80 protein-coding genes and 1 pseudogene (1 of these 81 running past the window's edge) are annotated in these 115,343 nt (G+C 49.8%); 46 read left to right on the forward strand and 35 right to left on the reverse strand.

The annotated features are described in order from the left end of the window. Positions 1–716 precede the first annotated feature (716 nt). Together JIN82_RS13520 and uppS are read right to left on the reverse strand one after the other, a co-directional pair. Complete coding sequence (locus JIN82_RS13520) at positions 717–2,096, reverse strand: sigma-54-dependent transcriptional regulator (protein ID WP_200312190.1); 1,380 nt, start codon at positions 2,094–2,096, stop codon at positions 717–719. Beyond that, the gene (gene uppS, locus JIN82_RS13525) at positions 2,096–2,812 is read right to left on the reverse strand and encodes an undecaprenyl pyrophosphate synthase (RefSeq protein WP_200312191.1); all 717 of its coding nucleotides are present in this window, start codon (positions 2,810–2,812) and stop codon (positions 2,096–2,098) included. The genes JIN82_RS13520 and uppS overlap by 1 nt, the downstream gene beginning before the upstream one ends. 164 nt (positions 2,813–2,976) lie before the next feature. On the opposite strand from uppS, the gene JIN82_RS13530 reads away from it, so the two are divergent. Next, complete coding sequence (locus JIN82_RS13530; protein ID WP_200312192.1) at positions 2,977–3,432, forward strand: TrmH family RNA methyltransferase; 456 nt, start codon at positions 2,977–2,979, stop codon at positions 3,430–3,432. Positions 3,433–3,437: 5 nt separating this feature from the next. Here the strand turns inward: JIN82_RS13530 and JIN82_RS13535 are convergent, their stop codons facing one another. The 3 genes from JIN82_RS13535 to JIN82_RS13545 form a co-directional block, all read right to left on the reverse strand. Beyond that, positions 3,438–3,857 carry a helix-turn-helix domain-containing protein gene (locus tag JIN82_RS13535; RefSeq protein ID WP_200312193.1) on the reverse strand — a complete coding sequence of 140 codons (420 nt, stop codon included), beginning with the start codon at positions 3,855–3,857 and terminating at the stop codon, positions 3,438–3,440. Beyond that, positions 3,854–4,045 carry a type II toxin-antitoxin system HicA family toxin gene (locus JIN82_RS13540; protein WP_200312194.1) on the reverse strand — a complete coding sequence of 64 codons (192 nt, stop codon included), beginning with the start codon at positions 4,043–4,045 and terminating at the stop codon, positions 3,854–3,856. Before JIN82_RS13540 ends, JIN82_RS13535 begins: the two co-directional genes overlap by 4 nt. A gap of 118 nt (positions 4,046–4,163) precedes the next feature. Beyond that, positions 4,164–4,577 carry a hypothetical protein gene (locus JIN82_RS13545; protein ID WP_200312195.1) on the reverse strand — a complete coding sequence of 138 codons (414 nt, stop codon included), beginning with the start codon at positions 4,575–4,577 and terminating at the stop codon, positions 4,164–4,166. A 198-nt stretch (positions 4,578–4,775) separates the two neighbouring features. Between JIN82_RS13545 and JIN82_RS13550 the strand changes: the two genes are divergently transcribed. Further along, positions 4,776–5,171, forward strand: coding sequence for a hypothetical protein (locus JIN82_RS13550; protein ID WP_200312196.1), 396 nt, complete (start codon positions 4,776–4,778; stop codon positions 5,169–5,171). 67 nt (positions 5,172–5,238) lie between these two features. On the opposite strand, the gene JIN82_RS13555 is transcribed toward JIN82_RS13550, so the two are convergent. Continuing rightward, positions 5,239–5,643 carry an SMI1/KNR4 family protein gene (locus JIN82_RS13555; RefSeq protein ID WP_200312197.1) on the reverse strand — a complete coding sequence of 135 codons (405 nt, stop codon included), beginning with the start codon at positions 5,641–5,643 and terminating at the stop codon, positions 5,239–5,241. A gap of 181 nt (positions 5,644–5,824) precedes the next feature. Beyond that, positions 5,825–10,495 carry a 2-oxoacid:acceptor oxidoreductase family protein gene (locus JIN82_RS13560; RefSeq protein WP_200312198.1) on the reverse strand — a complete coding sequence of 1,557 codons (4,671 nt, stop codon included), beginning with the start codon at positions 10,493–10,495 and terminating at the stop codon, positions 5,825–5,827. 690 nt (positions 10,496–11,185) lie between these two features. Between JIN82_RS13560 and JIN82_RS13565 the strand changes: the two genes are divergently transcribed. The 3 genes from JIN82_RS13565 to JIN82_RS13575 all read left to right on the forward strand — a co-directional run bounded on the left by JIN82_RS13565 (position 11,186) and on the right by JIN82_RS13575 (position 12,981). After that, entirely contained in the window at positions 11,186–11,395 is a 210-nt protein-coding gene (locus tag JIN82_RS13565) for a hypothetical protein (RefSeq protein WP_200312199.1), read from the forward strand. Positions 11,396–12,231: 836 nt separating this feature from the next. Next, the gene (locus JIN82_RS13570) at positions 12,232–12,540 is read left to right on the forward strand and encodes a hypothetical protein (RefSeq protein ID WP_200312200.1); all 309 of its coding nucleotides are present in this window, start codon (positions 12,232–12,234) and stop codon (positions 12,538–12,540) included. 231 nt (positions 12,541–12,771) lie between these two features. Next, positions 12,772–12,981 (forward strand): hypothetical protein, encoded by a 210-nt coding sequence (locus JIN82_RS13575; RefSeq protein WP_200312201.1) that lies wholly within the window; start codon positions 12,772–12,774, stop codon positions 12,979–12,981. A 134-nt stretch (positions 12,982–13,115) separates the two neighbouring features. Here JIN82_RS13575 and ribD read toward each other — a convergent pair whose 3' ends face one another. Together ribD and JIN82_RS13585 are read right to left on the reverse strand one after the other, a co-directional pair. Further along, entirely contained in the window at positions 13,116–14,147 is a 1,032-nt protein-coding gene (gene ribD, locus JIN82_RS13580) for a bifunctional diaminohydroxyphosphoribosylaminopyrimidine deaminase/5-amino-6-(5-phosphoribosylamino)uracil reductase RibD (protein ID WP_200312202.1), read from the reverse strand. A 556-nt stretch (positions 14,148–14,703) separates the two neighbouring features. Next, positions 14,704–14,913 (reverse strand): hypothetical protein, encoded by a 210-nt coding sequence (locus tag JIN82_RS13585; RefSeq protein ID WP_234042028.1) that lies wholly within the window; start codon positions 14,911–14,913, stop codon positions 14,704–14,706. A gap of 833 nt (positions 14,914–15,746) precedes the next feature. On the opposite strand from JIN82_RS13585, the gene JIN82_RS13590 reads away from it, so the two are divergent. From JIN82_RS13590 to JIN82_RS13610, 5 genes are all read left to right on the forward strand, one after another. Continuing rightward, on the forward strand, positions 15,747–16,721 hold the full coding sequence (locus tag JIN82_RS13590; protein WP_200312204.1) for an MDR family NADPH-dependent oxidoreductase: 975 nt from the start codon (positions 15,747–15,749) through the stop codon (positions 16,719–16,721). A gap of 137 nt (positions 16,722–16,858) precedes the next feature. Continuing rightward, positions 16,859–17,473 (forward strand): YrbL family protein, encoded by a 615-nt coding sequence (locus JIN82_RS13595; RefSeq protein WP_200312205.1) that lies wholly within the window; start codon positions 16,859–16,861, stop codon positions 17,471–17,473. Positions 17,474–17,836: 363 nt separating this feature from the next. Next, complete coding sequence (locus tag JIN82_RS13600; RefSeq protein ID WP_200312206.1) at positions 17,837–19,453, forward strand: SulP family inorganic anion transporter; 1,617 nt, start codon at positions 17,837–17,839, stop codon at positions 19,451–19,453. Positions 19,454–20,036: 583 nt separating this feature from the next. Then, the gene (locus JIN82_RS13605; protein WP_200312207.1) at positions 20,037–20,564 is read left to right on the forward strand and encodes a hypothetical protein; all 528 of its coding nucleotides are present in this window, start codon (positions 20,037–20,039) and stop codon (positions 20,562–20,564) included. A gap of 239 nt (positions 20,565–20,803) precedes the next feature. Beyond that, positions 20,804–22,222, forward strand: a complete 1,419-nt coding sequence (locus JIN82_RS13610; RefSeq protein ID WP_234042029.1) for a sulfatase-like hydrolase/transferase — start codon at positions 20,804–20,806, stop codon at positions 22,220–22,222. 1,263 nt (positions 22,223–23,485) lie between these two features. On the opposite strand, the gene mnmG is transcribed toward JIN82_RS13610, so the two are convergent. The 3 genes from mnmG to JIN82_RS13625 form a co-directional block, all read right to left on the reverse strand. Next, a complete protein-coding gene (gene mnmG, locus JIN82_RS13615) occupies positions 23,486–25,336 on the reverse strand; it encodes a tRNA uridine-5-carboxymethylaminomethyl(34) synthesis enzyme MnmG (protein ID WP_200312209.1) in 1,851 nt (616 codons plus the stop codon). Between the two features lie 225 nt (positions 25,337–25,561). After that, on the reverse strand, positions 25,562–27,154 hold the full coding sequence (locus tag JIN82_RS13620; RefSeq protein WP_200312210.1) for a hypothetical protein: 1,593 nt from the start codon (positions 27,152–27,154) through the stop codon (positions 25,562–25,564). Between the two features lie 73 nt (positions 27,155–27,227). Continuing rightward, entirely contained in the window at positions 27,228–27,857 is a 630-nt protein-coding gene (locus tag JIN82_RS13625) for a thermonuclease family protein (RefSeq protein ID WP_200312211.1), read from the reverse strand. Positions 27,858–28,049: 192 nt separating this feature from the next. On the opposite strand from JIN82_RS13625, the gene JIN82_RS13630 reads away from it, so the two are divergent. The 9 genes from JIN82_RS13630 to JIN82_RS13670 all read left to right on the forward strand — a co-directional run bounded on the left by JIN82_RS13630 (position 28,050) and on the right by JIN82_RS13670 (position 39,711). After that, positions 28,050–28,937 carry a hypothetical protein gene (locus tag JIN82_RS13630; protein ID WP_200312212.1) on the forward strand — a complete coding sequence of 296 codons (888 nt, stop codon included), beginning with the start codon at positions 28,050–28,052 and terminating at the stop codon, positions 28,935–28,937. 323 nt (positions 28,938–29,260) lie between these two features. Then, positions 29,261–30,829: a hypothetical protein gene (locus tag JIN82_RS13635; RefSeq protein WP_200312213.1), complete on the forward strand. Its 1,569-nt coding sequence runs from the start codon at positions 29,261–29,263 to the stop codon at positions 30,827–30,829. Positions 30,830–30,957: 128 nt separating this feature from the next. After that, positions 30,958–31,335 (forward strand): VOC family protein, encoded by a 378-nt coding sequence (locus tag JIN82_RS13640; protein ID WP_200312214.1) that lies wholly within the window; start codon positions 30,958–30,960, stop codon positions 31,333–31,335. 166 nt (positions 31,336–31,501) lie between these two features. Beyond that, complete coding sequence (locus JIN82_RS13645; protein WP_200312215.1) at positions 31,502–32,881, forward strand: efflux transporter outer membrane subunit; 1,380 nt, start codon at positions 31,502–31,504, stop codon at positions 32,879–32,881. Positions 32,882–32,885: 4 nt separating this feature from the next. Further along, the gene (locus JIN82_RS13650) at positions 32,886–34,166 is read left to right on the forward strand and encodes an efflux RND transporter periplasmic adaptor subunit (protein ID WP_200312216.1); all 1,281 of its coding nucleotides are present in this window, start codon (positions 32,886–32,888) and stop codon (positions 34,164–34,166) included. Between the two features lie 8 nt (positions 34,167–34,174). Further along, positions 34,175–37,339, forward strand: coding sequence for an efflux RND transporter permease subunit (locus JIN82_RS13655; RefSeq protein ID WP_200312217.1), 3,165 nt, complete (start codon positions 34,175–34,177; stop codon positions 37,337–37,339). 91 nt (positions 37,340–37,430) lie between these two features. Then, positions 37,431–38,435 (forward strand): DUF7544 domain-containing protein, encoded by a 1,005-nt coding sequence (locus tag JIN82_RS13660; protein WP_200312218.1) that lies wholly within the window; start codon positions 37,431–37,433, stop codon positions 38,433–38,435. 48 nt (positions 38,436–38,483) lie between these two features. Continuing rightward, positions 38,484–39,278 (forward strand): MlaE family ABC transporter permease, encoded by a 795-nt coding sequence (locus JIN82_RS13665; protein WP_200312219.1) that lies wholly within the window; start codon positions 38,484–38,486, stop codon positions 39,276–39,278. Positions 39,279–39,327: 49 nt separating this feature from the next. Continuing rightward, on the forward strand, positions 39,328–39,711 hold the full coding sequence (locus JIN82_RS13670; RefSeq protein WP_200312220.1) for a hypothetical protein: 384 nt from the start codon (positions 39,328–39,330) through the stop codon (positions 39,709–39,711). Between the two features lie 16 nt (positions 39,712–39,727). On the opposite strand, the gene xerC is transcribed toward JIN82_RS13670, so the two are convergent. Continuing rightward, entirely contained in the window at positions 39,728–40,630 is a 903-nt protein-coding gene (gene xerC / locus JIN82_RS13675; RefSeq protein WP_200312221.1) for a tyrosine recombinase XerC, read from the reverse strand. An 81-nt stretch (positions 40,631–40,711) separates the two neighbouring features. On the opposite strand from xerC, the gene JIN82_RS13680 reads away from it, so the two are divergent. The 3 genes from JIN82_RS13680 (at position 40,712) to JIN82_RS13690 (ending at position 52,905) form a co-directional block, all read left to right on the forward strand. Then, positions 40,712–41,233: an ATP:cob(I)alamin adenosyltransferase gene (locus JIN82_RS13680; RefSeq protein ID WP_200312222.1), complete on the forward strand. Its 522-nt coding sequence runs from the start codon at positions 40,712–40,714 to the stop codon at positions 41,231–41,233. Between the two features lie 169 nt (positions 41,234–41,402). Next, a complete protein-coding gene (locus JIN82_RS13685) occupies positions 41,403–44,903 on the forward strand; it encodes a HEAT repeat domain-containing protein (RefSeq protein WP_200312223.1) in 3,501 nt (1,166 codons plus the stop codon). Between the two features lie 460 nt (positions 44,904–45,363). After that, on the forward strand, positions 45,364–52,905 hold the full coding sequence (locus JIN82_RS13690) for an Ig-like domain-containing protein (RefSeq protein ID WP_200312224.1): 7,542 nt from the start codon (positions 45,364–45,366) through the stop codon (positions 52,903–52,905). A 122-nt stretch (positions 52,906–53,027) separates the two neighbouring features. Here the strand turns inward: JIN82_RS13690 and JIN82_RS13695 are convergent, their stop codons facing one another. Beyond that, positions 53,028–55,511: a peptidase U32 family protein gene (locus JIN82_RS13695; protein ID WP_200312225.1), complete on the reverse strand. Its 2,484-nt coding sequence runs from the start codon at positions 55,509–55,511 to the stop codon at positions 53,028–53,030. A gap of 277 nt (positions 55,512–55,788) precedes the next feature. Here JIN82_RS13695 and JIN82_RS13700 point away from each other — a divergent pair, with 277 nt between their 5' ends. After that, positions 55,789–56,151 carry a hypothetical protein gene (locus tag JIN82_RS13700; RefSeq protein WP_200312226.1) on the forward strand — a complete coding sequence of 121 codons (363 nt, stop codon included), beginning with the start codon at positions 55,789–55,791 and terminating at the stop codon, positions 56,149–56,151. A gap of 19 nt (positions 56,152–56,170) precedes the next feature. Here the strand turns inward: JIN82_RS13700 and JIN82_RS13705 are convergent, their stop codons facing one another. Then, positions 56,171–56,641, reverse strand: a complete 471-nt coding sequence (locus JIN82_RS13705; RefSeq protein ID WP_200312227.1) for a hypothetical protein — start codon at positions 56,639–56,641, stop codon at positions 56,171–56,173. A 194-nt stretch (positions 56,642–56,835) separates the two neighbouring features. On the opposite strand from JIN82_RS13705, the pseudogene JIN82_RS13710 reads away from it, so the two are divergent. After that, a pseudogene (locus tag JIN82_RS13710) lies at positions 56,836–57,069 on the forward strand (AIM24 family protein); the annotation flags it as partial. Positions 57,070–57,189: 120 nt separating this feature from the next. Here JIN82_RS13710 and JIN82_RS13715 read toward each other — a convergent pair. The 4 genes from JIN82_RS13715 to JIN82_RS13730 form a co-directional block, all read right to left on the reverse strand. Next, a complete protein-coding gene (locus tag JIN82_RS13715) occupies positions 57,190–57,378 on the reverse strand; it encodes a hypothetical protein (RefSeq protein WP_200312229.1) in 189 nt (62 codons plus the stop codon). A gap of 38 nt (positions 57,379–57,416) precedes the next feature. Continuing rightward, the gene (locus JIN82_RS13720) at positions 57,417–57,695 is read right to left on the reverse strand and encodes a hypothetical protein (RefSeq protein ID WP_200312230.1); all 279 of its coding nucleotides are present in this window, start codon (positions 57,693–57,695) and stop codon (positions 57,417–57,419) included. A 41-nt stretch (positions 57,696–57,736) separates the two neighbouring features. Beyond that, the gene (locus JIN82_RS13725) at positions 57,737–58,357 is read right to left on the reverse strand and encodes a hypothetical protein (RefSeq protein ID WP_200312231.1); all 621 of its coding nucleotides are present in this window, start codon (positions 58,355–58,357) and stop codon (positions 57,737–57,739) included. Positions 58,358–58,508: 151 nt separating this feature from the next. Continuing rightward, entirely contained in the window at positions 58,509–59,747 is a 1,239-nt protein-coding gene (locus tag JIN82_RS13730; protein WP_234042031.1) for a DNA polymerase Y family protein, read from the reverse strand. Positions 59,748–59,971: 224 nt separating this feature from the next. Between JIN82_RS13730 and JIN82_RS13735 the strand changes: the two genes are divergently transcribed. Next, positions 59,972–60,211, forward strand: a complete 240-nt coding sequence (locus tag JIN82_RS13735) for a VF530 family DNA-binding protein (RefSeq protein ID WP_200312360.1) — start codon at positions 59,972–59,974, stop codon at positions 60,209–60,211. A gap of 53 nt (positions 60,212–60,264) precedes the next feature. Here the strand turns inward: JIN82_RS13735 and JIN82_RS13740 are convergent, their stop codons facing one another. Then, entirely contained in the window at positions 60,265–61,116 is an 852-nt protein-coding gene (locus JIN82_RS13740) for a hypothetical protein (protein WP_234042032.1), read from the reverse strand. 478 nt (positions 61,117–61,594) lie between these two features. Beyond that, positions 61,595–63,052, reverse strand: coding sequence for a sulfatase family protein (locus tag JIN82_RS13745; protein WP_200312234.1), 1,458 nt, complete (start codon positions 63,050–63,052; stop codon positions 61,595–61,597). A gap of 171 nt (positions 63,053–63,223) precedes the next feature. Between JIN82_RS13745 and JIN82_RS13750 the strand changes: the two genes are divergently transcribed. Next, entirely contained in the window at positions 63,224–64,249 is a 1,026-nt protein-coding gene (locus tag JIN82_RS13750; RefSeq protein ID WP_234042033.1) for a tRNA dihydrouridine synthase, read from the forward strand. Between the two features lie 94 nt (positions 64,250–64,343). Here JIN82_RS13750 and JIN82_RS13755 read toward each other — a convergent pair whose 3' ends face one another. Continuing rightward, complete coding sequence (locus tag JIN82_RS13755) at positions 64,344–64,874, reverse strand: type III secretion system chaperone family protein (RefSeq protein WP_200312235.1); 531 nt, start codon at positions 64,872–64,874, stop codon at positions 64,344–64,346. Between the two features lie 2,745 nt (positions 64,875–67,619). On the opposite strand from JIN82_RS13755, the gene JIN82_RS13760 reads away from it, so the two are divergent. Then, positions 67,620–69,602: a leucine-rich repeat domain-containing protein gene (locus tag JIN82_RS13760; protein ID WP_200312236.1), complete on the forward strand. Its 1,983-nt coding sequence runs from the start codon at positions 67,620–67,622 to the stop codon at positions 69,600–69,602. A gap of 1,487 nt (positions 69,603–71,089) precedes the next feature. On the opposite strand, the gene JIN82_RS13765 is transcribed toward JIN82_RS13760, so the two are convergent. Continuing rightward, on the reverse strand, positions 71,090–72,352 hold the full coding sequence (locus tag JIN82_RS13765) for a class I SAM-dependent RNA methyltransferase (RefSeq protein WP_200312237.1): 1,263 nt from the start codon (positions 72,350–72,352) through the stop codon (positions 71,090–71,092). Between the two features lie 551 nt (positions 72,353–72,903). Here JIN82_RS13765 and JIN82_RS13770 point away from each other — a divergent pair. Further along, on the forward strand, positions 72,904–73,731 hold the full coding sequence (locus JIN82_RS13770) for an alpha/beta hydrolase (protein ID WP_200312238.1): 828 nt from the start codon (positions 72,904–72,906) through the stop codon (positions 73,729–73,731). Between the two features lies 1 nt (position 73,732). Here JIN82_RS13770 and ilvY read toward each other — a convergent pair whose 3' ends face one another. Continuing rightward, positions 73,733–74,602: an HTH-type transcriptional activator IlvY gene (ilvY, locus tag JIN82_RS13775; RefSeq protein ID WP_200312239.1), complete on the reverse strand. Its 870-nt coding sequence runs from the start codon at positions 74,600–74,602 to the stop codon at positions 73,733–73,735. 168 nt (positions 74,603–74,770) lie between these two features. Between ilvY and ilvC the strand changes: the two genes are divergently transcribed. After that, positions 74,771–76,240 (forward strand): ketol-acid reductoisomerase, encoded by a 1,470-nt coding sequence (ilvC, locus tag JIN82_RS13780; protein WP_200312240.1) that lies wholly within the window; start codon positions 74,771–74,773, stop codon positions 76,238–76,240. Between the two features lie 388 nt (positions 76,241–76,628). After that, a complete protein-coding gene (locus JIN82_RS13785; protein WP_234042035.1) occupies positions 76,629–77,876 on the forward strand; it encodes an MFS transporter in 1,248 nt (415 codons plus the stop codon). Between the two features lie 40 nt (positions 77,877–77,916). Here JIN82_RS13785 and JIN82_RS13790 read toward each other — a convergent pair whose 3' ends face one another. Together JIN82_RS13790 and JIN82_RS13795 are read right to left on the reverse strand one after the other, a co-directional pair. Further along, entirely contained in the window at positions 77,917–84,006 is a 6,090-nt protein-coding gene (locus tag JIN82_RS13790) for a DUF3857 domain-containing protein (RefSeq protein WP_200312242.1), read from the reverse strand. A gap of 258 nt (positions 84,007–84,264) precedes the next feature. Next, positions 84,265–84,540: an HU family DNA-binding protein gene (locus JIN82_RS13795; RefSeq protein ID WP_200312243.1), complete on the reverse strand. Its 276-nt coding sequence runs from the start codon at positions 84,538–84,540 to the stop codon at positions 84,265–84,267. A gap of 246 nt (positions 84,541–84,786) precedes the next feature. Between JIN82_RS13795 and JIN82_RS13800 the strand changes: the two genes are divergently transcribed. The 9 genes from JIN82_RS13800 (at position 84,787) to atpC (ending at position 93,054) form a co-directional block, all read left to right on the forward strand. Beyond that, positions 84,787–86,124, forward strand: coding sequence for a YiiX/YebB-like N1pC/P60 family cysteine hydrolase (locus JIN82_RS13800; RefSeq protein ID WP_200312244.1), 1,338 nt, complete (start codon positions 84,787–84,789; stop codon positions 86,122–86,124). A gap of 103 nt (positions 86,125–86,227) precedes the next feature. Continuing rightward, positions 86,228–87,097, forward strand: coding sequence for a F0F1 ATP synthase subunit A (gene atpB / locus JIN82_RS13805; RefSeq protein WP_200312245.1), 870 nt, complete (start codon positions 86,228–86,230; stop codon positions 87,095–87,097). Positions 87,098–87,196: 99 nt separating this feature from the next. After that, the gene (locus JIN82_RS13810) at positions 87,197–87,433 is read left to right on the forward strand and encodes an ATP synthase F0 subunit C (protein WP_200312246.1); all 237 of its coding nucleotides are present in this window, start codon (positions 87,197–87,199) and stop codon (positions 87,431–87,433) included. A 78-nt stretch (positions 87,434–87,511) separates the two neighbouring features. Beyond that, the gene (atpF, locus tag JIN82_RS13815) at positions 87,512–88,078 is read left to right on the forward strand and encodes a F0F1 ATP synthase subunit B (RefSeq protein WP_200312247.1); all 567 of its coding nucleotides are present in this window, start codon (positions 87,512–87,514) and stop codon (positions 88,076–88,078) included. A 37-nt stretch (positions 88,079–88,115) separates the two neighbouring features. Beyond that, positions 88,116–88,508, forward strand: coding sequence for a F0F1 ATP synthase subunit delta (locus JIN82_RS13820; RefSeq protein ID WP_200312248.1), 393 nt, complete (start codon positions 88,116–88,118; stop codon positions 88,506–88,508). A gap of 59 nt (positions 88,509–88,567) precedes the next feature. Then, positions 88,568–90,100, forward strand: a complete 1,533-nt coding sequence (gene atpA, locus JIN82_RS13825; protein ID WP_200312249.1) for a F0F1 ATP synthase subunit alpha — start codon at positions 88,568–88,570, stop codon at positions 90,098–90,100. Positions 90,101–90,139: 39 nt separating this feature from the next. Then, on the forward strand, positions 90,140–91,048 hold the full coding sequence (gene atpG, locus JIN82_RS13830) for an ATP synthase F1 subunit gamma (RefSeq protein WP_200312250.1): 909 nt from the start codon (positions 90,140–90,142) through the stop codon (positions 91,046–91,048). Between the two features lie 104 nt (positions 91,049–91,152). Beyond that, positions 91,153–92,565, forward strand: a complete 1,413-nt coding sequence (gene atpD, locus JIN82_RS13835) for a F0F1 ATP synthase subunit beta (RefSeq protein ID WP_200312251.1) — start codon at positions 91,153–91,155, stop codon at positions 92,563–92,565. Positions 92,566–92,640: 75 nt separating this feature from the next. Continuing rightward, the gene (gene atpC, locus JIN82_RS13840; protein ID WP_200312252.1) at positions 92,641–93,054 is read left to right on the forward strand and encodes an ATP synthase F1 subunit epsilon; all 414 of its coding nucleotides are present in this window, start codon (positions 92,641–92,643) and stop codon (positions 93,052–93,054) included. Between the two features lie 696 nt (positions 93,055–93,750). On the opposite strand, the gene JIN82_RS13845 is transcribed toward atpC, so the two are convergent. Continuing rightward, positions 93,751–96,597 (reverse strand): leucine-rich repeat domain-containing protein, encoded by a 2,847-nt coding sequence (locus tag JIN82_RS13845; protein WP_200312253.1) that lies wholly within the window; start codon positions 96,595–96,597, stop codon positions 93,751–93,753. Between the two features lie 1,301 nt (positions 96,598–97,898). Between JIN82_RS13845 and JIN82_RS13850 the strand changes: the two genes are divergently transcribed. Next, positions 97,899–99,362, forward strand: coding sequence for an SEL1-like repeat protein (locus JIN82_RS13850; RefSeq protein WP_200312254.1), 1,464 nt, complete (start codon positions 97,899–97,901; stop codon positions 99,360–99,362). Positions 99,363–99,535: 173 nt separating this feature from the next. Here the strand turns inward: JIN82_RS13850 and JIN82_RS13855 are convergent, their stop codons facing one another. Together JIN82_RS13855 and JIN82_RS13860 are read right to left on the reverse strand one after the other, a co-directional pair. Further along, positions 99,536–100,207, reverse strand: coding sequence for a PDZ domain-containing protein (locus JIN82_RS13855; RefSeq protein ID WP_200312255.1), 672 nt, complete (start codon positions 100,205–100,207; stop codon positions 99,536–99,538). A 149-nt stretch (positions 100,208–100,356) separates the two neighbouring features. Beyond that, the gene (locus JIN82_RS13860) at positions 100,357–101,712 is read right to left on the reverse strand and encodes a Na+/H+ antiporter family protein (RefSeq protein WP_200312256.1); all 1,356 of its coding nucleotides are present in this window, start codon (positions 101,710–101,712) and stop codon (positions 100,357–100,359) included. A gap of 269 nt (positions 101,713–101,981) precedes the next feature. On the opposite strand from JIN82_RS13860, the gene JIN82_RS13865 reads away from it, so the two are divergent. Further along, positions 101,982–102,719, forward strand: coding sequence for a hypothetical protein (locus tag JIN82_RS13865; RefSeq protein ID WP_200312257.1), 738 nt, complete (start codon positions 101,982–101,984; stop codon positions 102,717–102,719). Between the two features lie 72 nt (positions 102,720–102,791). On the opposite strand, the gene JIN82_RS13870 is transcribed toward JIN82_RS13865, so the two are convergent. The 3 genes from JIN82_RS13870 to JIN82_RS13880 are packed head-to-tail and all read right to left on the reverse strand — an operon-like array spanning position 102,792 to position 105,676. After that, positions 102,792–103,481: a spermidine synthase family protein gene (locus tag JIN82_RS13870; protein ID WP_200312258.1), complete on the reverse strand. Its 690-nt coding sequence runs from the start codon at positions 103,479–103,481 to the stop codon at positions 102,792–102,794. Positions 103,482–103,527: 46 nt separating this feature from the next. Continuing rightward, on the reverse strand, positions 103,528–104,766 hold the full coding sequence (locus JIN82_RS13875; RefSeq protein WP_200312259.1) for a glycosyltransferase family 4 protein: 1,239 nt from the start codon (positions 104,764–104,766) through the stop codon (positions 103,528–103,530). Between the two features lie 55 nt (positions 104,767–104,821). Then, positions 104,822–105,676 (reverse strand): DUF4261 domain-containing protein, encoded by an 855-nt coding sequence (locus tag JIN82_RS13880; protein ID WP_200312260.1) that lies wholly within the window; start codon positions 105,674–105,676, stop codon positions 104,822–104,824. A gap of 583 nt (positions 105,677–106,259) precedes the next feature. On the opposite strand from JIN82_RS13880, the gene JIN82_RS13885 reads away from it, so the two are divergent. Together JIN82_RS13885 and JIN82_RS13890 are read left to right on the forward strand one after the other, a co-directional pair. Beyond that, on the forward strand, positions 106,260–109,553 hold the full coding sequence (locus JIN82_RS13885; protein WP_200312261.1) for a sulfatase-like hydrolase/transferase: 3,294 nt from the start codon (positions 106,260–106,262) through the stop codon (positions 109,551–109,553). A gap of 56 nt (positions 109,554–109,609) precedes the next feature. Continuing rightward, positions 109,610–111,247, forward strand: coding sequence for an MbnP family protein (locus JIN82_RS13890; RefSeq protein ID WP_325099520.1), 1,638 nt, complete (start codon positions 109,610–109,612; stop codon positions 111,245–111,247). Between the two features lie 17 nt (positions 111,248–111,264). Here JIN82_RS13890 and JIN82_RS13895 read toward each other — a convergent pair whose 3' ends face one another. After that, positions 111,265–111,480: a hypothetical protein gene (locus tag JIN82_RS13895; protein ID WP_200312263.1), complete on the reverse strand. Its 216-nt coding sequence runs from the start codon at positions 111,478–111,480 to the stop codon at positions 111,265–111,267. A 56-nt stretch (positions 111,481–111,536) separates the two neighbouring features. Continuing rightward, entirely contained in the window at positions 111,537–111,878 is a 342-nt protein-coding gene (locus JIN82_RS13900; protein ID WP_234042036.1) for a hypothetical protein, read from the reverse strand. Between the two features lie 4 nt (positions 111,879–111,882). On the opposite strand from JIN82_RS13900, the gene JIN82_RS13905 reads away from it, so the two are divergent. Next, positions 111,883–112,158, forward strand: a complete 276-nt coding sequence (locus tag JIN82_RS13905; protein WP_200312265.1) for a hypothetical protein — start codon at positions 111,883–111,885, stop codon at positions 112,156–112,158. A gap of 510 nt (positions 112,159–112,668) precedes the next feature. Here the strand turns inward: JIN82_RS13905 and JIN82_RS13910 are convergent. Continuing rightward, positions 112,669–114,759: a glycerophosphodiester phosphodiesterase family protein gene (locus JIN82_RS13910; RefSeq protein WP_234042037.1), complete on the reverse strand. Its 2,091-nt coding sequence runs from the start codon at positions 114,757–114,759 to the stop codon at positions 112,669–112,671. 47 nt (positions 114,760–114,806) lie between these two features. Here JIN82_RS13910 and JIN82_RS17320 point away from each other — a divergent pair, with 47 nt between their 5' ends. Together JIN82_RS17320 and JIN82_RS13915 are read left to right on the forward strand one after the other, a co-directional pair. Then, on the forward strand, positions 114,807–114,998 hold the full coding sequence (locus JIN82_RS17320; RefSeq protein WP_234042038.1) for a hypothetical protein: 192 nt from the start codon (positions 114,807–114,809) through the stop codon (positions 114,996–114,998). Between the two features lie 305 nt (positions 114,999–115,303). Then, positions 115,304–115,343: the start of a hypothetical protein gene (locus JIN82_RS13915; RefSeq protein WP_200312267.1), read on the forward strand. 152 nt of this gene lie beyond the right edge of the window; only the first 40 of its 192 coding nucleotides appear in the window; its start codon is at positions 115,304–115,306; its stop codon lies off the right edge, out of view.

Consider the following 115,343-nt stretch of genomic DNA (forward strand, 5'->3'; position numbering starts at 1 on the left):
CCCAGCAGCAGCTCCCAGCTGGAAAGGCTACCGCGGTCATGATCAATGGAGGCGACGAGCCAGCTGAGTACCGCGGGTTATTTACCTGTGTCCAGCAGACGGCTACGCAGGGTGATAACGAAAAGCCTAACGTCCGCTAACGATTCCTTTCTACCTTCGGTAGATCATTAGCTCTGGGTGGCTCACCACGGGTGGCGCTCGCTGGGCTCGCTTACCCGCGGCTAAAGTCTTGAAACCCTCCGGGTTTGCCAGCATGCCCAGCCACACGTGAACCCAGCCACACCTGAACCCAGCCACACCTGAACCCAGCTAGAGACAAACCCAGCTAGAGACAAACCCAGCTAGAGACAAACCCAGCTAGAGACAAACCCAGCTAGAGACAAACCCAGCCACACGTGAACCCAGCCACACGTGAACCCAGCCACACGTGAACCCAGCCACACGTGAACCCAGCTAGATACAAAGCCAGCTAGATACAAAGCCAGCTAGATACAAACCCAGCTAGATACAAAGCCAGCTAGATACAAACCCAGCTAGATACAAACCCAGCTAGACACAAAGCCAGCTAGACCACTATGCTAGCTGGCCACTGACGCTGCTTTTTAGCGAGCGAGCGTGGCTGCGTGAGTGGCTGAGAGGGCGTGTCACAAGTCTTCGTTAGACCATCTAGCTAGATGCACCATCCCAGCAGGCGCGACATCGCTTTGCTGGGCGGCTTACTTGAGAAGTGGCTTGAGCTCTTCCTTGCTGATGCCAAGCATTTTGGCGGCGGCTTTAGGATCGCTAGAGCAGCGCTCTAGAGCACGGTTAGCCAGCTGGTGGGTGACCCACTCGAGCACGTTTTCATCGTCGTCTGAGGCGGCGATGACTTGGTCAATGACCTTGGTGAGGTCGCGCTTGACGTCTAACGCTGACTTCGCCAGCGGAATGTCTTCTGGAAGGAGAACATCTGAGCTGGCGAGAGCACAGGCGCGGGCGATGGTATTTTCCAGCTCACGCACATTGCCTGGCCAGCTATGTGCCTGCAGCATGTCTTTGGCCTCACCGGTTAGGCGGAGTCTAGCCATGCCATTTCTACGGGTAATGATGCGCAGGAAGAAGTCTGCTAGAAGCGGGACATCTTCGCGGCGATCGCGCAGTGGTGGCAGGTGAATTTCTACCACATTGAGGCGGTAGTAGAGGTCTTCGCGGAAATTTCCATCAGCGACTTCTTGGGCGAGATCTTTGTTAGTAGCGGCAACGATGCGCACGTCACTTTGTTGGGTCTCGTTGCTACCGACACGCGAGAAGGTGCCATCTTGCAGCACACGCAGCAGTTTTACCTGCACGGAGGCTGGCATGTCGCCGATTTCGTCGAGGAAGAGTGTGCCGCCGTCACATTGTTCGAAGCGTCCAGCGCGGCGCGCAGAGGCGCCGGTGAATGATCCTTTTTCGTGACCGAAGAGTTCGCTTTCGAGCAAGTTTTCTGGGATGGCGCCGCAGTTGATCACGAGCATTTCATTTTTACAACGCGGGCTGTATTCGTGAATGGCGTGTGAGACGAGCTCTTTGCCGGTGCCACTCTCGCCGGTGACGAGCACGGGCACATCGGTACGGGCAACGCGTCCGACGACTTTGAAAACATCCTGCAGTGCTTTGGAGTTACCAATCATCTTCACACGATGGTCGGTAGCTGGAGCTTCATCTTTGGCTTTGGTATTTCCCGCCGTCTTGCGGCTGTCTACGGTGGACAATGCGGCCTCTACAACGGGACGAAGCTCAAAGGTGAGTGATTCCTTGCGCAGGATATCGTGAGCGCCCTGCTGGGTGGCTTCGATGATCTGGCCAGTGCTGGGGAAGCCGCCGGTGAGGATGACGAGCAGATCTGGGTTGATGGCACGCACGCGCCCCATCATTTTGATGCCGTCGATGGGCTGCAGAACGAGGTCGGCAATGACGAGGTCGATCTCAGTTTTTTCCACCACTTTGATGGCTTTTTCAGCGTGGTCTGTGCGCAGAATTCTGATCCCAGGGGCTTCTAGATGGCGAGTGGCCCAGTCTAGGTAATCGAGATCAGTATCTACTAGTAAAATGGTCTGTTCGGCTATTTCGCTCATTATTTTAGCTCGCCAAATCGGCGATTTCTTTTGCCGTACTCAGCCACTGCCGCGTGCATGTCAGCTGCGCGGAAGTCGGGCCAGAATTTCTGGCTGATTACCAGCTCGGCATAGCTGATCTGCCAGAGGAGAAAGTTAGAAACTCTGAGTTCACCAGAGGTGCGGATCATCAGATCTGGATCTGGGAAATCGGCAGTGTAAAGGTGGCTAGCAAAGAGCTGGTTGTCAATTTGCTCAGGCGCCAGCTCACCGTCAGCTACCTTTTGCGCTAGCTGCTTGGCGGCATCCACAATTTCCTCACGCGCACCGTATGACAATGCGAGCACGAGATTGAGACCAGTATTGCTAGCAGTTTTGTTGATTGATTTATCAATCTGCTTGCGGCACTTGGCGGGCAGCCTATCCAGCTGGCCGATGGCGTGTAGCCTGACGTTCTGCTTGAGCATTTCAGGCAGTTTGTCTTTGAGAAATTTTTCCAGCAGGCTCATGAGTGCTTCCACCTCAGCCTTTGGTCGCTTCCAGTTTTCTGAAGAAAAAGCATACAAGGTGAGGTATTCAACTCCCAGCTCACGGCATGCGTCTACCGCCTCGCGCACTGATTCCGCACCCGCCCGATGACCATCGCGACGCGGAAGTCCACGTTCGTTGGCCCAGCGTCCGTTGCCATCCATAATGACGGCAATATGGCGCGGTACGTTGCTGTTTAACTCACTCATTTGCTCTGCGGCAGGAAGCCAAATCTGAACAGATTAGTCAATCCCCTAGAAAAGATACCTTCAATTTTCAGCCAATTTGCCAGTCAGCTGAAACACCTAGCAAGTAGCTGGGGAAAAATTTCCCCTTGGTCAGAGGGGTGAATTTTGGCTATGACCAGCGCAAGATGTTCCAAATCGTGCTTCACAACCCAGAGATCCCCCACAATGCCGGCGCTGCTGGACGCCTCAGCCTAGCCACTGGAGCCACCCTGCACCTCATCGAGCCGCTCGGGTTCTCATTGGATGAAAAAGCCGTGCGCCGCGCTGGCCTCGACTACTGGAAAGAAGTGGACCTGCACGTGTGGCCGAGCTGGGAGAATTTTCTCGAGAACCTGCCAGCTGAGTCGCGGCTATTCTATCTGACGACAAAAACCAAACACGCGCACTGGGACCACCAATTTGAAAAAGGTGACTACCTCGTCTTTGGCTGCGAAACCCGTGGTCTGCCCGAGCCAATCTTGCACGCCAACCCAGACCGCTGCCTGACCATCCCCATGCAGGAAAACTCAACCCGCAGCCTCAACCTGAGCACCGCCATTGCCATCGTGCTCTTTGAGGGCATGCGCCAAGTTTCCAGCTAGCTCATTTATAATGCCTGCAGCAATAACTCAGGCTTCACAGCGGCAATCTTCAGCAATGACTGAGCTGCGCCGCTAGGAGAGGTTTCGCCCTGCTCCCATTTTCGTAAAGTTTTGACAGGCACCTTCAATACCTCAGCAAACTCAGTTTGAGTCAAACCCAGCGATAAGCGGATTTTATCAGCCTGGAGCTCACAGCCGGCCACTGCCGAGAGCTTTTTGTAGGGGAAAACTCGAGCTGGTGGGTATTCTTTTCCTTCCTTATCAAAAGCCTCAATCCACCCGCCTTCGATGTCAAGTAGCTGAAGATAGACCTCCTTTTGCGACTCTCCGTCACAGCAATCACCACAAAGGTCAGGAATTGAGCCAATGAAACATTGGTCCTCATCGCTCCACCTCACTAGCTTGATGTAATCTGGCTTCTTCATTTTTTGCTCCTTTCGATCGCCTGCTTCACTAGCTTCTCCTGATAATGCTTAGCATCATCGCCATCTTTGCCTGAGATCGTCACTAATTCCATACCTTTGACGAAGTTACGATGCGATCCTTTCCCGCCACGATTTTCAAAGCCGTTTTTCTTAAGCTCCTTAATCAGCTGGCTGATCTTTCTCGGCATAGGCGAATGTACCCCAAACGGGCACCATCGCAAGAAAATACCCTTAACGGGTACATCAAGCACATGGCACCAAATAGAGTGAGCCAGCTGGGAAATTGCTCAGCCTCGCCAGCGTCTATTAATAAATAGGAATCACGCCGTCGGCATGAAATGCGCGGGTGGAATAAGTTATTGGCCGCCCACCCGTGATGCTGCGGTTCATGGTGATAGTGGTTCCTTTCCAGAATCCACGCACACCCTCGTTGAGCTCCAGCTGGCTGTGTTTGGTAATCACATACCCCTCGCCGTAATAATTGCGTGTACCGCCATCGTAGAGCTGCTCTACGCGCTGGCTATTGATCGGCTCCTGGTCAGCTTTGATCATTTCGAAATCTTGCACCGCCGCGCGGTACTTTTGCTGAGCAGCTGGATTTTCTGAAACTTTATTTGGGCTCGGCAGTTTGCTAACGGATTGCTCGCTGGCACAAGAAACCAAAAATACACACCCTGCTAACAGGCCTAACTTTGAACAGCTCAATAACTGGCTTATCATGCATGAGTTATTAGCATCTCATTTTCCAGCTGGGGAGGTATTTTAGTCATACAAATGATCGTCTAAGTAAGGTAGCTACAGGCATTCCCAGCTACTAGGCCAGCTAGACATGACTAGCTCATCACAAATTCTTTTACATTTTTTTAAATAGATCCAGCTGGAGCTGAGTCGAACTCGGTGAACTCAATCATCAATACTATGAAAAAAATGATCTTATCTATCGGCCTTGTTTGCACAGCTTTATTTGGACTTTCAACTAGCGGACTGGATGCTCGCCCACACGGTCACGGTGGCCATGGACATCAGAAATCTCACACCTATGTTAGCGGGCATACCGCATGTGGATGCAAGATCTACACCAAGCGTGTCGTTAGCCACTACCAGCGCTGTGGGTCACCAGTTTACCGCTACTACGCTCAGCCAGTAAACCATTCATGCCGCAGCCACTGCAGACCAGTTAGACCTCAGCGCAGTCATTGCGGATCTAGCAGACCAAGCCGTCACGGTGCATACAACAACGGCGGCTACTACAAACCTAGCAGCGGCAGTGTAAACTTCTACGGACGCAGTGGATCTATCAGCTATAGCTGGTAAGAGATAAAAATCCCCCTATCCACAGCTAGTCTGTATTCTTGAGAGCTCATCTGAGCTCTCATTTTTTTTACCCTATCAGGTTAAGTTCAGAAAACTCGTTAGCAGCCACACCTAGCTCACGGCTATTGATATCAAACCAGAATACGCGCTCGTCCACATTGCCTGTGCCCATCATCAAGAGGACTAACAAGTGACCTTCATCTGAGCGGCCAATGACAATGATATCATCAGGAAGTTTCTGCGCTAGGCGCTCCAGCTGAGTCTGGCGAACGACACTCTGGCTGGTATTTTGGGTACTGCATTCATCTGAAGAATCTAGAAATGGATGCAGCTGGTAGCACTCGGACTTGAGCAGCACAGAGCCACCATTATGGCGCATCATTTTTCGCCGATAGGCGACAGGAAATTTTATACCGAGGTCAAACTCAGCCTCTTCGATGAACTTCAAATCAATAGGGGTAATCGTCGTCATAATTGAATACAAAATGGTAGATGGTTAGAGTTAAACAGAAAGTAATACGTTCGTTTATCACCTTAAGCACTAGCATCCATTCCCCCTCATAGCTAGAAATAAAAAGCACTGGCCCCCACAAAGGAGAGCCAGTGCCCGCTTATGCATCTCGTAGCTTCGAGAAATTTATTTGGTTAAAATCCTAATCATTAAGGACATCTGTTCCCTTGCTGTAAACGTCTTCACGAGTTACCTCGCCTGAAGAAATTTTTTCAATCAGCTGCTTCTGGAGCAGGTAGTCGGAGTTCTCAATTCCGGCTTTTGACTGCAGCATGCGCCATGACTTACGGCGTTCGATACAGAACAGCACCAGCTGGCGGCTAAGAATAAAGAAGGCTTCTTTGCCGTTGTGCTCAGTGCGGATGTAAGTACCAAAATCAGGCACGTAGGCATGATGCTCTGGGTTCACAAAGTTGAACTGTGCGATGTCCTGCTGAGTAAGCAGTTGGAGCAAGTTCTCCATTGGGATCAGCTTCTTAGCTTCATCAGCGTTTGAGCGCTTGATGTGCAGGCGGAAGCGAGCTTCTGTAGTGGCCCAGTGAGCTGTGGTGTAAGGATAGATCATGCCTTTTTCCAGCTTGGAGCGCACCATCTGCCAATCGCGATTGGTATTTGGGTTGCCCTTGAGGTCAAAGCACTCTTGGTGAGTTTCACCCTTAGTACCGTTGAAGGTAAACTCAGGCATCGCGCGACAATCGCGTGATAGCTTAGCCTGTACAGCGGACATATCATCACCGATGCCGTGTTCTGGCTGGCATGATGTGAAGCACTGGTAGAAGGCTGCTCCGCGGTACTCAAGACCGTCGAGGATTGCCTGATACAGCTTAGCTGAGTTGGCAATAGAAACCTGAGCAACGAATGGTGAACCGTGGCCAGATGTGAGGATGTCAGAAACTGACTTACGCTCGGTCATCTTACCTTGAGTTGCATCACCCAGCTGGTTCATATCATAACCACCAGGCATGAATGATGAGTCTGAGTTTTGGCCACCAGTGTTGGAGTACACCTGTGTATCGAGCATGAGGAACTTCACGTTCGGACGGCCTTGCAGCACTGCCTTAGAGAGGTTCTGGAAGCCGATGTCACCAAGCGCTCCGTCACCACCAACACACCAAACTTTAGGCAGCTCGCGAAGTTCTTGAGCGCTCATCATTGAGTCGTTGAGGTGAGTCAGCTGGAAGTAACGAGCATCATCCATGACCATTGCGTCTGCATCAGCAGCGAAGCCAAGCAGGGCGTCAGCAATGCGCTCAGGAGCAACTGAACGGCGAGCGTGGCGCAGGATGAGTGATTCACCCATCAGCCATGAGATACTTGGACCGTCTTGGAAGAGTGAGTTCATCCAAGGGTATGGGTGTGGGTTTGATGGAGGTGTAGATCCGTATACGGAGTTACAGCCAGTATTGGCACCCATCATCATCACAGACATACCATTTGCCATACGTCCATCGATGCTTTGCAGCTTCTTATGGTTAAAGGCGTCGACGCGCATTACAGAAACGATGGCGCTGATCAGGTCGTTGTCATCAATGATGCCATTCTGGGCGAGACGATGGTCGGTATCGGCATCATCTTCACCACCAAGACCCATCACTACGTGAGCAACGGCACGCTTGTAGAGCTGGTACTGAGCTTCATCTTTTTCCTTCAGTGCAGTCAGGAAGGCAGCACCTTTGGTTTCGATCTTGTCAGCCTTCTCGCTCAGGCGGTCAGACTTCTTGTGGTACATCGGGCGCATGTAAGCTTCAGTGACTGAAGCCAGCGCACGCAGGATTGATTTCTCACCACAGCCAGCACAAGCACCGTCACCGGATACTAGAGCTTCGTAGTTGCGGCGCACCATGAGGTGGTTACGCAGCGCAGCGGTACGGCTGTTTTCTGGAGCATCGTTATCGTAGAATCCGAGGTACTTGCTAGGTGTATCAGGCAGCAGGCGTGAGAAGTTCTGAGCAGACTGTAGTGTCTGGTTCAGCTCAGGCGTATCGTCCACCATGACCAGAGCGCCGTGATCACCACATTGCTCAACACACTCGCCACAACCTTTACAGAGGTCAGAAACGAAGATGGAGAATACACCACCGGAACCGGCTTCTTTCTTCTCCTTACCACGGAAGATAGCAGTCACCTTGTTGTAGGCTACTGGCACCACGTCGAGGATCTCGAACAACTGGTCTTTACCTTCTTGAGAAACAGCGCCATTCAGCTGGACCACTTCATCTTTGATGATCTCTTTGAATGGTGTGCCGTCTTTAGCTTCGATAGCGGCAACCATGCGAGCACGGGCGCGTTCTTCGATACCTGGAACGTGAGCGAGAAGCGCATCACGGTCGTCAGTGCTAGAAACGTAGTTATTTACTGCAGTGCGCAGGATAGTTTCTACATCTTGAGCGGTGTTTGGCAGCGCAGTATCTGGGCAGGCAGTGATACACTCCATACACTGAGTACAATTCTCAGCGATGTAAACTGGTGTGCGGCGGCGAGCTACATACTTGCTGTTGGTCGCACCTGTTCCAGCTGCCATTGCACCTACAGAAGCGAGTGCTCCAGCTGGCTGATGGTAACCGTAACCAGCGCGGAATTCGCTGTCGAACTTCTCCAGTGTGTGGATTGGGTAACGTTCTTTCTGCTCAGCTGGCATCGCGCAGGCACCACATGCTGAGGTGATTGCTTCCAGAGCTGGCAGGCGCATTGATGAACCGTCTTCGGCTTCAACTACGCCGTAAGGAACTTCTTGCACGCGGGCAAATCCTTCAGTCATCACGGTCATGTTGGACTCAACAACAGCGTCACCAAAGCGACCAAACTTCTTATTGTACTGCTTGCGTACGGTATTCTTGAAGGTGTCTTCGCAGATCTCGTTGTCCTGCAGGAATGAAGAAACGCGGAAGAAGGCGCCGAGGAAGGCATTACCTTGCATACGCAGCTGGAGATCTGGACGTGGTGTCGCATTTCTCGCAATATCAAATCCTGGCAGGATGAATACGCGGATCTTGTTATCGAGGATCCACTGACGGTATTTCTTAGGAATACGGTTCCATGCGTCTACTGGATCTTCGTCAGATTCCCAAACGAGGCAACCACCTGGGTTGATGCCTTCCAGTGGGTTGGTGTGAGTGAATGCTTTCGGGTCACAGCAGAGCACCACGTCAACGTGGTTGAGCTCGCAGTTTACACGCACACGGTCTTGCGCCACTACCAAGAAGTAGTTGGTTGGAGATCCTTTTTTCTCAGAACCGTATTTCGGGTTCGCCGCAATCTGCAGAGTTGGGATTTGCTCACCAGTCTCTGGGTCAATGCGTGGGCTCTTTTTGTCCAGCAGCTGGCCAAATTCACCGAGGATGCTACCAAGGTTTTTACCTGTAGTAATCATGCCCCAGCCACCAATTGAGTGGAAACGTACAGCGATAGATCCTTCTGGCAGGAGTGATGGAGTTTCCTCACTCTTCACTGCGTATTTGTGATCCACACCGAGGGTGAAGAATGTTTTGCCGTCTTCAGCTTTCTTGCCGTCCTTACGGGCGGTCATGTTCTGGCTGAATTCGTAAGCACCAATGATGTGCTCAGGGCGGAAATCGCGTGAACCAATGCCGTAAACACCACGGAACATACGTGGTACTTCTTCTGGCTCCATCGCAGGAACGTTGCCGCTCCACTGACGTGAATCACGTGATTTGCCAATCGCACCACGGATGTCGCGAGCGAGTGGGTTATCACCAGCCATGCTCTCGTCAGTACGCTCGAGCACGATGATGGTTTTCTTGCCACGGATGGCTTCGATGATAGCTTCTTCTGGGAACGGACGAATCACGTTCACGTGCAGTGAGCCTACTTTGTCGCCGCGAGTTTCACGCAGGTGGTCACAAACCGCCTCGATGTTCTCAGCAGCACAACCGATAGAAATAAATACAGTGTCAGCATCTTCCGTTCTGTACTTGGAAACAAATCCGTACTCACGGCCAGTCAGCTCAGCGAACTCTTTGTAAGCTGCCTCAAGGAAACCAGGAATCGCCTCTGTGAAACAATCACGGCGAGCAACCACACCATTCATGTGATGCTCTTGGTTTTCCACAGGGCCAAGAAGCACTGGGTTGTTGATGTCGATCATCTTAGGTACACGACGACGTGTCTCACCAAAGAGCTCTTTCTGAGCTGGTGTTGGACATTCGATTCTGTCGTCAGGAGCTCCTAAGAACTCACGCAGAAGATCTGCTTCAGGACGCAGGAATACACGCTCGGCGTGTGTTGTCAGCATACCGTCCTGGATGTTCATGCCTGGGTTGAGCGCTTGCTCACACACCTTGCGCAAGATGATGCCTTGGTCAGCTGCCTGCTGAGCATCTTTACCAGCTAGCATGATCCAGCCAGTGTCCATCGCTGAGTAAATGTCGTCGTGACCACAGTGCACGTTAAGTGCGTGTTTGGTCAGCGCACGAGCACCTACCTGGAGAACCATAGTAGAAAGTTTTCCTGGAGCGTGGTAGTACTGCTCCATCGCGTAGGCGATACCTTGGCCCGATGTAAAGTTCACCGCACGGCGACCAGTAACCGCAAAGGCAGTCGCACCACCTTGGGCTGCGTGCTCACCTTCAGTTTCAACAGCGATCTTCTGTTGGCCGAAAACGTTCAGTTTTCCTTGAGCCCATGATTGTTGGTAGAGCTCACCACCCTCAGTAGATGGAGTAATAGGATAAAAAATGCCCCCGTCAGTAATGCGGGACTCCACATGCATGGCTACTAGCTGGTTGCCATTACATGCGATTGGCTCACCTGGGTATTTAGGTGCGTTGGTTATGGGTTGCTTCGAGTTTTGCATAAGTCTTTCAAAGTAAATCTATAAAGATTTAATGTATATTTATAGACAGTGCAACATAGCATCCTTTGCATATTCTAGCCATGCACATGGTGCACATAGCTTCGCAATTTCTACCATAGACATACGCATGTTCTATGCTCGCCGACCGCCTTGAACTACAAGTAATAACAACGCATATCTTGCTTTCCACAGCTGGCAAAAAATACCACAAAACTAACAACATCAGCGAGGTGAGCATACACCTGTAAGATCGCGACACATTTCCACAACACAAATTTACCACGTCGCAAAATACAAAAATCCTCAGCAGAACTCACCAGCTAGCTAGAAATCCCTGGCAAAACCCGCCCAGCGAGCATCAGCCGCGGCATGCGCAAAAAAAAACCACCCCAGCCATAAAGAGACATCAAAACCATGCGCGATTTCCCATCCCCAGCCCACAAGCCAGCTCAGCTCACGCGCTCGCCATAGTCACGCCAGCCAAGCTGGCAACAGCTAGCTACGACTGTAAAAATTACCGGAAAATCTTACCGAATCGGTAAAAATGACAGGATAGCCGCCAGATGGTCCAATCCCTCCAGCCAGCTAGAAAAACTAATTTTCCTATATTCTATATAGCTTCATCCAGATCACCCAGCTACTTGGCACGCTCATTGATACTTAATTGGCATAACCAACCCCTCCACTCCCATGAACCGTATCAAACAAACCAACAACACTTCATCAGTCATCACCACCACCAACTTCGACCAACGCTCAAAATCACTCCAAGAATTCACCCCAGCTGAAAAAAAACCTCTCTACACATGGTTCACCCACAAGGGCGTCACCTACCCCATCCCACTCACTAACCGTAAATACTGGCCAGCTGATCAATCTACCCAGCTGAGCTACAATTAAACCAACCGCAAAACCCCCAAAGTAACCCCCAAAGTAACCCCCAAAGTAACCCCCAAAGTAACCCCCACGACCCCATAGCAAACAAAATTCCCTCTGGCCGGATCCCCCCAGCCAGAGGGTTTTGTTTTCCCACAAAGTACCAGATGAAAGGTTCGGCCTGCGGCCTAAGGTCGCTGCGCTTCAGATCCACTTCGTTGCAGGTCCGGCTTGCGGCCTAAGGTGCACTCGTGAAATCTAGCTGAGCCATCTAGACTGCGTGTGCTTTAGCACCGCTTTTAGCTTCCAGCCAGCTCCGCCTCGCCTGCAACCATCTCTATACCAATCCAGCCAGCTAGCTAAGTTTCATCAGTTTGCAACTCACTCTTCTCTCTTCAAAACTCACCCTTCCACCCAGCCCGCAGATCTAACAATAATTTAGCCGCGGGTCAACGAGCTCAGCGAGTGCAACCCGTGGTCAGCCAGCAACATCCATGATTCCACGGAGGGGAAATGGAAAACGCACCCACTAAATTGGAAAACAATCAAATCTGATAGAAGAGATTAAAACCTAACTATCAAATTGACTCGTTAGGTAATTAATTCATGCTCCGCACTCATCGGACTAACAATTATCACTGGGCGGCAAAATAAAAACGTTAAATGACTTATGCGCCGGATTCAAACACCCCTAACATTCATAAATTAGAATCAACATGAACAGAAAATTTATAGCCATAATCATCACTCTATTAATCGCTGTTGTCTTAGCTGCTACATTCTATTTTACACGATCAGAGCCGAATCTACTCACTGAATATGGATCCATCTCCATAGATAGAGGAAGAATCACTATTTCAATGACTGATGATGAGCCAGGGCTATCAATTGAGAGACAGCTATCAGGATATGATTGGGGATTTATCTCATCTAAAACGTCATCTTCTATCTCCCCCTCCTCATGGACTAACCACAGAGGCTTTTTCTCCTATGTAGACAGCACTGGCAAAGTTTGGTCCTACAACGGCAAAGACCGGTCATTTATTTACGAAATCCTCCCAGATGGTTCAGGTCGTTCATGGGATCTATCAACTTGGCCACACGAGCTGCCTATAGAAGTCTCTTCACGGATAACTAATTTGCAACAGACGCTAACTGAGCAGCAATAATATCTATCAGACATGCGTATCTGATAGGCTCATTCTATTGCTCAGCCAGCTGGTAAAAATTACCATCTGACTCAGACAATACCTGTAATTGTTACAGACATTCAGCCATGCATGGATGGAGCAAAATCTCACAAGTTCACAATTTTCCTATATTCTATAATGCTTCCAGCTGGCTGGCACAAACTTGGCACGCCCATTGATACAATGTAATCAGCCAAACTCCCCCACCCCATGGACAAAAAGAAAAAATCCCCCAAAGCACAAAAACAAGTTCCTTCGACTGACTTTGACCAGCGTGCTCAGTCGCTCAAAGCGCTCACCAATTCTGCACAAAAGATGCACTACACTTGGTTCACTAACAATGGAGTCACCTACCCTATTCCATTATGCAACTGCAGGTCGTGGTCACCCTATGAAGGCATGAGGTTTAACTTAAACTAACAAACAAGCTCTCTAATATCTATAGTTAGTCCATCGTCACCCTAGCTGGTGAGATCCAGTTAGGGTGAAATTTACACTCAAACAAAACAAATCCAGAACACAAACAGGAACTAACAGAGTGTGAGCAATCAACCCTAACAATTCACCTCACCGCGCACCATGAGATCATTACCCAGCTGGCTCCATTGTGGATTTTTCATGTGCAGGCTATTAGCCAGCTGCATATCCCCATCGCCCACGCCATCTTTAGATCCACCGCAAATCATTGGAGCATAAAAGAATACACATTCATCCACCAATCCAGCTTTCACAAACTCGCCTAGCAGAACTCCCCCGCACTCTAGCATGACTACATTACAATCCATCTCCGCCAGCTGCTTAAGAACACTAGCTGGCGATTCATTCTGATAGACTAGGGTTCGATCGCTAAATTCATCATTAAATAGCTTAGCCGAGTTTGGCAAAAATCTAGCATCACTACGCGTCATCACCACACGCCATGGTTGAATTTTTCCAGCTGGAACATTTTCACCACGCAATGTTAGTGCGGGATCATCAGCCCTAACTGTATTTCCGCCAGTAATAATCGCGTCACTCTCACAGCGAATATTTTGCACTTCAGCGCGCGCTTCAGCTCCAGTTAGCCACTGCCCTTCACCAGCTGGTCGGGTGATTTTGCCATCCAGACTCATGGCTGATTTAGCAATCACCCACGGTCGGCCACTGCGCATGCGCTTGAAAAACCCACGATGTTCGTATTCACACTGCTCAGCCAGCACGCCAGCCGTCACTTCAACACCTTGAGCCTGCAAAATTCCATCCGCGCGCCCTGCATGCTCGGGATTTGGGTCCACCGCACCATAAACCACGCTGGAAATGCCCATTTCTAGAATCCCCTGCACACAAGCTGGCGTTCTGCCCTGGGTGGAGCACGGCTCCAGCGTCACATAAATAGTAGATCCACGTAATTCATCAGCCGAATGACGAGTCAAAGCATCGGCAATCGCCTCGCGCTCGCCATGCGGAAGCCCAGCTTTTCGGTGCACACCGCGCCCCAGAATTTCGCCCTGTTTGACGATCACCGCACCCACATTTGGGTTCGGACTGGTCAGGCCGCGGCTTTTTTGCGCCTCGTTCAGGGCCATTCTCATCCACTTCTCATGCATGCCTTTCTTGTACTCAATCCTGTTATTTCAAGCAAGCTCAGGGCTGTAAAAACCGATGTGAGTAACCCAGATATCGCTGTGAGTAAGTTGTGAATTGTGGATAACTGTTAATAAACTTTTCTTAATTGGTCGATTTGTAGATTTCAGCTCTTTAAATTATTCACACGTTATTGCATGCGTGGAATGCTTGAGCTAATCACGTGGAACTCGAATTATTCACACTTATTCACACCTATAAGATGAAGATATATTTTTTAAAATTAATTTATTCATCCATTAAGCTCTCGAACAACTTGTGCTCAATAACTCAAATCACTCGGTAAAAAAACTCTATCACTAACAAAATGACTCAGGCCATTTGGCTCAATCCAATGAAGCGGGAAAATGAAAGACAAGCAAGGTGTATAATTAAGAAAACTTAAGTACTTGTTTTCTGCCTGCACCATGACGACCAGGATTCATGAGGAAATGATAGCAGGCCGGCAGGTAGATTTTCTCGAGTCAAGTTTCAGCGGAAATAAGCCACGAGCTCAGCTGATGGGGTTAAATTTGCCACTCAGCGGGAGGGTAAATTGGCCTCACCATGCAGCCTCAGCGGCCCGTAAGCACGTGAAGATTGGGAAATCCGGTCGCCTTTGGCAAAGTTCAGCCAAGTGCGTGTACGGGCATGTGAGCTCGATTTGCTAAAATCATCGACCATTTCGCCAATTTTGTATCGATGGGCGAAATCCACTGCAAACCAGTCAGCTGAGCTGGCATTCTTCATTTGAGCGCGCAGAAATGGACCGCTCAGCTGGCTAAAATGGACACAGCTGGATCTAGCCGCCCAGGCCGAGGGAAACATGGCTGTATCGTCTGAGTTAATCTTCAGCTGGCTGGAATGGGCTAGGGAAGCTGCTCATCAAAGGCGTTTGAGCAGCGCTTGTGAGCCGTGAAATGGATCTATCCACTAGCGGGCATAAGGATAGAATGTCAAATTTTAGGAACTGATAGAATAAAAATTTACGTATCAAAAAGTAGAATTTTTATATAAATATCTAATAAAAATTTTTGAAGATTACGTCTGATAATTTTTATAAAAATTCTTATTTATGAAAACCAGCCAGATTGTAGGTTTATTTATTCTATTGGTTGGCTAACAATTTACCTTTCTTCGTTGATGACTTGTCGTGGATCTTGAGTGGGAAAACCAGCATATCCAGCTAGCTAAAAAACTGATAATGAAAATTTATTCTATAAAGCATATGACTTCATAACCTGAGTTGTTGATGCATCGTAGTACTAGAAATAGTAGATCTGCTAGGTTTAACGAGTGATTCATCTCTTGGATAAATTGAGTCTATTTTTGATCCGTAATATCATGTCTAATTATTGAATAGTTGATTTCAGCCTGCTGTGTAAAATAGCATGTTAATCTACTAAATTGCCTGTCAATTTTCTTAATCAATCGATGATTCTACAGCTATTTTTTGGTGTTTCCAGCTAGCTGAAGATGAACCCTACTACGACATCTAGCGTCAGCTAGACCAGCGAAACCGAAATTGGCTAAAGACAAATGGCTAATCTGTGAGATAATGAGGCAATCAATTTTCAATCACTATGAAGCAACTAATTTTCAATCAATTTGGCCAACCAGAAGATGTGACTCAGATCCGCGAGCTAGAACCAGCTAGCCAGCTAGATGATGGTCAGATCCGCGTGAAGATGCTGGCGGCTCCGATCAATCCAGCTGATATCAACTACATTCAAGGCATCTATGGGGTTAAACCTGAGTTACCAGCAGTTTCTGGCTTAGAAGGATGTGGTGAGGTGATTGAGTCGGCATCTGCTGAGTTTTCAGCTGGAGATAAGGTGATTTTCATCCAGCGCGTGGGCACTTGGCAATCTGAACTTATCTGTCCAGCTGAGTCTGCCGTCAAGGTGCCAGCTGAGATTGATGCCATTCAGGCGTCGATGCTGAAAGTAAACCCACTAACAGCATGGTTGATCTTGCGTGAGTTTGAGAATTTAAAAGAAGGTGATTACCTGATTCAAAATGCAGCTAACTCTGGTGTGGGCGCCTGTGTCATCCAGCTGGCAAAATCGTTAGGCATTAAGACGATTAATTTGGTGCGCCGTGAAGAGTTGATAGATTCTGTTATTCAGCTCGGAGGTGATGAAGTTTTTCTAGATAATAAAGATGTGGTTGCTTCTATCAAAGAGAAGTTAGGTGATGTTCCTATTCGTCTAGCAAGTAATGCAGTCGGTGGTGATAGTGCGCTCAGATTGATGGATGCGCTGGCCCCACAAGGAACCATGGTGACTTATGGTGCCATGAGTAGACGGTCGCTTAAAGTGCCTAACAAATTCCTTATTTTCAAGCTGATCACACTGCGCGGATTGTGGGTCACCGAGTGGATGAAAACTCAATCTCGCGACCAACTGCAGTGTGTTTACAGCCAGCTCGCCGAGCTGATGGTTGCCGGCCAGCTCGCCCAGCCAGTAGACTCCATTTTCTCCATCGACGATGCGGTGGCGGCGTGTTTGCGCGCTCAGGAAGACAAACGTGACGGCAAAGTGGTCTTTGAGTTTTAGCCATATAGCCAGCTAGCTGAGCTAGTGGTGGTGAAATGCGGACTTGAAATATAGCTTTGTTTTGATATTTCGGGTGACGAAATTGTCACATGAGGTCCTGCAATGAGGCCTCGCGATTCTCATTTCTCACCCAGATTATGAATCACCCCACGCTACAACTAACTCAGCAGCACTATATCTCAGAAGGCAGAGATAGGGTTTGTTATCTTCACCCAGAGGATGAAAATCGCTGTATCAAAATCACTAAAACTGGCTGTGATAGAATTCTCAAACGCATCAATCGTGAGATCCGTTATTTTGAGAAATACCAGCGCAAGGGGAGGTATTATCCGTTTTTATCTGCCTATTATGGGCCAGTTGAGACCAGCATGGGGGAGGGGCATATGTTTGAGATTGTACGCTCCTATGATGGTTCCGTAGCACGCACGTTGCAGAGCTATTGGTGCGAAAAACGTGAGCTGCTAGATGAGGCTGGTGAGGCTGAACTTCGAGATGAAATCTCTACGAAGGTGATGGAAATTTACCAGCTATGCTGCGCTAACAAAATCCCGCTATCAGATCTAAATGGTGAGAATCTGCTGATGGTTTATGAAAATGAAACCGACTATTCTCTCAAGCTGATAGATGGTTTTGGCAATGCTCATTTCATCAAAGTGATGGACTGGTTCCAAAAAACATCTAGCTACAAACTAACCAAACAATTTAACAAGATGTTTGATTGCCTGATTGGGCGCCCATTAGTAGCTCGTTAGAAATTATCGGCTGACTTTAATTGGCCTTGAAATGCTATCGATACCTATAAATTGGGGCGGCTGGGATTTGTCGAGCGAGGCTGACATTTCGCGCCCTTGGGTATTTGGATAAGCTGCCCGGCTAGAGCTCGAGCTGTCATGTGACTGGCTGATGATGACATGAATGGGTGAGGGCGATTTTCTAGCCAGTGTCATGCTTGTTTTTTGATTTTGCCTGTGTGTGTGGGTTCAACTAGCTGGAATTGCGCTTGATATGCGGGGTGATTCCCCCTAAGCCGCCAGTCCTCTAAGCGTCTGACTTCACCCGAATTTGCCAATTTACGGCGTTTAGATTCCTTCCACCACAAACAATCAAAGCTCTTTATGTTTAAATTTCAAAAGAAGCGCGGCAACCTCAAGGACGATGTTTTGTCCGGTTTGACCGTCTCGCTAGTTCTTGTTCCCGAGGCGATTGCCTTTTCCTTTATTGCTGGCGTAAATCCGATTATTGGCCTGTGGTCAGCGGTTTTTGTTGGTTTCATTACTGCTGCATTTGGTGGTCGCCCAGGCATGATCTGTGGTGCCACGGGCGCGATTGCGGTGGTAGCAGCCAAGGCATTCCAAGAAGGTGGCGCTACTGGCATCGAGGGCATGGATTATAAATACCTCTTCTTTGCGCTGATTCTAGCTGGGGTGATTCAGACGGTGGTCGGTTTGCTCAAGCTCGGGCGTTACATTCGCCTGGTGCCGCACCCGGTGATGATGGGTTTTGTTAATGGTCTGGCTGTGCTCATCGCGATGGGACAGTTTAAGTTCTTTAAGACATTTACGGGAGATTTTGACGCGGAAGGCAACCGCATCTTCGACTGGCTAGCTGGATCTCAGATGGCGTGGATGGTTGGGCTGGTGCTTGGAACCATGGCGATTGTGGTTTTCTTGCCAAAACTTACCAAAGCGGTGCCTCCATCGCTCGTTGCTATCGTCTCTGTGGGCCTAGCTACTTACTTTGGCCTATTCGATGGCCGCACCGTGGCTGACGTCTTAGAAGCCGAATCTGGCTCAGCAGCGATCAATACTTCATTCCCTGAAATTGCTAACCTTACAGGTCTACCTCTTGGCCAGCTAGATTTCTGGATCATCATCCTGCCGATTTCGCTAACGATTGCCATGGTGGGTCTGATTGAGTCGCTGTTGACGTTGCAGCTGATTGATGAAATCACGGAGAGCCGCGGTAAATCCAACCGTGAATGTTTGGCTCAAGGGGCTGCTAACATACTCTCTGGATCCTTCGGCGGCATGGGTGGTTGCGCCACTATTGGTCAGTCATTATTGAATATGAAATCTGGTGGTCGTGGTCGTACATCAGGTATTGTTGGCGCTCTCTCGCTAGCTATATTCATCCTCTTTGCTTCGCCGCTGATTATGAATATTCCTATCGCAGCTCTCGTAGGTGTGATGTTCATGATTGTCATCGCTACCTTTGAATGGTCTACATTTAAGACTATTGGCAAGGCTCCTAACAGCGACATCTTTGTTATCCTGGTAGTTACTTTTGTTACTATCTTCAGCCACAACCTCGCTCTAGCAGTTGTTGTAGGTATCATTGTTTCCGCACTAACATTTGCAGTGCAGAGTTCTAAGCACGTTATCGTTGAGGTGGTGAAAAAATCAGCTGATGAAAAAATCTATGCGGTGGAAGGCATGATTTATTTTGCCTCTGTTAGCGACTTTGTCGACCACTTCCAGGCGCGCAGCGATACACCTAACATTGTGATTGATTTTGAGAAAGCACGCATCTGTGACCACTCTGGCATCGAGGCGATTCACGCACTCTCTGAGCGCTATCGCAAAGCTGGCAAAAACCTACGCCTGCGCCATCTGTCTACCGATTGTCGCAAGATCATCGAGCGAGCTGGCACTTTGGTTGACATCGAGGTCTTGCCTGATGATCCAGATTATACCGTTGCGCGGCTGAAAGAAAGCCCGCTGGAAAATGTATAATCGCAGCTAGATTTTTTACCTTCATTTAGGCCGTTTCAGTCATTCTGAAACGGCCTAATTTTTTGTTTTGAAAGGGGGAATTTCCTAGCTGGGAATTGCTGTGAATGGGGAATTTTACGTATTTGATATAATCATGGAAGCTTGGTTTTGATTGTCTGTCGTTTCAGCGAATTGAGCAGGGGTCAAATTCAGCTGGAAAGGTAGTGAAAGTATTAATAATTAAGGTAAATTTAGTTCCTTAAAGGCTTGTTTTGAGTGATCTGCATTACTTATTCACAGTGGCGCTTATGCCGCTGGAATGATGCTATTTGCGTGGTTAATCGATGGTTTTAAGCCAGCTGGTGCTGACTGTTTTTAGCTACCAGATTCGCAGCCTTCTATCCTCGTAATATCATTAGATGGGGAGCTAAGTTTTTGCTAGAAATTTGATGTTTCAGAGTACGTTTTCATTCAATGAGACTGTCCAATAAGTTATTTTTATATTGGATTCATCCGCTATTTTTTTGATGAAACTATCATGTCGAAATACCAGTGAACATGCTTTCAGCTAGACGCTGGAGATCAATTATGCTCAGCATGTAGTATGACCCGTATCCCACAGATAGCCATTTTCCTCAGCATGATGTTAACAGGAATTGTTAGTGCTCAGCTAGCGACTTCATTTTTCACCCAAGCTGATCCGAAGTATTCGGCTTTGGTTGCCAGCTCTGAATTTGAGAAAGAACCCGAGATTGATTATTTCACCGCGCAGTTGCCTGGTTACGGCGGCTACGAGTTGATCATGCAGGGTGGTGATAGCCGCAGCTGGATAGAAGTTCGTTACGCCGGCCAGACATCTAACTTGCAGTCTGAGATCATGGGCAAGGTTAACGGACAATTTCCAGCGGTGACGAATGGAGTGGTGGAATGGCGTGGAAAAATCATCAACAAGGTTTTTGTTCCACAGGTGATTATTTATCGTATGGATGGCAGCGATCCTGAGACGATGAAAAAAATTGAAAGTCTAGTGGTGATTGCGCTGAATTCTGGTGGTGATGCCAACTTGCTCGGGGTGGTCGCTGGTGACCAGCCGGCTCAGGCGAAAAAGCTCGCTGATCAAAATTTGAAGTAAATTTTTCCCGAAAATTCAGATCTCCGAAACAATTTCCACAAAACTCCCTCTTTAATCGCCCAAATTTGCGATTTGAGAGGGTTTTTGTTTTCGGTTAAGACGTGGTCGAATTTTCTCCAGAAATGCACCACAGGCGATTCTGGGGCCACGTTTTTCACCTGAGATGGGTAAAATTGGTACGATTTGGGGAATTTTTCATGTCTTTGCAACTTGTTGTCGATTGATGACATTAATCCTCCATGAAGGCATTTTCCTCCGGCTTGATATTTTTGACGATGGCGAATTTGGTTTTGGCAGATCGGCCGAACTTTATTTTCATGCTGGCGGACGATCAACATTACGAGGGAACGTCCGTGCAGGTGCATGAAGATTTTCCCGCCAGCAAAAGCCAGCTACATCAGACGCCACATTTGGCAAAACTAGCCAGTCAGGGAATGACTTTTTCGGCGGCTTATTCTCCGAGCTCGGTTTGCTCGCCGACACGCCTGAGTTTGCAGACCGGGAGAAATCCAGCTGCATTGGGCATGACTCGAGCTGGCCCGAGCCTGCGTGAAAGTGCTGGCCAGATGTTTGTCGGTGCGGAGAGCCGGCGTGAGATTTTGGATGATGAAATCACTTTGGGTGAGGTGCTGCAATCGGCTGGATATGCAACGGCGCATTTTGGCAAATGGCACCTCGGTGGTGGTGGCCCTGAGCGCCACGGCTACGACGTCAGTGATGGTGATTTGGGCAACGAACACGCGGCAAAATTTGCCGGTGATAACCCGGTTGATATCGTTGGCATGACCGAGCGAGCGGTGGCATTTATGCAATCTCAGCAGCTGGCGAAGAAGCCATTTTTCATCCAGATGTCGTATCACGCGCTGCATTGCCCAGAAAATGCCAGCGCCAAAAACAAAACGAAGTTTGCCGAGTCGGGCAGGAAAAATGGTCGGCGCGGACTGAATGCGGCGATCACTGCGGACCTCGATGATGGGGTGGGCGCGCTGATGCAGGCGGTGGATGGACTCGGGTTGGCGCAGACTACTTACCTGATTTACATGTCGGACAATGGTGGCAGTGGCGGTGGACGTCAGCTGATCCGCGGGTCAAAAGGGTCGGTGCTCGAGGGTGGCATCCGTGTGCCATTGGTCGTCGCGGGACCAGAAATTCCAGCTGGCTCGTATGCATCTCAACGAGTGGTCGGCTACGATTTTTTCCCTACCATCTGCCAGCTAGCTGGCGTGGATATTTCTGCCATGGAGCAGCTGGAGGGGGGAGACCTGAGAGGCATTTTGCGCGGTGGTGATGGCCCGGTTAAGCGCGCCGATGAGTTCTTGGTTTTCCATTTTCCGCACTACCAAGCGACGCCACCGCAGTCGGCAATCTTCCTCGGCGACTACAAATGGATCTACGATTACCAGAGCAAATCTGGCCAGCTTTTCCACATCGCCGCTGATATGGGCGAGGCTAGGGATCTGAGTAAATCACTGCCGGAACTGGCGGAGAAATTGCAGCTCCAGCTGGATGATTATCTCACTCGGGTGGCGGCAAAAATGCCGCAAATCAACCCGAGCTACGACCCAGAAAATGTGCCCGCCGTTCCACGTGGAGGAGGGCGCCTGCGCCTTCGGCGAAGAGAGAAGGGTGAAGAGAGAAGGGTGAAGAGAGAAGGGTGAAGAGAGAAGGGTGAAGAGAGAAGGGTGAAGAGAGAAGGGTGAAGAGAGAAGGGTGAAGAGAGAAGGGTGAAGAGAGAAGGGTGAATTCCTGACTGATGAAACTAGCGGGGTGACGCCTGACGCGGTGGTTATTCGAGCTGGTGGAGTCTGAGGAGTTGGTGGTTTTTCGAGCTGGCGTGAAGGCTCTGCTTGAGGTTTTTTTCAGCTGATGGAGTCTGGGGGGGGGGAGGTTTTTTCGAGCTGGTGCGTAGGATCAGCCGGAGGTTTTTTGCGGCGAGGCTTGGGTTACCTTTGGCTTGGAAATCGTTGGCCGCAGGCTTTGGAGTGCGGCGATCCTTCGCCGCTTTTGAGTGGTTTTAGAGCACGGCAAGATGGAGATAAACCCTCGAGCGTCGTCGGTGATTTTTAAGAAAGGCAAGAGATGAAACCAGCTGGGTCGATGTAGATCGAGGTGGTTTTTGCGGCTGGTGGAGTCTGAGGGGGGGAGGTTTTTTGTGGCGATGCTTGGGTTACCTTTGGCTCGGAAATCGTTGGCCGCAGGCTTTGGAGTGCGGCGATCCTTCGCCGCTTTTGAGTGGTTTTAGAGCACCTCAAGATGGAGATAAACCCTCGCGCGTCGGTGGTGATTTTTAAGAAAGGCAAGAGATGAAACCAGCGGGGTCGATGCCGATCGAGGTGGTTTTTGCGGCTGGTGGAGTCTGAGGGGGGGAGTTTTTTCCGGCTGGCGTGTAGGGCACAGCGGGAGTTTTTTGAGGCGATGCTTGGGTTACCTTTGGCTCGGAAATCGTTGGCCGCAGGCTTTGGAGTGCGGCGATCCTTCGCCGCTTTTGAGTGGTTTTAGAGCAGGCTAAGATGGAGATAAACCCTCGAGCGTCGGTGGTGATTTTTAAGAAAGGGAAGAGATGAAACCAGCGGGGTCGATGTAGATCGAGGTGGTTTTTGCAGCTTGTGGAGTCTGAGGAGTTGGAGGTTTTTCCAGCTAGTGAGAGGGGAGGTTTTTAGCCATTGGCTAGCTGGATATTCTCTAGATTAGTTGGTGTTGTTGAGCTCGATGCGATCACTGAAAGGCTCTGTTTTTTTACGAAGCTCGAGCGGAATGGTGGGCTGGGGTTTTAGGTGAGGAGGAGTCGCTGGTTGGCGAAAGCGGCGAAGGATCGCCGCACTCCAAAGCCTGCGGCAGATTAGGTCGTATGTGATGGGAAAATGAAAGGCCAGCTAGCTGGTGAGCTGGCTGGCCTGAAAATGGATGTGGTGTCGCTGGGCTTATTTTTTCATCCACACGGAGAGGATGGCGACGTCAGCTGGCGTGATGCCGCTGATGCGCGCTGCTTGTCCGAGCGTGCGTGGTTTGATTTCGTTGAACCGCTGACGCGCTTCTTTTTTCAAGCCGGGGATGGTGTCGTAGTCGATGTTTGGTGAGAGGTTTTTATCCTCCATGCGGCTGACGCGTTCGATCTGTTTTTGCTGGCGTTCGAGGTGGCCAGCGTATTTGAAATCGATCTCGAGCGTTGGCCAAATATCGCGTTCTACTTGGGTGAGGATTTCCTCAGGAAGTTCCTGCCAGCTGTTCTCTGAGCGGCGGAACCAATGGTCGAGTTTGATCTGCTGGTGGGTGGTGGCTTTGACAAATTCAGCACCTGACTTCAGCGCGTCGATTTTGTGTGCGCAGCGCTCGGCACGCTCGCCAGAAACTAGGCCAATCTCAGCGGCCTGCATGGTGAGTCGCTGGTCGGCATTATCCTGACGCAGCAGCAAGCGGTACTCGGCGCGCGAGGTGAACATGCGGTATGGCTCGCTGCATCCTTTGGTGACGAGGTCGTCGATCATCACACCGATGTATGCCTGATCGCGGCGCAGGATGAATGGCTCTTTGCCGAGCACTTTGAGCGCGGCATTGGCGCCAGCCATCAGCCCCTGAGCAGCGGCTTCTTCGTAGCCGGATGTGCCATTGATCTGGCCAGCGCAGTAGAGGCCAGACACCTGCTTGGTCTCCAGCGTAGGAGCCAGCTGAGTAGGTGGGCAGTAGTCATATTCTACCGCGTAGCCTGGGCGCACGATGTGAGCATTTTCCAGCCCGTGGATGGAGCGGATGAAATCCAGCTGGACTTCAAATGGCAGCGATGTGGACACACCGTTGATGTAATATTCGTGTGAGTGGCGACCTTCTGGCTCGAGGAATACTTGGTGGCGTTCGCGCTCGGCGAAGCGTACCACCTTGTCCTCGATGGACGGGCAGTAACGTGGGCCAGTGCCTTCGATCACGCCAGCGTACATGGGTGATTTGTCGAGGTTGCCGCGGATAAATTCGTGAGTATTTTCGTTGGTCCAGGTGATCCAGCACGGTCGCTGTTCCACGTGGAACTCAGGATTGGACCAATCATTCAGCGTGAATGTATCTTCCTTGTCGGCGCGAATGGTATCCGCCATGAAGGAAAATAGTGGCGCTGGTGTATCTCCATCTTGGCGCTCACATTTGGAAAAATCGATGCTCATGCCATTGATGCGGCACGGCGTGCCAGTCTTGAAGCGGGCAATGTCGATGCCCAGCTTGACCAGAGAATCACTGACGGTGGAGGTGCCGTCACCCATGCGTCCACCTTGCTGGTTGCGCATGCCTACGTGCATCAATCCACGCATGAAGGTGCCAGCTGAAAGCACGACGGATTTGCACTGAAACTTCATCTGCAGCTGGGTGCTGATGCCTACTACCTGATCATTTTCCACAAGGATCTCGGCGACGTTGCCCTGATGGATGTCGATGTTTGGGTCCATTTCCAGCCAGTGTTTGGCGCGGAATTGATAAGCTTTTTTATCACACTGTGCTCGTGGCGCGCGCACACTCGGCCCCTTGCGAGCATTGAGCATGCGGAACTGGATGCCTGTGGCGTCGGTATTGAGCCCCATGAATCCTCCCAGCGCGTCGATCTCGCGCACCATGTGTCCTTTGCCCAGCCCACCAATGGCAGGGTTGCAGGACATGGCTCCAATGGTGTCGAGGTTCTGCGTGAGCAGCGCTACACGACAGCCAAGACGCGATGCCGCCAGCGCGGCTTCAATGCCGGCGTGACCGGCTCCAATGACAATGACGTCGTATTCTTTGGGATAGGTGAACATAGTGGTATCAGCTGGCCAAATCAGTAGATCACCTGAGAAAAATTACAAATCGGAATTTTCATCTGATAGATTCCAGCTGGCGGAAATTTACCAGCTGAAAAAAAGTTCCACGTGGAACCAGTGAGCCAGCGGTGAGAAATATGGGCTTCGAGAAATAAAAAAACGCCGCAGGTCGAAATGACCGCGGCGTTGGCGAGCTGGCTGGAAATTCACCGCCGTGGCTCATTACCAATCATCCGCCTGAACCTGCTTCTCTTCATCTCCCGGTAGGGTGAAAGTTTTCATAGGCCAGCCATGCGGGGTATTATTCATGTCGCCTGCTAGGTTTGATCTATGTGTTGTATTCATTGTCACCACAAAATCTCCATTGTCTTTTTTTGTGATGTTGACCGCGGTGCCACCATTAGGAGTTAGAGCTGAAAACTCGATCTTAGTAGATGTAATTTGAACATCATCGGGTTCCGAATCTGGCTGGAGCTCGTTGATTTCTACCTGTATATTCTGCTGTTGGTAGAATCCATATGGCTGGTTGCTTATTTGCATTTTATGACCAGTCCATGCTTCTTCATTAGCATCGGAGCTAGTGGCTGAGGGCACGCTGATAGGGCTGGCTCCATCGAGTTCCTTACTATCATTATTAGCGCCCATGAGGCGGAAGGGCGTGTCTTGAAAACTAACACCCTCACTTTCCGCTAGCAGGATGTCACTAATGATTTGTCGTCTCTGTTCAGGGCTGAGAGTGATATTACCCGAGCTGTCGGTATGTGAACTGATTTGGTTGATGAGCTCCATTTGATCCGCTGGAATAGTAGCGAGTTGGCTATATTGGCCGGCAAATGTGCTATTTTTGCTGAACTCATTTTGCATCAAGTTTTCAATAACCTGCATGCCTCGCTGATCGGCATTGATGGTGAAATTGATGTTTTTGACTGTGGGTGCGATGCTGATGATATCATCTATATTTTTTTCATAGAAATCTGCGATCATCGCCTCAAGGCTAATGCCCTCAGTACTACCATATTTTTCGGCGTAGGCTTGCTGATAATTTTGTTCAGACATTAGATCGAATGAAGAAACCTCTATGTTATCATACTTAACTTTGACATTTATCGGTGTATGAGCGGCATCGAGTTGGTGCTTTTCGATAGAAAAAGCAGCTGGATCTAAGCCCGTTAGCTGGCTGAAAATTTCCTCTAGCGATTTGCCATGGTTTTCTTCTTCGCGCAGCTCGGCTCTGAGTTTTTCTTCCAGCAAATCTAGCAGGTTGCTGTGGTGACTCATTTCTACTTTTCTGAGCATTCCATCGCTGGCGATCTCAGTGAATTTCAGCTCAGCTTGATCGATCACTACGTGCATGCCAGCGGCGCCAGCTAGAAGCTGGATGGAGCGATCCAGCGCGTGTGAATGGAGTTTGAGCGAGTGGATGAATAGCGGTTCACCTTCGATGTCGATTTTGAAGCGGATTGGTCTTTCGCCGGTATTTTTGCAGACTTCAAAATATTGATTTTCCAGCTGGCGAATGGCTTCTAGCAGGCTGACATTTTCAAAAGTCATGCCGGGTAGGTAGAAATATTTCAGTTCGTCTTTTTGGTGGCTAGCGTTGACGCGAGCTCGTTTGCTGGACTCGCTGGTGCGTTTGCTAGCGAGCTGGTTCTGGCTATCTGCACTCGCGTCGCCTGATGATTTGATGGAGAAGCGTGAGTATAACCAGTCGGCCCATGGGGACAGTGGTGAGATAGCGATGCTGAAGGTGAAAACCAGCAGGGCAAGTAGGTAATAGAGGCGTTTTTTTGTGAGAGATGAGGAATGAGCTGACACGTCAGCAAAACTAACTGTTTGATCTATCTTGTGAAGATTATTCTGCAGTTAGTGATCGAAGCCAGACTGCTCTTTACCCTCCGCAGATGCCGCAGGCTTTGCCTTCTGAGGCGGTGCACGCGCGTCCGCGTTTGGTTTTTTTGTACCATTTGCAGCTGGAGTTGTGGCGCGACCCTGAGCTGGTATTGAGCCAGTAGGTCGTTGGGCCAGCTGGCTGGGTAGTTTTGTTAGCGGCTGGTTTTTTCTTTTTCAGCTGGCGGAATTCCCATGGCGCGATGGGATTATCGTCGGCCCACAGCCCGAGTTTGTTAGCGCGAGCTGATTTTTCTAATCGCGCGATCTCAGGTGATTTGTCGTATTGCAGGTAATGCCACGCCCAGCCATTGGCGACGAGCCAGTGGTTGATGTTTTCGCCATCTAGCATGATGGTGCCTATCGACCTGCCATAGCGGTCTTTGCTGGTGACATTGACCTGCACGGTTTTGCCGGCAATGCGTCCAGCTAGCGCTTGTTTGGCTTTGTTGCCATACGCTTGGTTAGACTCTGGTGCGTCGATGCCAGCGAGGCGGATTTTCACCTGCGTGCTGCCATTGAGCACGGTAACCGTATCGGCATCGGCTATTCTAACGACTGGTCCGTAGAGTGAATTTGCCAGCGCTGGCTGGACCAGCATGATGACCATGAGAAGGATGAAAATGCGCATGGCTGCGGCATAACTGAGATGCGTGCATTAGGGAAGTCATGGCTGAGCGAGTTTCTCGTCAATGGCAAAAAGCACAGCTAGAAGCTAGGTCAAGCTTGGTGTTAGTGATTGGCTATCACGGTTATTTTTGAGCATTAGCTAAATTTCTTTTCAGCTGACGTAAGATTCCCGCTATAAGCTCGTTATCATAACATGCGACAATTTTTAGATAGATCAGCAAAGGCTATTGGCTTGCTGTGCGTGAATATCGCGCTGTGCTCTAATGGCATGGCAGAAGAGGGGTCAAAGATGATCTCTCCTGCTCCAGGAAGCCAGCTCACAGGCAAAGGAGACACTTTTAAATGGACGCAAGCACAAGGTGACTCAGGAGGCATTGGTGGCTGGTTAGACATCAGCATTGTTAAGCCGGAAGCTGATGACGTTTATAGCAAAGAGTTTGAAGCGACGCTTGTTAGCGTGACGGTCGATGATCTACCAACTGATAAGCCAGTTTATGTGACGCTAGTTAGTTACAACATGGTGGATGATGTTTTCACCAAAACCTATACTTATAACGTGGCTGAAAAGCCTGCGGATGAGCAGTTTGCAATCAAGGTGAATGCTAGCGGACGTGTGGCTGAAATTGTTTCTCCAGAATGGTTTGTAGCGACTCGCACGACTATGGATAGCGCTGCTGCGCAGGCCATCTGTAGCGAGCTTTATAAAAACTTTAGTGATCAGTTTGGTTTTATCTATATTGTTAGTAATCAATCTGCTAGCTCGGGCAAGGCGGCAGAATATCATGCTGTGGCCATGAATGGCGGCGCAACGACATTTGGCTCCGCAGGTAAACTTCAAGGTGTGGTGCATGTGAAAAAAGCTGATGGACTGCTTAGCTCGCCAAGTTTGCACGAGATGCAGAAGTTAGCTGGCGTGGCTGAGGTGGATTTGAAGTCAGCCAATGTGCTCTACTTGGTGCTCACAGATCAATCGCTGAGCGAGGCTGAGCTGAAGCAGCAGGATGACGCTGTGGTTAAGTTTGCGAGCCAGCATGCTGGTATCGTTGTGGGTCAGCTGGAAGCGGCCCGAACTACTAAGTAAGTGTCTATTTATTAATTTCATCAAAGTGCTCCAGCTCAATCAGCTGGGGCACTTTTTTTGGCTGTGAAATGGTGGTCTCAGCTGTATGGAGCATGTTTATTACCATTCTTCCTGTTAACTCGCAGAAATGGTTTTGCTCTAGATGGGGGGATATTGGTCGAGTTCTACGTGGTTTTAGATGAATTCTAGCTGATTTCGTGACCACAATATTTGCTTATTTAGGCATCCTGTTGACCTATATCGATTGGACAAAATATGCGCACTTCCATCAATTTGGATAAATCTCTAATTTGTAAGGTCAAGATTTTCTCTTGCAATAAGTTATGAAAGTTAGAGGTCAATTAAGAGTTTATTCGCTGGGCGTAATTCGTTTGTTATTTGTGTATTTTGCCACGGCATCGATATTGTGGTCAGCTGGCGCATCGAAGATGATCAGCCCAGAACCAGGGAGCCAGCTGAAGGGAACGACAGATACTTTTACCTGGAATGTGGGTGATGGTGATATTGCCGTTGATGTGAGCGCCAAGCGCCAAGGATCGTCAGATTTACACTCAGGCTATTATGCTGAAGGGACTATTGGTATTAAGCTATCTGGTTTGCCGACGGATAAGGTTGTTTATGTAACCCTAACGACTATTGGGGATGATAATGTTTATGTGAAAAATTATATATTCAATGACCCTAACTATGAGACTCCTGAGCCTGAACCTCTGCCTAATGATTATACGATTAAAATCAATGATAGCGGGCGGGTAGCTGAGATGGTGGCGCCTACTTGGTTTGCCGCTACGCAGGAACGAATGGATGCTGAGGCAGCGAAGGCGTTGACCCAGCGAATCTATCAGGAGTTTGAGGACCAATTTGATTTCATCTACATCGTCAGCAACCAGACAGATGCTAACAATACGTATTCAGGTTTATTTTTCAACGTAGCGAACGACATCGAAGGATTGGGTTTGAACACCTTTGACGATACGGAGGAGTACGGATCCGCTGGCAAACTTCAGGGATTGATCCATTTGAAAAAATACAATGGTCTGGTGAGTGGCCCAGGCTTGCATGAGTTGATGCACAACTGGGGTGCCTTTATTGATGTTTTGGTTAATAACGATATGTACAGTCACTGGGGGTATAGTAACGCAGGTGGTCAGTTAGGTGGCTGGAAACCTGGATCGTTAGAAGATTTGGGTAACGGAAATTATAGAGCTAAGGATGTTTATTCCGATGCCTTTGATGGTTTTGGAGTTTATGCAAATGGTGGCAATTCCGTGCCATATAGTCGCTTGGAGCTCTACCTAATGGGGCTGTTAAATAAAGGACAGGTGAACCAAGATATTAAAGTAGCTAGAGGGGTAACGCAGACAAGTGGGCAATACTATAAAGGGGAATTTTCTGCTGATAGTATCGATACTTATACCATGGACGATATCGTCGCCTCAGCTGGTGCGCGCTCGCCTAACAAAAACAATTCCCAGAAACAATTTGATGTTCTCTACGTGGTGCTGACGGACTCACCGCTGAGTGAGTCTGACTGGAGCTACCACGATGCTGCGGTGGCGCAGTTTGGCAATCCAGCTAACGATTCTTTTTCTAGCTATAATTTCTACGAGGCTACAGGTGGCCGCGCGACGCTGGTGATGGATAACCTAGGCGGTGCGTATGATCCGGAGATGAAAGAGGTCAAGCTGGCGATCGATAAGGCATCCACTGGCAATGTGGAAGTTTCTGCCTTCACCGATAAAAATGCCGAGTACGTGCTGCAGTATAGTAGCAATTTGATAAATTGGACAGAGGCAGTTAGAGAGCAAGGAAGTGGTGGTCGTAAGCCATTTACTCACCGTCCATCTGGCGCCGAGAAGATGTTTTATCGATTAGTCAAAGAAGAGCCGTAAGCTATGGGGTGGGCGGGACCCCAGCTTCCCGCTAAGTAGTGTCATAGAAGGGCAAATTTGCCCTTAATAGCGATTGCATGTCTGTATCGATGTCCTACCTTGGGCCTAGGTTTTACAACGATCTTACGATGATACATTTTTTACACACACGGATACGGGTGGCAGACATGGAGGCGTCGATTGCCTTTTATTTGCAGTTGGGGTTTGAGCTTGGTGAACAGAAAGATTCTCCAGCTGGCAATAAGTTGGCATTTTTGCATTTGCCGGGAAATGAGCATTTTCTCGAGCTTTGCTGGTCGCCCGACTACGAGGTAGCAGTGCCCGAAGATCTCATGCACACAGCGGTGGGCGTGCAGGACATTATCAGCTACTGCGATAAGCTGGAAAATGCGGGCATTGAAATCTGGCCAAGTGCATGGCGTGAGAAGTTTAGCAGCGGTAAGCGCAAGATGGCGTTTGTGACGGATCCGGATGGATATGAGGTAGAAATATTGGAGCGCTCGTAACGCTTTGATAATCAGCGGGTGGATTTGCTTGAGGTTTCATTCAAACTGCTGATTTATTTTTCGTGAAAACATCTCGAAAAAGCAGGTTGAGGGTGCAAGTTTGCCCATTGATAATCAGTAATCATAGCACTGCATTAGCAGTCTTTGGTTGTAATAGAGTAAATCGATGAAGTGGATATTGCCCATAACTTGTCTGAGTTTGTTCGCCTGTACGGTGAGCGAGCCACCTGTGGCTGGTATTGAGCGCGTGGACATTCCTAGTGAATGGTCCAGTGCTGGTAAGGGGCAGTCGAAAAAAATATCCACTGGCTGGGTGAGTGATTTTCGCGATCCCCAGCTCACCAAGCTGGTCAATGAGGCGATGAATGCCAACCCCGATGTGCTCGCCACCGCTCAGCGGCTGCGAGTGGTAAAAGCCTCATCGGTAAAAGCTGGAGCCAATCGCCAGCCGAATGTGGATGGCTCACTCAGCGCCACTGGCCGCCACGACGAAGGTAACTACGATGGCAGCGCCGCGCTGAGCTTCCGCGCTACCTGGGAGGCTGACCTCTGGGGACGCCTGCGTGATCTGCAATCCGCAGCGGATGCTGATTACTACGCGGCTCAGGCGGATCTGCGTTCAGCTAGATTATCTCTAGCAGCCAATACCGCTCGCTCATGGTACCAGCTAATTTCCGCAGAAGAGAGCCTCGAGCTGGCTCGCATCACGCTGGATAGTTACCAGAAAAATTTACGTATCATCTCGCGCAACTACCGCGCGGGTGATCCAAGTACCCGAGTCATTCACGTCCAGCTGGCGCGCACTAACGTCTACAGCACCGAGCAGCGCATGCGCTCACAGACACGAGCTAGAGATGATGCGCGCAGGTCTCTCGAGACATTGTTAGGGCGCTATCCTGCGGCAAAATTATCATCACCAAAAAGCCTACCATCTTTCCCTAGAGACATTCCTGTGGGGATGCCACTGCAGCTGATAGAGCGTCGGCCTGATCTTGTTGCTGCCCGTGAGGACATCTATGCAGCGGGTATGCGCGCAGATGCCGCGCGCAAAAACCTACTGCCTAACTTATCACTCAATGCCAGCGTGGGGCAAAACTCTAGCGATCTAGCAAAACTGCTGGACCCATCAACACTGGCTAGCCAAGTGGGCGCAAACCTTGCCGCTCCGCTATACGATGCCGGCTCGCGCCGCGCTGATGTAGACGCTGCAGCTGGTCGTTACCAAGCGCAAATTCATACTTATGTTAGCCGCTCGCTGAATGCATTCCGCGAAGTGGAAAATTATCTAGCAGCTGAAACTTCACTTCGTGAGCAGGAAGAATTTCTCCTCAAAGAAGTAGAGCAGGCTGCACTGGCGGAAAAGCAAGCTGAGCGCGATTACGCTCAGGGCATTGATGGAGCAGACGTATTGAACTTGCTAGAGGCTCAGCGTCGCGCGCTGAATGCTCGCAGTTCTATCATCAGCCTGCGAAGTCAAAGAATTCAAAACCGTATTAATTTATATTTAGCATTAGGCGGAGATTTTTCCACCCAAGCTTCTAGTTAGAAAAATGGCGAAAGTATTAAGAGTTATTTTACCCATCATCGTGCTCATAGCAGGATGGTTTGCTTGGTCCTACCTGTCTGAGGAGCCAAACCAAAAAAAGGGCAAGGCGGCTAAGGTAGCAGGCGAGAAAAAAGGTGGACCTAGAGGGGCGCCTGGTGGCGGCTCTAAAGGTGGCCGTGGAAAAAGAAGCATCAACGCCACGGTGGTGCCGCTAGAACGACAAGACTATCAAATTCATCTGCGCACTCAGGGCGAGGTGCGGGCGACTTACGATGTCGATCTATCAGCTGAGGTGGGAGGCAAGATTTTACATATCGCACCAAACTTTGCCGATGGTGCCTTTTTCAAACGTGGTGATGTGCTTGTTGAGCTCGACCCAGCGGACTACCGCACCAATGCCGAGCGCGCGATTGCCAACCTAGCTAGAGCGCAAACCGCACTGCAGCAAGAGGAGGCGCGCGGTGAGCAGGCATTGCTCAACTGGCAGGATAGTGGATTCGACGGCGAGCCAGGTGAGCTCGTACTGCGTAAACCACAGCTGCGTGAGGCCATGGCTAGCGTGAAAGCTGCCGAGGCAGATCTCGAGCGCGCTCAGCGCGACCTGCAGCGCACAAAAGTGCGCGCACCATTTGATGGTCGTGTGAAACAACGGCTTATCGGCATTGGTCAGTCGGTTAGCGGGAATACTGTGTTAGGGGAAATATTTTCTACCGAAACTGCTGAAGTTAGAGTGCCTCTATCGCTCGACCAGCTGAAGCATTTTGAAATCCCAGGTGAGGGAGGCGTGCCCATTAACAGCGCCCGTGTGAAACTAACGGACGCAATCAATACCGACGCTGGCAATGAGTGGTCTGGCTATGTCATTCGCGCTGAAGGACGTCTCAATGAGCGTACTCGCGAGCTCTTTGTCATCATCCGTGTGGACGATCCATTTGGCCTGAAGAGCGGTCACGCGCCTCTGCGTATCGGCCAGCCAGTAGTAGCTGCCATTGAAGCAAATGTCCTCCAAGGCGTCTATCAGATCCCCCGCACCTCGCTGACCGGGGTAGATGAAATCATCGTGATTAGAGATGAACGCATCAAGCGGACTAAGTTTTCACCCATCTGGACAGATAGGGATAGTTTATTGGTGACCGATGGCTTTGACGCTGGCGATTACCTATGCATCACCAGACTTCGCTACGCTCCAGAAGGCGCTAAGGTGACGATGCGGATGCATGAAGAAATTCTCAATGGTGAGAGCAATACAGAGCAGGCCAAGGTCAGCAGCAAAGCTTCTAACTAGATAGATACATGATCCGCTGGTTTGCACAGAATAGCTACGCCGCCAACTTCCTGCTCATTGCAGTGATCTTGCTGGGCGCCTACACCGCCTATTTCAAGACGCCTGTTGAGGTCAGTCCATCGTATGATATTCCTGTTGTTAGGATTAACGTACCAATGCCAGGGGCTGCGCCTACTGAGGTCGAGGACAAGGTCATCATCCCGATTGAGAACGCGCTGAAAGGCATCGATAATGTCAAACATATCGACGCTCAAGCGCTCCGTGGAGTCGGTCGCGTGTGGGTGCGTGCTGATGATGGTGCCGACCTTCAGCAGCTGAAGATCGATGTAGAATCAGCGCTTACTGGTATCAGTACCTTCCCTGCTGAAGCAGAGAATCCAAATGTATTTACGCCTAACACATCCATGTGGGCGCAGGTGATCACCGTGGCTGTATACGGTCAGCTCAACGAGGGGGATTTGCTGAAAGCTGCGAGACAGGTGCGCGACGAATTGATGACCCTGCCGGGCGTTTCTAACGTCATCGTGACTGGCCAGCAGCAAAATGAACTATCTATCGAAGTCAGCCAGCATACTTTGGAGAAATATGGCCTGACACTGAGCACAATTGCTAGAGCGGTGCGTGAGAGCTCGATTGACATGTCAGCTGGCTCTATCAGCTCGTCGGGTTCACGCTTGCTTTTGAGAAGTAGCTCGCAGGCTTATGTGCGTGAGGATTTTGAAAAAATCATCATTTCACGAGAAGGTGGAGCCGAGCTGCGCTTGGGCGACATTGCCCGCATTGTTGATGGTTTTGATGACCAGATGAAGGATGTGCGCTTCAATGGTGAGCCATGTTTGTTAGTCGAAGTAAAACGGCGCAGCAACGAGAATGCGCTGAAGATTTCTGATCAAGTGCATAACTACGTAGCCAATGCTGGCAGTACCATGCCCGACGGCATCAAGCTGGCAGCGTGGAATGATGACTCAGTTAGTCTGCGCGGACAGATTAGCATATTGATGCGTAACATGATGCAGGGTAGCATCTTGGTGATTTTGTTTTTGGGATTGTTCCTGCGTCCGTCGCTGGCGTTTTGGATTGTTGTTGGGATTCCGGTGAGTGTGGCTGGCGGTCTTATCTTCATGCCACTTCTCAATGTTAGTATCAATGTAATGAGCCTGTTTGGGTTCATTATTGTCCTAGGTATTGTGGTTGATGATGCCATTGTGACGGGCGAAAATATCTTCTCCAAGCTGAAGCAAGGTTACGATCCGCTAGAGGCCGCTGTTGAGGGAACTACTGAGGTGGCTCGTCCAGTGACCTTTGGTGTGGCCACTACGATGGTGGCATTTCTGCCATTGTTATTTATCCCAGGCTGGTGGGGGACCTTTGCCAAACAGATCCCTGTGGTTGTTATCCCAGTGCTGTTATTCTCTTTGATAGAGTCGAAGTTCATTCTGCCGTGTCACCTCAAGCACGTGAAAGTGAATCGCAAGGGCTTAGGAGCTGTTGAGAAGGTTCAAAAGGCATGTACCGATAGTATCATGTGGCTGGTAGACAAAATCTACCGCCCTGTGCTGCATAGCGCGGTATCATTCCGCTATCTAACTCTCGCATTATTCATCGCCCTAGCGATGTCTACGTTGGGCTACTGGCAGAGTGGCAAGATGGGTTTTGTCTCCATGCCTGATGTCGATCGCTACTATATCTTTGCTCGTTTGCAGATGGAAGATGGCACGACATTTGAGCAAACTCACGAGCAGGTGCAACGCATTGCCGCAGCCGTTGAAGAGATCAAACCTCAATTCATGGACCCTGGATTGAATGAATCATTGCTAGGAAATGTGCTCACCGCTACTGGTGGCTGGCCTAGCTGGGGGAACGTGCAGGATGAGCGTGGGTTTGTGTTAGTGGAAATTATCCCGCCAAGTAAACGAACGGTGAGGGGAGCTAATAATTCCGACATTGCAGAAGCATGGACAAAAGCGGTAGGGGAAATCCCTGGCGTGAGAAACTTCATTATCCGCGCGCAAGACACTGGTAAGTCTGGGAGCGATGAGGAGAATAGTATTGAGCTGAAGTTGCTAGGTAATGACACCGGCGCTATTGAAGCTATCTCAGAAGATATCGTTTCGATGTTGGAAGAACGGGAAGGCATTAGCCAGGCCGGTCACGACATCCGTGAACCTCAGGATGAATTTCAGATATTATTGCGGCCAGAGGGGCGCGAGTTAGGGCTCACTCAGCAGGATCTAGCTAGGCAGGTTCGCAATGCTTTCCACGGTGATCAAGCGCAGCGCATTCAGCGAGGTGAAGATAACATCAGGGTGATGGTTAGATTGCCTAAAACCGAACGCGAAAGCCTACACACATTGGATAGCTTGCGCATCATGCTAGATAACGGTAGCTCCGTGGCTATCGGCAGTGTGGCGGAAATTATCCGTGGTAAGTCGCCACCTCACATCAAGCGGCATAAGGGCGCGCGGGTGACGAGCATCTTTGCCAACCCCGAGAGCAAGGAGGTGGATATCATCGCCATGAGTAAAGAGTTGCCAGCTGAGATTGATGAAATTATCAAATCTCACGGTGGCGGTGCGACTTGGACTTATTCTGGATTCCTAGCTGAAAACGAGGAAACGCGCATGCGCATGTTAGTAGGAGGGATCGCGATGTTCTTTACCATCTACGCGTTGTTAGCGATTCCATTTAATTCCATGCTGCAGCCGATATTTGTGATGTTAGCGGTGCCATTTGGCCTGATTGGCGCGATTGGTGGCCACATCATCATGGACATCACACCGTCGTACTTGAGCATGTTTGGTATGCTCGCTCTAGCTGGTGTGGTGGTGAATGATTCGCTAGTGATGGTCGACTTTGCCAACAAGCGGAGGAAAGAAGGCGCTACCGCATACAATGCAGTGATAGAATCTGGAGCTGCTAGATTTAGGCCGATTGTGCTTACTTCGCTAACTACCTTTGCAGGTTTGATGCCGTTGATTTTTGAACAAGCAATTCAGGCGCAGTTCTTGATTCCTATGGCAGTGTCATTAGGTTTTGGTATCCTCTTTGCTACATTGATCACGCTATTTTTGATTCCTTGCTCGTATCTAGCGATGGATGATTTGGTGGCGGTGATGAAGCGCATGAAGGATTGGTACTTTAAGCCTTTTGGTAATAAGGACAAGTCAGCCTAAGTTAGACTATATGAGGCGGGGGTCATGTGCCTCGCCTATCTAGCTGTTATTATCATTGTGTTATCTAGTGAGTTTGCGCCATCTTGGCTGCATGGAAAAACGGCCAACTAATTTGATAGAGGCAACCACAAATGCTTTTGATGGCATGAAGCGCATTTTGTTTCAGCCATTTGATCTGGCTCGCTGGTTTGTTATTGGCTTCACAGCGTGGTTAGCGCAGTTGCTGTCTGGTAGCAGTTCTATGCCTAGCTTCAGCTCGGATTATTCTGGTAGTTCTGCCTCAGCAGAAGAGGTTCCTGAGCTTCCAGCCAGCCCGCAAGAGGTGGTTGAGTCGGGGCTAGAATCGCTGCAGCCAGCTATTGATTGGTACGAGCAGAACAAGATGATGGTGATCAGCCTCGGAGTTGTTGGAGCGTTGATTGTTATGATTATCGCTGGGCTGTTAATTTGGCTGAGTAGCCGTGGAAAGTTTATGCTGCTAGATAATGTGGTTCATAATCGCGCCGAAATAGCTATACCGTGGCGCAGCCAAGCAGCAGCTGGATGGTCGTTATTTTGGTGGAACGCGGCATTTAGTATTGTCTCGCTGGTCGCTGGTCTCGCTTTTGTCGCGGGTGTATTTTACCTGACTTTGTGGCCTCATCTATCTGGTGCTGAAAATTGGCAATTTCCCATTTTCCAATTGATCTCGTTGGTATTGGTATTTTTATTATTTGCCCTGATCTATAGCTACATCATGAACATGCTAGAAAGCTTCGTGATCCCTATCATGTATAAGCGCGGTATTGGAGTGATGGCTGCTTGGGGCGTGTTTCTCAAACTGCACCGTCAGTATTTCTGGACCTTCATTCTGTATTTCCTCTGGCTGATGGTATTGGGAATCGCTCTTGGCTTGGCTGTCATGCTTTTTGGCGTTGTGACGTGTTGCCTAGGGTTTATTGTTATGGCAATTCCATATGTTGGCGCAGTATTACTACTACCTATCAGCGTATGGATGCGTCTGTTGGGGCCAGAGCTACTGCGCCAGATCGGACCTGAGTACGACCTGTGGGAAAGCTACCAGCAGCCCACTGATGATCAGCCGCCAGCTAGCTAGAAAATGTGACCGCTCGACAAGTATGACCATCGTGAGGTAGAAAGGGATATGACCTTGCTGACCATGTTTGGCAGAAGTTATTATAGCTTCGTAAATTACCTCGGATCACTAGCAATGCTGCTAGCTGAAATCATCGAGTCCTTGGTGCGTGGTAAAATCCGCATGCGCAAGGTGATCGCTCAGGTCTATGAGATTGGTTATAGCTCTCAGCCTGTGGTGATTATTACCGGTGCTTTTACCGGTGCTGTGTTAGCCGCGCAGGGATTGTTCCAGCTGCAGGGGCTGGGCATGGAGTCTATGGGCGGCGCGATGGTTAGCGTGGGCATGCTGCGTGAGCTGGGCCCCACATTGACAGGTTTGATGTTAGCTGGACGCGTGGGCGCGGCGATGTCAGCTGAGATTGGCACCATGCAGGTGACTGAGCAGATAGATGCGCTGCGCTCCATGAGTGTGCACCCTGTGGATTTTCTAGTCACCCCACGTTTGATCGCGATGATGTTATCTGTGCCGCTGTTGATTACAGAGTCGGCGGCTTTTGGCATTCTGGCCAGCTGGGTGGTGGGAACACAGGCATTTGGGGTGCCAGAGGCGTGGTGGGAATTTCGCACCAGCGAGCATACCGACATGAGCGACATCTATATTGCGCTGGTGAAGGGGGCTGTGTTTGGATTTTTGATCGTCTTAATCTCTTGTAATGAAGGTCTAAAAGCTTCGCGTGGAGCTGTTGGAGTTGGGCAGGGGACCACCCGTGCGATGGTCTTTTCTTCTCTAGCAATTTTGATCACTAACTTTTTCCTCACCATGCTGATGAATCTGGTGTTCCCAACAGGAGTGGCTGGATAGAGGATTCCTTATTGCCAAGGGCATAATTCTTGGCATCTTTATGGAAATTATGAATGAGTCACTTGCATCCTCCTCATTGGCAATAGCAGCCGCTTTGTCATTGGTTTTAGCGTCGTGTTCATTGGAGCCCATTGTGCCCAAAGATCAACAAGTGGATGATGTTCCTAGCCAAGCTGTGGAACTTGCTGAAGACGGTTCCGAGCTGCCAACTGGAGCTCAGCAGAGCGCGAGCAAAAAACCAAAAGTTCAGCAGCCAGCCTACGAGCCATTACCTGCATTTCCGAATCCGCCAGCGGGGAATCAGAGTGTGTGGCGGGCTCCTGATCCATCTGCAAATCTAGCGAGTGACGACGAACTGCGTGCAAGCAGCGGCTCAGATTCACCAACTGGCAATAAAGGCCCAGCTCTGGCGACTCCTCCAACATCTGAGTAATCTCTAGCTGGAGTTGTTATTTTGCCCGCGGATGGGCGGAGCGATAGGTATCTTGCATGCGCTGTTTGGTGACATGCGTGTAGATTTGGGTAGTCGATAGTGATGCGTGGCCGAGAAGCTCTTGTACGGATCTTAGGTCGGCACCGTGATCTAGCATGTGGGTGGCGAAGCTGTGGCGCAATTTGTGCGGGGTGACGTGAAAGGGAATGGTTGATTGTTGTAAGTACTTTTCTAGCAGTTTGCCAACCGAGCGGGTAGAGAGCCGTGTGCCAGATTTATTGAGAAATAGCGGGCCGCTATGAATTTGCGCGTCCTGACGGTAATGTTGGATGGCCTTCATGGCGTACGAGCCAATAGGCAGTAGTCGTTCTTTGCTGCCTTTGCCGACCACTCTGAGGGTTCCTGAATCGCTATCAAGGTCTTCTACGTTCAAGCTAACAAGCTCCGCTAGGCGTAGCCCAGACGAGTAGAATAACTCCATGATGGCAGCGTCGCGATGTTTCACCCACGGCTTTGCTTGTTTTGGTTGCTCTACTTTGTAGGGCATGTCTAGCAGCTCTTGCATTTGCGTAACGGAGAGCACCACTGGCAGCTTGCGTTTGGCCTTTGGTAGCATCACCTCTGAGACGGGGTTTTTTGCAAGTCCACGGCGTAATACGAGATACTGATAGAATGATCGCAGCGCTGAAAATCGTAGCCGGATAGTGCTCGCAGCTAGCCCTTCAAGGTGGAGGTGGTGAAGGTACTCACGGAACTGCTCACTGGTGCAGTCCTGCCAGCTGGAGAATGATTTTTCATTCCAGTTGGAGAAGTCTATCAATGCTTGTGTGTAGTTTCGTTTGGTGCGCGGTGAGGCATTTTTCTCAATGCTGAGAAAATCTAAGTAATCGTCAATTAAAGCATCACTGTGGTCATCCATCTGGCTGCCATGACAACATAAAATAGCCGCGCTGACACGTAGATACTTGCGAGATGGCAGATCGCATTGATAATGCGGCGCATGAGCGTGATTACAAAGCGAGGTGACCAAGGCCTGACCGATACAATGTTTGGCGGCAGAGTACCCAAAAATTCACCTAATGTGGTGGCGAGCGGAGTTGTCGATGAGCTCAATGCTTGTGTTGGATTAGCGCGAACCACAGCTGGTATGCCAGAGGCGGTGATCGCCATTTTACATCAGATTCAGGAAAAGTTGATAGGTTTGATGGGGGAGATCTCCGTCGACCCAGAAGCTAGAGAAAAGTACTACGAAAAAGGTTATTTGAGAATTGTTAGCGAGGACATCGGCTGGCTGGAAAATCTCGCATCAGAGATGGAGACGAAGTTTCAGGGTTGGGTGAAACCCGGTGAAAATGGTAGCCACCCAGCTGCTCATCTCGATCATTGCCGCACCGTGTGCCGACGCGCTGAGATTACTGCGTGGTCATTAGGTGATGGCGCTCCTGAGTTTGGACCCTTGTTTTTAAATAGGCTTTCTGACGTGTTTTGGCTGCTTTCTCGCGAAGTGGAGAAGGCAAAATGATCCGCGCAGAACTTTCTTCCTGAGGAGAATCATCTCAGAAGCATGGCTTTCATGATCATGAAAGAAAGCTCTTTTTATCTAGGTATACCTTTATGGCTATTAGATTAAGGAGTCGCGATTTCTTAACGGGCATAGCTGAAAGGTATTTGCATTCACAGGCACCTACATAATGATGATGAAAAATCCAGCGGCACTGGTCTTGGGCATGACCATATCCATTCTTAGCGGGGCGATTTCTGCTGAGCTAGAGAACCCATTTCAAACTCAGCTTAACCACTGGACTAGCCAGCTGAATGATTCTAACGAGGTTTCCAGAATCAAAGCTGTAGAACATCTATCTGCGATGCGAGCTACTGAGGCCGCCGAGCAAATTGTAGGCATGTTAGGTGATGAATGCCCACGAGTTCGCAGGGAGGCCGTGATGTACATGGCCTGGTCAGGAAAGCGACAGATGATGTTGCCATTGCTCAATGCCCTAGCTGATGACGATTGGACCGTTAGGAAAGCTGCACATCTAGGTTTAGAGCTGCATACGGGTTTACAGCTGGAATTCAACGCCCAGGAAAAACCACAGCTTAGGGCTGAGCAGATAGAGAAACTGCAAGATCGCCTAGCATTAATTCAGCTGGAATCGCATGTAGAGAGTTTGATGGCACAAGCTGAAGATGACCAGTTGCCCTACTTTAAGCGCTGTGATGCCTTGCGTGCAGTGGCGAGAATGGCAGATCCTAGTCCCGCTCTATCACAGCGTCTGATTGAGTTACTGCGGCCATACAAAGACATAAATTTGCAGCTAGATAAGCAGGTCTATAAAGATTCGATGTACTCTGATGAAGGGGCTAACGTACACCATCGTGCGGAGAAGCATTTCATTCAAGCTGGCATCAAGGCATTGGGGAAAATAGCCACGGCTGATTCTGCTGGAGAGCAATATCTAATTGAGTTGCTAGATAGGCCTGACTGGGCGGCATACGCGATGGAAGCGATGCTCGATTGTGGTGGCCCAGCGAGTGTGGATGCGGTGATGACGTACCTGCCAAAATTTTCCTTCAAGCCTGAAACCCGAGAAATCGGAGGGAATCGATATGGCAAACTAGTCGAAGTTTATCCATGGTATGATGCGCCAAATTTCTCCATGATTGATCGCGTTCCTCGCTTGTATTTCTCTGCATTGAGAGTGCTGAGCCGCTTGCCAATCAATGATGAGCAAAGCGTGAAAATGAAAGGGCTTACGCCTTATTTGGTGGTTGGAATTCCAAATAACTGGGACTCAACGATGATCTATCAACGTGAGCCAGTTCATGAAATGATTGGCTATTTGCTAGATATTGCAGACATGCGCCAGCCAGTGATCGATGCCGCTTTTAATGCTCTCGGAGAATCTCGTCCGCAGTCAGTATCTGGTAGCGAGATGGAGTTGGTAGAAAAGTTGGTTAATGATTACGTGAAGCTCGATACTGCGCGTAAACCACCCTACGCAGGTCATGTGTTAGCAGCTTTATGCAATGACAAGAGAGATGTGCCATCATTGCTAAAATTGCTAGAGTATCGCAGTGGTTGGGTGCGTATGGATGCGGCTAAGGCATTGATGGCAATGGATGCCCATGAGGCCGCTGATAAACTCCGCCAGCTACTAAGGCAGGCGCCCGATGATGCTAGCTACGGCGTGAGCATGGACTTTGAAACTTTCTATGATAAGGAGCATGGCGACGGATTTGATGAATTCAATGACCCTAGCCCGCGCTTCAAAGAAGCGTGGTTATTAGCATTAGGTAAGTTAGGCGACGATAGCGATATCGATCTACTTACTGAATTTGCCTTTAATGATAAAAATGTGCTAGAGGTTCAATACGCAGCAGCGAAAGCGCTGTGCAAAAAATCGGCCAGCAAGGTGGGGGCTGTATTGCAGCGGGTTGAGAGCCAGCATCCGTACTTTTCAATTAAGTTGTTAGCTAGAGAAGCGCTGTGGCAAAGGGGGCTAGAAAGAATTCCAGCTAGTCAAAATGCGCAGACACCAGCTGAGCAGATAGACGCGGGCTTAGTCGCTGATCAGAGCGAAAATTTCAGTTATGTTTTCATTCAAGCCGACCACGATATTGGCAATGATTATCAGATTTCCAAAGATCTAACGGCGTATGCGACAACGGACTCAGGTCCAACCTACCGCTATGGCAAAAACATCTTCAAATTCACCCCAAGCAGTGATGGCCAAGGTGAGTTACAGCAAGTGACCCAATTCACCAATGCCCATGTGGCTGACCTCGAGGTGCACTACGATGGTGAGTGGTTAGTCTTTGCGAAACGCGATGCCGATGGTGACGATCCATGGTGGCACTTGTTTGAGGTGAGGCAGGATGGCACTGGGCTAAAGCAGCTAACATTTGGTCCCTATCACGACGTGCAGCCAGTGCACATGCCTGATGGACGCATTGCATTTTCATCGACTAGATTAGGTTACCGCGACGAGTATCATGGCTATTTATCAACGGGCCTGACAACGATGAACCGTGACGGCTCAGATATCCGTGTGATTGGTTATAACTTTGGTCGTGACTCTGAAGCATCTATCAGCAGTGATGGGCGTTTGTTATTTACCCGTCTTGAGTTGTTTTATTCACGCTTGAAAACCGAGTGGAATTTGATGTCGGCATTCCCTGACGGCTATAGAGTGCAAACGCTTTACGGCCCAGAAAGGCGCCAGGCGTTTTTAAATATCAAGGGGGCCAACTCTGTTACAGCTCCTCGACACCGGCTATTGCGTATCACTCAGCCACAGCCATGGGGTAAAGATAAGTACATCATCAATAGCTTTGATGGACCGATGGTTATTGGCCCGGGTAAGCTAAAGGAGCGCAAGGTTATGCCTAACAGCGACTGGGCGGTGACTTGTCCCTATCCGCTGAATGACGAGGAATTGCTGGTATCTGCAGGTAAGCGACCACCGCTTGAGCAGCGCAGTCAGTTTCATCGCATAGATAACTGGGAACCTGTGAATCATGGAATCTACCGATTAAATGTTGAGACGGCTGAACTGACATTGGTTTACGATGATCCGAGCTATTCAGCGATTGAGGCTCGTCCTTTGAGACCACGTTTCCGCGAACCTATTCTGCCATCTAACTATCATGGCGAGAACCCTTCATTCACAGGCACGATGATGTGCAGTTCTGTAAAGAATACTCGCAAACCGCAAATTGCGGAGCGAGGAAAGTATGTCCGCATTAATGAGGGCATGCCGCAAATTGCTAGACATCAAACTCACAAAGATGGCGGTGTCGCCTGGCGCAATCATGGAGGTGCTGTTGGTCGCATATTGGGAACCGTGCCACTAGCTGATGATGGCAGCTTCAGTGTTGAAATTCCAGCTGATCGCATGGTTCACTTTCAAGTGCTAGATAGTGATAGACAAGTGGTTGGCAATGAGTTGATTTGGCAATACGTCAGACCTGGTGCCACCACTAGCTGCATTGGCTGCCATGAAAAACCAGACCTCGCGCCAGTATCTCAGCGCAGTTATCCGCTCGCCCTACGAGAGCCAGCTGTGCCCCTGATGCCGAGTAATGATGACATTATCTACCGTGCTAAAATGTGGTATAAAGGCTGGGCTCCTGATGAACGGGAAGAGCGTATTCGTACGGTAAATGCTATCAACAGCTTTGGCCGCGAGTAGGTCGTTGATAAATTAGTGAGCTTCTTAGCAAGTTAAAAACAAGCTGTGGAATGGTTTGTTTTTAAGCGTGTTAGGAATAAGGTGACAGGTTAAATGCAGTTGCGGTTAGTGTTAGTTTGCTGATAAACGCTCATTTATATTAGATTTCATGAGTCGTTGACTTAACTAGTTTTAGTTGTCCGATAGGTTTGTGTCTTTTAATTAGTGTATGGCGTAAATTGAAATCTCGCCTCGTTATCTAATGGTTTTAATCAGTATGATTACTTTTAATGTTTAAATCTCGTCTCGTTTAAATGTTAGGAGATTTTGCACAAACAAAAAACCAATAATGAAACGATATACAAGATGGGCTAATTTTCAGCCCGGGATTCTTAGTCTAGGGTTACTGGCGGCCTCGGCAGTCATCGCCCAAGCTGAAGAGCCCCAAATTACTGCAAGCGCGGAGCTCAATGAGCGAAGTGTGATTACGCCTGTCAACTTATCAGCAAGTGATAGTGTTGATACTCTACACAGGCTCTTAGATGACAACCTAACGACTCGATGGACGTCTAACGTGGTAGGTGTGGAGTTGATGCTTGAATACGATGATGACTACTTCTTTGACCATCTGGATATTGCTTTTTATAAGGGGAATGAACGAGTCTCATCATTTGAGTTGCACGCTTCTTTAGATGGAGAGAATTGGAATTTGCTAGGGAACTACAGCAGTCTTGAAGGCTCAGATCAGCTCGAGTCGTATGCTTTTACTTCTCAGCAGCTCCGTTTTATCAAGCTGATTGGGAAAGGGAATAGTGCAACTAATTGGACAACCATCTCTCAGATCAAATCTTATGAGTCTGTTGTCGTTGAGCCAGTCCCTCCAGTGTTAGAAGATGCTCACTTCAATATTGATGAAAATTCTGACGCTGGCGTGTTAGGAAGCATGGTAGCTAGCAACGCAGTTGCATTTGAAATCATTTCAGGCAACGAAGACGGTTATTTTTCCATTGATGATACGGGTGTTGTTTATGTTAACGAGTCATTGGATTTTGAAATTCAAAGCCAATACATTCTTGGAGTTAGAGCATGGAATGGCGAAGAAGACCCATTGTCAGCTGATGCTCAGCTAACGATTGAAGTTAACGACGTCTACGAAGGCCCTAATATGAGCTGGGGGATCCTGAAGGATGTATCTAGCAGCGAGTGGACGGAGATGACATTCCCAACTGGCTACAAGTCACCAGTGATTGTGGCGACGCCAATGTATCCCTATAATCGTGAAAAGGGTGCGGTGACTCGAATTCGTAATATTACAAATCGAGGTTTTGAGATTAAGTTAGACCGAGTCGATGGCAATACGGGCGAAATTCTATTAGATGTATCTATCTCTGTAGTCGAAGAGGGCGTATATACGGAGAATGTCGATGGTGCTAAGATGGAAGCGGCACAGTTTCTATCGGAGCGGGCAGACAGAAAGAACAACTGGGTTGGCAGTAAAGTTGATTATCAGCAGAGTTATGAGTCGCCTGTGGTCTTTGGCCAGGTGATGAGCTACAATAATGAGCGCTGGTCTGCATTCTGGAGCCGTGGAGCTAATTTCCGATTGCCAGCTGATGCGAAAAACTTCTACATTGGCAAACATGTCGGCGAGGATTTTGTTATAGAAAGACTAAGCGAGACCTTGGGCTACTACGTCATGGAAGAGTCTACTGGCGTGCTGAGCCACAGTGGCATTGCCTACCGAGCTGGAGTGGGGCCACAAACGGTGAGAGGTGTAGACAACGACATCGAAGGTTATTTTTATGAAACTAGCGGGTTAGATGAAGTTTTATCTGGTGTTCTATCAAGTGCTGGCATGACCGGTAACGATGGTGGTTTCCCTGCATTTTATGGTCATTATCCGATAGAGCGAAACCAAATCAATATTGTCGTTGATGAGGACCAGATGACTGATCAAGAAACCGCACATAATTTAGAAAGTTTATCATTCATGGTTTTGGGTGAGGGTGTTTCTGCTGGAAACAATCCACCTGAAGCGGTTGATGATCACGTTGAAATCGACGAGGGAACATCAGCATTGATAGATGTACTTGCGAATGATTCTGACGCCGATGGTGATAGGATTTACATCACTGCGGTAAGTTCACCTGCAAATGGAACAGCTACCAAGTCAGGCTCTAGCATTATCTATCAGCCAGCTGACGGTTTCTCTGGAGATGACCAATTTACTTATACTATCAGTGATGGGGTAGATAGCTCTACCGCGACTGTTTTTGTGTCGGTAAAAGCTATCAATCTGCCACCTGTTGCCACTCCTGTTACTGGAGTTAAGGTTGATGCAGGCCAAGAGGTATTGATCGATGTGATGGCTAATGATTACGACCCTAATGGTGACGTGATCAGCATCTACGCCTATAGCCAGCCAGCTAACGGCTCTGTGGAGCTGGTTGATGAACAGCTCTTGTATCGTCCGCGACTCGGCTTTACTGGGGTAGATACTTTCACCTATCAGATTACTGATGGTGAGTATGTTGTTCCTTCATCAGTGACGGTAGCTGTTTCTCAAGAGGGAAATCAGGCACCTGAGGCTACTGGCTTGAGCTATGATATTGGTTTGGGTGTTGAATACATCTCGCCAGTTAGTGTGTTGGATAACGACTTTGATGCTGACGGTGATGAACTTTATGCTTATCTGACACGTCAGGCGGAGTACGGCACGGTGCATCTAGATGAAGATGGATATTTTGTTTATGTGCCAGATGGCGAACGTGAGGGAATTGATACCTTTGAGTACATTGCCTTTGACGGATCGCTAGCTAGTAATCCAGTAACTGTGACTCTGCATTCTGATGGTGATAATCCGACAGGTAGATTAACTCGTTACTATTGGGATGGTATTCCTGGCTGGAAGATCGAAGATCTCACAGGTCATGTTGACTACCCAGATTACCCGAGCTGGAGTGATTATTTGAGTAGCTTTGAGACTGAGCCAGATCATGCTGATCACTATGGTCAGAGGATTTGTGGTTATGTTCATCCTCCAGTTGACGGTGAGTATACTTTCTATCTAGCAGCAAGTAATGAAGCCTACCTGTGGCTGAGTACTGATCGCTCTGAAGAGAATATTGAAAATATTGCCTACAGTATGAAGAAAGAGTGGCCAGGAGTGGCCTCAGTGAAGGTAAACTTAAGTGCTGCCGAGGCGTATTATATCGAAGTATTACACAAAGAGAATACAACTGCAGAGTATTTGCAGGTCTCTTGGACGGGCCCAGGGATTGATACTCCTGAGGTCATTTCATCTGAATATCTATCACATATCGAGTTGCCATTTTTTGATGAGTTAGTTGATAGTGATGTTGATTTTGTTTATGGCGACAGCTCGAACGTTCTGGAAGGCAACGTCGTAGGAGAGAACCAGCTTGTTAATGCTTGGGTTGAGTTAGTTGCAGGACCAAGCAAGGGCACTCTAATGCTTAACAAAGATGGCAGCTACAGATATTCACCTTATCCTGATGCTGAGGGCACAGATAGCTTCTCGTATCGCATCACTGATGGCATCCGCACACGCGGACCGATCACGGTGAGCATTAAGCTGAGCTACCAAGCTGGGCCGCCAATCTTGGTGGATGCCACTATGGCGACGCTAGAAGGTCAGGAAAAATCTATCGATCTAGCAGCAGAGAATACCTTAGCTGCTAGTGATGTGCTTGCGCTCGATATCTTGAGTGGCCCAGCTAATGGTTCACTAGAGAATGTTGGCAATGGTCTTGTAATCTATCAGCCAGACCTAGGCTATGTAGGTAGTGATATTTTCACATACAGTATCACGACATCAGGTGGCACTAGTGAAGTAGCAACGGTGAAAGTGAGCATTTTCAGGAATGAAACTCTCAGCGGTGGACTAACCTATGAGGTTCTAGCTGGTTATGATGGTAATATGGCCGATTTGATCGAGCTGCCAGAGGTGGGTGAAATATCTCACGTCTATGGTGATTATGTTAGCCCTGAACATGACGGCAGTCCAGCTGGCGTTAGACTATACGGATACATTCAGGTGCCATCAGATGGTTTCTATCGATTCACTCAGGAAGGATCTCTCAAGCCTCGTCTTTTTGTAAGTACGGACATGGATCCAGCTAATGCGGTGGAGGTGAACCGCTCCGGTAATATTAAGGAGTCCTTATATTTGGAAGCCGGTAAGCGTTATTATACCATCATGTATTACGTGATTACTGCGCCAGATCAGTTTGTTAGCATCAGCTGGGAAACTTTAGGCATAGGTGATATTCTACAGCCTGAAACGATCGGTTCTGAATATCTATCATGTTTTGAAAGTAATGCTCCAATGCAGATCAAAGATCAGAGTTATGCAGTTCTGCAAGGTCGTGCATTCTCACTTACCAGTGAGGCGATGAAGGCACTTGTGGTGCATCAACCTGAGCAAGAGCTGAGCTTTGAACTCGCAGAGGATGTTAGCCTGGGTAACTTGCACTTTAGCAGTGACGGTTCTTTCAGCTATAGCAGTGATGTGGCTGGAGAGACTGAGTTTAGTTTCACCGTTAGTGATGGCATCAATATGACTGCCACGGGCACGGTAAAACTATCAGTCAACGAGCAGAACCCGAACGTCGTTGTTAAAAGCTGGGCCAATGAGCTAGCTGGCGCTGATCTGGTAGCCTCTGCTGAAGCGGTTGGTATGTATGCTGTGGCTTCTCGTGAGAGCGGTCAGCTAGAGATCCGCGACATCCGTGGCGCGGTACAACGTGAAGTTACTAGTGAGCAAATTAGAGTATTGATGCCATGGGCGGACCTTCGCGGGAATGACTTCGGTATTAACTCCATGGCCTTCAGTATGTCTGGCCGATTATTATACATTGGTATATGCGCTAACGAAGAGAGCAGCTTAGGCAATGCTAACGAGAAGGATGCAATCTTGCGCTTCAACTACAATACCAATGAGTTGACCTTGTTTGCGCGCACCAACTTTGCAGCTGATGCTAACACGAAGTTAGAGATGCAGCACTACTTTGGCGAACTGTATGTGGGTACAAGCGAAGGTATTAATGTCTACTCGGCTCATAGTTCAGATAAGTCGGTGACTGTACCTAGCCGCCGCTACCCGTTTGGTGGTCAAGCAGTGCAGCGTTGTTCCATCTCCCTGGATTCCCATGGAGAAAAACTCTACGCAGTGGTCAATGATTCACTCTATCAGCTAGATGTGGCTGTTGATTTCGAATTGAACTATGAAGGGGTAGCGACATATCTGCATAAACCTGATGGTGAATTTAAATATCTAGCGGACATTGCGGATGTTGATTCTATGAGCTTTGCACGAAGCTACGGTGGTGAGGGTAACGATGGTCTTTATCTCTTGCAAAACCAAGGAGCGGGTAATTCCATGCTCTATCATGTGAGCAAAGATGACCTCAAAGCTGGTGAAAGCATCGCTTTGAATCCTTATTACATCTTCGAGAATGAAGGGGTAACGAGTATCAGTGCTACCGCATGTGGCCGCCTATTTGTAGGTGGTGAACAGGCAATGATGGTTTCTGATAGCCGCGATCAACGACTTGGTTTTGAAGATTGGCTGCTTGAGCAGTTCAAGAGCGAAATCAATGCGCTGAAAGCTCAGATGAGTCCTAACACAGCTGGTATGCGGGATTGGAATACCTGCTTTGCTTACAATGATTTTAAGCAATTCAATCGTGATGGCCTGTCTATCGCGAGCAAGTTTGTCTTAGCTGACATCATCCTAGGAGACCCAGATGCAGAACAGATTGTTGAAGAAATTATCTGTCGATATGCTGGTAATCTAGACGGTTATGATAGACCGGTAGAAACCAATGTGGATGGATTAGCTTGTAAATCCTATGATGAATACACTGGTGACGCAGCGCAATACGCGACGACATTGATGATTAAATTCACAATTAGTGCAGCGACTTCAGCCCTGAATCATTATGGGGATACTAATCCTAGAATCAAAGAGGCCTGTGAGCAGATACTCAAGCGTAGCTTCTACCGCTTAGGTGATTACTTCTCAGTGCCGATGCACATGGATAAGCCGTGTTACCCATATGGACCTGATCCAGATGTTAGGCAAATCGAGTGGAGCGGTGAGCATACCCCTGCGTGGGAGTTTGTAGCTGCACAAGACGTCTACGCGACTGACCGCATTATGGATGTTATTTCCGCACCAGAGAAGGTGCGTGAAGGGTCTACACTAACTTACAAGGGAGTGGCTGAAACCTTCTATCAGTACATCGAAGACGAGCCAGCGGTGGATACCAATTCAAATCACTACGATCTGTTTTTCCACTACGACTACACGACTCGCATGTATACCGACCCTGCGTGGAAACAGCATTTCTATAACCTAGTCTTCAGTCTATCAGCTTGGGTTGATGATCATAAACTGCCGTATCTAGCAGGCTTTAGTTTTGGTGATGCCCCATCCATGCCGGAGAAAGGGTTCATCAATACTGAAGGCACCTTTGTAAGCCGCATCACACGCCCTCGTATGGATGTGACTGAGCTGAGCCGCTGCATGACATACTCTATCATGGGGGATACTTGGCCAGCTGTAGGCGTCTACCTTGGCTACCGTGAAGGTCTTATGGTTAGAGGTCATACCCGTGCTGGTTGGGATGGCAAAAGCTACGAATATTCTATGTTCGATCGCTGGAGCCGTCTGGTTCCAGATTGGATTCCAAATGGAAGAATCTTCGACCGCTTTGGTCCGCTAGGTTCTGCTGAGCTAATCAAGCCTGGCACATTACTATCAGGATCCTATCTCGGTAGTTATATCCGTGAGACCTCTGTAAGCCAGAACGAACAGGGTCAGGATGTGGTAGACTTCAGCCAGATCACACCGCGCCGCGTTTTGGCTAGCGATGATGGTGGTGAAAGCTGGGTGTCTTATGGATTCCAGTATGCACCATTCACTCTGAGCAATGGCAAACAACACGGGGACTATCAGATCGTTGATCCAGAGGGTCAGCACTTGATGACGGTGATGGAAAATGTTGATTTCGAATCAGGCAACCTAGATGGCTGGGTAAGTTCTGGGGCGGCTGATTTCCAGCTGGTATCAGGTGCTCAGTCAGTCATTTCTGGTGACTACTCAGTTAGCGTTAGTTCCGCTGCTGGTAGCTCCATGCTAACACAAACCATCGATCTTGGTGAAGACTTCGCCAATACACGTTATATCGTGCGTGGTAATGTGATCGGTGATGGCTCGTCTAGCTCGCTAGATAGAGCGCTCATGGTAGCACGTTGGGATGATAATGCAGATCCAGCAGACGGGGTATTAATGACTGTGGAGTCTGACAAGGTAGATCTAGCCAGTGGATTACACGAGTTCCAGCTCGGGTTGGAGAAAGGGCCAGCTCAAGCACGTTACCTGCATCTATCATTTGCGGTAGAGGGAGCGGAGTCATCTACAGGCAGCTTCACTTTTGATAACCTATCACTCATTCGTTTGGGTGCAGTGGTTGAGAGTGGTGATGACCTTGGTCTTGAATCAGGAACCTTCGACAGCTGGACATCTGCTGACGGGTTTAGCCAATTCAACCTGACTGATGATCCAGCTCTGGTTAAGGATGGTAACTATGCATTGTTAGTAGAAACCACTCCATCTTCCGGCAACAAATCGGAGATGAGCCAAGTGCTAGATATCTCAGCTGACCCAATTGGCACACGCTACATATTCAAGCTGAACATCGACGCGGTCAACCAGACCAATACTGATGTGACCTTGTATACGACTATGCGTGGCGAGGGGATGAATTACAAACTATCCCAGATGATCGTAGAGCCTTACCATAAGGATAAGGAATATACCTTCACCATGCGTAAGGTAAGCGAGGCTGCCACTGAGCTTGAGCTGCTCTTTGAGAGCAAACTACTCAAGTTAGAAGGCGCTGAGAACGACCAGATCGTTATCGATAAGATCGAGATCTTCAAAGAGCCATCATGGCCAACTGCTCAAGGTTGGAGAAACATGACGCATACGAAGTAAGATTGATTTTGAGTTGATATCATAGCCAGCCGCTCACCCAACTTCGGGTGGGCGGCTTTTTTTAGGTCAGTTTATGAGGCCTGATTGACCAGCTATTTTGCTAGTGTTCCAGCTAGCTGAAGTTATCTAACTTCTAGCGTGCCCTCGGTGACGCCGAGTTTTTCCATGGCATTGAGTTGGTGCCAGAGTTTGGCGCCATCGACAGGATTGGCGAATAGTTCGCGGTAGGCGGTGATGACCTCAGCGGCTTCGGCTGCGTCTTCGTTGAGTAGGTCGATGCGGAAGCGTTTCAGCCCGGTAGCGCGCATTTGTTCAAAGTAGCGCGCGCCGGTTTGAGCTTTGCTGTTGAACAGCGTATTGCGGCAGCCGACGTCAGCTGTTAGTGTGTGTAGTTCACCGACACGGTCGCGGATTTGCACTTTGTGTTTTTCGCACGGGTAGCCGCAGTCGAGGAAGCTTTTGCCTTCGCTGAGGAAGGTGCAGAATACGCAGTGCTCCATGTGGAACATTGGCATGTGCTGGTGCAGAGTGAGTTCGAACCAATCTTGCGGGCAGCCGTAGAGCAGGTTGAGCACCTGGGTGATGTTGAGATCGTAGCTGACCGTTAGGTGGTGAAGTTTGCCTTCCTTTTTGAGAATGTCAGCGGTGATTGGGTTAGCGCAGTTGAGGGAGAAATCACCAGTGCGGTAGAACTCGTCTTTGTTTTTGAAATACTCGATGGCGCCGAGGTTGCGGATGAGTACGCCGTCTGGAGCGGCGCGTTCGATGAGCTTGAAATAACCGTGCTCGCCGGCTTTCTGAATGCGAGGTGTCGCTAGGTGGATGGTGCTGTTAGTTCCATGCTCAGCATTGTAGTCGCGCACACGCTGGACCACATCTTTGTAGAGACGGATGTCCATGAAGTCGGCGTAGAGGGTGGTGACATTAGCCGCTAGGCAAGTGTCGATTTGCTCCATGTTGCGGCACAGCACGGTGAGCTCGGTAGGCTCTTTGGGGCGGTCTTCGCGCTTGGGCATGAGCTCAGCTAGGGTGCCAGTTGGCTGGGCCTTGGCGGGCTCATTTTTAGCTATGGGACCTTGTTTGTCCAAGGCCTCTACGAGTGCGCGGCGCAGTCGGTTGAGTGCGGAGAGCGGCATGATAACGTCGCCTTGCAGCTGATTATCAATTCCCGCTAGCTGGTAGTCTGTACCGCCGAGGCGACCGAGCTGTTTGGCGAGTGTCTCGTCATTGAGTGGGCGGTTTTGGGCCGCTTCTAATTTCTCGCTAGATTCTACGGTGATGCCGTGGCAGCTGAGTTTCATTGGCTGGCCAGCTGAGCCGATGATGGTGATTTGTAGGCCGTCGCGCTGTGGCTCTAACTTCACATTTTTCCACCATGAACGCACTTTGGCATTGAGCTTAGGGTCGTCGGTTTTCCAGATTTTTTGTCCGGGTTTGATGCGTTTCCAGTCGAGTCCACTTTTCTGGTGGTGGAAGACCATGGTATTGCCATCTACTTGCCAGATCCGTGCGCCTTGTTCTTTGTTGCGGTCTTCACCAGCGTCAAAAACCACACCGTCGCCAGCGCGCAGTGGTACTTTTGATTCCAGCTCTAACTCGACACGTTCGTAGTCGACTTTGGTCACGGTGCCAACGTAGGCGCCGCGTTTTTTGCCAAATTTTCCGTGAGTAAGTTTTGGGTGGTTAGTTCCTTCTAACCATCCGGTGCTGAGTCCGCGTGAGAAGACCATTTCTAGCGTATAGCGGTCTTCATCGGTGATTGGGCTAGGCAGATCAGCGGCGGCTGCGTCGATGGCCTTGCGGTAGACGCGAGTGACGGCGGCAACGTATTCTGGTGATTTTAGGCGACCTTCGATCTTGTAGGAAACCACGCCCATTTTCACTAACTGAGGGACCACGTCCACGGCGGCTAGATCCTGCGGGCTGAGCAGGTAGCGGGTATCGCCCATTTCTTTAGTTTCGCCATCGACGACGAGCTCGTAGTTCATGCGGCATGCCTGCGCGCACTCGCCGCGGTTAGCGGAGCGCTGGCCGAGGCTTTCACTCGTTAGACACTGGCCTGAGTAGGCGACACAGAGTGCGCCGTGGACAAAAACTTCGATCGGCACGCTTTCCGCTGGGCCAAATTTTTTGATTTCACGCAGCGACAGCTCGCGGGCGAGCACGGCGCGGTCTAGCTTGAACAAAGCATCGGCAAAATCCAGTCCCTCAGGCGAGGTGATGGTCATCTGCGTGGAGGCGTGAATTTCTAGTGAGGGAGCGACGGTGCGAGCTAGCCGTGCGAGGCCGAAGTCTTGCACGATGATGGCGTCGACATTGGATTCTGCGAGCAACTTCAGCTGCGCTTCAGCCGCTTTCAGCTCGTTGGTGAAGATCAGCGTATTCATCGTCACAAAGCCGCGCACGCCGTGGCTGTGGAGGAAATCCATCAGCTCAGGTAAGTCGGCCTCGGTGAAATTGTCAGCTCGTAGACGCGCGTTGAACTTGGGCAGGCCAAAGAAAATCGCATCTGCGCCATTGGCGACAGCTGCCCGCGCACAGTCCCAATTGCCTGCTGGCGAAAGGAGTTCGGGGCTCATGTGGTGTGGCTGACGGTCGCTGCTCATACTTCACCCATGGACTAAGAATGGCCGTTTGGCTAGCGCGGATTTTTTAGCAGTAGAATCGTAGCGGTCAGCTAGCCTGCAGGCGAGCTCACCAATAGTGACGGCTGGCCAGCTGGCGCATGGAAATGGCTGGCTGCAGACTGTCGATTAACGGGCGAGCTACTGAGTTTTTCGCGGCTTAGTTTATACAAAAGACCTCTGCGTAGTTGAAGCTTTTGCTTGTTCTGCAGGGGCCATCTGTTTTTATGTTCTTTTAGAATATGAAACCATCGGCCACATGAAGGTAGATAAGTTAGGCAGTTATACGGTCCAGTTGGTTATGATGGCCTTGAATACGGCGCTGATCTTAAGTGGATCAATGGTGGTAGCGACTTTGCTTAAGCTTCGCGGTTTTCCCGAGAGAAATTACGATTGGCCATTGCTAGCTGTGTTTGTTCGCAACTGGGGTTTCATATTAGTGATTTTGCCAGCCATCTGGGTGACGATATCGATTTCGCTAGAAAGGAATGCACAAAGCAATTTCTCTACTCGTTCATCTCTGATAAGTGGTCTTTTGTTATTTGCTGGTCTGGCGGTATTGATAATTATTGTCGTCGTGTTAGCAAATGGGGCAGGGTCTATTATTCAAGTTGTTGAGTGATATCTAGCTAGCTTAGTGGCTACCAGCGATGACGGTCACGGTCATTATCGTATTCAGTTTCGAAAGTAAATTTCTTCATGTTTGGGTCATCCGTTAGATCGGGTAGGTCATTATCTGGTTTGCCTATATTTATGGAAAAATGGTCATCATCTACCATCGTTACGTTTGGAGATATTCCGGATTTCTTAGCTGCCAGCAATACACATACAGCAATGGCTCCCCAGCTGGCATAGCGTACAAGGCATGTGGTAATCACAGGGCCGTAAAACTTGGCTTGTATATCGTGATAACGGTATTCTCCGATTCCTCGGTGGGGGATGAGGATACATTCAGTTTTACTGTATTTGCAGGCTAGCCTGTGATGTTGGAAGAGATAGTATTGCTCTGCTAGATATGTAAGCGGTGTGACAATGATTAGAAAAAAGAGAATCAGCGCAATGTAGACGGTGACTGCTTTTATTTTTCCAGGTGAGAGATCTATGTTGCTCATATGCAGATATCACTCTAGCTAAATTAATTGTTATGTTAATTGTAAAATGCACCTATGTTTGTATGTGGTAAATGCACGCTGATAGATTCAGCTAGAAATATGAAGGCAATTTGTAATCGTCAGCTGGTGTAGATTTCATTAGTTAGTAGGGTGTATTTCAGCTAGATTTAACTAGCTGGCTAAATTTGATCACAATGAAAAGAGACTATTCGATTAATGGATTTTTGCAGAAGACGGGTAACCGAGACCGTGGCGAAGGCTTGTTTGAGCTAGAGACTGAGCGGCTGCTAGAAGTAAACCTGAACGGCTCAGTGTGGACCAAAATGGGCTCGATGGTAGCTTACCATGGCGGGGTGAAATTTACCCGCGAGGGTATATTGAGCCAAGGGATGGGAAATTTGCTCAAAAAAGCAGTGAGTGGAGAAGGGGCGCGGCAGTGGTGAGAGTTTTCAGATGGAATTCAGCGGCGACGGATTTGTGGTTGTGCAGCCGTATGAAGAGCTGCCGCTTCAGCCAGCTAGTTAGTCGAAGAAGCCGCTGGAGGAGTGTTACCCTGTGGGCCTAGTTGGAAACCATTTATCGGTGACTTGCTGTTTACGTGCACGCCGTTCACTGCTGTTTAGCATACGGTACTCACCATCCTCACTGACGATTTCGTCTCGCGGCTCAGCGGAGACACATGCACTGAGTAAGACGAGAGGAATGAGGGGTGATGATGTTAGGGTGAACGATTTCATGTAGCTGCAGTGGTAGTGAAGATTTAGCTAGGAACGGCCTAATAGAAGAACAAATGACTATCATGCTTCTTACATTTAGGTCCGTAGTTAGGGTTTGTATCGATGTGGTATTTATCTTCAATCTCATCTGATACATCATTGTATTCAGGTGTGAAAGGCCCTCGTGTTTCAGCATATTCAGGGTCTTCCATCAGCTGGCTACGGAGGCCATAATTACCGTTGTAGAAGACGACGGGATCCTGAGGTTTTTCCCTAGCGCAAGAGCTGAGGAGGATAATGTGGACGGCACAGCTTAGCCCGATAACTAACTTTTTCATCTGAGATTATCAAGCAGCTAGCAGAGTGTGGTGATGAAATTTTAGTTTTTCTCGCAGACGATTATGGTTGTTAGGCCGGTATCTGGGTCGGAGCTAACATCTAGGGCATACTTGTTTGGATCGCCACTATGGAGAACGGTGACTGAGTGATTTTTATGTTTGGACTTAGAAATCCAAGTGCCTGATTGTTCATCGATGGGGATATAAGATCCTTGAGCGCTGAAGCAGCTGTTGAGGTCTTGTAGCTTGATCGTTCCGCTAGCTCCCTGATTGTAGTCGGTATATACCCAACCGCCTTCGCCAATGCTTCTAAATGTGCATCCTTCTGTGATTTCTAACACGCCTGCACCTTGTTTTTGATGACCAAAGCGGATGCTAGCCATGGTATTTTCGGTTTCCAAGGTGCCACCGCCAGAGAGGATGAGAGTGCCATTGCCACTGTGGTTGCCTAGAAAGATTCTGCATCTGTTGTCGTTATTACCTAATTTGACGATGGCGTGGGAAGCAATGTGCCAGGTAGAGCTTTCATTTGAGCTTGAAAAGTAGGAATCAAAATCGAGCTGGATCGAGTTAGAGAACTCTTGGCTCGATAAATCTTCACCTAGCATGGGAGCTATGGGCAGGCAAAGTGATAGTACGGTAAGGCATAGCGTTTTTTTCATCGTCAGGATGGCTGGGTGATAGGAACTCTACAGACTGTCAAAATAGTAAGGTGACAGTCATTTGCTTTTAAGGGCTGAGTCGATTAACTGGCGATGGAAAAAAAACGAAATAGTGTGATATTTTGTTATAAATTTTATCATTTGGGGATGATTAGTCACCTTCGATGGTTACTTCTGGGATATGGCCAAAGGAGATGCGCATGGGGGCCGCTTGCATTTGTCCGTGGGCTCCGCCGAGATAGGCTGCCTGTCTGCCAAATTTCTGTGTTAACTGGTCCATTGCGTGGTTGAGTTGGTGGCGGTTAGGATCTGTTTTTTTAAAGAGAGAGGGGGTGAAGTTTCCCGCTTCAGTGAGCCGGCTGAGGACCATGCTGACTTTGAGAATAGGCTCGTTAGGATGTGGACGCTGGCGCCATAGGTAGCGCTGGAGGCGGGCGAAGAGCAGCGAGTCGTCGCTGGGGTCGAAGCGCTGATCAATGCTCCAGTAGCCACTGCTAACGAACTGTAAGTTGAGCTGGATCTGCCCTGCTAACAAACCGTAATGGCGCAAGCGCTGGCCAGCTTTCTGGGTGAGCTTGTGCATCACGGCTTCGGCTTTAGTGGCAGGGCGGCTGTCTGGGCCAAGTACGTGGCTGTGGCCGATACTGCGTTTGCGGGTGGGTCTATCACTCACTTCTTGGCCACGCAGTTGCATCCAGATGCGGTCGCCCTCGATGCTGCCCCACGCGCTGTGTAGTTGTTGCTGGCTGGCGTGGCAGAGTCGCTCTACGCTGTGCAGCCCGTGGGCGTGTAGGCGGAGTTCCATGCTGGAGCCGACGCCGTGTAAGTCCCGTAAATCGAGTTCGTAGAGCACCTCGGGTAGATCGTCGTGCTGGATGATGAATGTGCCGTTAGGTTTGCGCATTTTGGATGCCATTTTAGCCAGCCAGCGGTTAGGAGCCATGCCGATAGAGCAGCGGATCCACGGGCCCACTTCATCTTCGATGCGTTGTTTGATTTTTTCAGCCAGCTGATAGAGGAAGTCAGTTTCGCGCCAGTTAGTGGGCAGCCAGCACCACATTTCATCAATCGAGAGCACCTGCTCGACGTGGATACAGTCTTCTACACAGGCGACGAGCCGGTGGTGCATTTCTACATAAATAGCTGGCCGCGCCTCGACGATGGCAATGTGTGGGCAAATGCGCCGCGCTTCGTGAACGGGCGTGCCGGTGGAGATTCCCAGCGCTTTGGCCTCGTAGCTGGCGGCAATACAACATGAACTTTCCGCCATCACAGGCGCCACGGCGAGTGGTTTGCCGCGGAACTCGGGACGGAAATGCTGCTCTACTGAGGCGAAGTAGGCATCAAAATCAACAAACAGGGCGGTGAGCGGTAGTTTCATGAAGTTCATTCTATGACTGTTCGGGTGAACAGTCAAGATGAAGTGAACGCTGAGAGGCTAGCGAGACGGGCTATGGAGATGAGTCTAAGCTGATTTTAGCTGATGAAACCAGCAAACAGCTGCAGCTTGGCCAAGCAGACATTTTTTTGCCTAAAGGTGGAATTTGCTAAGGACAAACTATCAGGGCTATTCTGGGCGTGCATATTCAGCTGTGGCGGTTTATAGATGTGGTCATGGACGCGCCGCGCAAACAAGACCCACTTCATGGCATTAATTTAGAAACCATTCTTACTCGTTTGGTTGCTTATTGTGGCTGGGACGAGCTGGCGGATCGCATCGAAATCCGTTGTTTCTACAGTGATCCATCTATCAAATCTAGCTTGAAGTTTCTGCGTCGCACGCCGTGGGCACGCAAGAAAGTCGAGGATTTGTATTTGTTTTTCCAAGAGGATATCGAGGAAAAGTGTAAGTAGCTGCTTGGTGATTTGTTCAGCTAGCTGGCAAAGGCTAACTGAAATCTATCATTCTAGAATAAGCTAATGACGCGGGTGAAGACTCTCTCGCTCATGGAGTAGAATAGCTGGCCTTGATTGAGCCAGTGGTTGAGCACGTTAGACCACGTGAGAATGGATGATGCTAGCACCATCATGCAGAGAATCACGCTAACGTTAGCCAGATAGATGATCACTAGTGAGAAGAAGGTGCCATTTTCTTTGAGGTCAGGCTGGTCGCGTGGAATCATCCAAATCGTCCACAGCATGTGGAATGCCCAGCTGCCACCGATGGCGAAATACAGTAGCTCTTCTTGATAGCGGAAGCTCGTGAAGTGGCCAATGAGCGCGGCGATGATCATGACAACCACACTCCAGAAAGGGACAAAATAGGGCGACAGCGAGATGAACAAATTAGATTTGTTAGTCATGATGTAGCCGCCATCGGTGCTCACTTTGATGCTAGAAACGTGGCCGAGACATAGGTACACGGTGAGCGCGTGGGTGAGCTCGTGGCCCAGCACGTATAGGTAGAGGAAGAAGTTCTCTAGCAATTTTGAGAAAAACCACGATCCCATGAGAAACATGCCGGTGAAGAAAAATAGAAACTCGCGAGATTTGAGCAGCTGCAACCAGTAGCTGGCATCTTGCTGGCCAATTTCGTTAATCGTGAACAGCGTCATGCTGGTGATCGCGCACAGTGGCAGGAGAGCCAAAGCAAATAGCCAACGCATCAGGCGCGCTGGCCACTGCAGAGTTTCTATTTCATCATAAATGGACAGTCCATCAATAGCTGCCCGCATGGAGGTCAATCCGTGACGCCGTCCTAGTCGTCGGTTGGCTCGTTGGTGAGCGCGGGTATTGGCATCGCGCAGAAGTTGTCCCAAACGTGGGCGAGGTGCCCGTCGCTGGTTTCTGCTAGCTCTGCTGTGGTATCGACTCTGTCTCATCGCTTTGACGAATAGCTCACAAAGGTGGCGTTGTTTGGTGAACTAGATGGTCAATATTGCTTAGAGAATTGCCAAGGACAAGCAAGAATCGTTTTGAACACTAGAATGCGAGCTCGAGGGGAGGCGCGAAGAGTGAGCTGCAGAGCTATACAGGGTAAAGCTCAGGGCCTCCTTGATCCACTTGCTTCAGGGTGTGGGTTGCCGCTTGGGTTTCTGCTGAAACCGGAACTTGGCTGTGGCATCAGTTCAGCCAAATGAAACTTAGCTGGAAAATGGGCCCGAAGGGTTTCGTTGACTAACTATTTTTTCATTGCCAGCCAGCTGGGTGTTTTTTGAGCATAGGTTTCAGCGGACAAAAAATGGGCTCAGAGTGCGATGACTCTGAGCCCAAGGAAGTGGTTCTAACTAGCTGAAATTACAGCGAATCGATGTTGTCGATAGTATAGAGGGAAGGTGTGAGTCTTGGGAACTCTTCCTCTGGAATTTCTTGCATCAGCTGCTTGTATTCTTTGTAGAGTTCTTCAAATTTCTCTGGGTTAGACTGACGCAGATCGTTTTGTTGCTCGACGTCGTCTTTGAGGTTGAAGAGCATGGCGCTGACTTTTTTCATGTCTAGCTTGCCCTTAGAGGCTGGCTGGCCAGCGGACTTTTCTTGGTCGTTCCAGGTGAGCACCCAGTCGCCTTTGCGGTAGGCGATGTCATGCACGTAGCGGAAGAAGAGTTTGTCGTGTGGCTTGGCATTGTTAGTGCCATCGAGGAATGGCACGATGTTGACACCGTCGAAGCCAGTTTTTGGAGCTTCCAGCCCGAGGTGAGACATCATTGTTGGTACCATGTCCAATGAAATGACAGGCTCATTGTATTGTTTGCCAGCTGGGACAACTCCTGGCCACTTGATGAAGTAGGGCACGCGGATGCCACCTTCGTAGGTATCGCCTTTAAAGCCGCGCAGCTTAGCTGGTAGGCCGGCGTTGTTTACTGGATTCATGCGTCTAGGCATGGACTGGTAGCCATTATCAGACAGGAAGAAAATGGCGGTATTGTCATCGATGCCATGTTTTTTCAGTGTCTCCGCAATGGCGCCAACACCGTCATCTACGGATAGAGTCATGGCTGCTAGAGCGTGACGGGTATCGTGGTCGAACTTTTTACCTGCTGCGGTGTGCAATTTTTCAGCGCGCTCGAAATGCTCAGGCGTAGCGACCCATGGGTGGTGGATGGCGTTGTAGGCTAGGTAGAGGAAGAATGGTTTGTCGTGGTTGCGGTCGATAAAGTCGACGGCTTCCTTTGAAAAGACATCAGTGAGGTAGTCACCTTTTTTGTAGTTAACAATGCCTTCGTTACGGTGAATTGGCCAATGAGGAACCTTGGTATCATAGGTGGTTTTCGCCTCAAAGTAATCGTGGCCGCCAGCCATGAATCCAAAGAAATAATCAAATTCGCGGTTCCACGGTTTGTATTCTTCTTTGGCGTGGCCGAAGTGCCATTTGCCAATGGCGCCAGTGGTGTAGCCAGCTGGCTTGAGCAGCTCTTGGATCATTGGCTGACCTGTTGGGAGACCTTGTTTGGCATTGCCGCCGAAGTTGCCAATCACACCGAAGCGATCTTGGTAGCGGCCAGTGATGAGGCCGGCGCGTGATGGCCCGCAGACAGATGAGGTGACGTAGCCTTGAGTGAAATGTGTGCCCTCAGCTGCCATTTTGTCGATGTTAGGTGAGTAGATGTCATCGGCTCCCATGTAGCCGATGTCGTCGTAGCCCATGTCATCGATGAGAATGATGATGAAGTTAGGTTTGCTCTCGGCGGCTTGAACCGATGCGCAGCCTAATGCCGCGGCTCCCAGAGTGAGAATGCCTTTTGTGATAGAGTTCATTATTATGCGTGTAGAGTATTTTCTATGGAAGAGTACGTTGCTAGTTGGTGGAATCTGGATATAAATTTTTTTTACGGCGTTGGCGTGGGGCGGGTGAGGTGATGAGCGGCGATCTGCTCTGCTATGATGCGCTTGACGCGGCTAGCGGATTGGCGCAGACAGGTGAACGACATGTTTGCATTTTCACAACCGTACCTAGCGCTGGCACCCATGCAGGCAATCACTGATTTGCCATTCATGCGGGTGATGCAGCAGTTTGGCGGGCCAGATTATTTTGTCACTGAGTACTTCCGCGTGCACGAGCATTATCATCTAGAGAAAAAAATTCTAGCAAGCATCGTCGATAATGATACCGGGCGGCCAGTTTTTGCCCAGATGATTGGCCAAGACATTGACGCTCTAGTGCGCAATGCCAAAGACCTAATGAACTACCCAGTGGCTGGCGTGGACCTCAATCTTGGCTGCCCAGCGCCCGTGGTTTGCCGCAAAGATGCAGGTGGCGGGCTGCTCAGAACACCAGCTCGGGTGGATGAAATCCTTGGCCGACTACGAGATGCCATTGATGGAAAATTTACCGTGAAAACTCGTATCGGCTATACCAGCCATGATGAGTTTGAGCAGTTGTTGGAGATTTTTAATCGTCACGAGTTAGACCTTCTAACGATCCATGGCAGAACCGTGCTGGAGCGCTATCAGACACCGGTGCACGATGACTGTGTGCGCCGCGCTGTGGAGGTGATGGACTGCCCGGTGATTGCCAATGGTAACGTCGTGGATGTGACGACCGCGCGTGGCTACCTACAGAAAACCGGCGCTGCTGGCTTGATGATTGGCCGCGGTGCCATTCGTAGCCCGTGGGTATTCGAGCAAATCCGCCAAGATCTAGCTGGCCAGCCGATCAAGCAGGTGAAGCGCTCTGATTTGCTAGAATACATCCAGCTGCTTTACGATGCTATTGCCGCAGATCCGTTCATTGATTTTGACCCTAACAAGCATGTGCAGCGGATGAAAAAATACCTCAGCTACATGGCCCAGGGAGTGGACGAGGAGTTTGAATTTCAAATCCGCCGTGCCAAACAGCCAGCTGAGTTTTTTGCCATCTGTGAGCGCCACTTAGCTAACGACCAGCTCGTGCCTCAGCTGCCACCAGAAAATTCTAAGCTATTCTGCGGGTTCAATGAACTGGCTGAGCAATAAACATTAAGCCAGCTAGAGACAAAAAAACTCAGCCGACTAGCAGCTGAGTTTTTAAAAAAAAGATAGATGTTAGCTGGTTGTCCAGCTGGCTGGATTAGATGTTTGAGTGAAACTCATCATCTTCGTCAGACCCTGGCACAGGTGGCAGTAGATCCTCGCGCATAATCAGGCGCTCGATGGATAGATCGTCTAGCAAGTCTTCCGATGTTTGCAGGATGACTCCAACAAATGGGGTGATGCGGTCGAGCTCAGCCACAGCGGTTTGCACCATAGACGAGACGATGGTGGCGTCGAATTTCTCACGCTCAAATAAGTTAGTGATGCGGAACATCAGCTGGAGGCGGTCGAGATCGTACTCGAGGCTACCGAGGGTGAGCTTTTTGTTAGCGCGCATTAACAACTCGAGCACATATGGCATGTGCTGCTCGCCCACGCTGAGTGGTGACTCAGAAACGATAGAGAGCGCATTGATAGGCACAAATGCCTGAGCGTGCAGGTGGCAATGCGTATGGTAGGCCTCAAAGGCAGTGCGGATGACGTCGCGCCCCTCGAGGGTTTCGAACTGCCAACCGTTTTGACCGAAGGTGTCCATGACGGACTGGATTTGAATAGATTCTGGACGCATGGCGTGGTGAATTGGGATGATTCTAGCTCGTCGAGCTGCATAGGAAATAGCTCATTTTACGCCGATGTCCACGGCAAAGAAAGAGTGAAGAGTGAATCGCCGTACGATGGCGGGGGCAGCTCAGAGCATGCTTTGCATACTTGGTTTCGAGCATAGTCACAGTGAGGAGCGCCAGCTGGGGTGTCCATTTGCCCTTCGGGAAATCCTTCTGTGAGGGGGGGGCCACGGGTTGCGCTCGCTGGGCTCACTTACCCGCGGCTAAAGTCCCTGAGCCCTCCGGGCTAGCTGGTGAGTGATGCGGTGATTGGCTGCCGCAGGCTTTGGAGTGGGCCGATCCTTCGGCGCTTTGGTGTAGGTTTTGGGACGGAGAGGAGGATAAAAATAATGTCAGAAAATAATGTCACAGAAAATAATGTCAGGCATTTTTCAGCATGATTATCGGTTTTCAGCGTAGTTATAATGATTGGTGCATTTTTTTAGGATTTAAAAATGGGTTTTTCTGAGGGATTTTTGGCCAGCTGGAGTGGGCCATTTTCCCTTCGGGAAATCCTTCTGTGAGGGGGGGGCCACGGGTTGCGCTCGCTGGGCTCACTTACCCGCGGCTAAAGTCCCTGAGCCCTCCGGGCTAGCTGGCGAGTGATGCGGTGATTGGCTGCCGTAGGCTTTGGAGTGGGCCGATCCTTCGGCGCTTTGGTGTAGGTTTTGGGACGGAGAGGAGGAGAAAAATAATGTCAGGCATTTAAAAATAATGTCAGGCATTTTTCAGTGACCCTATCGGTTTTCAACGTAGCTACAATGGTTGGCGCGATTTTTTTGGATTTAGAAAAAATAATGTCAGGCATTTTTCAGTGACCCTATCGGTTTTCAACGTAGCTACAATGGTTGGCGCGATTTTTTTGGATTTAGAAATGGGTTTTTCTGGGCGATTTCTGGCCAGCTGGAGGGGGCCATTTTCCCTCCGGGAAACCCTTCTGTGAGGGGGGGATCCACGGGTTGCGCTCGCTGGACTCACATACCGGCGGCTAAAGTCCCTGAGCCCTCCGGGCTAGCTGGTGAGTGATGCGGTGATTGGCTACCGCAGGCTTTGGAGTGGGCCGATCTTTCGGCGCTTTGGTGTAGGTTTTGGGACGGAGAGGAGGATAAAAATAATGTCAGGCATTTTTCAGCGACCCTATCGGTTTTCAACGTAGTTACAATGGTAGGCGCGATTTTTTTGGATTTAGAAATGGGTTTTTCTGGGCGATTTCTGGCCAGCTGGGGGGGGCCATTTTCCCTTTGGGAAATCCTTCTGTGAGGGGGGATCCACGGGTTGCGCTCGCTGGGCTCACTTACCCGCGGCTAAAGTCCCTTAGCCCTTCGGGCTAGCTGGCGAGTGATGCGGTGATTGGCTGCCGCAGGCTTTGGAGTGGGCCGATCCTTCGGCGCTTTGGTGTAGGTTTTGGGACGGAGAGGAGGAGAAAAATAATGTCAGGCATTTAAAAATAATGTCAGGCATTTTTCAGTGACCCTATCGGTTTTCAACGTAGCTACAATGGTTGGCGCGATTTTTTTGGATTTAGAAATGGGTTTTTCTGGGCGATTTCTGGCCAGCTGGAGTGGGCCATTTTTCCTTCGGGAAATACTTCTGTGAGGGGGGGATCCACGGGTTGCGCTCGCTGGGCTCACTTACCCGCGGCTAAAGTCCCTGAGCCCTCCGGACTAGCTGGCGAGTGGTTTTGGCTAGCTCGCAGGCTGGATCAACTTGCTTTGTCGAATGAGCTTGGCTCGCTGGCTACAATGTTGAACCTATGCGATGATCTTTGAAATTTCTGATGCCGCTCGTAGGCAAAAGCGGTGAAGGATCACCGCAGTCCGAAAGCCTTCGGCAGAGCTGCCGAGCTAGCTGGGTTTCATCAGTCTGGAATTCACACCTCTCTCCTCACCATTCACTCTTCAATGGCTGGGGCTATGTTGAGCCTATGTGATGATCTTTGACACTTCTGATGCGGCTCGTAGGCAAAAGCGGTGAAGGATCACCGCAGTCCGAAAGCCTTCGGCAGAGCTGAGGAGCTAGCTGGTTTTCATCAGTTTGGAATTCACCCTTCTCTCCTCACTATTCGCTCTTCAATGGCTGGTTTTCATCAGTCTGGAATTCACCCTTCTCTCCTCACCCTTCACTCTTCAACGGGCAGGGGCTATGTTGAACCTATGTGATGATCTTTGAAACTTCTGATGCCGCTCGTAGGCAAAAGCGGTGAAGGATCACCGCAGTCCGAAAGCCTTCGGCAGAGCTGCGGAGCTAGCTGGGTTTCATCAGCCTAGAACTCACACCTCTCTCCTCACCCTTGACTCTTCAATGGCTGGTTTTCATCAGTCTGGAATTCACACTTCTCTCCTCACCCTTGACTCTTCAATGGCTGGTTTTCATCAGTTTGGAATTCACCCTTCTCTCCTCACTATTCGCTCTTCAATGGCTGGTTTTCATCAGTTTGGAACTCACTCTTCTCTCATCACTAGTCGCTATTCCAAACGTATGGACAGATAATTTATTTCTCTATCAAATGATCGATTAACGGCATGATTAAGAATGGGACAGGTAATTTAGAGGGCTGATCTAGCATACAGGCAGTCGATTGGTCATTTGACATCTAAACGTTAATTTGCTAACAGCTCGGGATGTTTTTCCTTAGGGTTTCGCGCCTTTTTGCACTTTTTACACTAATCATCTGTATTTGCTTACCGGCCCAGCACTGTGCCGCCGCTTCGGTGGAGGATCTCAGTTATACAAGCACGGGCGATTCGATCACGATTACTGGCTGCTCCACAAGCGCTGCTGGTGAGTTGGTTATCCCAGATACGATTGACGGCTTGCCTGTAACTGAGATTGCGGAGAAGGCATTTTATTGGTGCAACTCACTCACTAGCATCAACATCCCAGACACGGTCACCTCTATTGGATACAGCGCTTTCTATAACTGCTCTAGCTTAGTCCAAATGGAATTCTTGGGTAACGCGCCAAGCGTCACAGTCTGGCTATTTGGTTACTCGTACTACAAGGACCTCATCATCAAGTACAAGGCCGAATACTACGAGGCCTTCCAACAAGTTCCGTGGAACCTCTATCAATCTGAGATCTATCATCCAGATCTTACTTACTCTCTCAACAGCGATGGCAGCAGTGCGATTCTAACTTATTGCAGTAACAGCGCAACGGGCTTCATCCCGATTTCTCCCCTTTACCAAGGCGTCCCCGTCACTGTTATTGGTGAAAATGCCTTCATTGGCTGTAGTTCAATAGCAAATATCAGTATTCCCGAGTCGGTCACTTCCATTGAAGACGGAGCTTTCTCTGGCTGTTCTAGCATCGAATCGGTTACGTTTTTAGGTGATGCTCCAAGTGTCATGAGCGATCCATTTGGCTCTACCACCAATGAGAATCTCATCATCAAATACAAGGCTGAATACTACGAAGTCTTCCAGCAAGTTCCTTGGAACGTCTATCCAGCTGAAATAATCCATCATCCAGACCTTACTTATACGCTGAGCAGCGATGGCAACAGCGCGATTCTGACTGCTTGCAGCAGCAGCGTATCCGGCTCCATTCATATCTCTCCCTTTTACCAAGGTGTGCCGGTCACAGCTATTGGTGATAATGCCTTCCTAGATTGTAGCTCATTAACTAGTATCAACATTCCAGAATCGGTCAGCTCTGTTGGTGACAGTGCTTTCAAAAACTGTAAAGTCCTCACCTTCATCAAGCTGCCAGACACAGTCACCTCCATTGGAGGCTTTGCTTTCTGGGGATGCAGAGCATTGGCTAGCGTCAACATCCCTGACACCGTCACTTCCATCGAAGACTGCACTTTCGTGCTCTGTCAATCACTCACCAGCATCACTATTCCAGACTCGATCACGTTCATAGGAAAAGATGCATTTGGGGGCTGTACCGCATTAACCAGCATCAACATCCCGGACTCGGTTACTTTCATAGAAAGCCGTGCTTTCTATGGGTGTATGTCGCTCACCAATATCAGCCTACCTAACTCCATCACTTCCATTGAAAACTCTACGTTCGCTGACTGCCTAGCACTGATCAACATCAACATCCCTGGCTCGGTCACTTCCATTGAAAGCTATGCTTTTGAGGACTGTACCTCATTGGCCAGTATTAATATTCCTCGATCCGTCAGTTATATGAATACCGCGGTATTTAGAAACTGCAGTTCACTCACCAGCGTCTACTTCCTTGGTAATGCCCCTGAAGCAGGTATGGTAATATTTTCCGACTGCGAACAAGTTACCAGCTACATCCTGGCCGACAGTACAGGCTTCACAACGCCCAACTGGCAATTTCGTCCTGTCGTTGTTATTGGCACTGAGGAGTTACTGGCTGACAGCTGGCTGCAGCTCCATGGCAGAGCACCGCATGTCGATTTATCACTAGATGATACTGGCGATGGTGTGAGCCTGTTGATGGCTCGCGCGCTGAACCTTAGGCCAGATGAAAATCTGGCTGGAAAAATGCCCAAGCCGCAAATCTATGACGGTTCACTTGGCCTGATGTTTCATGGCCAAAGCAAAGGCGTGGATTACCTGGTGGAAAGCAGCAGTGACTTAGTCAACTGGAGCTCGCAAAACGTCAACCTATCTGAGCCCGACGCCGACGGCATGCGCGTGGCTGAAGCGTCCACTGAGGGCGAGGAAAAGCTGTTCATTAGGCTCACGGTAAATGCTAGCGAGCTGGATTGATCGATAGGGTGGGCTCCAGCCAGCGGGAAAAATGGTCGCCACTCTGAGGGGGACGCTCTGGGTATTCAGACCTTGGGCGATGCCCTGGGCTTCGAACAACCGCCACTCCGTGGCTTGTCGACTCACGGCTAAAGTCCCTTAGCCCTCCGAGCTAGCTGGCGAACGATGCGGTGATTGGCTGCCGCAGGCTTTGGAGTGGGCCGATCCTTCGGCGCTTTGGTGTAGGTTTTGGGACGGAGAGGAGGATAAAAATAATGTCAGGCATTTTTCAGTGACCCTATCGGTTTTCAACGTAGCTACAATGGTTGGTGCGATATTTTTGGATTTAGAAATGGGTTTTTCTGGGCGATTTCTGGCCAGCTGGGGTGTCCATTTTCCCTTTGGGAAATCCTTCTGTGAGGGGGGATCCACGTAAAAATAATGTCAGGCATTTTTCAGCGACCCTATCGGTTTTCAACGTAGCTACAAGGATTGGTGCGATATTTTTGGATTTAGAAATGGGTTTTTCTGAGGGATTTCTGGCCAGCTGGAGTGGGCCATTTTCCCTCCGGGAAACCCTTCTGTGGGGGGGGCCACGGGTTGTGCTCACTGGGCTCACTTACCCGCGGCTAAAGTCCCTTAGCCCTCCGAGCTAGCTGGTGAGTGGTTTTGGCTAGCTCGCGGGCTGGATCAACTTGCTTTGTCGAATGGGCTTGGCTCTGCAGCGAGCTGGATCAACCGCATCGTTTGGTTGAACGATTTCACCCGTGGCTCGCTCGCTGGCTACAATGTTGAACCTATGTGATGATCTTTGACACTTCTGATGCCGCTCGTAGGCAAAAGCGGTGAAGGATCACCGCAGTCCGAAAGCCTTCGGCAGAGCTACGGAGCTAGCTGGTTTTCATCAGTCTGGAATTCACACCTCTCTCTTCACCCTTCACTCTTCAATGGCTGGTTTTCATCAGTCTGGAATTCACACCTCTCTCTTCACCCTTCACTCTTCAATGGCTGGTTTTCATCAGTCTGGAATTCACACTTCTCTCCTCACCCTTCACTCTTCAATGGCTGGTTTTCATCGGTCTGGAATTCACCCTTCTCTCCTCACCATTCACTCTTCAACGGGCTGGGGCTATGTTGAGTCTATGCGATGATCTTTGAAATTTCTGATACTGCTCGTAGGCAAAAGCGGTGAAGGATCACCGCAGTCCGAAAGCCTTCGGCAGAGCTGCGGAGCTAGCTGGGTTTCATCAGTTTGGAATTCACCCTTCTCTCTTCGCTCTTCAATGGCTGGGTTTCATCGGTCTGGAATTCACCACTCTCACCTCACCCTTCTCTCTTCAATGGCAGGGGCTATGTTGAACCTATGTGATGATCTTTGAAACTTCTGATGCGGCTCGTAGGCAAAAGCGGTGAAGGATCACCGCAGTCCGAAAGCCTTCGGCAGAGCTGCGAAGCTAGCTGGTTTTCATCAGTCTGGAATTCACACTTCTCTCTTCACCCTTCACCCTTCAACCCTGAAGGGGTTCCGCTTCTCCTTTGCTGAGTACGGAGATGCACTCGAGGTGGCGGGTTTGTGGGAAGAGGTCGAATGGTTGGACTTCTTCGAGTTTGTAGCCAGCTTCGAGGAAATGGTTGAGGTCGCGCATTTGGGTGGCTGGGTTGCAGGAAACGTAGACCACTTTGGATGGGCCGAAGGCGAAGAGTTGGTCGAGGAATTCCTGGTTGCAGCCTTTGCGCGGTGGATCGATGACAACGGCGGTTTCGTCGCCAGGGAAGGTGATGTCGGCAAAGATGGCCTCGGCGCTGGAGGCGAGGAATTTGGCGTTGGTGATGCCATTGAGTTTGGCATTTTTGGTGGCGAAATCGACCGCGGTTTCGGACACTTCTACGCCAGCTACTTGTTCGAAGTTTTTCGCTAGGCAGAGGGCGAAGAGGCCGGAGCCGGAGTAGGCGTCGACGAGGAATTTGGCACCGCCAGCTGAGGCTTGGCGAGCGACGTAGTCGGTAAATGCTGGTAGGATGAACGGGTTGTTCTGGAAGAAATCACCAGCTAGGAAATGGAATTTGAGATCGCCAACGGACTCGCTGATAGGCGTGCGGGTATTGGTTTCTACGCGGCCTTCAGTAACGCGCAGGAGTACCTGTGCGTTCTTTTTGTATTTGGCGGCATTGGCGCGGATTTCAGCGCGAATTTGTGGCAGCGCGTCGTTGATTTCCTGCATGGCGATGGGGCAGTTTTCGACGTCAACAAGGTGCTGGCGAGTGCCTGGGCGCAGGAAGCCAATTTCTTCAATCTTGCCATTACGCGGGCGGCCAAAGTGAGGTGTGAGCTTGGAGCGGTAGTTCCATTCTTGTGGTGATGGATGCGCTGGCTCGACGTCAAACTCGATACCAACCATGTGCTTGAGCAGCTCTTGCACTTGCTGGGTTTTCCACTCGAGCTGTTTGTCGTAGCTGAGGTTTTGGTATTGGCAGCCGCCGCAGGTACCAAAGAGTGGGCACTTGGGGTCGACGCGCTCAGGTGATGGCTCAAGGATTTTTACCAGATCTCCCTGGCTGCAGTTTTTGTCGTTGCGGTAGATGCGCACGAGCACTTTTTCACCCGGCAGTGTGGAGGGGACAAAAACGACCCACCCTTGATGTTCGGCGTCCACGTCGATGCGGCCAATGCCCTGACCTAGATTGCTCAAGGCATGGATGGTGAGCTCGATTTCTTGATGGTATTCAAAGGGAACGGGTTTGAACTTTTTGGATGGACGTGGCTGGCTCATGGTCAAATGGTACGCGTATGATTTATGGATTGCTCTTGCCCAAGGATATGGGTGAAGTAAATTAAAATTACGATGCTAAATTTTCCTCACCGGTGGATTGTGGTCGCCTCCGCTAGCTCGCTAGCGGTGGCACTGGCGCACGCCCAAACTACCGAAACGTGGTATAATGCACATGGTGAGGCGGTGGCTGAGCTGCCAGTACCAGCTGGAAAATATCCCACAATAAAGCCGTGGCAACAGGTGGAAATCGACGCGGCTAAACGGAAAGGTGGCAATAGAAAATTTTTCCGCGCCAGCTCGTCGTCGAGGTACTTTTATTCTTGTGGATCATGGGGTGGCAGGGCTGGCTGTACCAGCTGGGGGATATGGCCTAACTATCGATTTTCCTATAGCTACCGGCGTAGTGATGCCGCCTACAGTGCTTGTTCCAGCAGGCATATTTTCATTCATGGGCGGAGACCTGCTAGACAGGGTAGGGGAATATTTTTATGGTATAAATGATATTTCTAGAATGAAACGGGTCTTTCGCGCTGTATATAGGCTGAGAGAGCATGAAAAATTCACTAATCAAATGTTTGCTATCACTGCTGGCAACGGCGGCCATGACCATGGCAGCGCAGCCTGAAAAGGTATTGCTGTGGCCAGAGCGTAATGTTTCTGGCCCTGAGCACCGTGAGAAGGTGGGCAAGAATAACGATGTGCTGAGACTAACTGATGTGAAGGTGCCGTCTATCACCTTGTATCCGCTGAGCAACATTGCCCAGCAGCGACCAGTGGTGATTGTCTGCCCAGGTGGCGGCTACAATATGCTCGCTTATGATAAAGAAGGCTCTGAGGTTTGTGAATGGCTCAATTCCGTTGGCTACCACGCTGTGCTGCTGAAATACACTGTGCCCGGCCAGCGCGATGCTGCTCTGGCTGATCTAAAGAAGGCAGTGAGCTGGGTGCGTGAAAATGCTAACCAATACAGGTTTAATGCCTCTAAAGTAGGTGTGATGGGATTCTCAGCTGGCGGCCATCTAGCTGCTAGAACGTGTGCCGGAGTGGACGCCGGCGATCTATCAACGCGCCCTGATTTCTGTATTCTGGTCTATCCAGCATACCTCGACAATAAACAAACTGGCCAGCTGGCGGATGAATTTGAAATGCCACCAGTGCCGCCAAAAACTTTTGTAGTACACACTGAGGACGATAAAAATTTCATCCGTGGTGGCAAAGTTTACGTCGACCGCATGCGTAAGGCGGGTGGCAATGTGTGCTTCAAACTCTACGAAACTGGCGGCCATGGATACGGGCTGCGCAGCCAGGTGGAGCCATTAATGCATTGGCCTAACGAGCTGAAAAAATGGCTGGATAAGGAAGTTGTTAAGAGCCGCTAGATTAAGCAATGCCAGCGAGCTCCCAGAGGGCAGCTACTTTTGGTAGTTTCAGCTGGCGCTGGGTGGTACACAGGCCGACGGTGTAGGGTTCTAACTGCGGTGCCTGGCTGAGGATGCGGATGTCGTCTTTGAACGGGCTGCGGTCTAACACTAGCTCGGGAACCACGCCGATGCCACAGCCGAGCCTGACCATGGCGATGAGCGCCTCGTTGCCTGATGTTTCGGAGTTGATCAGCGGTTTGACCCGTTGTTTTTTGAACCATTGGTCGATGCGCTGACGCGCCAGCCCGCTGCGCGGTAGCACCATGGGCGTGGTAGTTAGTTTTTCTTTGTTAGCTAGATCGATGTTGAGATTGCCAGTTTTCGGCGCGATGAATACCAGATCGGTCTGCACCAGCGGGATGAAGGCGAGTTTGTTCAGCTGGCTAGCTGGGAGAGCGGCCACGGCGACATCGATCTCATCGGTGAGCACTTCTTGTACGGAGTCTTCTTCAGCGCCAGTGTGCAGCTCTATCTGCACCTGCGGATAGGCGGTTCGGTAGGATTCTAGCAAGTTTGGTAGCAGGCTGTAGACGGCGGTGATAGAGGCATAGATAGACAGGCTTCCTTGGATGTTATTTTCCTGATTCAGCTGGTCTTGTAGCCCTTGCCATTGGTCGACTACACTGAGCGCGTAGGTCTTGAATTTCTCGCCAGCTGGGGTGAGCGACACACTGCGTTTATCACGCATGAACAATGGCTTACCCACAGATTCCTCTAGCCGTTGGATGCTGCGGGTGAGCGCTGATGGGCTGAGGTGACAGGCCTGGCTGGCGCGACCAAAGTGTAGCAAGTTGGCTACCGCGAGGAAATGTTTGAGCTCTTCGTGCATGCTAGCTGGGTGAGTTTGCCAGCTGGAGTTGGTAGGGGGTGAGCTTAACTCGCTGGCATTCAATTATAAACGGGTGATCGTTTCAGATTTTGCAATACAGTGTGCAATACAAATCAATTTACGCAATGGTTATTTTTTGTATAATGCGCCCCGTAACCAATCACCGTTATGGGAGAAAACTATTTCAATACACTACCACTTCGTCGTCAGCTCGATGAGCTTGGCACTTGCCGCTTCATGGATGCTTCTGAGTTCTCTAAGGGAATCGAAGCAGCTAAAGGTCTTAAGATCGTCATCGTAGGTTGCGGTGCTCAAGGTCTTAACCAAGGTCTCAACATGCGCGACAGCGGCCTCGACGTTTCTTACACACTTCGTAAGGAAGCGATCGAGCAGAAGCGTCAGTCATTCCTCAATGCATCTGAAAACGGCTTTGCTGTTGGATCATACGAAGAAATGCTGCCAACAGCTGACATCGTGATGAACCTCACTCCTGACAAGCAGCACACTGCTGTGGTTGAGAGCGTGATTCCATTCATGAAAGAAGGCGCTGTATTCACCTACGCACACGGCTTCAACATCGTCGAAGAAGGTACTCAGATCCGTGAAGACCTCACCGTAATCATGGTGGCTCCTAAGTCTCCTGGTTCTGAAGTTCGCGAAGAATACAAGCGTGGCTTCGGTGTTCCAACACTCATCGCTGTACACGGCGAAAACGATCCTAAAGGCAACGGCCTCGAGATCGCTAAAGCTCTCTGTGTTGCTCAAGGTGGTCACCACGCTGGTGTACTTGAGTCATCATTCGTGGCTGAAGTGAAGTCTGACCTCATGGGTGAGCAGACTATCCTCTGCGGCCTGCTGCAAGCTGGCGCTATCCTCTGCTTCGACAAGATGACTTCTAAAGGCATCGACGCTCCTTACGCAGTGAAATTCATCCAGTACGGATGGGAAACTATCACTGAAGCACTCAAGCAAGGTGGCATCACTAACATGATGGACCGTCTTTCTAACCCAGCCAAGCTGGAAGCCTTCACTATCGCTGAAGAGCTCAAGGACATCATGCGCCCTCTCTTCGAGAAGCACATGGACGACATCATCTCTGGTGAGTTCTCTCGCACCATGATGGCTGACTGGGCTAACGACGACGTGAACCTACTCACATGGCGTAAAGAAACTGGCGAGACTGAGTTTGAAAAAACTGCAGCTGCTGGTGAAATCTCTGAGCAAGAGTACTTCGACAAAGGCATCCTCATGGTGGCTATGGTTAAGGCTGGCGTAGAGCTCGCATTCGAAGCTATGGTAGAAGCTGGCATCGAGCCTGAGTCTGCTTACTACGAGTCACTGCACGAAACTCCACTCATCGCTAACACCATCGCTCGTAAGAAACTCTTCGAGATGAACCGCGTGATTTCTGACACTGCTGAGTACGGCTGCTACCTGTTCGCACACGCTGCAGTACCTCTTCTTACTCCATTCATGGAGACTGTTGACACTGACGTTATCGGCAAAGGCCTCGAGCTCGCTGACAACTCTGTAGACAACAAAACTCTGGTTGCTGTGAACCGCGAAATCCGCAGCCACCTGGTTGAGGAAATCGGTGAGTACCTGCGTGATGCCATGGGCAACATGAAGGCTCTCTAAGTTACCTAACTCTGTAACTTTCTAATGATTTAGGGAATCCCGTGACGCGGGGTTCCCTTTTTTTGTCTAAAAAATTTCAACTTTTTGCACTCTGTTAGTAAGATAGGTGGCGTCTGCCCAAATCGTTTAATTAGAGTGTTATGTGAAATCTCATCGCCCCGAGAGTTAAACGTCAGCTTGATTGATAGGCGGTGAATGTCATTTGCAGAGCTAGCTAATTGTGATGGAATCCTATTCAAGCAACGAGGGTTTCTAGTCGGGGTCGGCATTAACTATCTGTCTTTTTGTATGGGGATATGGAGGCGGGTAGTTGGATGTCGATCTCGTCTAGAGGCCCTCGTTTTTTATTCTCTTAAATCTAGTATATAAGCGCTAAAGCTTGGCTGTGATGAGCGGCAAGCAGAAGTTCTATGGGCCATGGATGATCCTGGCTGGATTTATCATGACCTTCTGTTCGGGGCCGGGGCAGTCATTTCTTTTTATGATGTTCCAGCCGTATTTGTTGGAGGAATTCCAGCTATCTCGCTGGAGCTTCGCACTCATCTACGGCGCCGGTAGTTTTTGCAGTGCCATCTTGGTTTCTGTAGTTGGTAGAATTACCGATCGCGTTGGCGTGCGGCTCAGTCTAGCGGTCGCCGCGGTGCTCATGAGCCTAGCCTGCGTGGGCATGATGACCGCCAGCGGAGTGGTCTCACTCTCTCTAGCATTGGCTGTGCTGCGTGCGTTAGGTCAGGGCACCATGATGCTGCTTTGTAGCTTGCTAATGGCTCAGTGGTACTCACAGAGGCGAGGACGGGCCATGTCGATAGCCTCCATGGGTCTAGCTACTAGCAGCGCGGTGATGCCAGCGCTTTGTTTGCTATTGATAGACCATTTTGGTTGGCGCGTCAGTTATGGTATTTTGGGGTTGATGCTTTTGTTTTTGCTAGGCACGGCAGCGGGTTTGATAGTGCGCAATCGCCCAGAAGACATAGACCAGCATGTCGACGGCATCGAGCCTGATAGCCAGCTAGAAAACCAGCTAGATGCAGCTGACAATGATGCCCAGCCAGCTGGACCGTCCAGCCAGCTAGATCGCAGGGTGTGGACGTCGCCGCGCTTCTGGGTATTAGTTTCCGCTCTAGCAAGTGCGCCATTTGTGATCACCGCATTGGTATTCCATCAGGTATCGATTTTTGCCGAAAAGGGCATCGAAGACGATGTGGCAGCTGGCGTGATGGTAGTTTTTGCCATTGCTGCAGCTTGCGCTAACTTGCTCAGCGGTGGATTGATAGACCGCTTTGGTGTGCGAAAGGTTTTGCGCGCTAGCTTGTTGCTGCAAATTCTAGCATTGTTGTTAGTGCAAGTGCTTTCACCGGGACCGATGGTGGTCGTTTACATATTGGTATTAGGTCTAGCCAATGGCTCAGCTAGCGTGCTGATGGGAGTGACTTGGGTGCGCTTTTACGGGCGTGATGGTCTCGGCAAAGTACAGGGATCTGCAGGCACAGTGGTGCTCACCGCCGCGGCGCTGGCTCCCATGTTGCCCGGCGCAGTAAAAGATATCACGGGATCTTTCTCCATGGGCCTGTGGTTATGCATCTTAGTACCCATCACCGGCCTGCTCTTCCTCATCCGCGAACTACCAGAGAAGTAGAAGGGGAGTTTTCGCCTCTGGTTTCTATACTACTGGTTGCTTATTGCGGTATTTTTGACTCTATCAATTTGAAAAGGCTTTCATGGGTAACCAGGCTGTATTCACGGAGGAAGCTATGATCTTTGAGCAAGGGTTGGATGATTTTGTTAGCTTCTTGATATTTTCCGTTATAGGCCAGAGCTCGAGCTAACAAGAGCTTGATAGTTGTATTTTGCGGTTCGATCTCAATGGCTAGGCGAGCTTGTTTGAGCATTTCTTCATGCTCTTGTCGCAGCCATGATCGGCAGGCTCCGATGATGTATTGATCCCTAGCGTAAAGGTATTTTTCGTCAAGATAGTCAAAGATGGCCTCAGGGATATCAGCCTCGGCGCCTTCATGATCAGCCAAAGTCATTAGCCAAACAAGGTTGCTTGTATCCGTACAATTCCCGCTCAGGCGGACGGTTTTGGCTAAAGTCTTGTCTAGTAATTCGTCGCGTGTGTTTTTGTCGATTTCCTGCTGGTTAAATTGCATGATTTTTTCATTAGGCAGGAATCTCCAAGCGTATTGATTATGAAGACTTTTTGAAGCAGCAGTATTTCCAGTTAGGAGGTCTGGGCGTTGCTGAGTGATAGCGGTATTGAGTAGGATAACATATTCTACGAAGCTAACAAATTGATTTGTTTTCTTGAGCTTGTGGGTGATATTGACGAGGTCGTCAGCTTCGGGCTGGCCATCCATATAGAGCTGGCTGAGTTTATAGATCAGATTGATTCTTGGATTATCGGCAAATTGATCCTGATGTTTTTCTAGCTGTTCATGCCATTGTTGGTGAAGTTGTTTGTCTCGGGCAGCTATTAGGAACAGAGGGCCTAGGTAATTGATATCATGGTTTTTATCTGCTTTATCAAGGATGATTTTTGAAGCTGCTAGAATGAGTTTGCCGTCTGGTTTTTGTTCGGAGTTTAGCCAGATACAATGGGTGAGATAAGGCTGATTGATGGTGTTTACTGGGTCGAAGAAGTTGTTAGTTAGCTTGGCAATTGTGTTTGCTTGGTATTGTTGGAATGAGTTACCTGACGAGCTGTATGGAGAAAGATGGTCATCTAGTTCAGCTGAGACATGTTGTTGGACTTCTTCTCCTTTGGCCTTGATGAGCTCGTTTAGCGCGGCGTAAAGCTCGTAGATTGGTTGTTGTTTTTTCAGCAAATTCTTCATCGCTACTATAGCAGTGAATTTGTTGACGGGGGCATCTGAGGCAAATTTCCATTGTTTTGCAGATTGGATGATTTCTTCAAATTTTTCAAACTCACCGAGTCTAAGTAGCTGGTTTAAGCAAAGATTGATGACCGCATATTTCAGATCATCAATTTCCCCCTGAGCTAGCTGGTGGATGTTGTCCATGTGATCATCTGCGGAGCTCTCTCTAACGGCGTAAGCCAAATCCATCATGATAGGCGCAAGTTCCTCGCGGATGGATAGTTTTAAATTTGCGTAGGCAGGCATACGGCGCATTTTTTTTGCCTCACTAACTTTGCCTGAGTTACAGGCTGCTCTGTAGCAGGCGTAGAGCAGCTCAGTACGGTTTGCTAGAGGAATGTCTTTGTTACTAATGACCGCCTCGAGCATGGTCATTGCTTCAGTCCACGTTGCTTGCTGTATGAATAATTGGTAGCTGGCTTCTAGCCATGCGCGAAGGCGAGTTTGGTCGTCAATTTCAGGTTCGATAGCGACGAGGATGAGCGATTTGATGGCACTAAGGTATTGGCTGCCAGCGTTATCTGTGGTGAATGCACTGGCATTATCAAACACTGATTGGCCTAGTAAAGTCGGTCTAACGGCGTCAAACCAGCTAGGTTTATTTTCTTTGAACCAAGTTTGTAGGCCCTTGTTAAGTGAGCTGTTATTCTCAAGATGCTCTTCCAGCTGGGTGATCCTTTTTTCAATAGCGTCATTGTTAGTTTCATCTTTAAATCCTAACTTTCTGGATTCGAGACAGACATCTAGCGCCTTTTGGTACTGTTTGGTGTTGATGAGTAAGGCGGTGTAGGAGTAGGCAAATTCAGGCGCCGACATAGCGGTGATGCCCTCTTTCCATAAGCGATCACAGGTAGTTAGGCACTCATCTGCAGCCGATTTATTTTTAGGGTCAGTCGCTAGTGAGTAGAGCCAGACCATAGTTTCTTGGTGGTAGCGGTCGAACTCGTAAATGTGAGGAAGATATAGATCGAGGTATTTACGAGCCTCTCTCAGGTTGCTGTAGTCGTAGTGGTTAGCGATTAATGATCGCTGGGCAAAGGCGACGATTTCGGGGTTACCGCAGTCTACGTGTTTAAGTAGCGAGAGGAAGATGGTGTAGAGGTGTTTTATTTTCTTCGGATCATCGTTGAAGTAGCGATCTATCACTCTGTGTTTGTAATCGTAGCATCCACCAGGTGACCAACGAGCATAGTCTAAGACGCGCAGGGACATGTTGAGAAAGTCCTCCTCATTGCTTTTTTCTGCGGCGCTGAGGAGTTCTTCATCAGTGGAGTCAAACAGCTCTCCTAGATAGAGGCGAATTGGCTTTTTGTCGATGGTGACGCCCAGACGCCTCATGCCAGCTGTGGCCTCGCGCGACCACCATTTTGCAGTATTTTTCCAGTACTTAAGTAGAGCTTCTTCGTCACTAACAAGGTCGATGGCCTCGCTGATATCCTGAGAGTATTCGTCATCTTGCCAGAGCTCAACAGGCACGGTGGTGAGCCTTTTCCAGCTAGCGAGAGCTTGTTGGAATTGACCTAAGCGTACTTGGAGTGCGCCAGCTTTGACCAGCATGTAGCAGATGGTAACATCTTCATCTGCTAGGTCTTGCATGGCGGTATAGCAGTTGATGGCGGATTGTTCGGCGCCTAAAATTTCGTGATAGCGCCCTTCTAGCTGATAACTTTCACTGAGCCATTTTTTTGCGAAATCAGTGTTCTTGCGGGCTTCCTGAAAGAGGGTGATGGCTTGTTTGTATTTTTTGTGTTGGGCTAGCCAGCGCGCTTGGTGAGATTGGATTTTCCAATAATGCTCATCTTTACGGCTGAGGTTGTTAGCGACGACCCAGATTTGCGGTAGCAAGCTGTCTGCATAGGCGACCTGCTGGTTTTTTTCAGCTGTGATAAGTGAGTAGGTGACCAGCCTGAGGTGATAAGATAGTTTGTTGGTTTGTGTATTGATGAGGAAGTCAAAGTGGCTGGTGAGGTAGCGGGTAAATTTTTCCTCTTCGTAGTTATTGACCAACCAGCTGTCGAGTTGGCTGTCATCGAGCTCGCTGCTAGGTTTGATTTCATCATCACCACAGAGTTCGTGAATACGCTCTTTGTTTCGCTGATAGAAGCCGCTGAGTGCTTGTTTGGTGACTGCAAACTGCTGGCGTGCAGCACTAGCTTGGCTCCAGCTGAGGGCGAGCTCAGTACAGCTTTTCTGGCAAGTTTCATCCAGCTGGTTGGCTGCGGAAATCATGATGGAGGCAGCGCTAGCGAGCTGGTTGGCGTCGAGTTTGCCAAGCTGGTCATCGAGAAGCTTAAGTCTAGCTGCTAGCTTGTTGTTATTGTTAAAGTGAAGTTTGATGAATGCACTGAGCTGCGCCGGCTGTGAGAATAGCAGCTGGATGAAGTTGCCGACGACGGCTTCATCAGTGTGGTCGTTTTCAATGGCTACAGCGTGTTGGTATAAGGTGAGAGCTTCATCTGATGGCTTGCTCATGCCGTCGCGATAGTTAGCTGCTTGGGTGAGTGCCCAGCCGCGTCGATAGTCGTCAGCACCACGGCTAGCGGCGACCTTTTCCATCATCTGGCTGGCTAGCACTTTGTGGCCAGTTTCAGCATGGTTAAAGGCGAGCATGTATCTGTAGAAAGCGAGATTAGCATTGGAGAAAATCTCGCTGTGATTCTCAATGACATCCTGATAGAGCGAGATGCTTTCGTCGTATTTATGCTGCTGGTACTTCAGATAGGCTAGTCTGGTGTGAACGCGCGCTAATTTTTTGGGCTGGTCTTCAAACTGCTCCATGGCCTCAATTAGGGCTTTTTCTCGGGCTTCTATGTCTCCGTTGATAGGATATTGATAATCTATCAAGCTGAGTTGACCTTCAGCGGTAGGCATGGATGGAGGTGTTAGTTCTGGCTGAGAGATAGGAGAATTTGGATCGACATGAATGCGCGCTGTTTGGCTGATCCAGCTATCGAGCTGATTGGTGATGAGGCGTGTTTTTAGTACTTGGCTGGCAGGTATTTTGTTGTTTTTGGTAGAAATTTCTAGTTTGGCTGTACACTTCCTGCCCTGCATTTTCCACGATCCGAGAACGTCCAGGTAATTGCTTTGCTGATGTATTTTTTCTGGCAGGGAGCTAGCTTTCCACCCTTGCGGGAGTAGGATTGATAGGGAGATTTTCTCTCTGTCTTGCCATTGGAAAAAGTCAGACTTTCTATATTGGTCGCCATCGTAGTTGTAGACTTGGTTGCTAGAGAAAGGAATGGGGATGGAGAGGTTGTTCTGCGCGTCTACTTCCGATGCTGGGATGGTGATGAAGAGTTTAAGCTGGCTAGGGTTAGGGAATTTTTTGTTCTCCGACTGGGGAAGGATGTAGTCGATAATCTCAGCGTTAGAGACGAAATTGGAGACCATGTTTCTGAGCCTAGTGATGGTGCTGTCGCGATCGAGGCCATGATAGCCAGAGGCTAGTGAGATGCTGTAGAGTTCTGATCCGGTGATGGTGAGCCAGCCGTGCATTTGGCCGTTAGTTTTTAAAGTGAGGTCGAAATCATAGTGGTAGCTATTTGGTTTACCTGCAGGGATGGTCTGCCAGAGCGCTTTGCCATTGTTGATGATTAGGGCATCACGGCCTGAGCTTGATTGGCTGAGCTGGCCAGGTGAGCCGAATTCTATGGTGGGGTCGCAGAAAATCCAGCTGGAGTTGTTATTTTCTAACTGCACAGCGAGGATGGCGTGGTTGAATTTACGGAAACCAGCGGTTTTGCGGGGAATGATTCCGAGGTGCTCGGTATTGACGAGGGTGAGACATGAGTGGATGCCTTTGTAGGCCAGCAAATTGCGCAGCAGGTTAGACTTATCTTTACAGTCGCCATACTGGTGTTTCCAGACTTCGTTGCAGTGGTAGGGTTGCAGCCCTGAATGGCCAAATTCTAATCCGAGGTAGCGCACATCATTGGCCACTTTTTTGTATAGTACCTCCAGGGTTTCTTCGGCGGATTTGCAATCTTTGGTCCACTTATCGGCGAGGGATTTTAGTTCATCTGATAGCCCTGAGCGCGCATCAGCTAGCCCTTGGTACCAGCTAGCAAATTGATCCCAGTTGGTGAGAGTGGAGAGGTGGACGGCGGGGCCTGCTTGGGAGACGGGAGCGGCGGCGTTTTCGGAGGTGCCATAGGGGAGGGATTTTTTTGACCAGCTCAGCTGGGTGCGAGCATCGTTGAAGGCGCTTGTTTTGAGCTGGGGGATGCCATTGCCAATGGTGTCTAGCTGGAGACGTTGGTGCATCTGGTTAGGCAGGATGATGGTGTAGCTTTTGCTGTCAGCTGGCCAGCCAGTGGAGAAGCCAATTTGGTAGGTGAATTGGTTGTCAATGCGTGGGTTGATAGATTCGTAGACGACGATGACTTCGACGAGTGTGCCGACTTTGACATTAGGGTAGACGACGACGAGTGATTGGTCGCTGTTGTAGAGTTGTGACTGGCTCTCGTTACGGCCGCGCTCGATGAAGGCTCCGTTAGCTGCAATGTTTTGTATGCTACCGTCTGGCTGGATGGTGCGCGCCATCGCTAGGTGCAGCTTTTGCAGTTTGTAGTCGTAAGCGAATCTCTCTTGGCTGACGTACTCTGTACCTTTCTCGGTGTATGCTTGATAGATGTAATGGCAGGCTGTGGTGGTGCGGCCATTTTCGTGAACCCATGTGATTTGATTGGAATGTACGATGATGCCGGCATCTTCTGGGGTGGCTGGAACGTTGAACTTTTGTTGAAGACCTGTGGAATCTAGCAGTAGCGGCTGGATATGGTTTTCATATTCAGCAGGTGGCGTGGTGGATACCTCAATAGCTGCAGTTAGTTGGCTGAAGCATGATAGAGTTAGGAATAGTGCTAGAGTCTTGGCGATGATGCGCATGGTAGAGAAAAGGTCTGGGAGATTTGTGTTAGCGGATTTGTCACGCTAATCGAAGTGCAGGTAGATTGGCGCAAATTGACTAAACAAAAAAGTAGATAGTTTGAACTAGCTGCATTTTGCATGTTAGGTCGAGCGGGTGTTTTGCTAGCCTATGGGATGCGAGCTGGCTGAGTTGGTTGGGGGAGTTTTTGGTGTGGGCGCAAAAAAGCCGAGCTGCGGTGAGCAGCTCGGCTGGGTAAATTAGATGAAATGGATGGCTTAGAGGCTAGCTTTCAGAGTGGATGAGCACTTGAAGCCAACTGTCTTAGAAGCTTTGATTTTCATAGCTTCGCCAGTTTTTGGGTTGCGGCCCATACGAGCAGCGCGTTTTTTCACTTCGAAAGTACCAAAGCCGATAAGTTGAACTTTCTTATCTTTTTTGATGCCTTTTGAGATTGAGTTGAGAACTGCAGCTACTGCATCTTCTGCAAGGCGCTTAGTTGCTTCATTTCCAAGTTCTTTTTGGACAGCTTCGACGAGTTCGGATTTATTCATAGCGATCACTTTTTTGTCGAAAACATCACATTTTGTAAAGATAAAATATTTTCTAATGGAAGAGCTGGAAAGTCTTGACTTTAAAGAAGATTTCTGACTTCAGGCAGTCGTTTTAATTTTGTCTATTCCTTATACCTATGAGCTTTGAGAGATGTTAGTTTTTGATAGATTAAGTTATTCTATTGCGGTTAAAGGGATTGCGGCTGTTTTATTGACCTTTTTAGCTAGATTTGGGTGAATGGATGAATGCTAGGGCAAGAGCGAGAGATAGTGGATAAGGCGGCGCGAGTGGTGGAGGCGGTGGCGCCGATTATGCCTTTGGAGCGGGAAATTTTTTCTTATCTAGCTGATGCGCAAAGGGCCCAGCAGCGTGGATATTACCTGCCTGGCGAGGATGAAAGGGTGCGTGAGCTGTATGCTTGCTACCTGGATGCGCGGGTTTTGCTGCTGGAGGTGATTGAGGTTTTGTCGCCGATATTTAGGCGGGCGAGTCATTTGCACTGGGAGGATAGGCTGCGGGTATTTGGGGTGGCTTTTGCGGCGGCGGCGATGTTGTGCCGGGTGGCGACGTATTTTGTGGAGCTGGGGCGTGAGCTACCGGTGGTGGTGGCGAAGTTGGATGAGGCGGAGCCGAGGTTTGGCATTGAGCGCGGAAGTTTCACGAGAATCTATAAGAGCTTGGCGTCGACTTCTAAGATGTGGCGGTTTTATGAGGCGACTCGTTATTATGATGCGAACCAGCTGGAGGTGGAGGAGGCCTTGGTTTCTGGTGGCTGGCCTGGGGTGGCGGCTATCTTGATTGGTGAGGAGGAGTTTTTGGAAACCCGTAAGGGGGAGTATGTGAAGCGCCAGCTGGATTACCGGCTGTATTCGTTTAGGCGCAGGCAGTTTTCTGGTTATACTAAGGTGATGTTTCATTTGTTCCGTCTGTCTGGCAGTGTGATTGCGGAGCTGAAGCAGCCGCTGGTGAAGCCGCTAGGCGAGGGCAAGCGGGTGACGGCGGAGGTGCGCGAGCGGGTGCAGCCATTGTTAATGCCTGGCGATGTGTTGGTTACACGCCACGAGGATGCGCTGAGTAATTTGTTTTTGCCTGGGTATTGGCCACATGCGGCATTGTACCTTGGGACTGAGGGCCAGCGGGCTGAGCTGGGGCTGGTGGGAGGCAAGCTGGCTGGTGCGCCAGATGGCACTTGTGTGCTGGAGGCGAAGAAAGATGGCGTTTTGTTTAGATGTCTTGATGAAACTCTCCATGTGGACGCTTTTTTAGTTTTGCGTCCATTGCTCAAACCTGAGCAAATTCTAGCAGCACTAAAACGAGCGATTAGTCACGAGGGGAAACTTTATGACTTTCTTTTTGATTTTAAAAAAGCTGATAGATTGGCGTGTACGGAGCTGATTTATCGTAGCTATGATTCGGTCGAAGGGGTTGAGTTTGAGCTATGTGAGCACAAGGGTAGATGGTGCCTTTCAGCCGAGGATCTATTAAGACAAGCGCTTGACAGGAAAATGTTCCGGCAAGTTTTGGAATTTAACAAGAACGGCGGACGTATACTAACTTCTTCGGGATCGTGTAGTCTAAGGTAAATCAGACCTTTAGCGACTTTGTGAAAAATTTCACAAATGTGCTTGATACACCCCTTCCTGCGGGGTAAAGCCAGTTCGCCGCTCTAAATGGCGTCGAAAAATCATGGCAATTCGTACCATTCTCATTTCATTTTTTGCTACGCTAGCAGGCGTAGGAAGTACGTTCGCAGCGGGCTTGCCTCAGCACGCTCCCACGCTCACCCCTGAAGGTTTTCCGTTTCCGATTTCCAACTCGATGGTGATGGTGTGGATGGCGGCGGCGATCATTATTCTCTTCGCGCAGGTGGCGACTCGCAAGATGGCACTGGTGCCAACTGGCTTGCAGAACTTCGCTGAGTGGCTGGTGGAAAGTCTTTACAATTTCCTCAAAGGGATTCTGGGTGAGCATTTGGTCAAGCGCACATTTTGGTTCTTCGGCACGATCTTCATTTTGATCTTGGTGAACAACTGGATTGGTCTTCTTCCCGGTGTAGGCACCGTTGGTTGGGACGCTCACGGTCACGAGCACGTTTCTCACCCGCTGATGCGTGGTGGTAACGCTGACCTCAACATGACGCTGGCGATGTCTCTGACATTTGCAGTTCTCTGGCTCTACTGGGCGATTACAGAAAATGGTGTGAAAGGCTTTTTTGCCCACATCTTTGCCCCTAAGGGTAAGTTTGGCGGCCCAATGAAGATCATGATGATTTTGGTCTTTGGCATGGTTGGCCTGATTGAAGTGGCCTCTATTGCGCTGCGCCCTGTGGCTCTCAGTTTCCGTCTCTACGGTAACATCTTTGCGGGTGAGAACCTGCTGGAAGGTATGATGATGCTAGGTCTGCCAAATTGGCTGATGTGGTTACCACCGCTTCCATTCTACTTCCTCGAGCTGCTGGTTGGTGTGATTCAGGCATTGGTATTTATGCTTCTCACCGCAGTTTTCCTCAAGCTGATCTGTGAACACGACGATCACGACGAAGACCACGCTCACTAATAATTTTTGCCGGTAACGGCACCAATACTTTTGTCAGCCAGACCATAGCATAGTGACGGTGGGGGCTGATGATAACCACAACGATAAACAACAAATATTATGTTCGAACTACTTAACCTACTCGCTCAAGTCGAAGGTACACAAATCGCAAACTGGCACGTAGCATTCGCAGCACTCGGTGCTGCTCTTGGAATCGGTCTTCTCGGTTCTAAGGCTACTGAAGCAACTGGCCGTAACCCAGGTGCAGCTGGTAACATCCTTACTCTGTCAATCATTCTGGCAGCGCTTATCGAGGGTATCGTATTCTTCGCGATCTTCCTTGCTAAGGTTAACTAATTTAACCTTTCCCGCTCGCGCAAGCACGGCTTGCGCGGGCACCTTTTCCTACTCTCCTAGAAATTAATCAGTATCCGTATGTTCCAAATCATTAACATCCTAGCAGCAGCACCAGCTCAGGCCGCAGTAGAAGGCGAGGGCGTTGTTCAGGAAATCGCACGTACCTTCGGTCTTAACGGCCCGATGTTCTTCTCGCAGTGTGTTTCTTTCTTCATCGTTATCCTGCTCCTCAAGAAATTTGCTTTTGGCCCAATTCTCAACATGCTCGAGCTGCGCAGCAAGCGCATCGAAGAAGGTGAAGAGAAACTCAAGCGCATTGAAAAGCAGCTAGCTGAAAGCGAAGAGTCCACAAAAATTGTGCTCGCTGAAGCAAACTCACAGGCTCAGCGCCTGATTGACGAATCAAAAGAAAGTGCCGCTCACATCAACGAGCAGGCGACTCAGAAAGCACTGGCTGAAGCCGCTCAGATCAAAGAGCGCGCGCAGAAAGATGCTGAGAATCAAGTCCAGCAGATGCGTGCAGAGCTCAAGCAAGAGTTTGGCCGCCTAGTGGCTGCGACAACTACACAGGTCACTGGCAAAGTACTTACTGACGCTGACCAAGACCGCATTAACAAAGAGGCACTGGCAAGTGTCGAAGGGTAAGTTGCCCGCTAGCTAATCGCTAAAGAAATCCATTTTTATGAAAGCTTCAAAAGATGCCGTAAAAGCAGCAAAGCGCATTTTCCAGCTATGTCTGGTAGATGGCCGACTCGATGAGCAGAAAGTGCTCACAGCGGTGCGCAAGATCGGTGAGCGTAAGCCACGTGGATACCGTGGTATTCTGCAGACCTTGCAGCGTTTGGTACGTCTCGACGTCGAGAGCAGAACTGTGACCGTGGAGAGCGCAGTAGAACTCGACGCCGCCAGCCGCCAACGCATCGAAGACAGCCTGGTAGCCAAATACGGTGCCGGCTTAGCTTTCAATTATTCAATCAATGCTGAGTTGCTGGGTGGCACTCGCATTCGCGTAGGTAATGACGTGTGGGACGGCAGTGTGCAGTCTCGCCTCAACCGCCTCGTGAACTCTATCTAAACTCCCGCGCCATCTGGCTAATTCATTTTACAAAATTTAAAACATAGAAACTTCTTATTATGAGCAGCATCCTTCAGGAACTCGAACAAGAAATCGCTAACGTGACCTCAACCGTCGAGAAAACCAACGTCGGCACCATTCGTGAGATTGGTGACGGTGTGGCCAAAGTCGAGGGTCTTAGTGACGTTCAACTCAATGAAATGGTCGAGTTCCCAGGCGGAACCGTTGGCCTGGCCCTTAACCTTGAAGAAGGTGAAGTCGGCGTAGTTATTCTCGGTGAGTACACTCACCTGCAAGAAGGTGACGAGTGCACTTGCTCAGGCAAGCTTCTCTCCGTTCCTGTTGGCGAAGACCTCTTCGGTCGTGTTGTAGACGTTCTCGGTCGCCCACTTGATGGTCGCGGTGAGATCGCAGCAGCCGCTCAGTACCCAGTGGAGAAAATTGCTCCGGGTATCATTAAGCGTAAGTCAGTATCCGTTCCTGTGCAGACAGGTATCATGGCGATTGATGCGCTGATTCCTATCGGTCGTGGCCAGCGTGAGCTGATCATTGGTGACCGCGCTACTGGTAAGACCACGATCGCTATCGATACCATGATTTCTCAGCACAACCAGAACAAGGCTGCTGCTGAAGCTGGTGAAGAAGGCTACAAGCCACTTCACTGTATTTACGTTGCTGTGGGCCAGAAGCAGTCCAACATCGCACGTACCATCCAGAAGCTGGAAGATGCCGGCGCTATGGAAAATACTATCGTGGTAGCTGCCTCAGCATCTGAGTCTGCTGCTAACCAGTACCTCGCACCTTACACAGGTTGTGCCATCGGTGAATACCTGATGGACCAAGGTAAGGATGTTCTCATCGTATTTGATGATCTTTCTAAGCAGGCGGTTGCTTACCGTCAGGTATCTCTGATTCTTCGCCGCCCATCAGGTCGTGAAGCTTACCCAGGTGACGTTTTCTACCTGCACAGCAGACTTCTTGAGCGCTCAGCTCGTCTCTCAGACGCAGCTGGTGGTGGTTCAATGACTGCACTTCCAATCATTGAGACACAAGCTGGTGACGTATCTGCATACATCCCAACTAACGTGATCTCCATTACTGACGGTCAGATTTTCCTTGAGACTGACTTGTTCAACCAAGGTGTTCGCCCAGCGATTTCTGTAGGTCTGTCAGTTTCTCGTGTAGGTTCTGCTGCACAGACAAAGGCGATCAAGAAAGTGTCTGGTACCACTAAGGTGGATCTGGCTCAGTTCCGCGAGCTGCAGGCATTTGCTGCTTTCGGTTCAGATCTGGATGACGCGACTATGGCTAAGATCAACCGCGGTGAGCGTATTGTTGAGCTGTTCAAGCAAGACCAATACGCACCGAAGTCACTGGCTATCCAGGTGGTCCAGCTGTGGGGCATCCAGAATGGTCACTTCGATGATGTGGAAGTCGATCGTGTACAAGATTTCCGCGCTGGTCTGGAGGAATTCCTCGGGACTCGCAAGACTGACCTGCTCAACGAGATCGCCAAAGAGAAAGCGCTTACTGACAGCGTGCTCGAAGGCACTAAGCAGGCTATTGCCGACTTCAAGGCAACTTGGAAGTAACTCAAACAGCTTAATATTCGCTAATACCAATCAATTTATATGGCCAATCTTCGTGACATTCGCCGGCGCATTAAGTCGGTAAAAAACACTGCCCAGATCACCAAGGCGATGCAGCTAGTAGCATCCGCCAAAATGAAAAAGGCACAGGACCAGGCAATCTCAGGGCGTGATTATGCAATTTCCCTGAATAAGGTGTTGGCGAACCTTAAGTCTGGTGATGATGAGCTCGTACACCCACTGATGGATGTGCGAGAGGAAGGCAAGCACCTCGTGCTGGTAATCAGCACAGATCGCGGACTCTGCGGTGGCCTCAACGCCAACCTGCAGCGCAAGGTGACTGACATCGCCAATGCTGAAGGTGATAATGTGGATTTTGTGACCATCGGTCGCAAACTCCGCCAGCAGCTGGCTAAGCGGCAAGTGAATCTGGTAGCTGACTTCACCGTCGACGATCCAGTACCATTTGCGGACAGCCGTCCAGTAGCTAAGTTCCTCACCGAGCAGTTCCTCTCAGGCAAATACAACAAGGTGACCATCGCATTCAACCGCTTTGTCACCACCATGAGCCAGGAGCCAACGCTTTCTAAGTTCCTGCCAATCGAGGCAGAAACACTCGCTGAGCGCCGTGCCTACGAAAGTGTGGGTAAGCGAGGCGTGATCAAGGAAACTGACAAAGAAGAAGCTCTATCTAATGACTACATCTTTGAGCCAGGTCCAGATAACGTTCTCAATCACCTGCTGCCACTCTACCTCGGCTTCCATGTTTACCAAACATTGGTCGAGTCTCGCGCCTCTGAGCACTCAGCTCGAATGGTAGCGATGAAGGCCGCTACGGATAACGCTAATACCATGATCGATGAGCTGACACTTGAATACAACAAGGCACGTCAGGCAGCCATTACCGCTGAACTCCTCGAAATCACCACCGCGATGAAGGCCATGGAGTAGTGGCTAGCCACTAACCATTTAGACAATTCAAAAGTAAAAATCCCCCCCTCACCATACCCGCAACTAAGCTTGCACCACCACCAAACTATTTACCCAACAATAATATGAGTAACACCGGAAATATCGTCCAAGTCATCGGCGCGGTTGTCGATGCCGACTTCTCAAAAGCTGACAAGCTGCCGGCTATCTACAACGCCGTTGAGATCAAATACAACCTCTACGGCGAGGACACCACTCTCGTTCTCGAAGTGCAGCAGCACCTCGGCGACGGCTGGGTTCGCGCAATCGCGATGACCACTACAGAAGGTCTCAAGCGCGGCATGGAGATCACTGACACAGGTGCTCCAATCTCCGTTCCTGTTGGTACTGGCATCCTTGGCCGTATCTTCGACGTTACTGGTACTGCAGTAGACGAGCGTGGCCCAGTTCCACACGAGAAAAAGTACCCAATTCACCGTCCAGCTCCTAAGCTGGTAGACCAAGCAACATCAGCCGAGATCCTCGAGACAGGTATCAAGGTGATCGACCTCATTTGCCCATTCACTAAGGGTGGTAAAGTGGGTGCCTTCGGTGGTGCTGGTGTGGGTAAGACCGTGGTTATCATGGAGCTCATCAACAACATTGCTAAAAACCACGGTGGTTACTCAGTATTCGCCGGTGTAGGTGAGCGTACTCGTGAGGGTAACGATCTCTACATGGAAATGGCTGAAGCAGGTGTTATCGACCTCGAAAACATCGAAAACTCAAAAGTGGCCCTCGTATACGGTCAGATGAACGAGCCTCCAGGTGCGCGTCTCCGCGTTGCTCTCTCCGCACTCGCCATGGCTGAGTACTTCCGTGACGAAGGTGGCCAGGACGTTCTGCTCTTCGTTGATAATGTATTCCGTTACTCACAAGCTGGCTCAGAAGTATCCGCGCTGCTCGGTCGTACGCCATCAGCGGTGGGTTACCAGCCTACACTAGCTGAAGAAATGGCTGCTCTCCAAGAGCGTATTACTTCTACCAACAAAGGATCAATTACCTCATTCCAGGCCGTATACGTACCTGCGGATGACTTGACTGACCCAGCTCCAGCAAACACCTTCGCCCACCTCGACTCCACCGTCGTGCTTGAGCGTTCACTCGCAGAGATCGGTATTTACCCAGCGGTTGATCCATTGGCATCTATCTCCAACGCACTCACTCCAGCCATCGTTGGCCAGGAGCACTACGACGTAGCTCGTGGCGTGCAGGACGTTCTCCAGCGCTACAAAGATCTGCAGGACATCATTGCCATCCTCGGTATGGATGAGCTCTCAGACGACGACAAACTCACCGTGTTCCGCGCACGTAAAGTGCAGCGTTTCCTCTCCCAGCCATTCCACGTGGCAGAGGTCTTCACCGGTACTCCAGGTGTCTACGTTCCTGTAGCTGATACCGTAGCTGGCTTCAAAGAGATCCTCGACGGTAAGCACGACAGCGTACCTGAAGGTAACTTCTACATGAAGGGTGGCCTCGACTCCGTCGATCTCGGCTAATTCTCATGAGCCTGGGCTGGCCCGCCGTGGCCAGCCCACTCAGATTTTCTCAATCCAAACTCATATTTAGAAATCATGCTGCATCTCGAAATCGTTACTCCTGAGAAGAAAATTTTCTCTGACACTGTAGAAGATGTTTACTTGCCAGGTGAAGATGGTGAGATGGGAGTGCTTTCTCTGCACGCTGCCCTCGTCACCGTGCTCAAGCCAGGCGAGCTGCGTTACCAAAAAGATGGCGAAACCATCGAGTTAGCCATCGGAGCAGGCTTCGCTGAAGTTGCCCAAGACAAACTCATCATCCTTACCGATATGGCGCTCGACGACGAGCAGATCGATATCGAAAAGGCCGAAGAAGCCATCAAACGCGCCGAAGAAGCACTCAAACTGCACGAAGGCGACGACCCTCAGCACACCGCCCAGCTCGAACTCACCATCGCCAAGAATATCTTTGCCATCGAGTTCAAGCGCAAGCGCCGCAAGAGCATTTAGCTGAACAACTTCGCCGAAAGGCCAGAAGAGTAAGCCGCTCCATTCAATCGTGCCAAAAGCCCGAGCGATCGAGTAAATAGCTCAAGCTCACGAGTAAGCTGCCCAAGCAATTGAGCAAATAGCTCGTGCAGTTGAGCATAGTGCCAAAGCAATTTCCCAACCCGAAGCCCACCACAGCTTCGGGTTTTTTGTGCCCAGCCATTGAAGAGAGAATGGTGAGGAGAGAGGTGTGAGTTCCTGGCTGATGAAACCCAGCCGTTGAAGAGAGAAGAGTGAGGAGAGAAGAGTGAGTTCCTGGCTGATGAAACCCAAGCAGCTCAGCTGTTCGGCCGAAGGCTTTCGGACTGCGGTGATCCTTCACCGCTTTGAGTGAGACGCCAAAAGAAGTACCAAGGCCGAAGTCATGTGTTCATGTTTTATCGCACACGAGTGGAGTAGAGCTAGCTGGCTAGAACCATCAGCCAGCCAGAAACGCTTACTAGCTCAAAACCCCAGCACGCCAGCCGAGACACCAGCTATAGCCAGAACCACTTGCTTACCAGCCCGGAGGGCTCAGGGACTTTAGCCGCGGGTCGACAAGCCACGGAGTGACGATCGTCCCTAACCCTAGGCATCGCCTAAGGTATAGAGGCCACACCAGAGCATCCCCTCAGAGTGGCGACCATTTTTCCCGCTGGCTGGAGCCCACCCTATCGATCAATCCAGCTCGCTAGCATATACCGTGAGCCTAATAAAAAGCTTTTCCTCGCCCTCAGTGGACGCTTCAGCCATGCGCATGCCGTCGGCGTCGGGCTCAGATAGGTTGACGTTTTGCGAGCTCCAGTTGACTAAGTCACTGCTGCTTTCCACCAGGTAATCCACGCCTTTGCTTTGGCCATGAAACATCAGGCCAAGTGAACCGTCATAGATTTGCGGCTTGGGCATTTTCCCAGCTAGATTTTCATCTGGCCTAAGGTTCAGCGCGCGAGCCATCAACAGGCTCACACCATCGCCAGTATCATCGAGTGATAAATCGACATGCGGTGCTCTGCCATGGAGCTGCAGCCAGCTGTCAGCCGGTAACTGCTCGGTGCCAATAACAACGACAGGACGATATTGCCAGCTAGGCGTTGTGAAGCCTGTACTGTCGGCCAGAATGTAGCTGGTAACTTGGTTGCTGTTCTGGAATATCGTAGAACTCGCTGCAGGGGCATCACCGAGGAAGTAGATGCTGGAGAGAGAGATGCAACCAGAGAATGCATAGCTGTCAATGTAAGTGACCGAGTTAGGGATGTTGATACTGGAGAGAGAGATGCAGTTATAGAAAACATAGTATCCAATAGAAGTGACCGAGTCAGGGATGTTGACACTGGTGAGTGAACTGCAGCCATAGAACATAGACCTTGCTATAGAGGTGAATGAGCTTGGGATAGTTATATTCCTAAGTGAGCTGCAGAACGAGAAAGCTGAGGAACCAATGGAAGTGACCGAGTTAGGAATGTTGACACTGGTGAGTGAACTGCAGTTATAGAAAACATAGTTGCCAATAGAAGTGACCGAGTCTGGAATGTTGATACTGGTGAGTGAACTGCAGTTATAGAACGTATAGTCTTCAATGGTCGTGATCGAGTCTGGAATGTTGACACTGGTGAGTGAACTGCAGTTATAGAAAACATAGTTGCCAATAGAAGTGACCGAGTCAGGGATGCTGACACAGGTGAGCAAACTGCAACCATAGAAAGCCCTATTACCAATAGAAGTGACCGCCTTAGGGATGATGACACTGGTGAGTGAACTGCAGTTATAGAACGTATAGTCTTCAATGGTCGTGACCGACTCTGGGATGTTGATACTGGTGAGTGTACTACAACCACAGAATGCCCTATCACCAATGGAAGTGACAGTGTCTGGGATACTAATGATTGTTAGTGAGCTGCAGTTATAGAAAGTGTAGGATTCGATGGAAGTGACCGCTTCTGGAAGAATGATAGTAGTCAGTGATTCGCAGTTTTCGAAAGCACTGTCACCAATGGAAGTGATCGAGTCTGGAATGTTGACCTCGCTGAGTAAGCTGCAGCTAGCGAAGGCACTGTCACCAATGGCTGTGACCGGCACACCTAGGTAAAAAGAGGAGATATGAATAGAGCCGGATACGCTGCTGCTACAAGCAGTCAGAATCATGCTGTTGCCATCGCTGCTCAGCGTATAAGTAAGATCTGGATGATCGTCTAGGTCAGCTGGGTAGAGGCTCCATGGAGCTAGCTGGAAGGAATGGTAGTATTCATGCTGATAGCTGATGGTGAGCTTCTCGTTGACGGTGAAATCAAATAGATCCCCCGTCACACTTGGGGCATTACCTAAAAAGCTAAGCTGGACTAAGCTAGAGCAGCCGAAGAAAGCCCCTTCTCCTATGGAAGCGACCGCGGCTGAAATAGTGAGATCACCGAGTGATTTACAGCCATAAAAGGCATAGCTGCCAATGCTGGTGGCTGAGGCTGGGATGTTGATCTCACTGAGTGCAGAGCACTGCCAGAAAGTATAATTGCCAATAGAAGTGACCGAGTCGGGAATATTCAGGTTGATGAGTGAGTCACAGCGGAAGAATGCATAGTCACCAATGAAGGTGACCGTGTCTGGGATGCTGATATGGCTAAGTGAGCTGCAGCCAAGAAAAGCGTATTCGCCAATGGCGGTGACGGGCACACCGTTATAGCTTGGTGAAATGAGAATGGAGCCCGATGCGCTGTTACTGCAATGAGTTAGAATCGCACTGTTGCCATCGTCACTGAGTGTATAGCTAAGAGCTGGATTATAAATTTCAGCTAGATAGCGATTCCACGGTGAGCTCTGGAATGCCGCCGCGTATTCTACCTGGTATTTAATGATGAGATTCTCATTGGTGATAGTGCCAAATGGATCATTCTTCACACTCGGCGCTTCACCTAAAAACGTAATCCAAGCCAAACTCGAGCAGCCGTCAAAAGCCTTGTCACCAATGAAGGTCACCGATGCATGAATAGTGATATTAGTGAGTGAGCTACAGCTTTCGAAAGCATAGTCTCCAATAGAAGTGACGGAGTCAGGAATAGTGATGCTAGTGAGTGAGCTACAGCCACTGAAAGCGCCCCGCCCAAGAGAGGTGACGGAGTCAGGAATAGTGATATTAGTGAGTGAGCTGCAGCCACAGAAAGCATCAACTCCAATGGAAGTTACGGAGTGAGGAATAGTGATATTAGTTAGTGAGCTGCAGTTAAGGAAAGTAGCGTATCCAAGAGAGGTGACGGAGTCAGGGATAGTGATTTTGGTCAGTGAACTGCATCCGAAAAAAGTAGATTCTGCAATAGAAGTGATGGAGGCAGAGAGCTTGACGCTAGTGAGTGAGCTGCATTCCCAGAAAGCGTATTGCCCAATCGAGTGGACTGAGTCTGGAATGATTATGTTAGATAGAGAGAAGCAGTTACTGAATGCATAATCTCCAATAAAGACGACCGAATCTGGGATTTCTATGCTGGTTAGTGAGTCGCGCCAATCAAATGCACCATCCGCAATCTCGGTTACTGGCAAGCCGTCAATCGTACCAGGGATAACCAACTCACCAGCAGCGCTTGTGGAACAGCCAGTAATCGTGATCGAATAGCCCGTGCTTGTATAACTGAGATCCTCCACTGAAGCGGCGGCACAGTGCTGGGCCGGTAAGCAAATACAGATGATTAGTGTAAAAAGTGCACAAAGGCGCGAAGTCCTAAGGAAAAACATTCCGAACTGTTAGCAAATTAACGTTTAGATGTCAAGTGACCAATCTGCTATCTGTATGCCAGAAAAGTCTCTAAGTTACCTGTCCTATTCTTAATCATGTAGTTAATCGATCATTTGATAGATCAATAAATCATCTGTTCATACGTTTATGATAGCGACTAGTGAGGAGAGAGGAGTGAATTCTAAGGCAATGGAGATCAATCGGCTCCGTAGCTCTGCCGAAGGCTTTCGGACTGCGGTGATCCTTCACCGCTCTAGCCGACGAGCGGTATCAGAAATCCCCACTTTCAAATCCTAAAAATAGCTTCAATCATTGTGGCTAGGTCAAAGAACGATAAGCTCACTGAAAATTGCTGGGCATTAGCTTCTAATTAATCGTTGGTAGAGAGCAATTTTTCAGATTATGCGTAATTCATGCTTGGCCTAATAGGAGTTACAATTTTCTGCTTATCGATAATGATAGGTGTTCTCTCGGACGCGTTTCGTGATGATGATTGCGACCTCGTAAATTTATTTAACTTATTGATGGTCACGGGCATACCTGTTTTGTTTGCTATGTGGGTTAGAAGGACAATCAAATGGGATGACAAGGTGTCTTTATGGTTAACCCAGAACAGGCGAGTGATTACAGATAGAGATCAATACCTGAGAGATTCGCCTTGGCCAACGAGAGCTTTGAACTCGAATCAGCGTCTTCGTAACTACCAGTTTGTGACTTCGTTTGGCATTTTTAGCTCAGTCGGAGAGACTGGGGCAGACCTCGGTCGGCGACCATTACTTTGCATTGCCTGTTGCCTTTGGTGTTTAGTATTTGGCTGGTGGTCAATCCCATTTGGGCCATTTACTAACATCAAAATTATTTGCCGTAATATTAGCGGTGGACAAACTAGATCAGTGCGCAATTCAGGAATCTTGATTATAGACTCTGAGAGCTAACGCTCCTAGCTCCAGCTGGTCCCAAGTTAAGTACACCTCTGCTAGGTTTTTAGGTGCTAGATTTGGGGGGTTGTACTTTTGTTTGATGGCGTGAATAGCTTAGCGGCTCACCTTGAGGCTGTGATGGGTAATTTTTTGTTTGTGATAACAGAAAAAAAGTTAATGATAGGGGCATGATGTTGAACTTAGTTAGGTTAATGATGCTGTATGCCTTGTGCCATTTGGCTCATGCGGGTGATGGTTTTTGGAATGGTAAGCCTTGGGACAAGGCGGAGCTGGAAGCTGGTGTTGAGCGTGGTGACATTGCGGCGCTCACTGAGTGGGCGCAGTGGTCGGCTGATAGCTGGGGAGGTGTTAGCTATGATGGTGAAATGATCCGCGAGCGGCTGAAGCTGGCGCATGAAAAGGGCGACACGCTAGCAACGGCACTGTATGCGCATTGTTTGTGGTCTTGTGTGGGCGGTGATCGCGATGCTGAGCAGGCGGTGAAGTTAGCTTTTGAATCAGCGATGAGCGAGCAGCCGTATGGTTATTATTTGATGTCTGAGATCTTCTCGTCGCGTTTGGTTGAGACGGAGCAGGTGCAGCCGTCATATGAAATGGCTAGCGATTGGTTAGAAAAAGCGGTAGCTGCTGGTGTAGTGAATGCTATCTATCGCAAGGCTTATAATGTGTATTCGGGCGAGGGAGGCTATGATAAAGATGCTGATCTAGGTGCTGAGATGCTGATTGAAGTTTTTAATAAGTATCATCATATCACTGCCGCTCAGGTGATCACATATGATGCTAAAGAGGAGTGTTTCAACGATAAGCTACTATTGTTAGCGGCTTTGGATAGATGCAATGAGGGTGTGAAGTTAGAAAGACCGATCAGTCAGGCCTTTATGGGACAAATCCATGGCTTGAAAGGTGTATGGGTGAAGGGGGCTCCTATGATTTACAGCTCTTTAGATAGGGAGCATCAACCATTTCCTCTGCATATTAATCTAGCTTTGAGTTATGGTGGGCTATTTAGCGGGAAGTATGGATCTAAAGCGGACTATATCACCTTGGAGTACCTAGCAAGAGAGAGCTTTGCCAATGGTTCACGAAGTAGTTATGTCGCAGGCAATGCGAGTTCGGCTTGCATTGTGCCTCACGATAAAGCGATGCCGCGGGATTTGGAATTGGCTAAAAAAATCAGTTATGAATATCTCGATGGCGAGAGTAGGTTCTACCGACTAACTGACTTGGGCCAACTGCATTCGTTTGCGGATGAGCCGGACTATTATGATCCTGTGTTGGCGGAAGCTCTTTTGCTCTACAGCTGTGAGTTTCATAACTATCGTTATCACGTTAGAAATGCTGTAGCTCTCTTAGCTAAGCTGCATTTTGATGCCGCTGAAGAGGACAGAGATTACCGCAAGGCATACGTTTTGAACCAATGGCTACACAAAAAGAGCGGCTGGAATATGTACTTAAAGGGCATGAAAGCTTGTAAGAAAAAGATGAGTGCAAGCGAGTTGGCTGAGGCTGAAGACCTGTTGGATAGAGGTTATCCGTGGGCCGATGAATTTCGCCGACCCGCATGGAATTATCTGCGCAGCCAGAAGATCATTGATGAGAGCTGGCCGTATGAAAAGGAGGACATCGAGTGATGCCTCGTTGTGCCGGATCAGCTAGCTGGATATTTAGCTAACATCGATCCGCTTCTCAAAACTCAGCTGCTAGCTAGCTGAGTTTTTTTTGCCTCCAGCTGGCAGCTTACTTAACTAGTTTTGTTGTCAGCTAAAATCAAAGCCATTTCGACTAGTTATCTGGGAGAGAGCTATTAGATTTCTATTTTGCTCAGCCAAAGCTGGAACATCATTTCATGATGATAAGTTAGGTCGTGGTGATCTTCCCACTTTTTAGGTTTTATGGTAATCTGATAGTGTTTATTTTTGATAAAATGGCCAACACGGCTCCATGGGACACGTCTGATTTCAAGCTGAAGCTCACGGTCTGCTGGCCAGTTAGCTAAGACTTCGAGGGCATCTTGAGTGGCGGTTTTTGAGTTGAACTCAGTGCCGTTGATTTTGGTAATGACGTCAGCTGTGCGGATACCAGCATCACCGGCTGGGCTATCGGAAGATAGGCGATAGATGAACGGACTCGCGCTGATCACTCCTTCTCTATATTGGTGGTACCAGCCGATTTGGAAACCTATATAGCACTTTGGGTTGGCTGGTTTTTCGGTTTTTAGAAATATTTGGAAAAGGATGTCTTTCAGTTGTTCCTGCTCCTTATCATCTCTAGCGGTGAGGTAGTGTTTGTAGATGGTGGGCACACTAGCTGCAGGGGCCGCGAGCCCTAGCTGGAGGACTTGATCTGCGGAGTCATCAGTGCCGTTGTTAGCAAAGTGGATCAGCGCACCGTCGAGCTCGCTGGACGAGGTGTCGGCGGCGTAAACATGGCTGCAGGCAAAAGAAATAAAGATGAGGCAGGGAACGAATAATTTCATGACTAGCTAGGACGTGAAATTAGACATTTCCTAACTACGAGTCAATCTAGATTGTTAGCTCATGCTCAGCTAGCTGGGGCTAATTTCTATCAATTGCCATGCTGCCAGCTAGTGTAGAATGATATGCAGCTAGTTATTTCCAGCTGGCCTTAGAGCACCATGGAGGCGATCCAGCCAAAGGCGATCAGCGGCAGGTTGAAGTGGATGAATGTGGGGATGACGGTATCGCGGATGTGATCGTGCTGGCCGTCGGCATTCAGACCAGACGTCGGTCCGAGGGTGGAATCTGATGCTGGTGAGCCAGCATCACCGAGGGCGGCGGCGGTGCCAACTAACGCAATGATAGCTGGAATGGAGAAACCAAAACTCAAACCTAGCGGCACGTAGATGGTGGTGATGATAGGGATGGTGGAGAATGATGAGCCGATGCCCATGGTGATGACGAGGCCGACGCAGAGCATCAGCAGTGATGCTAGCGCGCGGTTGTCGCCGATGATAGATTGCACCGAGTTGACGAGCTCAGGCACCTGGCCAGTTTCATTGATGACGGAGGCGAAGCCTTTGGCGGCAATCATGATGAAGCCGATGTTAGCCATCATGTGTACCCCGCGAGTGAAGGCGCTTTGCGCGCTGATTTCATCGCGGTTCAGACCGCCGATACTGAGAATAGCAAAGCCTGTTAGCGCGCCAAAACTCATTGAGCTAGTACCTAGCTGGACTGCTAGCGCAACGATGATAGCTAGCAGCGCAACGATGATGCGGCGTGGGTTGAGCTCTTGGTGCTCGGGAGCCATTTTCACTGTTTTGGCCACGTCGTAGTTGCGCGGTTTGCGGTAGGAGAAAAATAGCGCCACCATCAGCCCGCAGAACATGCCGATAGCTGGGATGATCATGGAATTGGCCACATCAGAAACCGTTAGTTGGTCTATCTTCCCTTCATCTATCAGCGGTTGGAATCCACTATCCAGCAGATTTTGCAGCAGCAGACCTTCTTGGAAAATGAGACCAAATCCCAGCGGGACAGCCATGTAGGTAGTCACCAATCCAAAGGTGATGACACACGCCACCTTACGTCTATCCATCTTGAGCGACTCCATAGTGTGCAGCAGCGGCGGGATCAAAATAGGAATGAAGGCAATGTGAACCGGGATCAAATTCTGCGAGCAAACTGCCATTAACAAAATCACCAAAAGCAAGCCAGCGCTGACGCGGCGCAGCCGCTGCGGGTCGGGCTCTTTGCCTAATCGCTGGATGATGCCACGTGCTAGCAGATCGGTGATGCCAGTGTGGGAAAGCGCCACGGCAAAGGCTCCAAGCAGCGCGTATGAAAGCGCCACCTCGGCGCCGCCGCCCAGCCCAGCATTGAAGGTGACAATGGTCTCAGACAACCCAAGACCTGCAACTAGCCCAGCAATCAAGGCACTCACCATCAGAGCAATCACCACGTTCACACGCAGCACGCTCAGCCCCATCATCAGTAAAACGGCAATTATAACAGCATTCATAGACAATTCCGGTCACGCTCAGTGAGAATTCACTAAGTCGTTTGAAATCAAACTATAGCGCTGAATCGGCTAAGATGATAGCCCGAATCACATTGCTTGCATATTCAAGCATTTGTCTGTTTATTATCAATGAATTGAAGCTGGATTCAGTTAGGGTGTGTATTTGTTAGTCATTCACACGTCTATGTTGCTTTTGCTTTCGTATTGTTAGCTGAAGTATTGTGCTCGCTAGCGAAATATGTACTTTTGCGGCAGAAAATTTCACAACGATGATAGAAAATTTATTAATACTAGCGGCGAATGATTCGTCTGCATATCAGATTGGCAAAGTTATCGGGGGATTGATAGGGCTGGCGATATTCTTGGGCATCCCAGTTTTAGCGGTGATCTCCACCGTGATGTATGTGAAAAGTAAACGTAGTGGCTGGATGGTAGCGATGATTCTATCCATTGCTTCCGTGCTGGTTGGCCTAGTACTTGTGCCAGTATTGTTCATCGGCGCCAAAGCATATAAAGAGGGAGCTGATAGAGCGATGGCGGAACTCGCCGCAGAAGAACGGATCATCGAGAGTGACGATGGGCTGCTAAAAATACAGATGAGAGATGGCTGGCAGCAGCGTAGTGACCTGAACGAAAATGCCCAGCTGCAGTGCGGAAATCCTAGGCTGGAGGAATATTTGATTGTACTTAACGATTCGAAGTTAGATATCGATTTGACCATGGATGAATATACCCAAGCTTACGTGCAAGAGCTTGAGGGGCTGATGGATAACGCTGAAGTAGGAGAAATTCACCAGCTGAAGATAGCTGGCCGCGATGCCCAACAAGTGGAGATCCTAGGGTCTATAGATAAAATCCAACTCGTCTATCAATATACCTTTTTTGAAGACGAGCAGCATTTCTACAAAGTGCTCGCATGGACGTTGAAGTCGAAGAAACCAACCGCATTCAAGAACTTCAATAAGGCGCTTGCTAGCATCCAGCTCACGAGCTCAGCTGATGAGTAGTAGTGAGCTGATAGAAATTTGAGAGCTCAGCTGGATAGAAAGCCAGCTGGCTCGCTAGAAACAAACTTGATCTTAGCGTTTGGTGCAGACGTAGATGCAGTGTCTGGCGCGTTTGGATTTCTCGTGATCGCCTACGGCGTGTTGTTCCACGTGGAATCCCGCTTTTACCAGCTCGCGCTTGAACTTAGGCGCTGGCTCAGACAGCCAATAAGCGATGCGACCGTCAGCGGTAAGCACGTCGCGCAGTTTGTTGAGAAAACTTTGGGTATACATGCGCGCATTGCCCGCGGTGATCAAATCGTCCGGAGTATTGTCAATGTCTAGCAATAGCGCGTCGTAGCTGCGTTTGGCTTTGCTAGAAATGATATCGTAGAGGTCGCCCTGAGTGACTACCGTGCGTGGGTCATCTAGCAGTGGGCCATTGTGCTCTACTAAAAATGTGCGGTTCCACTCGATCAGCGGTGGCATCAGCTCGGCGACTTCCACCGTGGCTGGGCTGCCTACCAGCTCCAGCGTGCGTTTGAGGGTAAAGCCTAATCCTAGCCCACCAATGAGCACTTTGGGATGCTCGGGGCGCATCACCTTGTCAGCCAGAATATGCGCGCATCCTTTTTGAGCTAACATTTCCTCAGAATAGGTGAGCCGTGTGCTCATCAGGTCCAGACCATTGTATTTCAGGTAAAAACTACCATCGCGCGAGTGCAACGAAAATACCGTTCCATCAGACATCTTGGACTCACCGAGTTTCACATAAGGCTTCATAGTTACAAACTCCACTAAATCCGCGCTACCGACAAGCCTAGATCAACTAGCTAGCTGGCTGCGCGTTCTTTGCGGCGATCCACTGGGACATGTATTTGGTGCTGGCCATGCTGTGGTGGCGCAGCATGGCTCCGGCAAAGTTATCCAGCCGATGTTGCGCTAGATTTTCTTCTATGGTGCAGATGTTGGCTATCAGCTGGGCTCCTAGCGGGCGGCTGTCGTAGTGATTCTCTAGCAGTTTTCGGGCATTCTCCTGAGCTTGTCGCCAGCTAGATTCGTTTTGATAGATTTCAACCGCGGCGTCGACAAAGTCGTTGATATCGTCAGCTACCGCTCCTGGCCAGCATTCTGTTTGAGCATCATACATGCCCTCGCTGCCTATCGAGCTGGTGATGCTAGGGGTCTGCATGATCATTGCCTCTAGCAGCTTTCCTTTGATGCCCGCGCCAAACCTCAGCGGCGCGAGGCAAACGCGAGCATGCTCCATCGCGCTGGCTGCATCATCGGTCCATCCTTTAATTAAAAAACCAGTCTTTATATTATTCAATGCGGTCGCCTTGGGTGGTGGGTAGGAGCCATAAATGTGTAGCTCGGCATCTGGCAGACGTTTTTTGATCAATGGCCAGATGATTTGTAGATTGAGAACCGCATCCCAGTTAGGCGCGTGGCGAAAGTTGCCAATGGTCATGAAGTGTCGCCTGTCTGTATAGCTAGCCGTGCTGGCTGGGCACTCAGCTAGATCGACCATGAATGGCAAATAGTGCAGCAGGCTGCGGGCTACTTTGTAGGTATTTTCTAGCAAATCCATCTCGTAGCTGGAAATGATCAATGAGATGTCTGAGCGCAAAATGGCGGCAATTTCGCGCTTTGCTAGATCTGATGTTAGATCTAGCTGAGTCACCTCACGTTTTGCCTTGTGTGCCTGATGGCGTGCTTGCCTGAGGCATTGCAGATCTTCTGTATCCAAAACACGCAGGGCGTTGGGGCAGTTTTTTTCTACCCGCCAGCCAAATTGCTCTTCCATCATGAAGCGATCAAAAACAACAATCTCTGGCTGGTAGCTGCTGATGTATTGGTCAAAGCTATCGCAGTTCAGCTGGATACTCTGGCTGGTGATTCCTTCAGCTGATAGATCGACTCGATGCTCGGACTCCTGTGCTGGAGTAGCAAATTCTACCTGCCACTCTTGGCGGCGAAATAAGCGCATCAGCGAGAGCATGTGGCGGCCAGCTGCCGAGGAGTTAGGCTCGGGCCAAACGTAGCCAATGATGAGTATTTTTTTCATGGGATAGAGATTATCTCAACCACCGCTCGCCGCGCTGGCCGCATGGGAGGAGTCTTTAGAGTTCTATACGGCAGACGATAGTTTTTTTGTCAGCTGGCGATTTGACATAGTTTACTGGAATTCGCTGCTCATCGTCCTCTCCAACGGTGTCGCCATCAGGAATCGCTTCGCCTCTGGTAATGACGTAGTCTAGCAGGTCAAAAAGCCTGCCCATGCCCTCAGAGGCGTCGTCAACCTTACAGATGAGATAGAGATCTGGTAGAGCCAGCTGATTCATGCCGAGAGTTAAATAGCTTATGCGATTATTCTCTTCTGGAGCACGGCTAATACCCGTCCATAACATAATACGTGAAAGTTGGTCTTTTTCAGCTGCCAATAAGTTGAAAAAATCGGGAGTGTGCGTGGCTCCTGCATTTCCCCAGTAGACACCAACACTGTGGCTGGATTTATTGACTGAGGCTAACAATGAGGTGAAGGCTGACATGACATCACGTTCATTATTGCCATCCTGAACGCCCATTAGAGTGACTATCAAATGGGCCTTGTGAGCTTTGATTTCAGCGCCTTCGCGGAAAGACGATAAGGAATACTGAAAAGCGTTTTCAGCTTCACCATGGGGTATGGCGGCTTTTTTTAGGGCGATGAATACGGGGCCTATACCTTCTAGCTGGACGACTAAGATGTCATCACTGGAGCCCTCCTTATCATAAGATAGTTTTTCTCCTGTGATGGCAAAATCCTTGAAGTTGCTGACGATTGACTCGGCGCTTGGCATCTCAGTTTGATCTAACAATATAAAGGCAAGGTGATGCTTCGGAGACTCGAGTTTGGGCTGCGCGACGGCTTTTGATTTGTGAAATAAGCTAAAAATCCCCATAGCTAACAATAGGTAAGTGATTGTGTTTTTCATTAGGCTGTGTTGATTAGTATGACGATTACTAGTTAGGTCAATGCTGTATGTGTAAGCCGAGGCAATAAAGTTTGATTCCCTTAATGAAAAAATGCCAGAGATTTACGGTTCAGCTTTTTAGAATTTGATTCTAGCTGTTACGTTTAGGATGTTCTTTGTTGGGGGGAATGGTTTTTCTAGGGATTTCTCCATTTTCCCTTCGGGGAATCCAATTTCTGCTAGCTAACCACGGGTTGCGCTCGCTGGGCTCGCTGACCCGCGGCTAAAATCCATAAGCCCTCCGGGCTAGATGAAACAGTGGATACCGAAAAGTGAATTTCTACATGAGGGAACTTTTGCGTGGAAAACGTCTATCAGTTGTATCGTGGATGAGCTGGGAATAGTCGTTACTGCGAGCCTGTGCTGCTGCGCATATACGGTGACTATGTCGCTGCTATAAATCTTCCTTTGCTAGAGCGCCATGTTTTTTGACCCCGCTGGGATGTGAACATTGTTTGAGTTCAGGAGTAGGAAATCGGCCCTATTAGCGCAACTTTGGTAGCTATACTGGGTTAGTAATGATTCCCACACCCATCCCTAGATCATGTCTGCTTCACGTAACTTCACCCTTTTTCTCAGCCTTGTGCTGACAGCTTGCGTGGTGGCTGAGCCCATTCAGTCATCATGGTTTACTCATTTGTCTGGCCAGTACGCCAGAGTTTATCCTACGACGGTGGAGGAAAATGCCAACTCTCCAGCCACAACTTGGGACCACCCGACGGGAGCTGACCAGTTGGTGCCGACCTATGCAGGGGTGAGTGAAGTTTCACTGACAGCTACGGATCTGTACATCCGCACATCGGGTTTGGCCTTTCATGTGATGGGGCCGTGGTATGGGGAAAATGGTGGCTTATTTCCTAACTATCCGGCGAACATTGCTCAGACAGCTAGATTTCCGCTAGATCCGCAGGTGGCGGCTTTGCCGAAGTCTCTAACTACAGGCGGCGCGGTTGGCTACTTTGTTGATGGGGTGGCAATGTTTGATGCTCGGGATGCGTTTTCTTACATCAATGAGAGCGGCCGCGATGCGACTCCAGCAGATGTGCCTATCCGTGGTGATGGCATGTGGAACCGCGATGCTTACGTAAACGAATCGGTGACCTTTGATGCGGCTAATGCCCATCAAGCGGGCGCCACCCACCACTATCACGCTAATCCAACAGGACTGCGGTATTTGCTCAGTGACTCGGTCGACTACGACTATGCTAGCAATACTTATAGCGAGAATGCTTACGGAACTCATTCACCGATTCTGGCGTGGACATTTGATGGGTTTCCGCTGTACGGGCCATACGGGTATGCTGATCCGCTAGATCCTGATAGTGGCATTCGGCGGATGATTTCTGGCTTCCAAAAACGTGATGGTACAAATGGCTCTAGCAACTTGAATACAACGGGGCGAAGCTCACTGCCACAGTGGGTAGTAGATAATCAGAATGACCGCAGCAACCCTCTAGCAGCTGAAGAATACGGCCCCGCGGTGACTAATGTGTATACCCTCGGTCACTACATCGAGGATTATGCCTACAAGGGTGACCTCGGGCTAACGCTTGGGGTGGATTTTGACCTCAACGAATACAATGTGCGCTGGTGCGTGACGCCAGAATTTCCAGCGGGAACGTGGGCGTATTTCTGTTGTATCGAGGCCGATGGCACACCGGCATTTCCGTATAATATTGGCCGCTTTTTCTTTGGTGAAGTGCAGGGAGCAAATGGTGTTAATTTGCCAGCTGATAGAGAAATTATCTTTGAAGGTGGCCCGGAAGCTGAGCTGAAAATGGAAACTCCAACAGTGGATAGTGATAGTGGCGATGTGACTATCAGCTGGTCAGGGCCAGAGGGGGGCAGCTACATCGTCCAGCGGAGCGCAGACCTAGATGAGTGGCAGCTGCACCATGATGATGTGAAAAATAATGCCGGCTCATTTGGATCTATAGACGATGAAGGGCGAGCTCAGGGCGGGCCCCAGCAGTTTTACCGCAGCCAGCTAACTAGCCTAGCTCCCTTTGACGACAACGGCTTCGACTACAGTCAGCCGGTTGTGGCTGATTTCACAGCTCACTTTGACTCGCTGCCAGCTGAGGAGAAAATCGAAAGTGTGACGATTGGCAATGTGGCGGTTACTATCCTCAGCTATGATGCCGTTAGTGGCTCACTTGAGCTGACTTTTGATGAATCCTCATTGGCGGCTGGAGATTACCAAATTGCACTAACTTATCTGCCTGATAGCGGAACTCCTAGCGGACTAACGTCTACCAATGTTCATACGATTCACCCGCCACATAATATTTTGCTGCTGATTGTCGACGACTGGGGTGTGGATTCTAGCCCGATGGACAATAACGCTCAGCTGAACCCGAGTGCGACTTTCCCGCCCATGCCTAACCTTGAGACATTGGCTGCGCGTGGGCTCAGATTTACTAATGCCTACGCACAGCCAATCTGCTCACCCACTCGTGCGTCTATCCTAACGGGGCGTCAGGCCGCGCGTCATGGCGTAGGCACCGCAGGAGGTGCTCTGCCAGCTAGTGAGCTCACTCTACCAGAAATATTTGCCGCTGAAGGTTCACCGTACCAGCTGGCTAGCTACGGCAAATGGCACCTCGGTGGTGGCGTCAATGGCCCCGCTGAGATTGGTGGCTGGCCAGAGTTTGCCGGCATCCTCAATGGCGGTGTGAGCAGCTATACCAGCTGGAACAAAACCGAAAATGGCATTTCCACTAACAACTACACAACCTACTCGACTACGGATCAGGTGAATGAAGCGATCGACTTTATTTCTGGCCAATCAGCAAACCCATGGTTTGTCTGGATGGCGTTTAATGCGCCGCACACACCATTTCACAATCCGCCCAGCGAGCTGCATGATTACCCCACATTACCAGAAGATGAAAATGGCGAGGTGACTGGCGCCAATCGCCGTCAGGCCTACGAGGCGGCGCTGCAGGCATTAGATACAGAAATTGGCAGGTTGTTAGCCAATGTCGATCTGGAGACGACCAATGTTATTTTGATTGGCGACAACGGCACACCGGGCGCCGTGGTTCAGGCTCCTTATGGTGAGGGACACGCTAAAGGCAGCCTCTATCAGGGAGGCATCCATGTGCCTTGCATCATCGCGGGCCCTGATGTTCGTTTCAGCGGAATGAGTCATAAGTTAGTCCATTGTGTGGATCTATTTTCCACCATTCTGGATTTGGCAAAAATTGATGTTAGTACGGCAACGGCGGCTGTAGACGTGATCGACTCACAGAGCCTAGTGCCCGTGCTCAAAGGGCAAGATATCGCCCAGCGCAGCATTGTTTCAGCTATCTTTGCAGATGATTTCGCCAACAGCGGTCGCACTCTAATTAGCTCGGAATACCCAGGCTATGAATTGATCGCTTACGGTGACCCTAGCAGCCTAGCTACAGCCAGCTCTTACGAGATGTACTACCTGCCAGCTGATACTAACGAACAGATGCCTCTCTCACTGCCGCCAGCTAGCGGAGATCACCATTTTGCCGCCTATCATGCGCTGGTGGCTAAAGATGCAGCTCTGCGGCCAGCCGCAGTAGTTGGCGATACACTTTACCTCGAGCTGCCCAATGTGACTGGCGGTGCAGGGGTGCCGAATAATGCCAACCTAGATCCTATCAGCATCACGGTGAATGGCGTGGCTGCTAGCTATATCGAGCGCTACGACCAGACTGATACTTACAACCGCTGGTGGGTGAAGTGCACGGTGCCAGATACGCTATCAGCACCATATACCTCTGCCGTAGTCACCTTTAGTGATAACCCAAATACCGGTGATGCTCGGGTGTTTTCCGCAAGCTCTATCATCATAGCACCCTAATGTATCGATCCGTTATTAGCCTGATTTTTTGTTTTGCTGCAAATCTACCAGCAGAGGTGGATTTGCGGTTAAATTTCAGCCATCAGCTTAAGGGGAAAGCACTCATAGCTGATTCATTGCGCTACAAAAATGCGTCTTCTGAAGTCTATTCATCCACTCGTCTCAGCTACCTTGTTAGTGGCATTGCATTGCATGCTGAAAATGGACAGATTTATAATGTTAGTGAGTTGGTCGGCTACATCGACGATTCCAGTTCACGGCACAGCATCCAGCTAGCAGATGTGCCAGCTGGCAAGTACAGCGCACTGAGTTTTTACATCGGCCTAGACCAGCAGCAGAATCATTCAAATCCAGCGCTCTATCCGGCGAATCACCCGCTCAACCCTAACCTCAACAACATGCACTGGGATTGGCAGGGGGGATATATCTTCATGGCGCTGGAGGGTCATTGCAGGCAGCCGGGGGAAAAGATGCCTACGGGGTACGCCTATCATTTTGCCAATGATGCTAACCGCACGCGAGTCATGCTGGAGGCTGAGATTGATTTGCAGACCGACTCAGCCGCGCTGATCAGCTTCGATATCGCCAAGCTTCTCTCACAGATTTCATTTGCTGATGACGGAGCAACCACTCACTCGCAGGCGGGTGATCCAGTGGCTGAGAAAATCCGCGCGGCAATTCCCAGCGCTTTCCAGCTGCAGGCTGTGGCACCAGTTAGGGCCATGCCCAGCCAGCCAGTGGTCGAAGCGATTGACCTACCAGCGAGCATCACGCCACATCCTATCACCTTGCCCAAGTACATCCCGATTCCCAAATTACCGCTAGATAATCCATTGCTCACTGAGCGAGTCGAGCTGGGTGAGATGCTCTTTCATGAAACCAAGTTGTCGCGCACTAATGAGCTCTCCTGTGCGTCCTGCCATCAGGGTGAGACTCTATCAGACCCGCGGCAATTCAGCCCGGGAGTGGATGGCAAGCATAACCAGCGGCACTCTATGCCATTGGTGAATTTGGCCTGGAAGAAATCCTTTTTCTGGGATGGTCGGGCATCCTCGCTGCGTCTTCAGGCTCTCATGCCGATTGAGGATCATCTTGAAATGGATGAGTCATTAGACAAGGTGGTGGCCAAGCTGGAAAATGATCCAGTCTATCAAAATCTCTTTGCCGCCGCTTTTGGCTCGGCCGCAATCAGCGCTGAAAACATCGGCCTCGCGATGGAGAATTTTTTACTCACCCAGATGAGTTTTGATTCTAAGTTTGACCGCGCCAGCAAAGGGCTCGACAAGCTAACAAAAGAAGAACAGCGTGGGTTTGAACTTTTTTTCACTGAGTTTGAGCCACGTCTTGGAAAGTTTGGCGCTGATTGTTTTCATTGCCATGGCGGTGCCTTGTTCACCGATCATAGTTTTCATAACAACGGACTGACTACTAATGATGACATCGGTCTAGCAGCGACTACGGGTAAAGCTAGCGACCGCTACAAGTTTTCCACGCCCTCGTTGAGAAATATCTCACTGACCGCGCCCTACATGCACGATGGACGATTTTCCTCGCTTGAGCAGGTCATCGACCACTACAATAGCCCGATAGAGGCGAGTGCAACATTGGATCCTAATCTGGCCAAACACCCACAAGGGTTGGGTCTATCAGCTGAGGATAAAAATGCGCTCATCGCCTTTTTGAAAACTCTCTAAGGAGATAGATGAGCGGTTCACTCACCCTGCATGGCGTCGAAGCTGGCTTTTCTTTTGCGATACGACTCGAGGTGGCTCTGATAGAGCGCTTCCACAGGCATCTCAATCCCCTGAACGGCGCAGTTTTTGGCGTCTTGTTCGGCGATCTTTTTCAGGTAGTCGAGCGCTTCTTCCTCGCTCATAGTTAGGATTGGATCGGCGGTTTTTTTAGACTGATTGGAATCGGTGCTCATGATGATTAGCTGGGCTGCGGGAATCTTCGCCAATGTGGCCAGCTGTGGGAAGGAAATTAGATATTTCCCCAGAAGAGTTCGTTGATGTCTTTGATAGTGTCGTTGTTTGTTAGACTGTCTTCGTCGTAGTAGAATTTGTAGCCTTGCTCTTGTTTGCCATTGAGAAAAATAGCTACAAATTTGAACGCACCTAATAGAGCTGAGTAGGCATTCACTTGGGTCAGCGCTGATATTTCACAGGGCATGATAGCCCCGAGTGAGCAGCGCACTGCCCAGTTATCATGCTCATCGTTTAGTGGGTATGGTTTACCGATGCTAATGGTGAAGTATTTGGCTACATCCCCAGGTTTTTGAAACCACAAACTTTCGGTTAATTCGTATTCGGAATCATCATCCATAGACATGCTAGAGAATCTAGCTGGCTGGCACATTACGCAAAGCCAAATCCTATCCAGCATTCATGGTGAGTGGTGTGGTGATTGGCTGCCGCAGGCTTTGGAGTGGGCCGATCCTTCGGCGCTTTGGTGGAGGTTTTGGGTCGGAGAGAAGGTGGAAAATAAGAAAATAATGCACGGCATTTTTTCGCGGCGCTTTGGTGTAGGTTTTGGGTCGGAGAGAAGGTGGAAAATAAGAGAAAATAATGCACGGCATTTTTTTCGCGTGGTTATCGGTTTTTGACGTAGCTACAAGGTTTGGAGCGATTTTTTGAGTTTAGAAACCGGGTTTTTCTGGGGGATATCTGGCCAGCTGGAGGGGGCCATTTTCCCTTCGGGAAATCCTTCTGTTGGGGGGGCTTCGGGTTGTGCTCGCTGACCTATGGCTAAAGTCTATTAGCCCTTCGGGTCAGCTAGCTGGTTGGATCAACTGGGACCATTTGTTTACCTACCCTAGGTAGCAGGCTGGATGTGTCGTTGTGGTTTGGTGAATGGTCGCCACTCCGTGGCTATGCTCTCGAGGGGCGTCTATACCCTAGGCTATGCCAAGGGCTTCGAACGACCGCCACTCCGTGGCTAGCTGGGTCCATGATTAACCCATGCGCGATGATCTTTGAAACTTCTGATACCACTCGTAGGCGAAAGCGGTGAAGGATCACCGCAGTCCGAAAGCCTTCGGCAGAGCTGCGGAGCAGGCTGGTGGTATGGGTTCCATCAGTCTGGAACTCACTCTTCACTCTTCACCCTTCTCTCTTCAAAGTCTGGTTTGGATGAGCAGGACGAGGCGCTCGATGGGGGTGAGTTGTTGGCGTTCTTGCTGGAGGGCGACGAGGATGTCTGGGGCGTCGGTGATGATGTTGTCGACGCCGAGGTCGATCATGCGGTGCATCTGCACGCTTTGGTTGACTGTCCAGACGTGGATTTGTTTGCCGGCGGCTTGGGCGAACTCGATGGTGCTGCGGTCGACTTGGCCGGCGTTGAGGCTGAGGAAATCGACGGGAGTTTCGGTGATATTGCCGATGGCCTGGGTGACGATGAGCCCGCAAATGAGCTCAGGGAAGGCGGCTTTCATGGCGAGCAGCCCGTGTTGGTCGAGGCTGGTGATGACGCATTTTTTGGTAAAATCAGTGTGGCGCAGCAGCTGGCCGACGCCTTGGATGAGGCCGTCTCGGTCGGGGCCAAATTTCAGCTCAATATTGAGCTGGATGTCGTCACCAGCCAGCTGGATGAAGTCGTCTAGGGTGGCGAGCGGCTCGCCTTTGAACTCGCTACTGAACCACGCGCCGGCGTCTAGCTGGAGGCGTTTTTCGCGGGTGAGATCAGCGACTTGAAGGTTCTCGCCAGTGATGCGTTTGAGGTCGGTATCATGGGTGATGACGAGCTCGCCGTCGGCGGTGATTTGCACGTCGATTTCGCAGAAATCCGCACCGTGGTCGATGGCTAGCTGGAGAGCGCTGAGGGTATTCTCTGGCGCGTCTATGGAGCTGCCGCGGTGGGCGGTGACGGCGACGACGTGGGTATCGCTACGGCTCTGGCTGAGCAGCCCGCTGGCTACTGAGCCGCCGATGGCGAGCAGGGCGACGAGGCCGCCAACGATGATGGTGCGGGCATTGGCGCGTGAGAGGAAACCATTGAGCCGGCAGCTGGACTCGGTCTCGGTGCATTTTTTTCCGCCACTCTGTAGGTAGAAATGGCTAACGCTGAGGCCGAGTGTGGTGCTGTAGAAGAAGCTGGTGATGGCGCTCCAGATGATCTGGCTGGCGACGAGGACGCCAGTGATGATGAGGATGAGCTGCAGCGAGCTCGGTCCGTGGTTGAGAAATAGATCGCTAGCTAGGGAGAGGAGGAAATTGACCACACTGAGCAGGGCGGTGGTGAGGGCTGCCATGATGAGCACGAGCTTGACGGGCGCGAGGCCGAGCTGGCGTGACCGGCGCAGGCTCTCACGCATGGAGTCTGCGATGGTGAGAGATTCAAATAACAAGATGGGCACGGCGAGGAAAGTGCGCAGGAAGAGCCAAATCCACAGCCCCGCCGTGGCGGTTCCAGCTAGGACTACGAGGGCGACGGCTACCCAGAACTCGGGTGGTTTGACGACGAGGTAGTAGTTGATATCGCGCTCGGCGGTGAGGGTGAGAAATTGGTAACCAGCGGTGGTGAGCAGCGGGATGGCGGCGATGAAGTATAACCAGAAATAGACGACGCTGAGCTGGAGCAGTTTGACGAAGCGGGATTTTTCTATCCACAAAACGCGCAGCAAACTGGGGGTGGCCTGGTGGCTCATGGCTGAGCGGGCGATGATGATGACGCCTGAATGCTCGAAAAATAGGATGGCAAAGGTGAAGCCGATAGACACGGTGAGAAACCCGAGGCCGAGCGGCGAGAGCAGGAAGTTGGCGATGTCGTAGTTGCTGATGATGCTGTCATTTGCCCGGCCCAGCAGGTAGCTGGTGGAGAAGGCTGCCACCGGCGCTAGCAGGGTGGTGGCCACGGCGCTGAAGAGTAGCCGGATGAGGATGAACTGGATCAGGTTTTGTTTGAGCCTCAGTGGGTGAGTGATCTGGGCGAGTTCTTGAAGCTGGCGCTGCATGGGCCCAGCATAACGCAGAATGGTGAATTGCAAATCGGCAATTAGTAAACGTCGGTGCGGTAGCTGGATGATGGTGACACCCGCTGGTGGATGCCAAGAAAGGATAGCTGAATTTCTAGCTGGCTGGCGGCTGGGAGATGGCTGGAAATCTTGGCGAAAAGGCTGCGGAAAAACCCGAAAAGACCGAGGTGGTTTCAGCTGGGATGACTGTAGGTAAAGGAATGGTGGTCCAGCTAGCTGAAAAATGCCTGGCATTTTTTCATGGCCTTTAGCTGGAAATCTAGCTGGCTGGCGGCTGGGAGATGGCTGGAAATCTTGGCGGGAAGGCTGCGGAAAAACCCGAAAAGATCGAGGTGATTTCAGCTGGGATGATTGTAGGTAAAGGAATGGTGGTCCAGCTAGCTGAAAAATGCCTGGCATTTTTTATGGCCTTATGGAGCAGGAATTCCACTGCCGAAGGCATGGTTCAATGCCAGAGCCGTGCGATGGCGTAGTCATCACGCGGGCAGCGAGGTTCATTGAGAGCTGAGCCCTGAATGGGCTCCGCATAGGTGCCGCTGTAGCAGGTATTTGTCGCCAGCAGGTCGGCTGGGCTTTCTCTCACCCTTTCAGGGTTTTGGGTCTATTGTGGGCGATTTCCCAGACCTGCGTTGGGCTTTCAGCCCTGCCTTGGTCTGGGCTGCAGTTTCTCGGTCCTTCGGACCTTTTTTCGAAAATCTATCTATCACGATAGATCGCAAAACCAGCTGGTGGATGCCGAGAAAGGATAGCTGGAAACTAGCTGGCTGGCGGCTGGGAGATGGCTGGGGATCTTGGTGAAAAGGCTGCGGAAAAACCCG

Source organism: Persicirhabdus sediminis, assembly GCF_016595495.1.
GTDB classification, from domain to species: domain Bacteria; phylum Verrucomicrobiota; class Verrucomicrobiia; order Verrucomicrobiales; family Akkermansiaceae; genus Persicirhabdus; species Persicirhabdus sediminis.

Bases quoted from the DNA above. Each gene is read 5' to 3' on its own strand.
- JIN82_RS13520 (WP_200312190.1), bottom strand. From the start codon at position 2,096: ATGAGCGAAATAGCCGAACAGACCATTTTACTAGTAGATACTGATCTC.
- uppS (WP_200312191.1), bottom strand. From the start codon at position 2,812: ATGAGTGAGTTAAACAGCAACGTACCGCGCCATATTGCCGTCATTATG.
- JIN82_RS13530 (WP_200312192.1), top strand. From the start codon at position 2,977: ATGTTCCAAATCGTGCTTCACAACCCAGAGATCCCCCACAATGCCGGC.
- JIN82_RS13535 (WP_200312193.1), bottom strand. From the start codon at position 3,857: ATGAAGAAGCCAGATTACATCAAGCTAGTGAGGTGGAGCGATGAGGAC.
- JIN82_RS13540 (WP_200312194.1), bottom strand. From the start codon at position 4,045: ATGCCGAGAAAGATCAGCCAGCTGATTAAGGAGCTTAAGAAAAACGGC.
- JIN82_RS13545 (WP_200312195.1), bottom strand. From the start codon at position 4,577: ATGATAAGCCAGTTATTGAGCTGTTCAAAGTTAGGCCTGTTAGCAGGG.
- JIN82_RS13550 (WP_200312196.1), top strand. From the start codon at position 4,776: ATGAAAAAAATGATCTTATCTATCGGCCTTGTTTGCACAGCTTTATTT.
- JIN82_RS13555 (WP_200312197.1), bottom strand. From the start codon at position 5,643: ATGACGACGATTACCCCTATTGATTTGAAGTTCATCGAAGAGGCTGAG.
- JIN82_RS13560 (WP_200312198.1), bottom strand. From the start codon at position 10,495: ATGCAAAACTCGAAGCAACCCATAACCAACGCACCTAAATACCCAGGT.
- JIN82_RS13565 (WP_200312199.1), top strand. From the start codon at position 11,186: ATGAACCGTATCAAACAAACCAACAACACTTCATCAGTCATCACCACC.
- JIN82_RS13570 (WP_200312200.1), top strand. From the start codon at position 12,232: ATGACTGATGATGAGCCAGGGCTATCAATTGAGAGACAGCTATCAGGA.
- JIN82_RS13575 (WP_200312201.1), top strand. From the start codon at position 12,772: ATGGACAAAAAGAAAAAATCCCCCAAAGCACAAAAACAAGTTCCTTCG.
- ribD (WP_200312202.1), bottom strand. From the start codon at position 14,147: ATGCATGAGAAGTGGATGAGAATGGCCCTGAACGAGGCGCAAAAAAGC.
- JIN82_RS13585 (WP_234042028.1), bottom strand. From the start codon at position 14,913: ATGAAGAATGCCAGCTCAGCTGACTGGTTTGCAGTGGATTTCGCCCAT.
- JIN82_RS13590 (WP_200312204.1), top strand. From the start codon at position 15,747: ATGAAGCAACTAATTTTCAATCAATTTGGCCAACCAGAAGATGTGACT.
- JIN82_RS13595 (WP_200312205.1), top strand. From the start codon at position 16,859: ATGAATCACCCCACGCTACAACTAACTCAGCAGCACTATATCTCAGAA.
- JIN82_RS13600 (WP_200312206.1), top strand. From the start codon at position 17,837: ATGTTTAAATTTCAAAAGAAGCGCGGCAACCTCAAGGACGATGTTTTG.
- JIN82_RS13605 (WP_200312207.1), top strand. From the start codon at position 20,037: ATGACCCGTATCCCACAGATAGCCATTTTCCTCAGCATGATGTTAACA.
- JIN82_RS13610 (WP_234042029.1), top strand. From the start codon at position 20,804: ATGAAGGCATTTTCCTCCGGCTTGATATTTTTGACGATGGCGAATTTG.
- mnmG (WP_200312209.1), bottom strand. From the start codon at position 25,336: ATGTTCACCTATCCCAAAGAATACGACGTCATTGTCATTGGAGCCGGT.
- JIN82_RS13625 (WP_200312211.1), bottom strand. From the start codon at position 27,857: ATGCGCATTTTCATCCTTCTCATGGTCATCATGCTGGTCCAGCCAGCG.
- JIN82_RS13630 (WP_200312212.1), top strand. From the start codon at position 28,050: ATGCGACAATTTTTAGATAGATCAGCAAAGGCTATTGGCTTGCTGTGC.
- JIN82_RS13635 (WP_200312213.1), top strand. From the start codon at position 29,261: ATGAAAGTTAGAGGTCAATTAAGAGTTTATTCGCTGGGCGTAATTCGT.
- JIN82_RS13640 (WP_200312214.1), top strand. From the start codon at position 30,958: ATGATACATTTTTTACACACACGGATACGGGTGGCAGACATGGAGGCG.
- JIN82_RS13645 (WP_200312215.1), top strand. From the start codon at position 31,502: ATGAAGTGGATATTGCCCATAACTTGTCTGAGTTTGTTCGCCTGTACG.
- JIN82_RS13650 (WP_200312216.1), top strand. From the start codon at position 32,886: ATGGCGAAAGTATTAAGAGTTATTTTACCCATCATCGTGCTCATAGCA.
- JIN82_RS13655 (WP_200312217.1), top strand. From the start codon at position 34,175: ATGATCCGCTGGTTTGCACAGAATAGCTACGCCGCCAACTTCCTGCTC.
- JIN82_RS13660 (WP_200312218.1), top strand. From the start codon at position 37,431: ATGGAAAAACGGCCAACTAATTTGATAGAGGCAACCACAAATGCTTTT.
- JIN82_RS13665 (WP_200312219.1), top strand. From the start codon at position 38,484: ATGACCTTGCTGACCATGTTTGGCAGAAGTTATTATAGCTTCGTAAAT.
- JIN82_RS13670 (WP_200312220.1), top strand. From the start codon at position 39,328: ATGAATGAGTCACTTGCATCCTCCTCATTGGCAATAGCAGCCGCTTTG.
- xerC (WP_200312221.1), bottom strand. From the start codon at position 40,630: ATGGATGACCACAGTGATGCTTTAATTGACGATTACTTAGATTTTCTC.
- JIN82_RS13680 (WP_200312222.1), top strand. From the start codon at position 40,712: ATGAGCGTGATTACAAAGCGAGGTGACCAAGGCCTGACCGATACAATG.
- JIN82_RS13685 (WP_200312223.1), top strand. From the start codon at position 41,403: ATGATGATGAAAAATCCAGCGGCACTGGTCTTGGGCATGACCATATCC.
- JIN82_RS13695 (WP_200312225.1), bottom strand. From the start codon at position 55,511: ATGAGCAGCGACCGTCAGCCACACCACATGAGCCCCGAACTCCTTTCG.
- JIN82_RS13700 (WP_200312226.1), top strand. From the start codon at position 55,789: ATGAAGGTAGATAAGTTAGGCAGTTATACGGTCCAGTTGGTTATGATG.
- JIN82_RS13705 (WP_200312227.1), bottom strand. From the start codon at position 56,641: ATGAGCAACATAGATCTCTCACCTGGAAAAATAAAAGCAGTCACCGTC.
- JIN82_RS13715 (WP_200312229.1), bottom strand. From the start codon at position 57,378: ATGAAATCGTTCACCCTAACATCATCACCCCTCATTCCTCTCGTCTTA.
- JIN82_RS13720 (WP_200312230.1), bottom strand. From the start codon at position 57,695: ATGAAAAAGTTAGTTATCGGGCTAAGCTGTGCCGTCCACATTATCCTC.
- JIN82_RS13725 (WP_200312231.1), bottom strand. From the start codon at position 58,357: ATGAAAAAAACGCTATGCCTTACCGTACTATCACTTTGCCTGCCCATA.
- JIN82_RS13730 (WP_234042031.1), bottom strand. From the start codon at position 59,747: ATGAACTTCATGAAACTACCGCTCACCGCCCTGTTTGTTGATTTTGAT.
- JIN82_RS13735 (WP_200312360.1), top strand. From the start codon at position 59,972: ATGGACGCGCCGCGCAAACAAGACCCACTTCATGGCATTAATTTAGAA.
- JIN82_RS13745 (WP_200312234.1), bottom strand. From the start codon at position 63,052: ATGAACTCTATCACAAAAGGCATTCTCACTCTGGGAGCCGCGGCATTA.
- JIN82_RS13750 (WP_234042033.1), top strand. From the start codon at position 63,224: ATGTTTGCATTTTCACAACCGTACCTAGCGCTGGCACCCATGCAGGCA.
- JIN82_RS13755 (WP_200312235.1), bottom strand. From the start codon at position 64,874: ATGCGTCCAGAATCTATTCAAATCCAGTCCGTCATGGACACCTTCGGT.
- JIN82_RS13765 (WP_200312237.1), bottom strand. From the start codon at position 72,352: ATGAGCCAGCCACGTCCATCCAAAAAGTTCAAACCCGTTCCCTTTGAA.
- JIN82_RS13770 (WP_200312238.1), top strand. From the start codon at position 72,904: ATGAAAAATTCACTAATCAAATGTTTGCTATCACTGCTGGCAACGGCG.
- ilvY (WP_200312239.1), bottom strand. From the start codon at position 74,602: ATGCACGAAGAGCTCAAACATTTCCTCGCGGTAGCCAACTTGCTACAC.
- ilvC (WP_200312240.1), top strand. From the start codon at position 74,771: ATGGGAGAAAACTATTTCAATACACTACCACTTCGTCGTCAGCTCGAT.
- JIN82_RS13785 (WP_234042035.1), top strand. From the start codon at position 76,629: ATGAGCGGCAAGCAGAAGTTCTATGGGCCATGGATGATCCTGGCTGGA.
- JIN82_RS13790 (WP_200312242.1), bottom strand. From the start codon at position 84,006: ATGCGCATCATCGCCAAGACTCTAGCACTATTCCTAACTCTATCATGC.
- JIN82_RS13795 (WP_200312243.1), bottom strand. From the start codon at position 84,540: ATGAATAAATCCGAACTCGTCGAAGCTGTCCAAAAAGAACTTGGAAAT.
- JIN82_RS13800 (WP_200312244.1), top strand. From the start codon at position 84,787: ATGCTAGGGCAAGAGCGAGAGATAGTGGATAAGGCGGCGCGAGTGGTG.
- atpB (WP_200312245.1), top strand. From the start codon at position 86,228: ATGGCAATTCGTACCATTCTCATTTCATTTTTTGCTACGCTAGCAGGC.
- JIN82_RS13810 (WP_200312246.1), top strand. From the start codon at position 87,197: ATGTTCGAACTACTTAACCTACTCGCTCAAGTCGAAGGTACACAAATC.
- atpF (WP_200312247.1), top strand. From the start codon at position 87,512: ATGTTCCAAATCATTAACATCCTAGCAGCAGCACCAGCTCAGGCCGCA.
- JIN82_RS13820 (WP_200312248.1), top strand. From the start codon at position 88,116: ATGAAAGCTTCAAAAGATGCCGTAAAAGCAGCAAAGCGCATTTTCCAG.
- atpA (WP_200312249.1), top strand. From the start codon at position 88,568: ATGAGCAGCATCCTTCAGGAACTCGAACAAGAAATCGCTAACGTGACC.
- atpG (WP_200312250.1), top strand. From the start codon at position 90,140: ATGGCCAATCTTCGTGACATTCGCCGGCGCATTAAGTCGGTAAAAAAC.
- atpD (WP_200312251.1), top strand. From the start codon at position 91,153: ATGAGTAACACCGGAAATATCGTCCAAGTCATCGGCGCGGTTGTCGAT.
- atpC (WP_200312252.1), top strand. From the start codon at position 92,641: ATGCTGCATCTCGAAATCGTTACTCCTGAGAAGAAAATTTTCTCTGAC.
- JIN82_RS13850 (WP_200312254.1), top strand. From the start codon at position 97,899: ATGATGTTGAACTTAGTTAGGTTAATGATGCTGTATGCCTTGTGCCAT.
- JIN82_RS13855 (WP_200312255.1), bottom strand. From the start codon at position 100,207: ATGAAATTATTCGTTCCCTGCCTCATCTTTATTTCTTTTGCCTGCAGC.
- JIN82_RS13860 (WP_200312256.1), bottom strand. From the start codon at position 101,712: ATGAATGCTGTTATAATTGCCGTTTTACTGATGATGGGGCTGAGCGTG.
- JIN82_RS13865 (WP_200312257.1), top strand. From the start codon at position 101,982: ATGATAGAAAATTTATTAATACTAGCGGCGAATGATTCGTCTGCATAT.
- JIN82_RS13870 (WP_200312258.1), bottom strand. From the start codon at position 103,481: ATGAAGCCTTATGTGAAACTCGGTGAGTCCAAGATGTCTGATGGAACG.
- JIN82_RS13875 (WP_200312259.1), bottom strand. From the start codon at position 104,766: ATGAAAAAAATACTCATCATTGGCTACGTTTGGCCCGAGCCTAACTCC.
- JIN82_RS13880 (WP_200312260.1), bottom strand. From the start codon at position 105,676: ATGAAAAACACAATCACTTACCTATTGTTAGCTATGGGGATTTTTAGC.
- JIN82_RS13885 (WP_200312261.1), top strand. From the start codon at position 106,260: ATGTCTGCTTCACGTAACTTCACCCTTTTTCTCAGCCTTGTGCTGACA.
- JIN82_RS13895 (WP_200312263.1), bottom strand. From the start codon at position 111,480: ATGAGCACCGATTCCAATCAGTCTAAAAAAACCGCCGATCCAATCCTA.
- JIN82_RS13900 (WP_234042036.1), bottom strand. From the start codon at position 111,878: ATGGATGATGATTCCGAATACGAATTAACCGAAAGTTTGTGGTTTCAA.
- JIN82_RS13905 (WP_200312265.1), top strand. From the start codon at position 111,883: ATGCTAGAGAATCTAGCTGGCTGGCACATTACGCAAAGCCAAATCCTA.
- JIN82_RS13910 (WP_234042037.1), bottom strand. From the start codon at position 114,759: ATGCCAGGCATTTTTCAGCTAGCTGGACCACCATTCCTTTACCTACAG.
- JIN82_RS17320 (WP_234042038.1), top strand. From the start codon at position 114,807: ATGGCTGGAAATCTTGGCGGGAAGGCTGCGGAAAAACCCGAAAAGATC.